At 44.1% G+C, this 115,343-nt stretch carries 101 protein-coding genes and 1 tRNA gene; 44 read left to right on the top strand and 58 right to left on the bottom strand.

From position 1 onward, the window contains the following. The first annotated feature begins 122 nt into the window (after nt 1–122). From ACGHAV_RS08170 to ACGHAV_RS08155, 4 genes are all read left to right on the top strand, one after another. Nucleotides 123–497 carry a DUF3192 domain-containing protein gene (locus ACGHAV_RS08170; RefSeq protein WP_334012657.1) on the top strand — a complete coding sequence of 125 codons (375 nt, stop codon included), beginning with the start codon at nt 123–125 and terminating at the stop codon, nt 495–497. A gap of 11 nt (nt 498–508) precedes the next feature. After that, nucleotides 509–2,119 carry a histidine kinase gene (locus ACGHAV_RS08165; protein WP_390378933.1) on the top strand — a complete coding sequence of 537 codons (1,611 nt, stop codon included), beginning with the start codon at nt 509–511 and terminating at the stop codon, nt 2,117–2,119. 362 nt (nt 2,120–2,481) lie between these two features. Then, nucleotides 2,482–3,489, top strand: a complete 1,008-nt coding sequence (locus ACGHAV_RS08160; RefSeq protein WP_334012655.1) for an isocitrate dehydrogenase — start codon at nt 2,482–2,484, stop codon at nt 3,487–3,489. A 279-nt stretch (nt 3,490–3,768) separates the two neighbouring features. Beyond that, the gene (locus ACGHAV_RS08155; protein ID WP_390378930.1) at nt 3,769–4,077 is read left to right on the top strand and encodes a ComEA family DNA-binding protein; all 309 of its coding nucleotides are present in this window, start codon (nt 3,769–3,771) and stop codon (nt 4,075–4,077) included. Nucleotides 4,078–4,258: 181 nt separating this feature from the next. On the opposite strand, the gene galU is transcribed toward ACGHAV_RS08155, so the two are convergent. Continuing rightward, the gene (galU, locus tag ACGHAV_RS08150) at nt 4,259–5,152 is read right to left on the bottom strand and encodes a UTP--glucose-1-phosphate uridylyltransferase GalU (protein ID WP_334012650.1); all 894 of its coding nucleotides are present in this window, start codon (nt 5,150–5,152) and stop codon (nt 4,259–4,261) included. Between the two features lie 610 nt (nt 5,153–5,762). Between galU and ACGHAV_RS08145 the strand changes: the two genes are divergently transcribed. The 4 genes from ACGHAV_RS08145 (at nt 5,763) to ACGHAV_RS08130 (ending at nt 9,303) form a co-directional block, all read left to right on the top strand. After that, nucleotides 5,763–7,283, top strand: coding sequence for a peptide MFS transporter (locus ACGHAV_RS08145; RefSeq protein ID WP_390378926.1), 1,521 nt, complete (start codon nt 5,763–5,765; stop codon nt 7,281–7,283). 107 nt (nt 7,284–7,390) lie between these two features. Continuing rightward, complete coding sequence (locus tag ACGHAV_RS08140) at nt 7,391–7,693, top strand: DUF6170 family protein (RefSeq protein ID WP_334012647.1); 303 nt, start codon at nt 7,391–7,393, stop codon at nt 7,691–7,693. Beyond that, nucleotides 7,690–8,712 (top strand): UDP-glucose 4-epimerase GalE, encoded by a 1,023-nt coding sequence (gene galE, locus ACGHAV_RS08135; RefSeq protein ID WP_390378923.1) that lies wholly within the window; start codon nt 7,690–7,692, stop codon nt 8,710–8,712. Before ACGHAV_RS08140 ends, galE begins: the two co-directional genes overlap by 4 nt. A 126-nt stretch (nt 8,713–8,838) precedes the next feature. Further along, a complete protein-coding gene (locus ACGHAV_RS08130) occupies nt 8,839–9,303 on the top strand; it encodes a hypothetical protein (protein WP_390378920.1) in 465 nt (154 codons plus the stop codon). A gap of 35 nt (nt 9,304–9,338) precedes the next feature. Here the strand turns inward: ACGHAV_RS08130 and ACGHAV_RS08125 are convergent, their stop codons facing one another. From ACGHAV_RS08125 to ccmA, 10 genes are all read right to left on the bottom strand, one after another. Beyond that, the gene (locus ACGHAV_RS08125; protein ID WP_390378917.1) at nt 9,339–10,238 is read right to left on the bottom strand and encodes a VacJ family lipoprotein; all 900 of its coding nucleotides are present in this window, start codon (nt 10,236–10,238) and stop codon (nt 9,339–9,341) included. Between the two features lie 2 nt (nt 10,239–10,240). Further along, nucleotides 10,241–11,521 carry a c-type cytochrome biogenesis protein CcmI gene (gene ccmI / locus ACGHAV_RS08120; RefSeq protein WP_390378914.1) on the bottom strand — a complete coding sequence of 427 codons (1,281 nt, stop codon included), beginning with the start codon at nt 11,519–11,521 and terminating at the stop codon, nt 10,241–10,243. Further along, the gene (locus tag ACGHAV_RS08115) at nt 11,518–12,006 is read right to left on the bottom strand and encodes a cytochrome c-type biogenesis protein CcmH (protein WP_390378911.1); all 489 of its coding nucleotides are present in this window, start codon (nt 12,004–12,006) and stop codon (nt 11,518–11,520) included. Before ACGHAV_RS08115 ends, ccmI begins: the two co-directional genes overlap by 4 nt. Continuing rightward, nucleotides 12,003–12,620, bottom strand: coding sequence for a redoxin family protein (locus tag ACGHAV_RS08110; RefSeq protein WP_390378908.1), 618 nt, complete (start codon nt 12,618–12,620; stop codon nt 12,003–12,005). Before ACGHAV_RS08110 ends, ACGHAV_RS08115 begins: the two co-directional genes overlap by 4 nt. Continuing rightward, nucleotides 12,620–14,653, bottom strand: coding sequence for a heme lyase CcmF/NrfE family subunit (locus tag ACGHAV_RS08105; RefSeq protein ID WP_390378905.1), 2,034 nt, complete (start codon nt 14,651–14,653; stop codon nt 12,620–12,622). Before ACGHAV_RS08105 ends, ACGHAV_RS08110 begins: the two co-directional genes overlap by 1 nt. Nucleotides 14,654–14,656: 3 nt before the next feature. Next, a complete protein-coding gene (gene ccmE, locus ACGHAV_RS08100) occupies nt 14,657–15,169 on the bottom strand; it encodes a cytochrome c maturation protein CcmE (RefSeq protein WP_390378902.1) in 513 nt (170 codons plus the stop codon). 136 nt (nt 15,170–15,305) lie between these two features. Further along, nucleotides 15,306–15,515, bottom strand: a complete 210-nt coding sequence (ccmD, locus tag ACGHAV_RS08095) for a heme exporter protein CcmD (RefSeq protein ID WP_390378899.1) — start codon at nt 15,513–15,515, stop codon at nt 15,306–15,308. 1 nt (nt 15,516) lies between these two features. After that, nucleotides 15,517–16,269: a heme ABC transporter permease gene (locus tag ACGHAV_RS08090; RefSeq protein ID WP_390378896.1), complete on the bottom strand. Its 753-nt coding sequence runs from the start codon at nt 16,267–16,269 to the stop codon at nt 15,517–15,519. Further along, a complete protein-coding gene (gene ccmB, locus ACGHAV_RS08085; RefSeq protein ID WP_390378893.1) occupies nt 16,269–16,934 on the bottom strand; it encodes a heme exporter protein CcmB in 666 nt (221 codons plus the stop codon). Before ccmB ends, ACGHAV_RS08090 begins: the two co-directional genes overlap by 1 nt. Continuing rightward, nucleotides 16,934–17,557 (bottom strand): cytochrome c biogenesis heme-transporting ATPase CcmA, encoded by a 624-nt coding sequence (gene ccmA, locus ACGHAV_RS08080; RefSeq protein ID WP_390378890.1) that lies wholly within the window; start codon nt 17,555–17,557, stop codon nt 16,934–16,936. Before ccmA ends, ccmB begins: the two co-directional genes overlap by 1 nt. Before the next feature lie 193 nt (nt 17,558–17,750). Here ccmA and ACGHAV_RS08075 point away from each other — a divergent pair, with 193 nt between their 5' ends. Together ACGHAV_RS08075 and ACGHAV_RS08070 are read left to right on the top strand one after the other, a co-directional pair. Next, a complete protein-coding gene (locus ACGHAV_RS08075) occupies nt 17,751–20,303 on the top strand; it encodes a flagellar hook-length control protein FliK (protein ID WP_390378888.1) in 2,553 nt (850 codons plus the stop codon). Next, the gene (locus ACGHAV_RS08070) at nt 20,300–20,617 is read left to right on the top strand and encodes an EscU/YscU/HrcU family type III secretion system export apparatus switch protein (RefSeq protein ID WP_390378885.1); all 318 of its coding nucleotides are present in this window, start codon (nt 20,300–20,302) and stop codon (nt 20,615–20,617) included. Before ACGHAV_RS08075 ends, ACGHAV_RS08070 begins: the two co-directional genes overlap by 4 nt. 115 nt (nt 20,618–20,732) lie before the next feature. On the opposite strand, the gene ACGHAV_RS08065 is transcribed toward ACGHAV_RS08070, so the two are convergent. From ACGHAV_RS08065 to ACGHAV_RS08050, 4 genes are all read right to left on the bottom strand, one after another. Continuing rightward, nucleotides 20,733–21,929 (bottom strand): ABC transporter permease subunit, encoded by a 1,197-nt coding sequence (locus ACGHAV_RS08065; RefSeq protein WP_390378882.1) that lies wholly within the window; start codon nt 21,927–21,929, stop codon nt 20,733–20,735. After that, on the bottom strand, nt 21,913–22,719 hold the full coding sequence (locus ACGHAV_RS08060; protein ID WP_390378879.1) for an ATP-binding cassette domain-containing protein: 807 nt from the start codon (nt 22,717–22,719) through the stop codon (nt 21,913–21,915). Before ACGHAV_RS08060 ends, ACGHAV_RS08065 begins: the two co-directional genes overlap by 17 nt. 277 nt (nt 22,720–22,996) lie before the next feature. Next, a complete protein-coding gene (gene recA, locus ACGHAV_RS08055; protein WP_390378875.1) occupies nt 22,997–24,040 on the bottom strand; it encodes a recombinase RecA in 1,044 nt (347 codons plus the stop codon). 118 nt (nt 24,041–24,158) lie between these two features. Then, nucleotides 24,159–24,698 (bottom strand): CinA family protein, encoded by a 540-nt coding sequence (locus ACGHAV_RS08050; RefSeq protein WP_390378872.1) that lies wholly within the window; start codon nt 24,696–24,698, stop codon nt 24,159–24,161. Between the two features lie 173 nt (nt 24,699–24,871). Here ACGHAV_RS08050 and mutS point away from each other — a divergent pair, with 173 nt between their 5' ends. The 9 genes from mutS to ACGHAV_RS08005 all read left to right on the top strand — a co-directional run bounded on the left by mutS (nt 24,872) and on the right by ACGHAV_RS08005 (nt 37,934). Then, complete coding sequence (mutS, locus tag ACGHAV_RS08045) at nt 24,872–27,442, top strand: DNA mismatch repair protein MutS (protein ID WP_390379336.1); 2,571 nt, start codon at nt 24,872–24,874, stop codon at nt 27,440–27,442. A 145-nt stretch (nt 27,443–27,587) separates the two neighbouring features. After that, entirely contained in the window at nt 27,588–29,219 is a 1,632-nt protein-coding gene (locus ACGHAV_RS08040; protein WP_390378869.1) for a CTP synthase, read from the top strand. Between the two features lie 59 nt (nt 29,220–29,278). Further along, complete coding sequence (gene eno, locus ACGHAV_RS08035) at nt 29,279–30,571, top strand: phosphopyruvate hydratase (RefSeq protein WP_390378866.1); 1,293 nt, start codon at nt 29,279–29,281, stop codon at nt 30,569–30,571. A 127-nt stretch (nt 30,572–30,698) separates the two neighbouring features. Further along, nucleotides 30,699–31,436, top strand: a complete 738-nt coding sequence (locus ACGHAV_RS08030) for a hypothetical protein (protein ID WP_390378863.1) — start codon at nt 30,699–30,701, stop codon at nt 31,434–31,436. 416 nt (nt 31,437–31,852) lie between these two features. Continuing rightward, a complete protein-coding gene (leuA, locus tag ACGHAV_RS08025) occupies nt 31,853–33,412 on the top strand; it encodes a 2-isopropylmalate synthase (protein ID WP_390378860.1) in 1,560 nt (519 codons plus the stop codon). Further along, nucleotides 33,413–34,510 (top strand): 3-isopropylmalate dehydrogenase, encoded by a 1,098-nt coding sequence (leuB, locus tag ACGHAV_RS08020; RefSeq protein ID WP_390378858.1) that lies wholly within the window; start codon nt 33,413–33,415, stop codon nt 34,508–34,510. A 9-nt stretch (nt 34,511–34,519) separates the two neighbouring features. Then, nucleotides 34,520–35,920: a 3-isopropylmalate dehydratase large subunit gene (leuC, locus tag ACGHAV_RS08015; protein ID WP_390378855.1), complete on the top strand. Its 1,401-nt coding sequence runs from the start codon at nt 34,520–34,522 to the stop codon at nt 35,918–35,920. A gap of 3 nt (nt 35,921–35,923) precedes the next feature. Then, nucleotides 35,924–36,529, top strand: coding sequence for a 3-isopropylmalate dehydratase small subunit (leuD, locus tag ACGHAV_RS08010; RefSeq protein ID WP_334012600.1), 606 nt, complete (start codon nt 35,924–35,926; stop codon nt 36,527–36,529). Nucleotides 36,530–36,731: 202 nt separating this feature from the next. Next, nucleotides 36,732–37,934 (top strand): HD-GYP domain-containing protein, encoded by a 1,203-nt coding sequence (locus ACGHAV_RS08005; protein ID WP_390378852.1) that lies wholly within the window; start codon nt 36,732–36,734, stop codon nt 37,932–37,934. A gap of 91 nt (nt 37,935–38,025) precedes the next feature. Here ACGHAV_RS08005 and ACGHAV_RS08000 read toward each other — a convergent pair whose 3' ends face one another. Both ACGHAV_RS08000 and ACGHAV_RS07995 read right to left on the bottom strand, forming a co-directional pair. Further along, nucleotides 38,026–39,255, bottom strand: coding sequence for a general secretion pathway protein GspB (locus ACGHAV_RS08000; RefSeq protein ID WP_390378849.1), 1,230 nt, complete (start codon nt 39,253–39,255; stop codon nt 38,026–38,028). After that, nucleotides 39,248–40,159: an AAA family ATPase gene (locus ACGHAV_RS07995; RefSeq protein ID WP_334012597.1), complete on the bottom strand. Its 912-nt coding sequence runs from the start codon at nt 40,157–40,159 to the stop codon at nt 39,248–39,250. The genes ACGHAV_RS08000 and ACGHAV_RS07995 overlap by 8 nt, the downstream gene beginning before the upstream one ends. A gap of 189 nt (nt 40,160–40,348) precedes the next feature. Here ACGHAV_RS07995 and ACGHAV_RS07990 point away from each other — a divergent pair, with 189 nt between their 5' ends. The 5 genes from ACGHAV_RS07990 (at nt 40,349) to hemW (ending at nt 45,731) form a co-directional block, all read left to right on the top strand. Then, a complete protein-coding gene (locus ACGHAV_RS07990) occupies nt 40,349–41,500 on the top strand; it encodes a CCA tRNA nucleotidyltransferase (protein ID WP_390378845.1) in 1,152 nt (383 codons plus the stop codon). A 222-nt stretch (nt 41,501–41,722) separates the two neighbouring features. Next, nucleotides 41,723–42,436 (top strand): hypothetical protein, encoded by a 714-nt coding sequence (locus ACGHAV_RS07985; protein ID WP_390378842.1) that lies wholly within the window; start codon nt 41,723–41,725, stop codon nt 42,434–42,436. A gap of 73 nt (nt 42,437–42,509) precedes the next feature. Next, nucleotides 42,510–43,736: an ATP-dependent RNA helicase SrmB gene (gene srmB, locus ACGHAV_RS07980; protein WP_390378839.1), complete on the top strand. Its 1,227-nt coding sequence runs from the start codon at nt 42,510–42,512 to the stop codon at nt 43,734–43,736. A gap of 260 nt (nt 43,737–43,996) precedes the next feature. Then, nucleotides 43,997–44,599, top strand: a complete 603-nt coding sequence (gene rdgB / locus ACGHAV_RS07975; protein WP_390378836.1) for an RdgB/HAM1 family non-canonical purine NTP pyrophosphatase — start codon at nt 43,997–43,999, stop codon at nt 44,597–44,599. Next, on the top strand, nt 44,592–45,731 hold the full coding sequence (gene hemW / locus ACGHAV_RS07970) for a radical SAM family heme chaperone HemW (RefSeq protein ID WP_390378833.1): 1,140 nt from the start codon (nt 44,592–44,594) through the stop codon (nt 45,729–45,731). Before rdgB ends, hemW begins: the two co-directional genes overlap by 8 nt. Before the next feature lie 41 nt (nt 45,732–45,772). Here the strand turns inward: hemW and ACGHAV_RS07965 are convergent, their stop codons facing one another. The 9 genes from ACGHAV_RS07965 to ACGHAV_RS07925 all read right to left on the bottom strand — a co-directional run bounded on the left by ACGHAV_RS07965 (nt 45,773) and on the right by ACGHAV_RS07925 (nt 53,385). Beyond that, nucleotides 45,773–46,573: a DUF2884 family protein gene (locus ACGHAV_RS07965; RefSeq protein ID WP_390378830.1), complete on the bottom strand. Its 801-nt coding sequence runs from the start codon at nt 46,571–46,573 to the stop codon at nt 45,773–45,775. 183 nt (nt 46,574–46,756) lie between these two features. After that, the gene (locus tag ACGHAV_RS07960) at nt 46,757–47,323 is read right to left on the bottom strand and encodes a DUF1566 domain-containing protein (RefSeq protein ID WP_390378827.1); all 567 of its coding nucleotides are present in this window, start codon (nt 47,321–47,323) and stop codon (nt 46,757–46,759) included. Nucleotides 47,324–47,328: 5 nt separating this feature from the next. Continuing rightward, entirely contained in the window at nt 47,329–49,089 is a 1,761-nt protein-coding gene (locus ACGHAV_RS07955; protein WP_390378824.1) for a DUF1566 domain-containing protein, read from the bottom strand. Nucleotides 49,090–49,213: 124 nt separating this feature from the next. Continuing rightward, the gene (locus ACGHAV_RS07950) at nt 49,214–49,702 is read right to left on the bottom strand and encodes a PAS domain-containing protein (protein WP_390378821.1); all 489 of its coding nucleotides are present in this window, start codon (nt 49,700–49,702) and stop codon (nt 49,214–49,216) included. Next, nucleotides 49,702–50,697: a response regulator gene (locus tag ACGHAV_RS07945; protein WP_390378819.1), complete on the bottom strand. Its 996-nt coding sequence runs from the start codon at nt 50,695–50,697 to the stop codon at nt 49,702–49,704. Before ACGHAV_RS07945 ends, ACGHAV_RS07950 begins: the two co-directional genes overlap by 1 nt. Before the next feature lie 244 nt (nt 50,698–50,941). Further along, entirely contained in the window at nt 50,942–51,643 is a 702-nt protein-coding gene (locus tag ACGHAV_RS07940; RefSeq protein WP_390378816.1) for an LrgB family protein, read from the bottom strand. Further along, nucleotides 51,633–52,049 (bottom strand): CidA/LrgA family protein, encoded by a 417-nt coding sequence (locus tag ACGHAV_RS07935; RefSeq protein WP_390378813.1) that lies wholly within the window; start codon nt 52,047–52,049, stop codon nt 51,633–51,635. Before ACGHAV_RS07935 ends, ACGHAV_RS07940 begins: the two co-directional genes overlap by 11 nt. 122 nt (nt 52,050–52,171) lie before the next feature. Next, the gene (locus tag ACGHAV_RS07930; protein WP_390378811.1) at nt 52,172–52,933 is read right to left on the bottom strand and encodes a LytR/AlgR family response regulator transcription factor; all 762 of its coding nucleotides are present in this window, start codon (nt 52,931–52,933) and stop codon (nt 52,172–52,174) included. A gap of 107 nt (nt 52,934–53,040) precedes the next feature. Then, the gene (locus tag ACGHAV_RS07925) at nt 53,041–53,385 is read right to left on the bottom strand and encodes a DUF3718 domain-containing protein (RefSeq protein WP_334012578.1); all 345 of its coding nucleotides are present in this window, start codon (nt 53,383–53,385) and stop codon (nt 53,041–53,043) included. Nucleotides 53,386–53,687: 302 nt separating this feature from the next. Here ACGHAV_RS07925 and ACGHAV_RS07920 point away from each other — a divergent pair, with 302 nt between their 5' ends. Further along, on the top strand, nt 53,688–54,347 hold the full coding sequence (locus ACGHAV_RS07920) for a hypothetical protein (protein ID WP_390378806.1): 660 nt from the start codon (nt 53,688–53,690) through the stop codon (nt 54,345–54,347). 32 nt (nt 54,348–54,379) lie between these two features. On the opposite strand, the gene ACGHAV_RS07915 is transcribed toward ACGHAV_RS07920, so the two are convergent. The 3 genes from ACGHAV_RS07915 to ACGHAV_RS07905 all read right to left on the bottom strand — a co-directional run bounded on the left by ACGHAV_RS07915 (nt 54,380) and on the right by ACGHAV_RS07905 (nt 56,743). Next, on the bottom strand, nt 54,380–54,709 hold the full coding sequence (locus ACGHAV_RS07915; RefSeq protein ID WP_390378803.1) for a hypothetical protein: 330 nt from the start codon (nt 54,707–54,709) through the stop codon (nt 54,380–54,382). A 151-nt stretch (nt 54,710–54,860) separates the two neighbouring features. Further along, nucleotides 54,861–55,955: an MbnH family di-heme enzyme gene (locus ACGHAV_RS07910; RefSeq protein ID WP_390378800.1), complete on the bottom strand. Its 1,095-nt coding sequence runs from the start codon at nt 55,953–55,955 to the stop codon at nt 54,861–54,863. Beyond that, complete coding sequence (locus ACGHAV_RS07905) at nt 55,946–56,743, bottom strand: MbnP family copper-binding protein (protein ID WP_390378797.1); 798 nt, start codon at nt 56,741–56,743, stop codon at nt 55,946–55,948. The genes ACGHAV_RS07910 and ACGHAV_RS07905 overlap by 10 nt, the downstream gene beginning before the upstream one ends. A 70-nt stretch (nt 56,744–56,813) precedes the next feature. On the opposite strand from ACGHAV_RS07905, the gene ACGHAV_RS07900 reads away from it, so the two are divergent. Continuing rightward, nucleotides 56,814–59,561 (top strand): choice-of-anchor B family protein, encoded by a 2,748-nt coding sequence (locus ACGHAV_RS07900; protein WP_390378794.1) that lies wholly within the window; start codon nt 56,814–56,816, stop codon nt 59,559–59,561. A gap of 113 nt (nt 59,562–59,674) precedes the next feature. Further along, nucleotides 59,675–59,751: transfer RNA gene (locus ACGHAV_RS07895), tRNA-Ile, on the top strand. An 86-nt stretch (nt 59,752–59,837) separates the two neighbouring features. Here ACGHAV_RS07895 and ACGHAV_RS07890 read toward each other — a convergent pair. The 4 genes from ACGHAV_RS07890 to ACGHAV_RS07875 form a co-directional block, all read right to left on the bottom strand. Then, the gene (locus ACGHAV_RS07890) at nt 59,838–60,050 is read right to left on the bottom strand and encodes a hypothetical protein (protein WP_370243842.1); all 213 of its coding nucleotides are present in this window, start codon (nt 60,048–60,050) and stop codon (nt 59,838–59,840) included. Between the two features lie 148 nt (nt 60,051–60,198). Then, on the bottom strand, nt 60,199–60,597 hold the full coding sequence (locus tag ACGHAV_RS07885; protein WP_390378790.1) for a hypothetical protein: 399 nt from the start codon (nt 60,595–60,597) through the stop codon (nt 60,199–60,201). 57 nt (nt 60,598–60,654) lie between these two features. Then, complete coding sequence (locus ACGHAV_RS07880) at nt 60,655–61,608, bottom strand: PA2778 family cysteine peptidase (RefSeq protein WP_390378787.1); 954 nt, start codon at nt 61,606–61,608, stop codon at nt 60,655–60,657. A 1-nt stretch (nt 61,609) separates the two neighbouring features. Then, the gene (locus tag ACGHAV_RS07875) at nt 61,610–61,990 is read right to left on the bottom strand and encodes a PA2779 family protein (protein WP_390378784.1); all 381 of its coding nucleotides are present in this window, start codon (nt 61,988–61,990) and stop codon (nt 61,610–61,612) included. Between the two features lie 356 nt (nt 61,991–62,346). Here ACGHAV_RS07875 and ACGHAV_RS07870 point away from each other — a divergent pair, with 356 nt between their 5' ends. Together ACGHAV_RS07870 and ACGHAV_RS07865 are read left to right on the top strand one after the other, a co-directional pair. Then, nucleotides 62,347–63,990: an esterase/lipase family protein gene (locus ACGHAV_RS07870; protein ID WP_390378781.1), complete on the top strand. Its 1,644-nt coding sequence runs from the start codon at nt 62,347–62,349 to the stop codon at nt 63,988–63,990. 128 nt (nt 63,991–64,118) lie between these two features. Beyond that, nucleotides 64,119–65,711: an ABC-F family ATPase gene (locus ACGHAV_RS07865; protein WP_390378778.1), complete on the top strand. Its 1,593-nt coding sequence runs from the start codon at nt 64,119–64,121 to the stop codon at nt 65,709–65,711. 70 nt (nt 65,712–65,781) lie between these two features. Here the strand turns inward: ACGHAV_RS07865 and nagA are convergent, their stop codons facing one another. Next, complete coding sequence (nagA, locus tag ACGHAV_RS07860) at nt 65,782–66,918, bottom strand: N-acetylglucosamine-6-phosphate deacetylase (protein ID WP_390378775.1); 1,137 nt, start codon at nt 66,916–66,918, stop codon at nt 65,782–65,784. Then, nucleotides 66,896–67,795: a BadF/BadG/BcrA/BcrD ATPase family protein gene (locus ACGHAV_RS07855; RefSeq protein WP_390378772.1), complete on the bottom strand. Its 900-nt coding sequence runs from the start codon at nt 67,793–67,795 to the stop codon at nt 66,896–66,898. The genes nagA and ACGHAV_RS07855 overlap by 23 nt, the downstream gene beginning before the upstream one ends. A 169-nt stretch (nt 67,796–67,964) precedes the next feature. Between ACGHAV_RS07855 and ACGHAV_RS07850 the strand changes: the two genes are divergently transcribed. Further along, complete coding sequence (locus ACGHAV_RS07850; protein ID WP_390378770.1) at nt 67,965–68,723, top strand: MipA/OmpV family protein; 759 nt, start codon at nt 67,965–67,967, stop codon at nt 68,721–68,723. 58 nt (nt 68,724–68,781) lie between these two features. Here the strand turns inward: ACGHAV_RS07850 and ACGHAV_RS07845 are convergent, their stop codons facing one another. The 4 genes from ACGHAV_RS07845 to ACGHAV_RS07830 all read right to left on the bottom strand — a co-directional run bounded on the left by ACGHAV_RS07845 (nt 68,782) and on the right by ACGHAV_RS07830 (nt 73,506). Further along, nucleotides 68,782–69,273: a CreA family protein gene (locus tag ACGHAV_RS07845; RefSeq protein WP_390378767.1), complete on the bottom strand. Its 492-nt coding sequence runs from the start codon at nt 69,271–69,273 to the stop codon at nt 68,782–68,784. A 72-nt stretch (nt 69,274–69,345) separates the two neighbouring features. Next, nucleotides 69,346–70,896, bottom strand: a complete 1,551-nt coding sequence (hutH, locus tag ACGHAV_RS07840; RefSeq protein WP_390378764.1) for a histidine ammonia-lyase — start codon at nt 70,894–70,896, stop codon at nt 69,346–69,348. 3 nt (nt 70,897–70,899) lie between these two features. Continuing rightward, nucleotides 70,900–72,594, bottom strand: coding sequence for a urocanate hydratase (gene hutU / locus ACGHAV_RS07835; protein WP_390378761.1), 1,695 nt, complete (start codon nt 72,592–72,594; stop codon nt 70,900–70,902). Between the two features lie 159 nt (nt 72,595–72,753). Next, nucleotides 72,754–73,506, bottom strand: coding sequence for a UTRA domain-containing protein (locus ACGHAV_RS07830; protein ID WP_390378758.1), 753 nt, complete (start codon nt 73,504–73,506; stop codon nt 72,754–72,756). Nucleotides 73,507–73,643: 137 nt separating this feature from the next. On the opposite strand from ACGHAV_RS07830, the gene hutI reads away from it, so the two are divergent. Together hutI and hutG are read left to right on the top strand one after the other, a co-directional pair. Beyond that, the gene (gene hutI, locus ACGHAV_RS07825) at nt 73,644–74,873 is read left to right on the top strand and encodes an imidazolonepropionase (protein ID WP_390378755.1); all 1,230 of its coding nucleotides are present in this window, start codon (nt 73,644–73,646) and stop codon (nt 74,871–74,873) included. After that, nucleotides 74,866–75,867, top strand: a complete 1,002-nt coding sequence (gene hutG / locus ACGHAV_RS07820; RefSeq protein WP_390378752.1) for a formimidoylglutamase — start codon at nt 74,866–74,868, stop codon at nt 75,865–75,867. The genes hutI and hutG overlap by 8 nt, the downstream gene beginning before the upstream one ends. Nucleotides 75,868–75,971: 104 nt before the next feature. On the opposite strand, the gene ACGHAV_RS07815 is transcribed toward hutG, so the two are convergent. Next, a complete protein-coding gene (locus ACGHAV_RS07815; RefSeq protein WP_390378749.1) occupies nt 75,972–79,730 on the bottom strand; it encodes an SbcC/MukB-like Walker B domain-containing protein in 3,759 nt (1,252 codons plus the stop codon). After that, nucleotides 79,730–81,079: an exonuclease subunit SbcD gene (sbcD, locus tag ACGHAV_RS07810; protein WP_390378746.1), complete on the bottom strand. Its 1,350-nt coding sequence runs from the start codon at nt 81,077–81,079 to the stop codon at nt 79,730–79,732. The genes ACGHAV_RS07815 and sbcD overlap by 1 nt, the downstream gene beginning before the upstream one ends. 239 nt (nt 81,080–81,318) lie before the next feature. Here sbcD and ACGHAV_RS07805 point away from each other — a divergent pair, with 239 nt between their 5' ends. Together ACGHAV_RS07805 and ACGHAV_RS07800 are read left to right on the top strand one after the other, a co-directional pair. Then, complete coding sequence (locus ACGHAV_RS07805) at nt 81,319–82,176, top strand: phytanoyl-CoA dioxygenase family protein (protein WP_390378743.1); 858 nt, start codon at nt 81,319–81,321, stop codon at nt 82,174–82,176. Next, nucleotides 82,176–82,760: a TetR/AcrR family transcriptional regulator gene (locus ACGHAV_RS07800; protein WP_390378740.1), complete on the top strand. Its 585-nt coding sequence runs from the start codon at nt 82,176–82,178 to the stop codon at nt 82,758–82,760. The genes ACGHAV_RS07805 and ACGHAV_RS07800 overlap by 1 nt, the downstream gene beginning before the upstream one ends. A gap of 82 nt (nt 82,761–82,842) precedes the next feature. Here the strand turns inward: ACGHAV_RS07800 and ACGHAV_RS07795 are convergent, their stop codons facing one another. Then, the gene (locus tag ACGHAV_RS07795; RefSeq protein WP_390378737.1) at nt 82,843–84,108 is read right to left on the bottom strand and encodes a TMEM143 family protein; all 1,266 of its coding nucleotides are present in this window, start codon (nt 84,106–84,108) and stop codon (nt 82,843–82,845) included. A gap of 190 nt (nt 84,109–84,298) precedes the next feature. Here ACGHAV_RS07795 and ACGHAV_RS07790 point away from each other — a divergent pair, with 190 nt between their 5' ends. Next, nucleotides 84,299–84,898, top strand: a complete 600-nt coding sequence (locus ACGHAV_RS07790; protein WP_390379333.1) for a YigZ family protein — start codon at nt 84,299–84,301, stop codon at nt 84,896–84,898. Nucleotides 84,899–84,952: 54 nt separating this feature from the next. Here ACGHAV_RS07790 and ACGHAV_RS07785 read toward each other — a convergent pair whose 3' ends face one another. Together ACGHAV_RS07785 and ACGHAV_RS07780 are read right to left on the bottom strand one after the other, a co-directional pair. Beyond that, nucleotides 84,953–86,893 carry a M1 family metallopeptidase gene (locus tag ACGHAV_RS07785; protein WP_390378734.1) on the bottom strand — a complete coding sequence of 647 codons (1,941 nt, stop codon included), beginning with the start codon at nt 86,891–86,893 and terminating at the stop codon, nt 84,953–84,955. Between the two features lie 296 nt (nt 86,894–87,189). Continuing rightward, nucleotides 87,190–87,618 carry an organic hydroperoxide resistance protein gene (locus ACGHAV_RS07780; protein WP_390378731.1) on the bottom strand — a complete coding sequence of 143 codons (429 nt, stop codon included), beginning with the start codon at nt 87,616–87,618 and terminating at the stop codon, nt 87,190–87,192. 177 nt (nt 87,619–87,795) lie between these two features. Here ACGHAV_RS07780 and ACGHAV_RS07775 point away from each other — a divergent pair, with 177 nt between their 5' ends. From ACGHAV_RS07775 to ACGHAV_RS07765, 3 genes are all read left to right on the top strand, one after another. After that, a complete protein-coding gene (locus tag ACGHAV_RS07775) occupies nt 87,796–88,242 on the top strand; it encodes a MarR family winged helix-turn-helix transcriptional regulator (RefSeq protein ID WP_390378728.1) in 447 nt (148 codons plus the stop codon). 225 nt (nt 88,243–88,467) lie between these two features. Next, nucleotides 88,468–89,145, top strand: a complete 678-nt coding sequence (locus ACGHAV_RS07770) for a hemolysin III family protein (RefSeq protein ID WP_390378726.1) — start codon at nt 88,468–88,470, stop codon at nt 89,143–89,145. After that, complete coding sequence (locus ACGHAV_RS07765) at nt 89,142–89,693, top strand: hypothetical protein (RefSeq protein WP_390378723.1); 552 nt, start codon at nt 89,142–89,144, stop codon at nt 89,691–89,693. Before ACGHAV_RS07770 ends, ACGHAV_RS07765 begins: the two co-directional genes overlap by 4 nt. A gap of 116 nt (nt 89,694–89,809) precedes the next feature. Here ACGHAV_RS07765 and ACGHAV_RS07760 read toward each other — a convergent pair whose 3' ends face one another. The 9 genes from ACGHAV_RS07760 to ACGHAV_RS07720 all read right to left on the bottom strand — a co-directional run bounded on the left by ACGHAV_RS07760 (nt 89,810) and on the right by ACGHAV_RS07720 (nt 100,448). Further along, nucleotides 89,810–90,754 (bottom strand): hypothetical protein, encoded by a 945-nt coding sequence (locus ACGHAV_RS07760; protein ID WP_390378720.1) that lies wholly within the window; start codon nt 90,752–90,754, stop codon nt 89,810–89,812. Nucleotides 90,755–90,770: 16 nt separating this feature from the next. Continuing rightward, nucleotides 90,771–91,550 carry a hypothetical protein gene (locus tag ACGHAV_RS07755; RefSeq protein ID WP_390378717.1) on the bottom strand — a complete coding sequence of 260 codons (780 nt, stop codon included), beginning with the start codon at nt 91,548–91,550 and terminating at the stop codon, nt 90,771–90,773. Beyond that, nucleotides 91,550–92,080, bottom strand: a complete 531-nt coding sequence (locus ACGHAV_RS07750) for an RNA polymerase sigma factor (RefSeq protein ID WP_390378714.1) — start codon at nt 92,078–92,080, stop codon at nt 91,550–91,552. Before ACGHAV_RS07750 ends, ACGHAV_RS07755 begins: the two co-directional genes overlap by 1 nt. Before the next feature lie 280 nt (nt 92,081–92,360). Beyond that, on the bottom strand, nt 92,361–93,269 hold the full coding sequence (locus tag ACGHAV_RS07745; protein ID WP_390378711.1) for a LysR substrate-binding domain-containing protein: 909 nt from the start codon (nt 93,267–93,269) through the stop codon (nt 92,361–92,363). Nucleotides 93,270–93,486: 217 nt separating this feature from the next. Next, nucleotides 93,487–94,758, bottom strand: coding sequence for an inorganic phosphate transporter (locus ACGHAV_RS07740; RefSeq protein WP_390378708.1), 1,272 nt, complete (start codon nt 94,756–94,758; stop codon nt 93,487–93,489). A gap of 340 nt (nt 94,759–95,098) precedes the next feature. Further along, the gene (gene phoU, locus ACGHAV_RS07735; protein WP_390378705.1) at nt 95,099–95,815 is read right to left on the bottom strand and encodes a phosphate signaling complex protein PhoU; all 717 of its coding nucleotides are present in this window, start codon (nt 95,813–95,815) and stop codon (nt 95,099–95,101) included. Nucleotides 95,816–95,886: 71 nt separating this feature from the next. Beyond that, nucleotides 95,887–96,693 carry a phosphate ABC transporter ATP-binding protein PstB gene (pstB, locus tag ACGHAV_RS07730; RefSeq protein ID WP_390378702.1) on the bottom strand — a complete coding sequence of 269 codons (807 nt, stop codon included), beginning with the start codon at nt 96,691–96,693 and terminating at the stop codon, nt 95,887–95,889. 16 nt (nt 96,694–96,709) lie between these two features. Further along, nucleotides 96,710–98,266, bottom strand: coding sequence for a phosphate ABC transporter permease PstA (gene pstA, locus ACGHAV_RS07725; RefSeq protein ID WP_390378699.1), 1,557 nt, complete (start codon nt 98,264–98,266; stop codon nt 96,710–96,712). Further along, nucleotides 98,259–100,448, bottom strand: coding sequence for an ABC transporter permease subunit (locus ACGHAV_RS07720; protein WP_390378696.1), 2,190 nt, complete (start codon nt 100,446–100,448; stop codon nt 98,259–98,261). Before ACGHAV_RS07720 ends, pstA begins: the two co-directional genes overlap by 8 nt. Before the next feature lie 209 nt (nt 100,449–100,657). Between ACGHAV_RS07720 and ACGHAV_RS07715 the strand changes: the two genes are divergently transcribed. The 4 genes from ACGHAV_RS07715 (at nt 100,658) to ACGHAV_RS07700 (ending at nt 105,755) form a co-directional block, all read left to right on the top strand. Continuing rightward, a complete protein-coding gene (locus ACGHAV_RS07715; RefSeq protein WP_390378693.1) occupies nt 100,658–101,164 on the top strand; it encodes a glycine cleavage system protein R in 507 nt (168 codons plus the stop codon). 84 nt (nt 101,165–101,248) lie between these two features. After that, complete coding sequence (ppk1, locus tag ACGHAV_RS07710; RefSeq protein WP_390378690.1) at nt 101,249–103,321, top strand: polyphosphate kinase 1; 2,073 nt, start codon at nt 101,249–101,251, stop codon at nt 103,319–103,321. Nucleotides 103,322–103,328: 7 nt separating this feature from the next. Continuing rightward, nucleotides 103,329–104,894: an exopolyphosphatase gene (gene ppx / locus ACGHAV_RS07705; RefSeq protein ID WP_390378687.1), complete on the top strand. Its 1,566-nt coding sequence runs from the start codon at nt 103,329–103,331 to the stop codon at nt 104,892–104,894. Between the two features lie 132 nt (nt 104,895–105,026). Next, nucleotides 105,027–105,755: a substrate-binding periplasmic protein gene (locus ACGHAV_RS07700; protein WP_390378684.1), complete on the top strand. Its 729-nt coding sequence runs from the start codon at nt 105,027–105,029 to the stop codon at nt 105,753–105,755. On the opposite strand, the gene ACGHAV_RS07695 is transcribed toward ACGHAV_RS07700, so the two are convergent. Next, entirely contained in the window at nt 105,748–107,862 is a 2,115-nt protein-coding gene (locus ACGHAV_RS07695; RefSeq protein ID WP_390378681.1) for a prolyl oligopeptidase family serine peptidase, read from the bottom strand. The two genes, ACGHAV_RS07700 and ACGHAV_RS07695, sit on opposite strands and share 8 nt — an antisense overlap. A 205-nt stretch (nt 107,863–108,067) precedes the next feature. Between ACGHAV_RS07695 and ACGHAV_RS07690 the strand changes: the two genes are divergently transcribed. Next, complete coding sequence (locus ACGHAV_RS07690) at nt 108,068–108,517, top strand: hypothetical protein (RefSeq protein WP_390378678.1); 450 nt, start codon at nt 108,068–108,070, stop codon at nt 108,515–108,517. A 91-nt stretch (nt 108,518–108,608) separates the two neighbouring features. Here ACGHAV_RS07690 and ACGHAV_RS07685 read toward each other — a convergent pair whose 3' ends face one another. From ACGHAV_RS07685 to tkt, 4 genes are all read right to left on the bottom strand, one after another. Then, nucleotides 108,609–109,508 (bottom strand): fructose bisphosphate aldolase, encoded by a 900-nt coding sequence (locus tag ACGHAV_RS07685; protein WP_390378675.1) that lies wholly within the window; start codon nt 109,506–109,508, stop codon nt 108,609–108,611. Between the two features lie 202 nt (nt 109,509–109,710). After that, nucleotides 109,711–110,886, bottom strand: coding sequence for a phosphoglycerate kinase (locus ACGHAV_RS07680; protein WP_390378672.1), 1,176 nt, complete (start codon nt 110,884–110,886; stop codon nt 109,711–109,713). Nucleotides 110,887–111,034: 148 nt separating this feature from the next. Next, entirely contained in the window at nt 111,035–112,045 is a 1,011-nt protein-coding gene (gene epd, locus ACGHAV_RS07675; protein ID WP_390378669.1) for an erythrose-4-phosphate dehydrogenase, read from the bottom strand. Between the two features lie 19 nt (nt 112,046–112,064). Continuing rightward, nucleotides 112,065–114,056: a transketolase gene (tkt, locus tag ACGHAV_RS07670; RefSeq protein ID WP_390378667.1), complete on the bottom strand. Its 1,992-nt coding sequence runs from the start codon at nt 114,054–114,056 to the stop codon at nt 112,065–112,067. 574 nt (nt 114,057–114,630) lie between these two features. Between tkt and ACGHAV_RS07665 the strand changes: the two genes are divergently transcribed. Then, nucleotides 114,631–115,343: CHRD domain-containing protein (locus ACGHAV_RS07665; RefSeq protein WP_390378664.1), on the top strand; the 713-nt coding region annotated here is incomplete at its 3' end.

Below are 115,343 nucleotides of genomic sequence, written 5' to 3'. Positions count from 1 at the left end.
CTAACAATATATTCTTACTAGATACAAAGTACTAATGCATTGCGCAACTGCGTAGCGTCAAAGCCTAAGCGATCATGGTGACACCTGCATTAGACTCGAAATGGAAACGAGAAGTTACGGTCATGAACACCAAAGTCATTCGTCTAATATTAGCTGGTGTCGCGCTCTACGCGGTGTTTGTTTTTATGGTTATCGCCTTTTATCCCGATAAGCCTGAAAACATGGATTGGAAAGACCGTGAAGAATATAACCGAGTTCAAATTACTAAACTAAAACTGGGCAGCACTCGTGAAGAGGTGTTAGCACTTTTAGGGTCTCCAGATATCACAGAAGCGAAACGCCAAGGCGCAATGGCAATACAAGTTATGTTTTTTAGAACGCAACACGTTCGAGCTGATGGCCTAACAACTCAGGATGAATGTACTCCGCTTTTATTTGAAAATGATAAGCTGATAGCGTGGGGAGAGGGAGCCTACTCAAGCTATCAGAAAAGCTGAGGTAAACGGGAGTGACGGATATCGTTTCCACACTTAGCCGCCTTGTTCAACAACCAGAAAACACGCTAACCACCGAACAGTGCATAAATCACTGGCTCAAAACGGCAAAGCGAGTGATAACGCTGGTACATGCGAACCCAGCTATTCCGGCCTCCCTTGTTCAGCTACAAAGCGAACTGCCTTTTTGTACAAAGCAGGCTTTACTAACTGCTCTGTTTTGCAAACTAAACCAGTTTAATGACCATTACACCCAACACATTCTCGCTGCGGTCATCGCAGCCCACTGGTGTCACTCCGAAGCAAATAAAAAGCAAAATATTACTGCGTTGTTACGTTTCTTGAAGGCAAAGAAGCTAATGGTGTGGCTAGATATTCTTCGTATTCAAAAGGTGATGTTTTCTGACAAATGCGGCCCCGCGCTTGCCGATGTAAGACTATGCGCAGCGCAACGAATTTGCCTTATTAGCGCAACTTTGCTGAATAGCTCAGAGAACATATCTCCTGCTGCGCTGTTTTCAGCTATAGCCAAGAAAACACCAACGCATCACAGGGAATACGTAGCGGCGATTATTGATTTATTTGTAAAACCTATGCCAGGCGCCAAGGTGTATGCCAAAAACACCCCAGGCGTACTCATCGATATTCAGCAAAAACACGGCTTTATTTTTAGCCTAGCAAACAAAGATACTGAAGGTGAATGGGTTCCGCTTTCAACTATTGTATTCCCCAAACCGCTTTTTATACCTTTCACTCACTTTATAGCGTTATATACCGATACTGCTAAACAGCGTGCTTCAACCGGCGGAAGTCAATTCTTACCAGTATCATTTGATATACAGCGTCCACCTCAGGCCCTACTTGGCATAATTGACGAATTACAAAAGCGAGACGTAGAAATTCCTGCACTTTGTACAAAAATAGAAAAAGTAGAAACCTTCAACCGGTTCTTAATGCATACCGCAGGGCAAGATAACAGGCTGCAGATACCCGTCAAAAATATAAAACAAGCGGTTATGACCTACGGTATTGAGCGCGTGGGCGATATGCTGATGCAGTTTGCATTACTAGAGCGCCTTACACAAAACGATTTTCCACTACTTGGTATGTGCAAGCAGTTCACGTTACTTTCTTGTTCTATCGCAAGTCATGTGGCTAGTTTATGTAACAATAAATTCTCGCCTCAGTCAGCAGCACTTACCATGACGTTTGTTTGCGCTCCATTATTCACGTTACCGGGGCTAAAGGTTGCATCAACACTTCCAAACAATGACGCTGATGATTTAATGATAAACCAAGGGTTCAGAGTAAAGTCACAAACACCTTGGCTGTCTATATCAAGCGAACTGGCAGGAAATTGGCATCAGAGCGCTACGTGGCGAGCGGTGCTTCACCATTGTGCAAAGTCTAACGACAGTGTACCAAGCTCACTTAAGCAAGAACACGCTATTATGTTGATAAGCTTCGCAATGGCTAAAGCGTGTTTGTTCAAGGGCGATATATTTTATTTACAACAAAATTTGGAGTTTAAGAGCCTGCTTATTCGGATAAACGTTGATTTCAGCGCGCTTACTAGCATTGTACATGATCAGGGGGCTCTGCTTTTTTGCCCGCTACCTCATTAAGTTGTCATCTAATTAAGTTCGCACCCTATTTAAGCCCGCTAGCCAAGACAATTCCGTGCCGCAAAATATGTGCAGAGTTTTACTCTTTGAACTTGTATAAGCAAAACTCTTACACTCACACTAAAGTCGCACAGAAATGAATGAGGCAAAAACACGTTATAACGTAATTAATCTTTACGAATGGCTATAACTTACGCCCCCTATCGTATAAAATACCGCAACTTTTGCGCTGCTTACGGCAAAATCCCTACAAAATCCATTATAATAAGCAAGCAGACAAACTTTGGTGCGTATCGCTCGCCAAATAGCAATTTAGTAAACCTAACGATTTTGACAACAGAATTACCAGAGGATCCCTCAACATGACTCAGCAACGTATTACAGTCATTCGCGGTGACGGCATTGGCCCGGATATCATCGATGCGACCACAAAAATTCTAGATAAGGTTGGCTGTGACTTTGCCTATGATTATGCCGACGCTGGATTGGTAGCCCTAGAAGAGCACGGTGAATTGCTTCCTCAAGCAACACTTGATCTAATCGCGAAAAACAAAGTTGCCTTGAAAGGCCCTCTTACTACGCCGGTAGGTGAAGGTTTTACTTCAATCAATGTTAGCCTACGCAAGCAATTTAAGCTTTATGCTAACCTACGCCCTGTAATGTCTTTTAAAGGCACAAAAGCGCGTTACGAAGACATCGACATCATTACAGTACGTGAAAACACTCAAGGTATGTATTCTGGTTTGGGCCAAGTTGTTTCAGAAGACGGCAACGAAGCAGAGGCGATGAGTAAGATCACTCGTGACGGCGCAGAAAAAATTGTTACATTCGCATACGAGCTAGCGCGTCGTGAAGGTCGCAAGAAAGTAACAGCTGTGCACAAAGCTAACATTCTTAAATCTACATCTGGCCTATTCTTAAAAGTAGCTCGTGAAGTTGGTGAGCGTTATCCAGATATCGAATCAGCAGAAATGATCGTTGATAACTGCTGCATGCAGCTTGTTATGAACCCACATCAATTCGACGTAATTGTTACTACTAACCTATTCGGCGATATCCTGTCTGACCTTTGTGCTGGCCTTGTAGGCGGCCTAGGTATGGCACCTGGTGCGAACATTGGTGAAGATTGCGCTATCTTTGAAGCGGTGCACGGTTCAGCACCTGATATCGCAGGTAAAAACCTTGCAAACCCAACATCTGTTGTTCTTGCAGCTGCACAAATGCTTGAATACCTTAACATGGGCGACAAAGCTGAGAAGATCCGCACTGCACTAAAAGACGTCATTGAGTCTGGCGACCGCACTACACGCGACCTTGGCGGTGAAGCAGGCACTACTGAGTTCACAGAAGCGCTTCTTGAGCGTCTATAAAACTTCTAGTCAAAAGCTTATGTAAAAATCCACTTCCATAGAAAGTGGTTTTATACAGACAAGAGAATAGCGGGCATCAGCCCGCTATTTTTTTATCTGTTCTAACCTTGCCTCTTTTAACAACTAATTCGCCTCACTCAATCACGAAAAACTGTACTAAAACTGGACTGGTGTAATTTCAACTTCTTCGTATCATTCTACCTTGTACTCTTTTTGTACAACCATGCCCTCACACATTTAGCTGTAAGGGATTAACAGCAATAAAGATAAGGAAAGATCATGAAAAAAACACTAACAGGCTTAGCAATTATTACTGGGATGGCATTTCAAGCGCATACTGCACATGCCCAAGAGAACGTTTCTGTACCCGCTCAACATGCCGAGGTAAGCCAAAAGATTAACCTTAATACCGCATCAGTAGACGAACTAACGGCGTTGCCAGGCATTGGTAAATCGAAAGCGCAAGCAATCGTTAACTATCGCAAGGATGTGGGAGAGTTCCTAGAGGTTGAGCAACTTACCGAAGTTAAGGGAATTGGCCCTAAAATGCTAAGTAAAATTGAACACTTTGTGATGGTGGCGAATTAATAGAACCGTTCGCAAAAAAGAAGCTTTAGCGATCGTAAGTAATATAGTTCCTTAATCGCTAGAAACGCTTTAAAGCTTTTTCGAACGCCTAAAGCTAGCAAGGTGTATTGTTTATTCGCAATAAAACCTATAAAAAATGCGCCCAAAAGGCGCATTTTTTATTACTTATATTCAAAACTGCTTATTTAAGCACCGTTGCCAGATACTCTTTGAACTCTTCGCCTAGCGCAGGGTGACGAAGCGCGTATTCAACATTAGCTTTCATATAACCTAGCTTGCTACCGCAATCATGGCTTTTGCCCTTCATATAATAGGCGTCAACTTGTTCTAAATTCATAAGTGCATCGATAGCATCGGTGAGCTGAATTTCACCACCTGCGCCAGGCGGTGTAAATTCTAGTAAGTCCCAAATTTTTTCAGACAACACATAACGGCCGACTACCGCTAAGTTAGAAGGTGCTTCATCAAGTGGTGGTTTTTCTACCATCTTGTGAATTTTCGCAGATTGTCCTGGCTCTATTGATGCACCGTCCAAATCTGCAATACCAAATTTAGACACGTCTTCGTCTGGCACCTGCTCAACCATTACTTGGCTTACACGGCTTGTGTTAAATTTAGCTACCATATCTGCCAGATTGTCTTTCTTAGGATTGCTTGCCGCATCATCAATAATGACGTCTGGTAGAACAACAGCGAAAGGCGCGTCACCAATAATTGGGCGAGCACACAGTACTGCGTGACCTAAGCCATTAGCAACACCCTGACGAATATGCATAATAGTTACATCTTTAGGACAAATAGATTGAACATCTTCAAGCAACTGACGCTTAACACGCTTTTCTAGGGTTGCTTCAAGTTCAAATGACGTATCAAAGTGGTTTTCAATACTGTTTTTACTAGCATGAGTCACCAAAATAATTTCCTTGATACCAGCAGCCACACATTCACTTACCACGTATTGGATAAGCGGCTTATCAACCACTGGCAACATTTCTTTTGGAATGGCTTTGGTAGCTGGAAGCATTCTTGTCCCAAGGCCTGCTACAGGAATAACTGCTTTTTTTACCTGACTCATGTTTAATATCCTTTTTTGATCAGCTTCGTTTCTACATTTCCTGACGAAGAAAAAACGAAATAATGCTCTGTTATTATTTTAATGATGCAATGTGCATTCCAGCTCTAAATCTCTAGTACAATTAATAGAGCATCTCCACCACAGCGTATACTCCGCCCATCAAAAGCTAGCGCTAGGGATAGGGCTAGTACAGCAATTGCACTAAATTGGTGAAACTGAGGCTAGTATGGTAATCCGTTTATTGCGTACCCTCAAGCAGACACTGCAGTGAATAAACAAAAAAAGTATTCTGAAATTGTATAACTATTCAAATCTAACGGATTACGTTTTTCAAAATACCAGTCACCCCATAAACAATGCTTACTCAGTGCAGTAACAAAAAACCTAATTCATTAAAGTTACTTCTTAATTACAATGGACATAAGTTGGGCGATTGACACCACAATCGTGGTTGTTTATCGCCCACATCTTGTGTCTGCAAGCAAGCTACAGTATAAATGGCTATCCGCGTACGGACATAGTTCAAAAATTCAATCAGAGAATCAAAGAGCCTGCCTAGATAAGTGCTCTACAATAACAACCATAAGCAATGTGGAATTAAAATAAAATTATGAAATCATCTAACGATACTAGCTTTTTCGGCCATCCAGGGGGCTTGAGAACGCTGTTCTTCACAGAAATGTGGGAACGTATGAGTTACTACGGCATGCGTGCCCTTCTTGTTCTATTCATGACAGCTAGCTTACAAACACAAGGCCTAGGCTTCACAGTGGCTACCGCTGGCGCTATCTATGGCTTGTATACCGGCGCTGTGTACTTTTTAGGCCTGCCAGGTGGCTGGTTAGCCGACCGTCTTATTGGCGGCAAAAAAGCCGTGTGGTACGGCGGTCTTATTATTTTTGCTGGTCACGTTGTGCTGGCAATCGACCTTCAAAACCTTTTCTTTGTTGGTCTTATCCTTGTTGCAACAGGTACCGGCCTGCTTAAGCCAAATATCTCAGCAATGGTTGGCCAGCAGTATGGCGACGATGATGGCCGACGTGACAGTGGCTACGCGCTTTACTACATGGGTATCAATATTGGCTCGTTAATAGCGTACCTAGTAACAGGCTACCTTCAAGAAGACTGGGGCTGGCATTATGCGTTTGGCGCAGCAGCCGTAGGTATGGCGATTGGCTTAATCCAATATTACTTTAGCAACGGTTCGCTTTCTGATGAATCAGTATCACCAGCAAACCCTTACGAGGGAGCAGCAAAACAGCGTGCATGGATGGGCGTTTTTGGTGTAGTAGCAGCCGCCGTCGTGGTTATCATTCTTGCACATATGGGCACAATTGTTATTGAACCCGTTGCACTTGCACAACAAGTGGCTGTGGTGTTCACCGCTATCTTCTTCCTTTATTTTGGCTTTATTTATTTCAATGGGAAGCTAAGTGACAACGAGAAAAAGCGTATGTGGGCGTTATTCTTGGTTTGCGTTGCTTCAGCATGCTTCTGGTCTGGTTTCGAGCAAGCAGGTTCTTCATTAAACCTATTTGCACAGAACTACACAGACCGTGTAGTAGAAAGCAGTTCACTTTTAACATCGTGGTTCGGTATGGATGCTATTCCTACCGTTTGGTTCCAGCTTTCTAATTCACTGTTCATCATCATTTTATCGCCATTTTTCGCTGCACTTTGGATTAACCTAGCGAAGCGTATGATAGACCCGTCTTACACTATCAAGTGTGCAATAGGTATTGTTATCATGGCGTCGGGTTTCTTGGTGATGTTTATGGCTTCTCAGTACGCTGCTCAAGGTTTGAAAGTAGCACCAATGTGGTTAGTAACTACATACTTCCTTCATACGGTTGGTGAGCTTTGTCTTAGTCCGGTAGCTTTAAGTGCGGTAAGTAAGCTATCTCCTAAGCGCTTTGCGGGTCAGATGATGGGCGTATTCGTTCTAACCTACTCAATCGGTAATATTATTGCAGGTCTTCTATCTGGTAACTTCGACCCTGAAAAAGTAGAGCAAATGCCAGACCTTTATCTTCAAATAGCTTTATTTAGCATTGCCATTGCAATCGTCATTGGCTTGATGAGCTTTAAATCTCGTTTCTGGGAAAAAGCAGGTATTGAAGAAAAAGCTTAAGAAAGCTGTGTTGGTGTTTTAACCACTCACCAATTACCCTACAATAACCGCCGTTACTCACGTTTCGGCGGTTTTTTATTAAGCGTATTTTTTACCAAGAGCACTTTATGAAGTTTTATTTTTCTACTCGTGACATCCCAGCACTTAAAGGTTTACCTTTAACTGAGCGCGTAAAGCAGCTTGATAAAGCGGCAAAGCGATTGTCTGTTCCCGAGAAAACACTGCTTAACGTACTAAAGCTACTTGTTATTGTGCCGGTCTTTGCTCTTATCCTTCAAACCGCGTCAAATTGGACCTCGTTACTGTGGGCTTTTGTGGTATTTTTGTTTTACCCGTTAGTGATTAAACCTGTTCAATATTCTATATGCGCAAAATATATAGCGCAGCAAACAAGCAAGGAAAATGCATGAAAACCATCCTAGTTACTGGTGGTGCAGGCTATATTGGAAGCCACACCGTTTTACAGCTGCTTGAGCAAGACTTTGGTGTAGTTGTATTAGATAACTTATCTAACGCAAGCGCAGAATCACTAAGACGTGTTGAAGCACTGACAGGTAAGAATGTATCTTTTGTGCAAGGCGATATTCGCGATACCGCAGTACTAGATGATATCTTTAGTGAGCACAGCATTTTTGCGGTTATTCACTTTGCGGGCTTAAAAGCCGTTGGTGAGTCGGTAGAAAAGCCACTTTCGTATTATGAGAACAACGTATATGGCACACTAAACTTATGCAAAGCAATGCAAAAGCACAATGTAAAGAATATTGTGTTTAGCTCATCTGCAACCGTATACGGCGATCCGGCTTCGCTTCCACTTCGCGAAGATATGGCAACAGGACATCCAACAAACCCTTATGGCATGTCGAAACTTATGGTTGAGCACATGCTAAGCGACCTGTATGTTTCAGATAACGAATGGAACATTGTACTGCTACGTTACTTCAACCCTGTTGGTGCACACCACTCGGGCCAGATAGGTGAAGACCCTAACGGCATTCCTAATAATCTAATGCCATACATTTCTCAGGTAGCAACAGGTAAGCTACAGCAGCTTAGTGTATTTGGCGACGACTACGACACCGTTGATGGAACAGGCGTACGCGACTACATACACGTTGTTGACCTAGCTAACGGTCACCTAAAAGCATTAGATCGCCTTGCACTTAACATGGGGCTAGATAAATACAACTTGGGAACGGGCCAGGGCTACTCTGTTTTAGAGATGGTAACCGCTTTCGAAAAAGGCTCAGGCAAAAAAGTTCCTTATAAAATTGCCCCTCGCCGTAGCGGTGATGTGGCAGCGTGTTATGCCGACCCAACTAAAGCCGCAACAGAGCTAAACTGGCATGCTGCAAAGGGGCTAGAAGAAATGTGTGCTGATACCTGGAATTGGCAATCACAAAACCCTACAGGCTACCCAAAAGCCTAAACTCAGGCTTCTCTGTGCTTATATTGGATGGGCGCATGCTTATGCGCCCTACTTTCGACTAATTTAACAAACACACACATCTCGGATATCATCTAGAAAAACAAAAATTAAACCGTGCGCCTTTCCATGTTGAAAACCCTACTAACCTCAATTTTTGCGGTAATGTCTTTTAGTACATTTGCTATTTCTCTTGTCGAAGTAAGCCCAGTACACTTTGGTTCAGTATCTGGCCAGCTTGGCCTTAGCTGCAGCATGTCTCAGTTTGGAGTTATTTCAGGTGACTGTGACGCCACCGACACCGAAATATCTATTGGGCAGATAGTTGTTACTAACTTACCTAGAAACGGACTAATTGAAGTGATTTTGACTGGTAGCAGCAATACATCGCTAAGCTACGAGCCGGTGGCAGAGTTAATAGGGGCAAAATCGGGAACAACCTTTCTTTATGATAATCAACCCGTTTATGTAAGGGCTAAAGGAAATGGCGCTGACTTTACAATCAATGTGTTTGGAAATATAACGGTGCAAAGCAATTTAAACTTGCGGCAGCCCTACACCGTTGACTATACGCTTCAGGTAAACCAACAATAACTGCCGCAGAGAGTAACCAAACCTAAACGTTCGAATTAGTTACCGTTGTTGTCTTTCTCGTCTTCTTGCTCTTCCTGTTCTTCGTATTCTTCAAAGTCAGTACCTTCAAGCATTGCTTCGAAGTCGGCAAAGTCATCCAACTGTTCTTCTTCAATAACTTTATCGCCGCTTCTTCCGTCGGTAACACGGAACTCTAGACGTTCAAAGTATGCATTTTTTAGGAAAGCATAATCATCAACAGCTTGCTCAATTTGCGCTTCTTGATCTAACAGCTGTGCTCTTGTTTCAAGAAGTGAAATACCCAATCGTGCGAAGTTTAAACCACCATCTATCAGTGTCATCGGGAAAGCGAAACCATCAACATAATCTCCGGTAAAACTTCGCGGATCGCTTGGACCTAGGAAAGGTAGCATCAAAAACGGACCAGTTTCTACGCCCCACACACCTAAGGTTTCACCAAACTGCTCTTCTTTTCTGTCCAAACCAATTTTAGATGCCACATCAATTGTGCCAAGCAAGCCAACCGTGGAATTAATTAAAAAGCGTGCAAGGCTATCGAGACCATCATCCACCTTACCTTGCAATAAGTTGTTAGTAAGGTTGGCAGGTTCTTCTAAGTTTTGTGCGGCATTTAACAAGCCTGTACGAGCAAATTGTGGCATAACAGACACGTATGCAACGGTTACTGGGCGAAGGATATAGGCGTCTAGTACTTCCCAGTTAAAGTCCCACACCACGCGGTTTACCGATTCAAGCGGATCTCTTGGGTCAGACGTATCAACAGCTGCTTGTTCATTTGCCGTTAGTGCTTGTGATGGACTGTTTTGGGAAGCAACATTTTGTGACGCTTGCTTTTGTGCATTATTACTCGCACATCCACCCAACAAGCTTATTACAATCAGTAACCCAGCAGTGAGTGACTTTGAAAAATCCATAACTACAGTTCCTTATCTACAGTCACATTTAATGAAGAAATTTGCCCACTAACAACGGGGCTTAACGTTGTGCCTTCCCACTCACCTTCAGAAACAGACACATCTCCATCTAATGACAAGCGTGCGGTTATTTTCGCAGATGACAGCGATGCCAATGTATATTGCGGCATCATCGCGTTGTCTGTGGTTAACTGTACCGTTAAAGGGAAACCTTGGATAGGCATTTTCAATACCGCCGCCGGCATTTTATTTTCTGACGTTGCATCTTGTGCAAAAACAATTAAGAAGCCGCGTTTAGGTGCGCTCTCTTTCGCGTCGTCTGACATACTTACCGTTATAGAAAAGCCGGTTGCAGACGCACTTGCAACAGACGTATCGTCCTTTTCGGAAGGACTGTTTTCAGTAGCGTCAGGTACATTAAGCGACTGTGATTCTAATTCGCTAATGCGCGAACGCAAACGCATTGTCATATCACTGTCTGACGAAAGTTTCGATTCAACCTGCGCAAAGTAGCGCTTTGTATTTTCAAGGTCGCCAAGCTGCGCAGAAACCACAGCCGTCATGAGCGCTAAATTATCATTCTCTGGGTTATTGCCTAACAAGCTTAACAATACACGCTGCGCGCGCTCTAAGTTGTTTACCTCACCTGTCGTCATCAGCGCTTGTGCTAGCGTAATGCGGTTATTCGTATTGTTGGGTGACAGACTCACGGCCTTATCAATAGCTTCAATTGCTTGCACCTCTTGACCGATACTCAACATTAATCGGCCAAAGTACATCCACCCGGTATCATCATCAGGCTCTTCACGAAGTCGTTGACGAATGGCTAGCGCCAAGTTTGCAATATCTTTTTGTGAAAGGTTGTTGGCATTTCCATTTGCAAGTTGTTGACTTAATTTAGGAAGTGCATCAATGGCCTCACTTGCCTGCGTTACACGCTGCATTTGATTCACTTGTGAATAAACAAGAGTGCCTGCAGCAATGGCTATAACACCCCCTAGGGCTATAGGCAGCTTTGCGCCACCTTTTTGTCTAGTTTCGAATGCACTTTCATCTACAAGCGCAAGTTTAAGTTCATCTACGGCTTGGCGTTTGTCGTGCTCTGTAATTAACCCTTCGCTTACTTCCCTTTCAAGTTCAGCCAAACGCTGCTTAACAATTTGCGTGTTACTAAGACTATCTTGCTTCGCATGATTTTTTTGTCGTAGCCAGGGAAAAGCAACTATGAGCAAAACAAACGTAATTAGCCCAGATACAATCAAATAAAATTCAGACCAACTCATTCTTTCTCTTGCTCCAACATTGCATCCGCTTTAGCCAGCTTTGCAGCCATATCTTCAGGTGGGGTTACGCTTCGTCTTCGAATGACAAAAAGCAGAGCAATAAAAATGAATAAAACAGGGCCTGCCCATAACCACAATGTTGCCGCGGTCACCGGTGGCTGATAGTGCACAAAGTCGCCATAGCGCGCTTTCATGTAATCAATAACTTCCTGTTCCGATTTCCCCTGTTTAAGCAAGCTATAAACCTTCCTACGCATATCATGGGCAATCATAGCGTCGCTATCTGCTATGTTTTGGTTTTGACACATAGGACAGCGCAACTCCGCAGTTAAGCGCAAAAAGCTGGCTCGCTGGGCATCTGAGTCGAATGTAAACTTATCTTCGGCTGCACTCACGCCGCCAACATGCAAAGCAAGAAGAATTAATATAGCGAAAACACGCGTTACTAACTTAGCGCGATGGGTTGAGAGGCTTAAATCAATCATTCGGCTGCCTCGCTTACTTCATTGGCTAAATCATTTAGCGATTCATTGCGAAGCTTCTCGTACAACGGCCCTATTTTGTTGCGCCATACTCGCTCATTAATGTCGCCTATATGGTGCATTCGAATGATGCCTGAGGCGTCGATGACAAAATGCTCTGGAGCGCCAGTCACGCCCAAGTCTAACGAGGTGTCTCGATATACATCGAAAATATTAAACGCGTAAGGGTTACCATAACGACTTAACATCTCCACTACTTCTTGTTGTACTCGAGTGAGTGTTTTTGTCCCAAAGTCTGGGTCTAAATCTTGGTCGAAATATAACCCAACAATGTGAACACCTTGTTCGTTTTTGAGCTGAGTGAGATAGGGCATTTCTACCGCACACGTTACACACCACACGCCCCACACGTTTAAAATAGTCACCTGACCTTTTAAATCTTCAGGCGTATACGTAGTGTCCGGGTTCATTAAGTCTGGTAGAGAAAACGGAGGAAGCGTTTTATCTTTTACCTGAGAGTCTAATTCTCGTGGATCTGAAAACAACCCTTTAAATAGAAAGACTACTAACAATAAAAACAGTACTAGCGGAATGGCAACTAGGGGGGCTTTTTTCATTACGCGTCTCCTTTTGCAGCAACACTAGAATTGCTAACAACATTGCTTCCCTTCATGGCAGCGAAGGCATTTTTTACCTTTTTCACTTTTGCCATTCGATAGCGTTTATCGCTAATCGAGAAAATACCACCTATAGCCATAACTACAGCGCCAGCCCAAAGCCATATGACAAAAGGCTTAATGTAGATTCTTATTGCCCAAGCACCGTTGTCTAATGGTTCTCCCATGGCAATAAATAAGTCTCGTGCAATGGTTGAATGAATAGCCGCTTCAGTCATAGGCATACGTTGTACTATGTAAAGACGCTTTTCTGGCACCAACTGCGCAATAAATTCACCGTTTCGAGAAACGTCAAACACACCAGCGTCGGCATTATAGTTTGGCCCTTCAATTTCTTTTACTGCTTTAAACGTAAAGTCATACCCAGACAGTGTAACGGTGTCGCCTACGTCCATTCTTACATCGCGCTCAAGCTCGTAATTAGACACTAAGGTAACGCCAATGATTAAAATAGCGAATCCAACGTGACCTAACACCATTCCCCAATGGCTAGGCGTTAGCTTGCCAAGCTTTGTAATAAGCGTGTTATTGTCGTTGTTATCGGGCATGGCTGAAATACGCTGCATCACTTCTTGTGTGGTAGTGACTAAAATCCAAAACACTAACACCATGCCAAGTACGCCCATAAAGGTTGGCGTGTCGTAAGTAAAATTAACCAGCACGCCTGCACTTAGCGCTATACCACCAGCAATCAATAGCTGCTTTTGTAACTCGCTCGCTTTTTGCTGCTTCCATCGAGTTAACGGCCCAAGGCCCAACATCAACACAAACGGCACAATTAACAGCGTAAACATCTGGTTGAAAAACGGTGCGCCCACAGAAATACTGCCCAAGCCTAGTTCCTTATGAACTAGCGGTAAAAGCGTACCAAGTAGCACTACCAACGTGGCAGCACATAAAAATACGTTATTACCCATCAATAAAACTTCACGTGAGAACGCTTGATAACGCCCTGGACTTTTTAGAGATGAGGCTCGCAGTGCATATAACAGCAACCCGAAACCGCTAAGTACTATCAAAATGCCAAGAATAAACAGCCCTCGTGTTGGGTCGCTGGCAAATGAGTGCACTGACACAATCACCCCTGAGCGCACTAGGAAGGTGCCAAGCAAGCTTAAACTGAACGCAGCAATGGCAAGTAACACTGTCCACGACTTAAACGCCTTGCGCTTTTCGGTAACCGCCAGGGAATGCATTAATGCGGTGCCCACTAACCAAGGCATAAATGACGCATTTTCTACAGGGTCCCAAAACCACCAGCCACCCCAGCCTAGTTCGTAATAAGCCCACCAGCTACCCAGTGCGATACCAACGGTTAGAAAAGCCCATGCGGCAATCACCCAAGGGCGAGACCAACGTGCCCACGTTGAGTCCAATTGGCCTGAGATCAATGCCGAAATAGCAAAAGCAAAGGCAACTGAAAACCCGACGTACCCCATGTAGAGCATAGGCGGGTGGATGATCATACCAAAATCTTGCAATAGCGGATTTAGGTCTCGTCCATCCACAGGGAAAAATGGCAGCATGCTGTTGAATGGATTTGAAGTAAGAAGCATAAATAGATAAAAGCCGATACCGACCATGCCTAGTACCGATAGCACTCTTGCCACCATAGCAAGTGGAATGCCCTTGCTGAATATGGCAACCGCTACTGTCCATACAGAAAGCATTAGCACCCACAATAGAAATGAGCCTTCATGCCCACCCCACACAGCAGTAATCTTGTAATATATAGGCAGGCGGCTATTAGAGTGTTGAGCAACGTAGGCAACGCTAAAATCGTCTGTGACAAAAGCGTAGGTTAAACATACGTAGGCAATCAGCGTAAAAAGAAACAAGCCAATAGCTAAAGGCTTAGCCGTCGCCATAAGTGCTTCATGCTGACGATGCGCACCCCACAACGGATAAACAGCGAGCAAAATAGACAACACTAACGCTAAGGTAAGCGCAATATTACCAATCTCCGGGACCATAATTTACATCCCTCCAGAATTGTCGATAGTAGCAGGCTCGCTTGGTGAGTTATATGAAGGCATATTCTCAGGTTTTACGTGCTTAATGCCTTTCATCTTCTCAGCAAGCTCAGGCGGCATGTACTCTTCATCGTGCTTGGCTAATACTTCTTGCGCTTTAATACTTGTGGAACCCGTTAACACTCCTGTTGCTACAATGCCCTGCCCTTCTCGGAAAAGGTCAGGAAGAATACCGCTGTAAGTCACAGTAACAATGGGGCCGGTGTCCATCAAATCGAACGATACCGCCAAGCTTTCGCTGTCGCGTTTTACACTTCCTGGCACTACCATGCCACCGATACGAAGGCGCTGACCAACTTGTGGCTTCTGCCCATTCTTACCTTCAACGATTTCGCTAGGTGTGTAAAAAAGATCAATACTGTCGTTTAATGCATAAAGCATTAATCCAATTGCACTTATAACTAACAAACCGACTATGCCCACTACGGCTAATCGCTGCTTTCGTCTGGGATTCATGCAACTATCTCACTTCGAAAAACTAAAAATTTATTCAAAATAAAGCACTAAGTGCTTTTCTTTATGTACTTGTGCACAAGCACTTATATTTGATTCGCTTATATTTGGTGCGCTTAACAATAAATGCCGCGCAATCTTAATGTGCGTGAGTATTTTCTTGCCGCGCTTTTTTTATGCGCGCCTTACGCTCTTGCTCAACAATCACCGCTTTTAAAAGCGACGACTGCTTTAAATAACTTTGTACGGCAATGATGCCCATTGACAAAAAAGTAACGCCGAACGACAACCATATGTAAAACGCATAGCCACCCATATTGATAAAATCAGAGAAAGACTCAAACTGCATACTATCTTTTCCCCTCTATATGTTGCTGCGCTAATACTTGCACCCAAGGTCGATGCAACTCGCGCAACACTATTTCGTTTCTAAGCCTAACTGTTGTTACTGCGCCGATAAACAAGGCAAAACCCAACAGATTAATGAGCAATGGCCAGAGCATTTCAGGGGCAATGGAAGGGTTGTCGAACTTACTGATCGTGGCACCTTGATGAAGCGTGTTCCACCACTCTACTGAGTAATGAATAATGGGGATGTTTACCACACCTACAAGTGCCATAACACCTGCCGCTTTGCCTGCTTGCTGTTTATCTTCAAAAGCCCCATACAGCGCAATAACGCCCATGTACAAAAACAACAAAATAAGTTCTGAGGTTAGCCTTGCATCCCACACCCACCATGCTCCCCACATAGGTTTACCCCATGCAGCACCAGTGAATAAGGCGATAAAGGTCATTACCGCGCCAATAGGCGCCATAGCAATCATACTCATATAGGCCGTGCGCCACTGCCACACCATGCCCACTAATGCAGCTATTGCCATAGCAACATAAGTGCCCATAGATAAAATGGCGCTTGGAACGTGAATGTAAATGATGCGAAAAGAATCGCCTTGCTGATAATCTTGTGGGGCAAACGCAAGCCCCCATACCGTGCCTATCGACAAACACAACAATGCCCCAGCCCAAAACCAAGGCTGTAAGGTTAAACAAAGCTGGTAAGCCCGCTCTGTTTTAGCGTATGGGTGTAACCACTTCCACATTAGTTCTGACTCACTTTTAAAGAATACGCTATGGCAAAAGGCGCTAATGCCGCTGCCAACAAAAGCATGGCGGCGATAATAGCAAGTTGAGACTGATAAGGTAATTGCAGTGCGGCAGAATCTACTGCTGACGTGGCAAAAATCAGTAACGGAATAAAAACAGGGATAAGTAGCAGTGCAAGTAATACACCGCCTTTTTGTAATCCCACGGTAAGCCCAACAGCGATGGCGCCCACCAAGGACAATAATGGAGAGCCCAATAGCAAGGTAAGCATAAGGGCAATGTACATGTCGTATGTTAAATTCAAAAACATTGCTAGAAGCGGTGACAAAATTAACAAAGGCACAAAGCTGACAAGCCAATGCACAGCAACTTTAACTGCACTGACAGCGGGTAACGCCATACCCGAGAGCATGTACTGTTCTAGTGCTCCGTCTTGGAAGTCGTCACGAAACAACCGCTCCATAGCTAGAAGCGAAGACAAAATGGCCGCAATCCAAATAACGCCGGGCCCAATACGCTGTAGTGTTTCAGGCGCTGGGCTTACACCCAAAGGGAACAACGTAACCACCATCAGCAAAAACATGAGCGGCTGCACTAACTCTGCTTTTTGTTTAAAAGCGATATGTAAATCGCGTTTGAAAATTCCCGCATACAACGACATTAGAAACGGTACTCCAAGTCAAATACACGATGTTCACCTGCATCTTGCGATAGTAATTGATGTGATGTTGTGATGACCAAACCACCATTGCTCACATGGTCATTCATAGCGCTTTCAAGCATGGCAACGCCTTTCACATCTAACGCCGTAAATGGTTCATCTAATATCCATACTCGCGCTGGTTTAAGCCATAAACGCGACAAAGCAACGCGGCGCTGCTGGCCCGCAGATAAGTAACGCACTGGCACATCTTCTAAACCCACTAGTCCTACTTTTGCTAGTGTGTCGTAGAGTGTTTCTTGATTTTGCTGTACGTTATGTTGGGCTAGCCAAAAGCCCAGATTGTCTAAAGCAGAAAGGCTTCCGTTTGTGCCGCTCTTGTGGCCTAAATAAAGCAGCTGACGGTAGTAATCATTTGAGTACTGCTTGATATCTTTACCCGCAAATTTTACGCAGCCATCATCAGGTGCACTAAGCCCTATTAATATGCGAAGTAAACTGGTTTTCCCAGCACCGTTAGGGCCGCGCAAGTACAGTAATTCACCGGCATTCACGTTTAGTGATAAGCCTTCGAATAAAACTCTGTCTCTTTTACTACACGTTACCCTGCAAGCCTCTAACACGGCCTAAATACCTCAAATCCAATTAAAGCTGATTTATAACCGCGATAGTCTACCACAAGCACGCTTCTTCGCAGTCGCGAAATCCAATTAAATATGATTTACTTCAATAACAAAGGAGGTTTTTATTTATTCCTCCTAATGCGAAAGAGAGGAAAGAGATAAGGAAAATAGACGCAATGCCGATATTACTACTATGATCACACCGCTTTCATCGCTAATTGCCAACGCTACCGCAAACAAATCGGTAGAGTTTACTGCTGCCCAAACTAACCCAAAACAATTTCAGCCGCTTAGCAATGCAGCGCTAGCAAACGCCACAGCGTTGGCTAACTCAGCAAGAGCGACCATCGCGAGACTGCCAGAACAAATTCTTTCAATTACGTCGCAGCCCACAAATAGTGCATCAGCAAGTTCGGTACCTCAGTCGATAAACGTTCAAGTGCCCACGTATGTGTATCAGCAAACAATACAGCATGCGCGGCTTTCTTTATTGACTAACGCTGAATTACAGACAACCCACAATGCATCGGGCGCATTGGCACTGCTTTCCACTGCATCACAAGCGCAGTCATCGGTGAATATTTCACGCTCTGATGTGGATTCTTTAATTAGGGCAATAGAGCAGGCTATTTTAAAAAATACGGCAGCAGCATCAATAAAAGCCACAGTTTCTCAACGCCCAGATGGTCAGTTAGCGCTTACCACCTCACAAGGGAATGTACTCAACTTACCTGAGATAAACAGTAAATCTGAACAAGCGCTTAGAAATTTGATAGGGCAACGTGTCACTGTTTCATTGGTAAATAGCACCGGAACTGCCACGTTACTAAGTATTCAGCCGGAAAGAACAGGTTCATTGCCGTTGCAGGTCCCACTAAATGGCAAGTCTGCTGAAGGCGCTTCTGTTAAAGCCAATGCGCTTACAAACAGTCTTATCCAGGCTGCTTTACAGCAAGGTACTGTCGCCGTCGATATTAAAAACGCTGCGCTGCTCAACCGCTTTTTGCCTCAAAACGTCGGTCAGGGGCAAAATGTGCTGCAAAGCACAGCGCTTATCTCGTTAACTCAGGCCACTGCAGATAAAAATCAGTTAAGCAATCAACTTACACTGAACATTGCGCAGCGAAAGGTACTTGTAACGTTTTCGTCTGCGGATCTCAAAAGCGCTATTCCATCGCTTTCAAGATCAGACACTGCCAACTTGTCGCTAAACGCAATACCACAAGGCAAAGTTTTACCTGCAAACAATGCTGTATTGGTGAATTCACTTACCGATGGTCTTGGCACTCAAGAAAAGGCAAACATAAATGAAAAAGGCCAAGACCCTAGAGCGTTAAAAGGCACTGATGTACATCAAGCAATAAGTACGTTATCTCGAGTATTGCTAAGCCAAACCGGCAGTACAAGGGAGGCACTGTCGCAATTACTTTCTACGGTACAAGGGCGCGAAAGCACAGCGTTACCGACAAACGCGTTGCTAAAACTTACACAACAACTCACTGGAGTTGACGCTTTAAACGCAAAACCAGCGGGGCCTTTACTTCAAAAAGCAGAAAATGCCAGCTCAGCAGCGTTAGATAAAACCATACCTGCATCACAAGGTGAGATTACTCCTTCTAAAACCGAAGCCTCTAAAAGCGAGCAGTTAAAAAATAAGGTATCTCGGCCTGAAATTAACGCAGCACAAAATACAATTAAGAACGCCTTACAGCCAGACACCTCACAGCAAACCGATAAATCGCTTGCTTCTTTGGCTGCCTCAGTTGGCGCTCAGGCCAAAACGCTATCAAGCAATGTATTAACAAGCGTTCTTCAGCAGTTTGTTTCAAGCGTTGCTAAACAGACAACTGTTACATCTGCATCTACTGTATCCGCACCAGCATCAACAAAAACAGAAGGGCAAGCCGCTGCGACAAGCGATACAAAAGCAGATGTAATGAAAGGGGAGAATACTCAAAGCACTGCGAAATTAAACGCTGCGCAGACAATACAAGATATCTCGCAGCAATCACTGCCAGAACGTATTCAACAAGTACTTTCTACCGCAGCATTAGTTACTACGCCAACAACATTAACCACTCCGGTTAATCAATCGGGCTTTGTTCAAGGGCTCGTCACGCTTTTACAACTTGCGCTTGCAGGTCGCGCTCTTCAACGTCAGCCAAGCCTTAAAACATTAATTGATAGCCCTGACTCTGTAATTGCAAAAACGCTCAGTAATATGGGCGTTTCAACTACACCAAGTAGAGTAAGCCAAGATGTAAATCAGCTCGATGCTCGCCAGCAGCTTTTGTCGCAACTTAAAACGCTGTTAGCCGGTCACCAGCAAACAAAGGTAAGTAATGCAGAAGCGCGCATACAGGGCCAAGAGGCGTTTTATTACATTTTACCGTCTTTGTCTCAAACACAGGCACCAACAGAACTACTGATACAACGGGAAAAAGAACGTCAAAACCAACAAGAACAATCACAAGATAAGCGCAAACTGTGGAACGTTACCATGAAGCTAGATATAGTCGATGCAGGTCAAGTACTGGCAAAATCGAAGATAGACCAAAACACTATCACGTTAAGCTTATATGCATCGAACGATATCATTCTAAGAAGACTTGCAGATACTCTTCCCTACCTCACAAAACGATTATCGTCTCTTGGGCTTGAAGTAGCAGAAGCCAACTATCAGCGAGGACAGATACCAGACACGTTGAACACCCGCCCACACCAAATATTTGAGACACGTGTATGAGCGATAACAAAAAAGCCAAAAGGGCTATTGGCCTTAAATATGAAGGTGGAGACAAGAAAAACACACCTAAGGTTGTGGCTAAGGGTTATGGTGATTTAGCACAAGCTATTATCGCAATGGCAGAAGAAACAGGGATCCTCATTCATGAAGATCCTTATCTTAGTGAAGTATTAGCTACGCTTGATGTAGGGCAAGACATACCAGAATCGCTTTACTATGTCATTGCCGAACTGCTTGCTTATTCCTATGTACTTCAGGGAAAAATCCCTCCCGGATGGGAAGGAATTATCAAGCGCATTGACTTTGAAGTGTAAGAATAATCCTATCAGGCGGTTTGTGCCTCGAAACAAATTACAACGAAATGTAAAAAGCCCGCTACTGTAGCGGGCTTTGACTATCATCAATAAAAGTTGAAACGATAGCGAGTATCTATCTAAACAGTACCTTTTCTTTATTAAACCAATGAATACAGAAGTAAATTAGGCCTGCAGCTATTACTGCGGTTGATGAGAAAATGCCGAACAAGGCGAAATAGTCCATCGTGCCTTTAAACAGCTCTTTCATTGCAAGTGCCACATTAGTTAACGGTACCCACACCCATCCACCTTTAAGCTCAACACCCGGCATCATAGCGATAAGCACAGGGAATATAACCACCATAATCAGTGAACCCATGTAACTTTGTGCTTCTTTGAATGAACGCGCATAAATAGAAAGCGACAATAGCACTGCTGCAAAAACAGCAACCACGGGGACCAACATTAGGAAGATAAGGAAGAAATCAACAAGGCCAATCATCGACATAATTTTTACTACAAATTCGACGGCCATGCCTTGTGATAATACTAATCCCCAGAGTGCCATGGACGACACCGTAATAAGCGCGGTAATAATGCCCGCAACGGCTATAGTAAAGAATTTACCCAGCACGAGTTTGTGTCTGTCCATTGGTGATATAAGTAACGTTTCTAGCGTGCCACGCTCTTTCTCGCCTGCCCCTAAATCGGCCGCTGGCGCCATTGCACCCTGTAAGCATAGAATAAAGATGAAGTAAGGTAACGCACCACCAATACGTTCGCCCCACACTTCTCTGTCGTCTGCTACATTTTGTTTTTCAATCTCTATAGGTTTTAACAAGGCAACTTGCTGCGACTCATTTAAACCCAGTGAAGAAAAAGCAGTTTGTTGGAACGTGTCTGAGTACTCGTCAACAATGTCTGAAACACGGCCCATTACCTTATTCAAGCCAGCATCGTTTAAATATAGTTGAAGTGTATGCTGCCCAGAGTTTAAAACATCGCTGTTGAAGCCTTCCGGAATAACAAGTACGAAGTCTAGCGTTTCGTTTTTGATTAGCTTCGCATAATCGGTCTCATTACCAATTGCGACTTCTTCGAATTTATCGCTAGCATCACTAAACGATTGCACAATAGCTGGCGCGTAGGCTTCACCAACAATAGCGTACTTAAGTACTTTATTTTCAGCCTTGTCAGCGGCTGAGCTCATAAAGAACATGGCCACACCAAAGATGGCTGGAAACAGAAGCAGCGGTAAACCAATCATAAATATGATGGTTTTTCTGTCTCTTAAAAGCTCTTTGAATTCCTTTTTAAAGATTAACCACATTGCTTGTCTCCTCAGAATCCATTGATAACGTTTTTAAGAAACTCTTATGCATTTGACCACCTGAGAGCGCGCCAAACGCCGCAAGCGAGTCGTTAAATACCGTTTCACCTTGATTAATTACCGTAACTTTGTCGCACAGTGTTTGAACTTCGTCCAAATGGTGTGTAGAGAAAATAACTGGCGTGCCTTTATCTTTAAGACGCTGGATAAACTCCATCACTGTGCTGGTTGCCATAATGTCTAAGCCCGTTGTGGGCTCGTCCAATACAACCAATGCCGGCTCGTGAATAACCGCACGGGCAATAGAAACTTTTTGCTTCATACCCGACGAAAAGTTTTCTGCGCGTCGATCTAAGAAATTCTGCATATCTAAGAGGTCTGCCATTTCTTCAATTCGTGAATTAATGACGTCTTTAGGAATACCGTGTAGTTCACCAAAGTAACTTATATTTTCTCTACCGCTTAGCCTTCCATACAAACCTGTAGAGCTTGATAGAAAACCAATCTTCTTACGTGCAATATTAGGGTTAGCTAACACATCTTCACCACCAATTAGCACTTTACCGCTGTCTGGGCGTAAAGCGGTTGATAACATGCGTAATGTAGTGGTTTTTCCGGCGCCGTTTGGGCCTAACAAACCCAATACTTGGCCTTGATCACAAGTAAAAGACACATCCCTTACTGATTGAAAATAACGTCCTTTTAACCTTGGATCTTTCTTTTCTTGTTCGCTTAGCTTTTTAGGGTTTTCCACCTCAAACCGCTTTGCGAGACCTGATATTTCAATCATTTCCCTTCCCTCTTTATTATCACGTAACGTTTCAATGTTGTTTTTTGGTTTTATTTTTTAAAAGAAAAACCATGCCAAAAAAGCACTTACAAAGCATATAGTCATTCTTATTTAAATTTTATTACAGCATCTCGCTTTTTTTATAAGTGCACAAGTTTCAACCGGCAATTAAGTGTTAATAAATATGTAGCTGCTTATTTCCCACTTAAGCTATGAATTAAAGGTATAAAAAAACCCACCTAGCGGTGGGTTTTAAAAAGTCATCGAAACGATAATTTTATTCTGGCTGCATCTCATCTTCTTGAGGTAATGCTTCTTCAGCCTTCATCGTTTTTGATAGGAGTAATTCCTGACGGATTTTAGTTTCAATTTCATTGGCAATTTCAGGGTTTTCTTTTAGGAACTTCATTACGTTCGCTTTACCCTGACCAATGCGGTCGCCTTTATAGCTGTACCATGCGCCAGCTTTGTCAACTAGCTTTTGTTTAACGCCTAAGTCGATAAGCTCAGCTTCTTTGCTAATACCTTCACCGTAGCGGATCATAAACTCAGCTTGTTTAAACGGCGGTGCTACTTTGTTCTTCACAACCTTAACGCGAGTTTCGTTACCTACTACCTCGTCGCCTTCTTTAACCGCACCAATACGACGAATATCTAGACGTACAGATGAGTAGAACTTAAGTGCGTTACCACCAGTAGTGGTTTCTGGATTACCAAACATAACACCAATCTTCATACGAATTTGGTTGATGAAGATACAAAGCGTGTTTGAACGCTTGATGTTAGCAGTAAGCTTACGAAGCGCTTGTGACATTAGACGTGCCTGAAGACCAACGTGAGAGTCACCCATGTCACCTTCAATTTCCGCTTTAGGTGTCAGAGCCGCTACCGAGTCAACAATAACCACGTCTACCGCGCCAGAGCGCACCAGCATGTCGCAGATTTCTAGCGCTTGTTCACCCGTATCAGGCTGAGAAACAAGAAGCTCATCAATGTTTACACCTAGCTTTTCCGCGTAAACAGGATCTAGCGCGTGCTCAGCATCAACGAAAGCACACGTTTTGCCTTTGCGCTGAGCTTCTGCAATAACCTGAAGGGTAAGCGTTGTTTTACCTGATGACTCTGGACCATAAATTTCTACAACACGACCACATGGCAAACCACCTATACCTAATGCAATATCGATGGTAAGTGAGCCTGTTGAAATAGCTTCAATATCCATGGCTTGGTTGTCGCCCAAGCGCATGATTGCACCTTTACCAAATTGCTTTTCAATTTGGCCAACTGCGGCGGTTAAAGCTTTTGATTTATTATCGTCCACGTCATTATCCTCTAGGATTAGCGGTTAAATTCTGTATTAAGTAGCATTAAGTTTATTAACACTACCAAATGATGAGTGCATTCTATACTGTACAAGCATACAGTTTCAACCAGTGTTTTTATTTTTCGCGCAACATTTTTAGTAAATGGGAAATAGCAAAGTGAATTGCGGCACTTCTTACCTGGTTGCGATCGCCACTAAATACTTGTTTTACTTGCGCTACGTTGTCGCCACAAACGAAACCAAACCAAACAGTGCCAACAGGTTTTTCTTCGCTGCCGCCACCCGGGCCTGCTATTCCACTTACCGTTACCGCTACTTGAGCACCACTCCTTCGGCACACGCCTTTAGCCATTTCTTTTACGGTGTGCTCAGATACTGCACCATGTTTAATTAGCGTTTGTTCAGAAACGCCCAATTCATATTGCTTTGCTTCATTTGAATAGGTCACCCAAGACTGATTAAACCAATCTGAACTGCCTGCAACACTGGTAAACGCAAAGGCAACACCGCCGCCAGTGCAAGACTCAGCACTTGAAACCGTCCACTTTTTTTCCCTCAACACATCGCCTAGCGCCAATACTTGTGCAGTAAATACGCTATCAAGCTGCAAAGGGCTAGCGTTTGCAGTAGATTCAGTTGAAAATGTCGAATTCATAACGTTGTGCCTTATCACACCTGTCGTGCTTTATGAGGTTGTGCTTTTCAAGGTTGTTCTTTATAAGTTCAAGCTTGATCTTAGCCGTTGTGAGTTTATCATTTATTCCCTTCAACAGACATTAAACCCAGCAACAAAATTACAGAGGCTTTTTTTTGGAATCACATACTCCCATGATGCGCCAGTACCTAACAATTAAGGCGCAGCATCCGAATATTTTATTGTTTTATCGCATGGGTGACTTTTACGAGTTGTTTTATGACGATGCCAAAAAAGCAGCCGAGCTATTAGATATTTCTCTTACCGCTAGAGGAAAGTCAGGCGGTGAGCCTATTCCTATGGCAGGTGTGCCCTATCATGCAGTTGAAAGCTATTTATCTCGCCTTGTTAAAATGGGCGAATCGGTTGCTATATGCGAGCAAGTAGGCGACCCAGCCACCAGTAAAGGCCCTGTTGAACGCGCGGTGCAACGTATTGTTACGCCAGGCACAGTAACCGATGAAGCGCTTTTAGAAGAACGTCGCGACAATATTCTAGCGGCCGTATGCGGCCATAGCATGCACTACGGCCTGGCCACCCTTGATGTTACCAGCGGGCGCTTTGTGATTTTTGAAAGCGATAGTGATGAAGGGTTGCTCGCAGAAATTCAGCGCGTAAATCCCGCTGAACTTCTCTACCCGGAAGGGTTTGAAAGCTTGCCGCTTGTTGAAAACCGAAAAGGGCTTCGCCGTCGTCCTGAATGGGAGTTCGATATCGACACGGCCAACGAGCAGCTAAATGCGCAATTTGAGACAAAGACTCTCGACGGTTTTGGCATCAAAGGGGTTACTAAAGGCTTAGGTGCCGCAGGCTGTGTTTTGCAATATGTAAAGGATACGCAACGCACGGCGTTACCGCATATTCGCCGCATTCAAACAGAGCAGCAAGACAGTAGGGTACAACTTGATGCTGCCACTCGCAGAAACCTAGAGCTTACTCACAATTTATCTGGCGGTCAGGAAAACACCTTATTTAGCGTAATGGATACCACCACTACGGCCATGGGTAGCCGTATGTTACAACGCATAATCCATTCACCGCTGACAGATCAGCATGAACTACATAGCCGTTTGGATGCAGTAGAGACTTTCATTAACGATGACCCAGAAGATATTCGCGGTGCACTAAAACACATTGGTGATATTGAGCGCATTATGGCGCGTTTGGCGCTGCGCTCTGCACGACCGCGCGATTTTGCACGTTTAAAAAATGCATTTAATGCACTACCTGATTTGCAAGATGCCCTTGGTCGTTTTGATACCGGACAAGTAAGAAGCATTAGCGAAACTATCGGTACCTACCCTGAATTGCAGACGTTGCTTAACGAAGCAATTATTGATAACCCACCGGTAGTGATTCGCGACGGCGGTATAATTGCTGAAGGCTACAATGCTGAACTTGATGAGTTACGCAAACTCTCGCAAGGTGCTACCGATTACTTAGATGCTATGGAGCAACGTGAGCGCGAACGCACTGGAATTTCTACCCTTAAGGTAGGTTATAACAAAGTGCACGGGTTCTTTATTGAAATTAGCCGTGCAAATAGCGCCGCAGCTCCTGCTGAATACATTCGCAGGCAAACCCTAAAAAATACAGAGCGCTACATTACGCCAGAGTTAAAAGAGCACGAGGACAAAGTACTTAGTAGCCAAGGCGCTGCACTCGCCCTTGAAAAACAGCTTTATGAGGCGTTGTTCGACAACTTTGCACCACACCTAAACAATTTAATAGAAACCGCTGCAGCATTAGCAAAACTGGATGTTCTGTGCTGTTTTGCTGAGCGAGCGCTGTCACTCGACTGGCATCGTCCACAACTAAGCCAAGCGTGTGCGTTAACGTATGAAGCCGGTCGCCACCCTGTGGTTGAAAACGTAATGAAAGACCCATTCATTGCCAACCCGCTTACACTTGATAGTGAGCGCCGCATGCTCATTATTACCGGCCCAAATATGGGCGGTAAATCAACCTACATGCGTCAAACCGCGCTTATTGCATTACTAGCCTGTATAGGTAGCTTTGTGCCTGCTGAAAACGCGCACATTGGAAAGATAGATCGCATATTCACCCGTATTGGTGCATCTGACGATTTAGCCTCCGGTCGCTCAACCTTTATGGTTGAAATGACAGAAACGGCAAACATCTTAAACAATGCGACTGAAAACTCATTGGTATTAATGGATGAAATTGGTCGCGGCACCAGTACCTACGATGGGCTGTCGTTAGCGTGGGCCTGCGCAAGCTATTTAGCAAAACAGTTAAACGCATACACCTTATTTGCTACACACTACTTCGAGCTTACCGAATTACCAGATACTCAATCAGGCGTAGTAAATGTGCACCTTGATGCCATCGAACACGAAGATACTATTCGCTTTATGCATACAGTGTCAGAAGGCGCTGCAAGTAAAAGCTTTGGATTACAAGTTGCTCAGTTAGCCGGTGTGCCTAAACCTGTAATAAGGGCAGCCCAGCAGAAGCTGGTAATTCTTGAGTCATCGCACATTTTTAGTGGCGATGAAAAACAAGACGCACGCGAGTCTGGGCCATCAAAAGTGAAAACGCCTGCTGCAGGCCAAGCAGAAATGCTGTTCCCTGATAAACCACATCCGGTAATGGAAGCCCTAGAGAACCTAGCGCCAGACGAACTTTCTCCTCGCCAAGCACTTGATCTTATCTATACATTAAAACGCTTAAGCCAATCTTAAGCGCATACAAATTGTGCATCATGTGGGCAAATTGATTGTCTGCCCACATGATTTTGCGTATACTATCGCCCCGTCCAAAGTGTAGCTGGTTTTGTTCTAAACTCAGCCTATATTTACCATACAACCCAAACGTTCTAGGTTTCGCATGACAAATTATATTTTCGTCACAGGTGGTGTAGTTTCATCGCTAGGTAAAGGTATTGCTGCAGCGTCGTTGGCCGCAATTCTTGAAGCTCGCGGTCTCACCGTAACCATGTTAAAACTCGACCCTTACATCAACGTCGATCCAGGCACAATGAGCCCTATTCAACATGGTGAAGTATTTGTTACTGATGACGGCGCAGAGACCGATCTTGACTTAGGTCACTACGAGCGTTTTATTCGCACCCGTATGACAAAGCGCAACAACTTCACGACCGGTCGTGTTTATGAAGAAGTGCTAAAGCGTGAGCGTCGTGGTGATTATCTTGGTGCCACTATTCAGGTTATTCCTCACATCACTAATGAAATCAAGCGCCGCGTAATTGAAGGTGCTGAAGGTCACGATGTGGCTATTGTAGAAGTAGGCGGAACCGTTGGTGACATCGAATCACAACCGTTCTTAGAAGCTATTCGTCAACTTGGCACAGAAGTAGGCCGTGAGCGCGCTATGTTCATGCACCTAACGCTTGTACCTTACATGCCTGCATCAGGTGAAGTAAAAACTAAGCCTACACAGCACTCAGTAAAAGAGCTTCGTTCTATTGGTATTCAGCCAGACATCTTAGTATGCCGTTCGGTAGGTGCATTACCCGCCAGTGAACGTTCTAAAATTGCCCTTTTCACCAACGTTGCCGACAAAGCCGTTATTTCACTGAAAGACGTAGACAGCATCTATCGCATTCCGGCGGCACTTAAAGCGCAAGGCATGGATCAGCTTGTGGTTGACCGCTTTGGTCTAGATTGTAAAGAAGCAGATCTGTCTGAGTGGGAACAAGTTCTGTATGCAGAGTCTAACCCAACGGCCGAAGTAAATATCGGTATGGTTGGAAAGTACGTAGAGCTTCCAGATGCATACAAGTCGGTTAACGAAGCGCTTAAACACGCGGGCTTGAAGAACCGCTTAACAGTAAACATTCACTACGTTGACTCGCAAGATGTAGAGAGTAAAGGCACGCAGATTCTAGAAAAGCTAGACGCTATTCTAGTACCGGGCGGCTTCGGCGAGCGCGGTATTGAAGGCAAAATTGCGGCAGCCCGCTATGCACGTGAAAACAAAGTGCCTTACCTTGGTATTTGCTTAGGTATGCAAGTAGCGCTTATTGAATATGCACGTAACGTTGCAGGCATGGAAAACGCGAACAGCACAGAATTTGATGCCGATACCCCTTACCCAGTTGTAGGTCTTATTACCGAATGGCTAGACGCTGCGGGTACTACAGAAACGCGTACAGAGAGCTCTGACCTTGGCGGTACCATGCGCCTAGGTAGCCAGCTATGTCACCTTATCGAAGGTACCAAAGTACATGACATGTACGGTAGCGCAGAAATTTACGAGCGTCACCGCCATCGTTATGAAGTGAACAACAACCTACGCGATCAAATTGAAGCAGCAGGCTTAAAGGTAAGTGGTTTGTCCACTGATAAGCGACTTGTAGAAGTGGTAGAAATCCCTGATCATCCTTGGTTCATTGCGGGTCAATTCCACCCTGAGTTCACTTCAACCCCTCGGGATGGACACCCATTATTTACTGGTTTTGTTGCTGCGGCAGGAAAATACCAGAAAGAAAATCACTAATTTCTAATAAAAGGGGCGCTCTCTCCCGTTGCGCCCCAATCAATTGTTGAGGAAGAAACATGGCGAAAATTAGTCGCATTATTGGGCGCGAGATTTTAGATTCACGCGGTAATCCAACAGTAGAAGCAGATGTATATTTAGAGTCTGGCGTTATGGGCCGTGCTGCAGCACCATCTGGTGCCTCTACTGGTAGCCGCGAAGCACTAGAACTACGCGACGGCGACAAGTCTCGTTACCTAGGTAAAGGTGTTACAAAGGCAGTAGCAGCGGTTAACGACACTATCGCGCCAGCACTTATCGGTAAAGACGCACTAGCGCAAGCTGACATCGACGGCATTATGATTGACCTTGATGGTACAGAGAACAAAGAAACATTGGGTGCAAACGCTATCCTTGCTGTTTCTCTAGCAGTTGCAAAAGCAGCCGCCGCTGAAAAAGGCGTAGCACTTTACGAGCACATTGCAGACCTAAACGGTACATCTGGCCAATACTCTATGCCAGTGCCTATGATGAACATCATCAACGGTGGTGAGCACGCTGACAACAATGTAGACATTCAAGAGTTCATGGTGCAGCCAGTTGGCGCGAAGAGCTTTAAAGAAGCACTACGTATGGGTGCAGAAATCTTCCACGCGCTTAAGAAAGTACTTTCTGCTAAAGGCCTTAACACGGCAGTTGGCGACGAAGGTGGTTTTGCACCTAACCTTAGTTCAAACGCTGAAGCACTAGCGGTTATCGTGGAGGCGGTTGAAAACGCGGGCTACAAAATGAATGAAGACATTACCCTTGCACTAGACTGTGCAGCGTCTGAATTCTACAAAGAAGGCAAATACGTACTATCTGGCGAAGACAAGAGCTTCGATTCAGAAGCGTTCGGTGACTACCTTGCTGACCTTTGTTCACAGTACCCAATTGTGTCAATTGAAGACGGCCTAGACGAAAGCGACTGGGACGGCTGGGCAAGCCTTACTAAGAAAATTGGTGACAAAGTACAGCTTGTTGGTGACGACTTGTTTGTAACTAACACTAAAATTCTTAAGCGCGGTATCGATAACGGCATTGGTAACTCAATCCTTATCAAGTTCAACCAAATCGGTTCACTAACAGAAACGCTTAACGCAATTAAGATGGCAAAAGATGCGGGCTTTACAGCAGTTATCTCTCACCGTTCTGGTGAAACTGAAGACGCAACTATTGCCGACCTTGCAGTAGGCACAGCAGCGGGGCAAATCAAGACGGGTTCACTATGCCGTTCTGACCGTGTTGCTAAGTACAACCAACTTCTTCGTATTGAAGAAGCGCTAGGTGACGCTGCAACTTACAAAGGCCGCAGTGAAATCAAAGGCCAGTAATTCTGCCTTAAAGCAACACAAAGCCGCTACCATTAGCGGCTTTTTTGTGAGCACTTTCTAATCTGAGTAGCATCAAGCAACGAATCTTGCTAGGGTTAATGAAAGACTAATAAGTATTCGACCCCCAATGGCTGTAGGCGACAAACTTTCCCACTCTCAAGTTGGCTTTTTTAATGAAGCAGGCGAACTAGGCTCAAGCCATCCACAGTTCAATGAGATATGTACGGCCTTATATGAGAGAGAAATCATCTCGCTTGCGCACGGTGAAATAAAGAACCTATCATTACTTAAACGACGAATGGGCGGTCTTCCCTACCATGTTAAAGCTATTGCTCGGTATATGGTGAATAATCACCTATCACCTAACCCGACACCACTTGAAGCCGATACTCACAATGGCAGCTGGTATACAAAGCAAGCAGCAAAATGCCCTGGTATTAATCATCTAGATGATACTGAGAAACGAAAGACATGGTACGAGAAACATGCAGAGTATGGCCTTGTTGTTCCTGTTTTGGTTTTAAGCATTGAGGGTTCGCATATTGAACTTGATTCAATTGATATGGTTAATCAAGATAATACACAGCTTCATCTGAACAAGAATGGTTGGTTTTGCAATAGCGGTGAACGAGTTGCCTCTGCTAAAACAGAAAGCGAAAACCAAGAGACCAATAGCCTTTCAGTTGAAAGGAGTATACTTCTACGTCCATCGAAAACCATTATGACAGCAGCCTGCTCTGGTCATGCGTGGAGTTTTAAATCGAAACGTTCACCTCGCGCCTTAACGCTTCGAGAAATGCGCTTGTCTACGCAAATCTACTGGAAAAACTTCACGCTACCACCACAAAAGAATAAAAACCCATAAAAATCAGATAAAAAACCAAAACACAAAATCCTAATGCACGCAATCTTTTAGTATAAATGTCCTAATGAGTAACTCCTCCCCCCTCAAATTTGTATATTTAACTCGACTGATTTGTAAAAACTACAGAAACAAACAAGATTTTAGGATGAACATCCTAAATAATTAAAAAATTTGTTTTATACACGAAAAATATAGTCATTATGAAAATCAATGGTTGACCTGTTGCACTCTCATGGTTACATTGAACCCATAAACTCGGTCAGCAAGAAACTAAAGCTCATGCAAATTCGTTTCATTCTTCTATCTCTACTCCTTATGGCAGCCAGACTGCACGGGTAGATTGCGACCAGCAATTAATCACACAAAAACCCGTGCCAAGCACGGGTTTTTTTTTACCATTTAACTGAGAGAGCGTCATGACAAATCAAGTGAAGATCTTTGATACCACATTACGAGACGGTGAGCAGGCGTTACCTGCCAGTCTAAGTGCCAAAGAGAAACTACAGATTGCGCTGGCGCTTGAACGTTTAGGTGTAGACATTATTGAAGCGGGCTTTCCGGTTTCATCACCTGGCGATTTTCGCTCTGTGCAAATGATTGCTAAAGAGGTAAAAAACTCCGTTGTTTGTGGTTTGTCTCGCGCTTTGCCTGGCGATATAGACGCCTGTGGACAGGCACTTAGCGTTGCCGAGCAATTTAGAATTCACACTTTTATAGCAACATCAGAGATTCACGTTGGCGCTAAGCTTCGCAAGTCTCAAGACGAAATAGTCGAGATGGCGGTAAAAGCCGTTAAGCACGCAAGGCAATATACTGACGATGTAGAGTTTTCGTGTGAGGATGCAGGGCGCACCCATATCGATTATCTATGCCGCATGGTTGAAGCTGCCATAAACGCTGGTGCAACAACGGTAAATATTCCAGATACCGTCGGCTACACTACTCCTACTGAGTTTGGCGGCATTATTCAGCAGTTGTTTAACCGTGTACCTAATATCGACAAAGCGACTATTTCAGTGCACTGCCATAATGACTTAGGGCTAGCCGTTGCAAACTCCTTAGCCGCGGTAGAACAAGGCGCAAGACAAGTAGAATGCACTATTAACGGTATCGGTGAGCGTGCTGGTAATGCATCACTGGAAGAAATTGCCATGATCTTACAAACCCGTAAGAACATGTTGGGGTTTGAAACAAACATCAATTCTACTGAAATTTCACGTACATCGAAGCTAGTCAGCCAGCTTTGTAATATGCCGGTGCAATCTAACAAAGCCATAGTAGGTGCTAATGCATTTAGTCACTCGTCGGGTATTCACCAAGACGGTGTTTTAAAAGCGCAAAACACTTATGAAATTATGACTCCAGAAAGTGTTGGCATAAACAAGAATAATCTTAATCTTACCTCTCGCTCGGGTCGTCATGTCATTAAGCACCGCTTAACCGAACTGGGTTATAAGACCGAAGACTACGACCTAGAGGCAGTCTATGATGCCTTCTTGAAATTAGCGGATAAGAAAGGCCAAGTATACGACTACGACCTTGAAGCCTTGTTGTTCTTCGATAAGCAAAAGCACGACCAAGCGCACTTCCAGCTGCTTTATTTACAAGCCAATTCAGGCCGAGAAATCATTCCTAGCGCCACGGTAAAAATGAAAGTAGGCAGTGAAGAGATCACCCAATCCAGCATTGGTAACGGCCCAGTAGACGCCGCTTACAAAGCCATTATGTCTATACTCGGGCACGAAGATTTAGAGGTTGTAGACTTTAAACTAGATTCAAAAGGAGAAGGTGCTGATGCCCTGGCGCAAGTGAGCGTTATAGCCACTTACAAAGGCCGTCGCTTCCACGGAATAGGCCTTGCTACAGACATAGTAGAGGCAGGCGTTAAAGCCCTTATCTTTGTACTTAATAACACCTATTTAGCTGACAAAATCGATCAGCAAAAAAATCAACAAGAACGCGTTGCAGGAGTATAAATGAGCCAGTATTCAATTGCCGTATTAGCCGGAGACGGTATCGGCCCAGAGGTGATGCAAGAAGCCAATAAAGTTTTAGATGCCGTAGAGAAGAAATTTAACGTCACACTTAATCGTACTGCTTATCCTGTAGGGGGCTACGCCATTGATACTGAGGGCGAAGCATTACCTTCAAAAACGCTTTTGGGCTGTGAGCAAGCCGATGCAATTTTGTTTGGCAGCATTGGCGGTCCTAAGTGGGACACATTGCCTTTAGAACAGCGTCCTGAACGTGCCGCGCTGCTTACTCTTCGTAGCCACTTTGATTTATTCAGTAACCTACGTCCTGCTCGTATTTATCCGGGTCTTGAAAGCTTGTCTCCCCTTCGCGAAGACATTGCTAAATCAGGCGTAGACGTTTTAGTTGTTCGTGAGCTAACCAGCGGTATTTACTTTGGTCAACCTAAGGGCCGAGAAGGTGAAGGCGAAGAAGAATTCGCTTATGACACCATGCGCTACAGCAAACGTGAAATTCGCCGTATTGCCATTGCGGCATTTGAAGCGGCACAAAAGCGTCGCGGTAAAGTTACCTCGGTAGATAAAGCTAACGTACTTGTCACTAGTCGTTTGTGGCGTGAAATTGCTGAAGAAGTAGCAAAAGACTATCCAGATGTTGAACTAGACCACATTTATATTGATAACGCTACGATGCAAATTATGAAGAACCCAGCACAATTTGATGTAATGCTGTGTTCTAACCTGTTTGGCGATATCGTGTCTGATGAATGCGCCATGATGACTGGCTCTATGGGCTTGTTGCCATCGGCAAGTATGAACGAAGACGGTTTTGGTCTTTACGAACCTGCGGGCGGCTCGGCCCCTGATATTGCCGGCCAAGGCACTGCTAACCCTATCGCGCAAATTTTATCTGCCGCCATGATGCTGCGTTTTAGTATGAATTTAAACGACGCGGCAGACGCTATTGAAAAAGCAGTGGTAGCAACGCTAGAAGCTGGTGTACTCACAGGCGAGTTACTTTCTTCTGATAAACGCAGTCAAGCAGCAAGTACGTCGCAAGTTGGCGATGAAATTGTTAAACAATTAATGGCGCAGGAGTAAAACAACCTCATGGCCAAGACCTTATATGACAAAGTGTGGCAAGCCCACATTATTGACCAAATCGGTGAAGACAGCTTAATTTATATCGACCGTCACTTAATTCATGAAGTAACGTCACCTCAGGCATTTGCTGGCCTTAATGAAAAAGGTCGCAAAGTACGACGCCCTGATCGCACAGTTGGCACTATGGATCACAGCATTTCAACCCGTTCGTTAGCTATTGATGCTTGTGGCCCAGCCAATGCGCTTCAGTTGCAAACCTTGGCAAAAAACTGTGAAGACCACGGTATTCAACTTTTCCCGGTTGGGCACCAAAAACAAGGTATTGTGCACGTCATGGGCCCTGAGTTAGGTTTAATTCAACCAGGTATGACAGTAGTGTGTGGTGACTCTCACACTGCAACACACGGGGCATTTGGAGCGCTAGCTTTTGGTATTGGTACTTCCCAAGTAGAGCATGTGCTAGCAACACAAACCTTAAAGCAAAGCCGTGCGAAAAGCATGCTTATCAATGTTAACGGTAAGCTTCCTGTAGGTATTACCGCAAAAGACATCATTCTTGCCATTATTGGAAAGATTGGTCATGCCGGCGCTACTGGTCATGTTATCGAATATGCTGGCGAAGCTATTCGAGGCCTGAGCATGGAAGAGCGCATGACAGTGTGCAACATGAGCATTGAAGCTGGCGCAAAAGCTGGCCTTGTTGCGCCAGACGAAAAAACTTTTGCCTATCTTGAAGGCCGTGAATATGCCCCTAAAGGGCAAGATTGGGAAGACGCTGTCGCTTACTGGAAAACTCTTTATACCGAAGAAGGCGCAACATTCGATACTGTAGTTGAGCTTGAAGCCGCCGATATTGCCCCTCAGGTGACTTGGGGTACAAACCCAGGCCAAGTAATTGGCGTAAATACGCCAGTACCAGCGCCTGAAGATTTTAACGACCCCATTGAAAAAGAAAGTGCAGTAAAAGCGCTTGAATACATGGGCTTGAAGCCCGGTGAAAAGCTAGCCGATGTTGCCGTTAACCATGTATTTATTGGTTCATGTACTAACGGGCGTATTGAAGATATGCGCGCTGCAGCACAAATTGCCAAGCGCGGCAAAGTCGCCGATTCAGTAACAGCTATTGTTGTTCCGGGGTCTGGTAATGTTAAGCGCCAAGCAGAAGCTGAAGGATTAGATAAAATATTTATCGATGCTGGCTTTGAATGGCGTTTGCCGGGCTGCTCAATGTGCCTTGGTATGAATGACGATAAACTAGTGGCAGGCGATAGATGTGCTTCTACCAGTAACCGTAACTTTGAAGGCCGACAAGGTCGCGGTGCACGCACCCATTTAGTAAGCCCAGCCATGGCTGCAGCCGCCGCCATAACCGGGCGATTTGCTGACGTTAGAGATTATCAGGAGTAAGTTATGTCTGAACAAGGTTTTACACAACATACAGGCATTGCTGCGCCACTTGATCAGGCCAATGTCGATACCGACCAAATTATTCCAAAGCAGTTTCTAACCGGTGTTACTCGTGCAGGCTACGGGAAGCATTTGTTTCACGATTGGCGCTATTTAGACTTGGAAGAAAAAGAGCCTAACCCAGCGTTCACATTGAATAAGCCTGAACACAAAGGTGCAAGTATTTTATTAGCTCGCGAAAACTTTGGCTGTGGTTCAAGCCGTGAACACGCGCCATGGGCACTTGCTGATTTTGGATTTAAGACGGTTATTGCCACCAGCTTTGCCGATATATTTTATGGTAACTGCATTAATAACCAGTTAGTGCCAGTGGCACTATCGAGTGAGCAGATGGATGCATTATTTTCAGCAGTAAAGGCGAGCCCTGCAACCGAGATTACCGTAGACCTTCCGGCTCAAACGGTAAGTGCAGGCGAAGTAAGCTTCTCTTTCGACATTGCAGAGCATCACAAAACTAACTTAATTAAAGGGTTAGATGCAATTGGTCAAACATTAGAGTTAACCGACAAAATTGAAGCGTTTGAAAGCAAGCAAGCTGCTTGGCTTTAGCTACTATACAACTGTAGTGTTTACTCTGCCATGAAGTAGACACAAGCAAGTAATAGCGAATGATAAAGGTGTTTTGTATAACACCTTTATTTTTTTAGACTAAAGTGTAGTAATCTGTTCCTCCTTTTCTATGGATTATCGTAGAATTCACGCCTATTGTAAGTATGTCGAATACGGCTTTTAGGGCCTAATGGGAGAAGTAATGTTAGAGCAAGTGCGAATTGATGATTTACAGCCAGGTATGTACGTCAATAAGGTACTTGAGCAAACAGGCTCGCTTAAAATGCGCTCAAAGGGCATTGTTAAAACGCAACGTATTATCGATTCGCTAAAAGCGAAAGGCATTTTGGTGGTTGAAGTAGACAGCGCTAAGTCCAAATTCGAGAATGCAGTTACCAATGCGCCCTCGGCTCCAGTTGAAGAAAGCAAAGCTGAAAGCGCTCCAGAAAAACCAAAACCAATGGGACGCGACGCCATAAACGAAGCCAGCGATTTGTATGAAAATGCAGTAAGTATTCAAAGCAGTTTTATCAAGTCACTAAAAAAAGGGGCTCCAAAAGACTTATCGCCCATGGAGTCGCTGTCGCACAGCTTAATTGAAAGCGTATTTGATAATAAAGACGCGTTAAGCTGTTTAACCATGATAAAAGAGGCAGACCAGTATTTGCTGGAACACTCTATCAACTGCAGTATTTTGGCTGGCATTTTCTGCGAATTCTTGGGCTACGACAGAGACACTATAGAACAAGTGAGTTTAGGTACTCTACTAATGGATATTGGTATGTCATCATTACCAGAGGATGTTCGAGTAAGTACCGACACGTTTTCAAATGATGACTGGGAAGTCATGAAGACCCACGTAGAGATAGGTATTGATTTAATCGAGCAGTGTGGAGATATCTCAGACCTATCACTTCAAATTATCGAGCAACACCATGAAAGAATGGATGGCTCGGGATACCCTAAAGGTTTAATGGGCGACGATATTTCAGAGTTTGCGCGTATTGCCGCTATCGTCGACGCTTTTGACGCAATGACGTCTAATCGAACACACAAAGACAGCATTACCCCAATGCAGGCATTAAAACGCCTTACTGCTACAGAAAACTTAGATCAAGAATTGGTTAAACAGTTTATACAATGCATTGGTGTGCACCCCGTTGGCTCACTAGTACGTTTAAAAAGTGGGAAGCTTGGTATTGTGAGCAAAGCCAACCCGAAAGACCCAGTAAACCCGCAAGTGATGACTTTTTACAGCGTAACATCGCAACATTTTAATGAAGTTAAGCGTATCGATTTAAGCCTGTATGAGGACGAGATAGTATCGGGCGTGCGACCTGAAGAATTTAATTTGAATTTGCCTAAATTCTTTAAAGACGTTTTCATTAATCAAATGCCGCTTTAAACGAGCAATGCGAGGTATAAAAAGGCCCGTCAGAAACGGGCTTTTTTAATTAATGGAAAAGTTAACTTCAAACAAGCAAGTGCTTTTCGGCTTACCAATCGGTTAACGCGGCCATAGTAAACAATTCATCTTCGAAGGAAAGCACCACTCGCTGTGCCTCTATATTGATAATTTGTACTTTGTCGGCAATCCAATCGCCTTCGCCCATCTGACGACCGTTTACTCTCACCCATCTATCAGCTGGGCGCGACGCATACATATGCGCACTAAAATTCATAGAGGGAAGCCGTGTTAGCAGCCTTACTGGAAGCTGATCTACACGCGATATATCATCGCGCACGGTCACGCGAGTTTCATTCTCGGCCGGTGCCGATTCTGCTTTAGCATCTAACGCTTCAACCGCCTTGTTAAAGCGCGCTAATAGCTCTGGTGAAACAGATACATTACCTTGGTCTGAAGACTCGTTGAGTACTCTACCTTCATAGTCGTCACTATTGTTTGAAGTAGTTTGAGTGTTCCCATAACGGTTAGTGGTTTGTGCTGTATTCACACCCCCCGTTTCGTTATAGCCTTGCTGATAGTTGGGTGTAGACGACATGTTTTGCGGCTGTGCATAATTTATTGAACCTGCGTTTCCTGTGCTCTGATTAACAGGAAAGTCGTTCACATTGCTTTGGTTTGATGCGTTTTGGTCTGCCGTGTTTTGAGCAGCAATTTGAGTGCCTTGAGTCTGACCATTTGGCTTTTGAGAAGGCTGCCCTTGAGCACCTGAAGAGGCGTTACCTTCATCGGCAGACGCGCTGGGTGCATTAGTAGGCAAAGCAGTATTAGCATTACCTTGGTTAGGTGAGGTACCTGCACTATCAAGCTCTGCTATATCAGCGTTGCTCGTATTAACCGGCCACCAGTTGTCACGGGTTGCCGCGGTAAAACCCAGTGCTAAGCCACCGGCAATCACAATAGCAAATGTGGCCACTTGTTTACCGTACACTTTCCACGCTGAGGGTAGCCCTTCAACGGTAGGCAAAAACAAGCTTCTATTGAATTGTTCGTTTAATGATTTATCAAATTTTGCGGTAGTGTCGTGCTGGCCGCGCAACAAGGCTTGGGTTTGAGTACGATGCTGTACAGCAGGTGCAATTTCTACCGTTTGTTCTGGGTCTATTTCTAGCTCTTGCACACCCATTTCAGACAAACCTTGCACCATGGCGTCGCTGGTCACTAAACCCGACTTCCTTATTTTTACCGGGCCGTTTTGCTTGGTGACTTGCACAATTACCATGCCCGGTTTTAGGTTTTCAACCGCCACTATGTTAGACATACAAACTCCCTATGCCGTAACCACATACTATTGCCATAACAAACGCCGACACTAAATACCATTTACGGTGGCTTTGCACGCGCTGGCTAACCACATCTGCACCTAATATTTGTTCTGCCGCAGCTAAAAATATGGTTTTCTGCACAACCGCGTGCTGCTTGGTAAAAGACAGTGTAAGTGCTCTATCGCAAAGAAGGTTAATAACACGAGGAATACCACCGGTTATCTGGTGCACGGCGCGTAAAGTAGACTTACTGAATATGCTGATATCGCCTTCAGCCACACTTAAACGGTGAGCAATATACGAACTTACTTCCGGAGCAGTAAGGGGTAACAAGTGATAGCGCGCCGTAATGCGCTGCGCTAACTGACGTAATTCGTTTCGCTTTAACAATTGCTGTAGCTCTGGCTGACCAATAAGTACTACTTTTAGCAGCTTCTCTCGATTAGTTTCTAAGTTGGTTAGAAGGCGCAGCTGTTCTAGCACTTCTGGAAGCAAATGCTGCGCTTCGTCTACCATCAATACCGTATTAATACCGGCTTGGTGGTTTTGTGCAAGCTTGGACAAAATAAGGTCTGTAAAGTACTTTAGGCTGGCTTTTTCTGGGTTGTATTCCAACCCTAATTCATCACATACGGTGGCTAGCAACTCAAGCGCTGACAACGTAGGATTCAAAATCATTGCTACCTGCGTATTGTCGGGCAGCTGCTGCAATAGCTTTCTTGATACCGTGGTTTTACCTGTACCCACCTCTCCGGTGAGCATTACAAAGCCCCCGCTTTCTCGTAATCCAAAGGTTAAATGGGCAAGTGCTTCTTTATGCCTTGGACTCATATATAAATAATCGGGGTTAGGGGCAATCGAAAAAGGATTGTCATTTAACCCGAAGTAATTCAAATACATGGTAGCGAGTGCGCCTTTTATAATTTTTATAACGACGAATAAACTACCAGAGCACACCATCAAGTGAAAGTCCTAAGGTGAACCCTGCGAATTTTATTTGTAACATTGCTATACTGCGACACCAGAAACTGAAAATAAGTTCTTAAATAAGTAATTTGAAACTACTGACTAACTAATCATTGGAACAGCATGCAGGTATATCTCGTTGGTGGCGCAGTTCGTGACGCACTGTTAAATAGAAAAGTAATAGAGCGCGACTATGTGGTGGTCGGCGCGACACCTGAAGAAATGCTTAGCCAAGGCTTTACGCAAGTAGGCAAAGACTTCCCCGTTTTCTTACACCCTAAAACCCAAGAAGAATATGCCCTTGCTCGCATAGAACGCAAATCAGGAAAAGGCTATACGGGTTTTGTATGCGACGCATCGAGTACCGTAACACTTGAAGAAGACTTACTGCGCCGCGACCTAACGGTAAACGCCATAGCGCAAGACAACCTTGGAAACCTTATTGACCCTTATAATGGGAAAAAGGACTTAGAAAACCGCTTGCTCCGTCACGTGTCAAAAGCGTTTAGTGAAGACCCTTTACGCGTATTCCGCGTTGCCCGTTTTGCCGCACGCTATGCGTATTTAGGTTTCACCATTGCAGATGAGACTATGGCACTTATGCAAACCATGGCACAAAGCGGCGAGCTAAAAACACTAAGCGCAGAGCGAGTTTGGCAAGAAACAAAGCGCAGCCTTTTAGAGCAAACACCTGATGTTTTCTTTACAGTGTTAAGCCAAGCACACGGCCTTAACGACTGGTTTGCTGAGCTTGAAAATAATGTTGATACCGCACTAACTACATTGAAAGCAGCGGTGGAACTTGAAAAGGTAGAAGCTGAAAAGTCAGAAGCTGAAAGCAGCGATGCGGAATCCGTTATGCTGATAAAACGGTTTACGGCTCTGCTCTCTCACCTTACCGAGGACGATGCAAAACAACTATGTAGCCGACTAAAAGTGCAAAACCAAGTGAGCGAACTTGTAACGCTTGCCTGCAAGTTTAAAGCGCTCCTTGCAAACACGAACAATTCACCAAGCGATATTCTCGCTTTATTTAATGGTTGTGATGCATGGCGAAGAGAAGAACGATTTGTTCTATTGCTCAGCGCTTTCGCTTCTTATGCGCATACTCAAGGCATAGATTGGCAGCGTCAACGTGATTATATTGAACGCGCATTAGCTGCGGCCAACCAAGTCAATGTGCAAGACATTATCGCCACGGGTGTTAAAGGCCCTGCAATTAAAGAAGCGCTTAACCAAGCAAAGCTAGATGCCATTGCCTCAATCACTGAATAATGGTTGCAGTGCAATACTTCTAACAGCGCTTATCAAAGCGTTTTAAAAGCATATTTTCATTTACACATCTGACGTATCCCGCTAGTATCAACTAAAGATTACAAATGTAATCTTTAGTTGATACTCGTTTGACCGTTTTAACTTGAAAGCATTTTTTCGTGTCTTTTTGAGCAACGGTAATTTCATTTTGAAAAAGTTTGGCATCTGCATGGAGAAGCTTAAGTGACAAGAATAATAATCACATGCTTTGTATTTTTAGTATTTACGTTTTTGGTTAGTGGTTGTGCTAACAATCCAACCGTTCATTTATATGGAAAATATCTTGAGGAGCCAAAGCTACAAGCGCTAACCGGAAAATTAAAGGAACAAGGCTTAAATGTAGAGGCAAACAACTTCGACTTTCCCACAACCGTCAACTCAAATACGCTGCTTTACTCTCTACTGTTACGCTCTCCAGATGTGATAGATAAAACGGCATCCATTGCTGAACTAGAGGGCTTTCCAATTACCAATATGCAAGCACTTACACAGGGTAACCATTGGTACACCAAAGACTCCCTCGCATTATTCCTATTTCCAGATGGCAGAAAGCCGAAGGGCACACTTCTCGCCCAAGACCTTACAAATACCTACAAAGGAAAGAGTTGCGGAGATGGTCAACGTTTAATACTTAACAAAAACGGTACCTATCAGCTTACCCTTAAAACCATAAACAAAGTGATAAGCACAAAGGGTCATTGGAAGTTTCGCCAGTTTCCTTATTTGGAACTTCAAGAACTTAATTCGCCTTACGCCAACTACTATTTCGAAATTTCACAAACTAAAAGCGAAGATAAAGTGAGTAAGCTGAACCTAACGCAATTACAACTACTGAACGCCAACAGTGCCAACCCGTTAGCGTCAGAATGTATGTTCATTCATGGTATACGAATTTAACGGCAGTTTTTCTCTGTGTTTTAGTGCAGCAATGCTACAATACGCCCCATTCATTTAGAGCGTTTTTTATACTATGACTTTCGAAGAACTCGAATTAGACGAAGCACTGTGTCATGCAGTTGCTGATATGGGCTTTGAAGCTCCTACTAGCATTCAAGAGCTAGTCATTCCACATGGCCTAGACGGTCGCGATATTCTGGCCTCGGCACCAACGGGCACAGGTAAAACAGCTGCGTTTTTACTACCGGCATGTCAGTTTTTACTAGACTACCCGCGCAAGCAACCTGGCGCTACGCGTATATTAATTCTAACGCCAACGCGCGAATTGGCGCTACAGGTATACGAACAAGCATTGGCTATTACAAAGCACACGCAAATTGTATGCGGCGTAATTACTGGCGGTATTAACTATGGTACCGACAAAGAAACCTTAAGCAAAAACCTAGATATCCTAGTGGCGACACCGGGCCGACTGCTTGAGCACATTGAAAAAGAAACCGCTGACTGTCGCGACATAGAATGCCTCATCCTTGATGAAGCCGATCGCATGCTGGACATGGGCTTTTCAACGGTGGTAAATCAAATTGCCGCCGAAGCACGCTGGCGTAAGCAAAACTTATTATTCTCAGCAACCCTTGAAGGCGCGGGCGTAAGAAACTTTGCTCATGAGATCCTGAACAATCCAGAAGTGATTGAAGCCAACCCGTCGCGCAGAGAGAAAAACAAAATTCATCAGTGGTATCACCTTGCTGATGACATGAATCACAAGCAAGCGTTGCTGGTAAATATACTTCAGCAAGAAACCACTACTACTGCAGTAGTGTTTGTGAAAACCCGCGACCGCCTTCAAATGCTTAAAGACTTCTTAGCATCGAAAGACATCCCAGTCTGTTGGCTACAAGGCGAAATGCCGCAGGATAAACGCATTGCAGCTCTAGCACGTTTCAAAAGTGGTGAAGTACCAATATTGTTAGCTACCGATGTAGCAGCCCGTGGCATTGATGTACCTAACGTAAGCCACGTAATTAACTTTGATATGCCGCGTAAAGCCGACGTATACGTTCACCGTATTGGCAGAACAGGCCGCGCTGGGGCGAAGGGTACGGCAATATCATTAGTAGAGGCACATGACTTCGAAATGGTAGCCAAAGCTGCGCGTTACATGGGCGAACCACTAAAAGCCCGCGTAATAGAAGAGCTGCGCCCTAAAAACAAAACGCCTAAAATTGGCCCGAAAAAGAAAAAAGTAAAAGCCAAAGATAAAGCAAAGGCAAAAGCTAAACCCAAAAAGCGCAAGTAATTAAGCATAAATTAGGGAGCGATTGCTAGAGGAAGCATGAACTTCGTTTTGGCTCCCTGACTCTTTGCAACATAAAGAAAGCGAACGAGGGCGAGCGACAGACAAGGATGCGGGTGGGATGATGTGAAACAAACCCTCTGCCGCATGGATGCGGCAGCGGAGCGCACACGGACGTGTTTACAGCGTGTTTGTGAAAGCATTATCCCACCCGTAGCCGATGTTCGTCGCTCGGCCTCGCAGCCCCTTCAAAAGAGAGCATTATGAAATTTCCTGAAAAAATTGTTTTAGCAACGGGTAACCAAGGCAAGGTACGCGAGTTTGCGTCACTGTTTGCTGATTACGGTGTAGCTGTCGTTGCTCAAAAAGAGTTAGGGGTATCTGATGTACCTGAAACAGGCACTACGTTTGTTGAAAATGCCATTATTAAAGCGCGTCATGCAGCAAAGGTAACAGGTCTTCCTGCTATAGCTGACGACTCTGGCTTGGTGGTTGATGCCCTAGGCGGTGCACCGGGTATTTACTCTGCTCGCTATGCTGGCGCAGACGCTACCGACGATACTAATATTGATAAGCTCCTTGCAGCGCTTGAAGGCGAAACCCAGCGCAAGGCTCATTTCTTCTGCACACTTGTGTTTATGCGTCATGCCGACGACCCAGTACCGTTGGTAAGCCAAGGTAAGTGGGAAGGTGAAATTCTTACCGCGCGTTCTGGTACCGATGGTTTTGGCTACGACCCAGTTTTCAATGTTCCATCGCACAGTTGTACTGCTGCTGAACTGGAAAAAGCAGAGAAAAACCGCATCAGTCATCGTGGTAAAGCACTGGCAATATTGCTAGATAATATGAGAGCAAACTTTGCGTAATCCACCGCTTAGCCTATACATTCATATACCGTGGTGCGTTCAAAAATGTCCGTACTGCGACTTTAATTCCCATGGGCTGAAGTCGGCGTTACCGGAAAAAGAGTATGTGGCGCACTTGCTAGATGACCTAGCCGAAGACGCCAAGCTAATTGGCGATCGCACTGTTGAAACTATTTTCATTGGTGGCGGCACACCAAGTTTGTTTTCATCGCAGGCCATGGCCGATATTTTACACGGCGTTAAACAGCGCGTTAATTTAAGTGACAGCGCTGAAATAACCATGGAAGCCAATCCTGGCACGGTGGAAGCGGGTAAATTTGCTGGCTTTTATCAAGCAGGTGTTAACCGAATTTCAGTGGGTATCCAAAGCTTTCAGCCCAAACACCTGAATGTTCTTGGTAGAATTCATAACGAAAGTCAGGCTGAAAATGCGGTAAAACAGGCACATAGTGCTGGCTTACCCACGTTCAATTTAGACTTAATGCACGGTTTGCCAGAGCAAAGCGTTGAAAATGCCATGTCTGACCTACAGCAAGGTATTGCGCTTAATCCATATCATTTGTCTTGGTATCAACTTACCATCGAGCCCAATACACCTTTTTATTCCCGTCCACCAGAGCTGCCAGACGATGACATCTTATGGGACATTCAAGAAAAGGGGCATGCGCTTCTAGAAGCGGCTGGCTATCATCAGTACGAAATTTCAGGCTACGCCAAACCCGGGCATCAGTGCCAACACAACTTGAACTATTGGCGCTTTGGCGACTACTTGGGTATTGGCTGTGGCGCGCATGGAAAGGTGACTGACACACAAAATGGCACTATTAACCGATTAGTGAAAGTTAAACACCCGCGTGGCTATATGGAAATAAGCAGGCCGTACCTTGATACAAAAACCTTGGTGCAGGAAGACGATCTTCCTTTTGAATTTTTCATGAACCGCTTTCGCCTTGTAGAACCCTGCCCTATTAGTGATTTCAGCGATTTTACAGGAATTGCGCTATCGACAGAGGTGCAAAAGGCGCTTGTTGATGCAAATCGGCAAGGGTTGCTTTCTATTTCTGATAACCATTGGCAGGTAACGGCAAAGGGCAGACGGTATTTAAATTCGCTTTTATCTTGTTTTGTGTAGCAGCTATATTTTTTGACTAACCATTCTAACTAACAATGGCGTTAGTCAGAATCTGTTTGTTGCAAGGTAATAATATTGTAGGGCTTAAATGCGGGAACGCTTTCTCGTAGTTTTTCTTCCGCAGCATCTAAACGCTTCAGTTTTTCGCAAAACCACTCGGCCTTTTTGCGCAGTGTAGTAGCTTTATCGCCCACATCTAAATGTTCGCCAACATTGTTCAGCTGACGCGTTATCTCAGCCACTTTTTCCTGATTTACTTCACCGTTGCCCGTGTTTATTCCGCTTATAGCAGACAAGATGCCGCCTATAGAAGTAGAAATAGCTTCTTCAAGCTGCGCTTCAATTTCACTGTCTACGAAGTCATCTACGCTTTCAAGCGATCCTGGGCCAATGAAATAATGGTTGCTGGCATGGCGAAATTTATCTTTAACACGCTGTCTTACGCGCTTCATGGCACCATTCAACCGTTCGTAGCTGTCGTGATCGCTTCCTACCAAGCCTAAATAAACATGCTCAATAGTGTCTATGGCAAGGTCAACGCCTTCGGTTGCCAATACAATCATTTTAGGTACTACATAATGCAGACCAGAGGAGTACTCTTCTAGCAAAGCGCGCTGCTGGTCGTCCAACGTTTGCCAACGGCCGCTTACAAACAATTGAGACTGATCATTAATTTGTACAACAGTGCGTGTTTTGTCCATTACACGCAGCTGGTTTTTGTTTACAGCTATACCGTAAGCAAAATCAATATTGCAGGTATATTCGGCTTGCGCTGATAAATTAAAACCAGCGAATAAGCTTACAGCAAGTATTACAGCCCTAAGGCGCATTTCTATTTTCATGTTATCATTGTGGCTAGCTTGGCGTAAAATAAAAAGCCATCATGAGTCTAACGTGCTAAAAATCAGGTTGAATTTGGCGGTAACGCAAAAAAACAAAGCACGCATTATAGTGCGTGCTTTGTGGAGATAAAGTTAACTAACCAGATACTAGACCAAAGACTAGGCCTTAAACCTTTACAGTCATTAATCGTTGGTAAAAGTGCGTACTAACCTAACGTAAATAAAGCGGTCTTTTTCTTTTATTGAATGACTGGCGTTGAAGAACGCCACTACCCATGCTCGATCTGGGTCGTCTGAAGAAGGAGTAGAACTCCAGAAGTCGTCAGCAGGCGTTGCTGGAAACAACGACGCGTTTATAGCAGGGCGAACACAATCGCGTTCGGTTAGCGTTGCTAACTCTTTTACATTTGGCAATCGCCAACCTAATAAATCTTCATTACTGGCCTGTTGCGCTAGCAGCAACGCTTCTTGCCAAGTGTATTTCACCGCTTCTCCACTGCAGGTTGAACCATCCCACGTTTGTCCTTCTGAACATCTTCGCCAAACTAGGTCGGTAGTGGTATCAAGTAGTGTATTTGTAGTTACCGCTGTAAAATTGCTGCTTGGTGTTGTTTCTAAGCCATCCGACAAGCACTCTTGTGCAAGAGCTGAAGATGAATAAGTGGCAATACATGCAAAGCTAACCACTGCGGTTGCAATTTGTTTTACGTTTTTTATTTTAAACACTGTATTAATTACTTTTTTTAGCATCGTCATTATCTCCCAGCACGAACTAATCGCACACGACCTGCCGTAGACTTATTCAAGAAATTATCTACCCCTGAATCGAAGTCTAACGCCCATGCATTTTGTGCGTCATCGCTGTTTACACCGTCAGCACTTGGCACCGATGTCCAATACCACAGTGGTGTTGTAGACACTTGCCCTGTATTTGGAAAGTAGTCTTCGTCTATTGCTACATCGTTAGCAATACCCAAATGCATTAGCGAAAACAGCTCCTTATGCGTTGGCATGCGCCAGTCGAAAAAGCCGCATAACCCTTGTGCATTCATGGCCTCGACGTAAGCCGATGTGTTGCACTCGGCCAGTAAGCACGTTGCATTTGCGCCAGTTTGATCTCCCTCAAACCCACCGTTTACTTCGTCACTGAACCAAGAATACGTAAAATCCTTATCTTGGAACGTTCCATCATCAGTTTTCACTTCCCACACTAAGCCCGTTACATTGTCTCGCACGCAGGACCATGTTGCGGCGCTGGCATCCTGCTCATCACCATTGGCATTTAAGCGTGTGAAATCAAAACCTGCTTTACCACGACCTGCTTTTTCAATTAAGCCATTTTGTTCAATGATATCGGCACCGCGCTGACCGTCTTGCCCTGGAAAATCATTTTGCTGAACCGACGTTAACGCGTTGTTGGTAGCCTGTTGTAAGAAGCCCGTATCATTCATCAGCGGCGTAGGCATCGGGCGAATACGTACATTTATGGTGTCTTCAACACTGTTTCCATTAGCGTCGGTAACGGTTAACGTGTAAGCCACAACCGTTGCTGAATCTACCGCAGGCGCTACTGCAAACGTAGATAGCGCATCATCGTCATCTATTGCACGAATGGCATTACTAGCCGTTGATGAAGGTACGTTATTGCTTCGCTCCCAGGAATAAACCAGAGGCATGGCGCTAGGAATACTTGTGCTTGCTGTGCCGTTTAGAATAACCACTTCACCGCTGAAAACACCTTGAGAAAAACCAGCATCAACAACCGGTAGCGTCTCCGTTTCTGACTGAATAGAGATAGTCACGGTCTCGGTGTCTGTAGCGCCTTCGGTATCAGTTACTTGAAGTTCAAAGCTAAGTGTTTGTGGATCGTTAGCGATAGGGGTAGTAATAGTTAACGTTGATAAGTTGGTGTCTACGCCAGTAATAACGTTAGTGCCGCTAGTTTGCGACCAGCTATAATCGGCGATTCCGTTGGCCGAATCGGCATCGCTGCTGCCCGAGCCATCGAATATCACCTCAACTCCGCCTGGAAATGTATTTGCAGGCAAATTGCTATAACTCGGTACGGTCACGCTGGCTACAGGCGCGATATTCACTGGCGCAACGGTGATAATGGTGAAGTCTGTCGCTGATTTCCCGCTATTATCGTTAACCGACACGGTAAAACGGTACTCTGTTGATGCATTTACTGAAGGGGCAGTAAAGCTCGCCGTTGAAGAACTTGTGTCATCTTGTGTAATGGCTACTGTTGGCGACGATGTCCAGTTGTAGGTGTAGTTTCCGTCTCCGCCCGATACTTCTGCGCTTAGCGTATAGCTTACTCCCTCGGTAACCGTTGCATCAGGCCCTGCATTGATCAGTAGATTCGTATTGCCCGAGCCATCACCGTCGGTGCCGTCATCTCCGCCACCACCGCCTCCACAAGCAACCAATGAGAGAGTTAATAAGGCAAAGAAGAAACATTGAACGCCATAACAAAGTTTTGCCCAGGAAGAGAGAGAATGATTGGCTTGCATAAGTACTCCTATCACACCAAGCACGCTTGGTGTGCAAAATCAAAGTATGAGAAATTAAATGCAGTGACGAGGCAGTGTACTGCTTAAGCAAACAGCACACTAAATCTAAAAAGCAAAAGACTAACTACAAAACACGCTTCGATTCTTTTGCTTCAGAAACCATTACTTGGAGTGCTTCTAGTTGCTTTTTACCTACGGCCACGTCAGTCATGTCATAAATCATCATACTGATGTAATCCACTCTGCCCGTTGCTGAGGTTAACGGAGAAAGTGTGATGTTTTGATACATAAAAGATTCACTTCCTGTAATCGGCCGATAATTAGGAAACTTGAACAAATAAGGGCGTTGTTCCCATGTCATAAACGCACGGGTTTTTAAGTCGAAAACGGGTTTCGCTTTTCTCATAAACCAGTCTTGCTTGATGGTAGGAAAAAGCGTGAACAGCGACTTGTCTCTTACTTCACTGGGTAACAAACCACTGTGACTTTCCATAAAGCCGTTCCACACCTGCACATTAAAATTCCTATCAAGCACAACTATGCCAACGTCTACCGACTGCAGCATGTCCATCATCCAATGGAATTCTTGCAACTCATCTAAGTGCTGACTCATTAGAAATCCTCCAACAAGTGTGCAAGCTTCGAATTCATCATTTTCATCGATTCTTCAGTAAACAGCAGGATTAAGTCACACTGAACGTTGTAGCCCTCTAAGCCGTAACTTAGCTCTATTGCTAACGTACGCTTCCATTTAATTTGGTTCATGCTAATAATTTCGGTAATAGCACGATGCTGACCCAGCACGATTGGATGGCCTTGGCTGAAGTTAATGTCCATCTGAACAGCTAGTCCCGTTAAACAAGTACCAATCAATATGCTAGCAGCGTCCATCAGCAACTCTAGCTGAAGTTGGTCGTCAACCTCACCTTCTACGTTCAGTATTTTGGCCACGTCATCAAAGCTAGAGTCACTTAAAATACATATTGCCTCGCCACTTACGCCAGGACCTAAAAAGCCTTGGCAAACTGCGGTAACTTGTTCGTGACTTTCAATGTCAGACAGCATCATGTGCAGTTCAGACACTTCAATAAGGTTCACATTTGGAATAGGAAGCTCAACAAATACATTCATGATACGGGCAAGGTGGTCGCCCGCTTGCCCCATGGCAATATTTGTAATCTCTTGATAGCAATCGCGAATATCAGGATCGAGCGGCGTTTCCTCTACCTCGATCTCTTCTTCAACGTGTAAGATATTGTATTTATCAAGTACTTCGGCAAGTTTAGATGGATCGACAGGTTTTCGAATGAAATCAATCGCACCGAGCGAGGTAACGCGTTCATGTGCTTCAGGCTGAACGTCACCAGAAATTACTACGGTTTTAGTTTTTAGCCCCTGCTTTTGAATAGCTTCGAGGGTACCATACCCATCTAGAACAGGCATGTTCAAGTCAAGCAGCAAAAGGTCACCTTTGCCTTCCGCTAGCGCGGTTAACGCTTCTTGACCATTTTTGGCGAAGTGAACCGCAACTTCCCAGTCTTGAGGAAGGCACTTGGCCACTTGCTTACGCGCCACTAAAGAGTCGTCACATACGAGTACAGAAAACATTAAGTTCTTTTACCACCTAGCTTATAAACCAGTTTTCACCGACGATTTTTTGTTATTTTTAGTGTATCGGCACCAAAGCGATGAACTAAAGGGATGATTTTTCTCGGCGTTTAAAAAGGCATTAATTCACAATAAAACATATCATTAAGAAATAGCACTTTTGCCAAATATTGCCAGCCAGATTCATTGTAACTTTATGGCTAAGAATATAGAAATTTACGTTTAAATGAAAAGATTAACGAAACTAACAAAGTAATACGAACAACATTGGCAATACAAGTGCAGTAAAAATACCGTTTACACATAAGCCTAACGTCGCCATGGCGGCAACTTCATCACCCATGTGTATAGCTTTAGCAGTACCTACTGCGTGAGCAACAGTACCAAGTGCAACCCCTTGCGCATGTGAATTGTTAATACCGAATACTGAAAATATACTACCAGCAACCACTGCGCCCACTATACCTGTAACAATAACAAATACAGCCGCAAGAGCGGGCACGCCACCAATATACTTTACCGTTTCCATAGCAAGCGGCGTAGTAATAGATTTTGCGAGCATAGTGAATTGCAAACTCAGTGGGGCATTAAGAGCATATAATACGCCCCACGCTAGCAATGGCGCTAAAACACCGCCAACAAAAATACTTAAAGTAAGCGGCCAGCCATAGACCTTGAGCTTTTGCCATTGCCTATAAATAGGTAACGCTAAAGCCACAGTTACGGGGCCAAGCCCCCAATGTAGAAGCCATGCCGATTGCTGGTAGCTTTCAACGGTGGTTTTACTTAATAACAAGAAGACACTCAGCAGCGCAGCTGTGCCAACTAACGGATGTGTTATTGGGTGGCCGTTACAAAGCCGATGTAGTTGAAGCGCAGCTACATAACACAGCAGCGTGGCCAGTAACCACAACGCACTTTGCACTTGAATTTGTTCACTGATCATTGCCAGCGCCTTCTGAGCTCGCACCGGCAGTTTCACTACGGTTAAGACTATCTTTTTTAACGAGTAACCGCTGTGCCACTTGCGCCGTTAGTAACAGGCTAATTGCTGTGGTTAAGATAATAGCCAGTCCAATGGCTAGTGCATTGCTGCTTATCTCGTCCCAAAATAGAGATACGCCCATAACCGCCGGCACGAAAAATAGCGACATATGTTTTAAAGGGCCAGTGACGAAAGTGGAAACATCAACTTCAACAGAGGGAAATTTAAATAGAATAAAAAGTAAAAGTAACAGCCCAACCAAAGCACTAGGTACAGGCAATGCCGCATAATAGGTAATGCTAACGCCCACCGAATAGGCTAAAAATACAAGTAATGCACCAACAAAGTAGCGTTTGATTGCCCTCATTTTTCCTCTTGCAACGAAGTAGTACCGCGCCGTAGTTTTACGAAGTTAAGTCATTACAAGAGGTTACCCATTTAAAGCCGAAACTGCCAGCAAGACAATGGTCTTAATGGTTGACTCTTTCTCTATCGAGTTTTCCAGAAAAGGTAATAGTATTTATGTGTGATTTTAAATGTAGCCCCATCACTCATAATGGCATGTCGCTGATTCAGCCTTTGCTCTAGTTTGGTCACATGCTCTTCATTTACGGCAACCGAGCGGTTACAACGCTTGAAGCGTTGGTCATCAAAACGTTTCAATAAATCATTTAACGTTGCTCGCACTATTATGTTTTCATTAATCGTTTGAATACACATATAGTCACCAGCGGCTTCAATCCATTTAACGTCAATGGGGTTTAAACAGCACCACCCTTTCTCCGAGCGTACACCAACCATGCATGGCTTTTTAGTTTGATCTAACTGCCTGCGTAGCTTAGCTAATAGTGCAAGTTCTGAAACACCATATTGTTTACACAACCTGTTAACAAGTTGCTGAAACTGAGAAGTACGTTCATAACAAATGTACTTCTGCTCGACGCTCGCAATGACATTTTCTATTTGTAAGCCATCGAATGGTGAAGCAATAAAGCCCGATGCGTTATGGTCGAAAGCCAGTAGCGCCTCGCTATCTTTTTCACCAACTGCAACCCAATAACGCGATGCCAGATTTCGGCTCGATCGAGCAACAGAATAAAAACCAATTGAATTGGGGTGTTTTTCAGCCAAGGCTAGGCAATGCCCCGCCGACTGTGCTTCATAAATGGAGGAAAAAATGTTTAGGCGATGTAATAGTGCTATCAGCTGCTGTTGACGCGCTATCGACTGAAGAAATACAAGAGCAATCATTTGCTTTCCCTCGCACTATAAAAAATAGAAAACGCGTCCCTACTGCTAAAATTAAAAAGGGGCTACAGGCTGCGTAGCCCAATGGTTAGGGAGGCTAAAAAAGCGCATTAGCGTTTCGCAGTAAGCACAGTGTTTTGATCGTTAACGTGCTTAGCAATAAGACTCTGTGTTTTCAATGCATTGTGCGTGGCTGCAAAAGAAAGCAAGTCTTCACCGTTGCAAACCAATCCTTCGTGTAAGTCTCGAATATTTAACCCCGTTGCTTTAACTGCTCGATTTAACTTCAATTTGCTGTCACTTTTAACGGCTGCACATACCGCAATAAGCTCGTTCTCAAGGTGAAGTGGATAGTCCTTTGCGTTTGCTACCGATGCTACTAATGAAAAAGTAATACCTGCTAATACTGCAGTAGTGTAGTGGCGCTGTTTAGTTTTAGAGCGTAAGTTCAACATAACAAGTCCTCTGATTGTGTTAGTTAACGCGGTGACGACCACTCCCTGCCCCGCATCCTTAAGTTAGTGAAACTTTGCCGTTGAAACGCTATAAAATCGTTAAACCCCCGCTATTTGCGATGTTGCGATAAGCACACAAATTGCGAGGTTAAATAATCGGTGTAAACTGTATTTAGTCGTATTTCGCACACACTTTGATACAAACAACACTTTTGGTGTGAAAACGCGAAGAGAAAATAAGAACTAGTCATTACGGCAACTACTTAGCGTTACCGAATAAAACATTAAGTCAGGGACGAGGTATGCTTCAGAGAAAAAGCTATCGACAAGTAAGAGAGTACATGCAACCTGGTGACGTTATTGCCTTTGGCGGGCAAAGCATATTTTCTCGTTGGGCAAAATTTACTACCGGTTCAAGTGTAACCCATGTCGCCATAGTCATGGAAAATCATCAAGACACTCACCCAAAAGACAATGTTTCTTTAAAAATAATGGAATCGGCATGGTTTCGACGCAAGCGCGGCGTTATGAAAAATTGCCTTCACAAAAAAGTAAGAACATATAAAGGCAACATGTGGTGGCTACCTTTGTCGGCTGCTTCACGAGCTATTTTTGAGCAAAATCAAGATGCCTTTTTCGAGTTCATGCAAAAGCAAGACGGCAAACCTTACGATATACAGCAACTCTTTGGGGCGGCCATAGATGTCACCGACCAGCACCTTATTCTTTCACGCCTCACTTACAACCAAGAAAATTATAATCGATGGTTTTGCTCTGAGCTTGTAGCTGCTGCATTAAAGTCTGCTGGAGTTGTTGATGGTGTAAACGCGTCTGAAACAACGCCAATTGATGTGTGTCGATTCGATATATTCGAAAATCGGTACGTTCAACTCAAGGGGAAGGATAAAATGATAAAAGGGTTTAATACCCAAAGTGCTGACAATTGGGGTCAAATTGCTTGACCCCACAACTCAATATTTGAATTGAGAACGGATTAAAAGATACTGTCTTGGTGTATCTTGATAAACATACCCGTACCAATTTTCGAGTAGTCTACTTTATATTCTTTACCGTTTAGGGTTTGCACGAATAAAAGCGTTTTTTCATCGCCAAACACGTCGCTAGTGGTTACATCGACTAGCTCCATATCCATCATCTTTGCATCGCGCTTATTTTCTGGCACTTGGCCTTCGTACTTTTTAATGCCTTTGTACGTTACAAGCAGAGGCGGATGCTCATCACCATTGATAATCAATAGATCTAGTTTTCTTATTTTGTGAATGATGGTATTTCGACCACTAGTAATATAGGGTTTTTCTGTCATTCTCATCTCCGCGACCGCTCACCTGCTTATAATTGTTAACAAAAGTATGTAAGTCCTTGAGTTTATCACGATGTTAACTGTCAGCACATAAGCAATTTGTTGTAATTAGTGACTAAAGTATAAACACAAATAGTTCAAAACGAGTAAAAAATCACTCTTTTTTGTGCACTTTGTGTGTATCGATGAATTTATCGTCAGTTAAGCCATGTAAAAATGCAATCAACGCCGCCTTCTCACTTTCTGTTAAGCGAAATCCTTTGATAAAAGGACTGCGGTAAGGGTTAATTTTATCTCGCTTGTTACCGCCACGGGCATAAAACGCCACTACGTCTTCTAATGTTTCAATACTACCGTCGTGCATATACGGTGCCGTTAAAGCGATATTACGAAGTGTAGGTGCTCGAAATTTACCCATATCGGCTTTATTATGGGTAATGCTGTAAAGGCCCATGTCTGACTTTGGATAGCTTCCCATACCATCTGTATTGTACATGCCAGTATTGTGAAAAGGCTGGTCTGCAAACGACTGAGAACTGTGTTTCGACGATTGCGTAAAATTAACTCCACCATGGCAGTGAAAACATTCTGTACGCTCCGAAAAGAATAAATTTAGTCCTCGTATTTGCTGAGGTGTAAGCGCATAGTCGTCACCAGCATAGGCGTATTTATCAAACGAACTATTAAACGACACCAGACTTCTTACATAGCTTGCAAGGGCGCGCACTACGTTATTCATATTTGGAGAGCTGTCGCCATACGCTGCTTTGAAGCCTTCTCGATACGCCGGAGTATTTAACCTCGACAATATCAACGATTCATTACCGGTAACACCCATTTCGACAGGGTGCTCATTGAATAAAGGAATGAGAATTTGTTTTTCAATACTGTCTAAATTGTTGTGGGCCCAAGTGAACGACGCGTTGTAGGCCACATTAACCAATGCTAAAGCATTTCGAGTTAGCGCTTCACCGCCAGCCCCGATTGAAACAGTACGAGGGTCGGCAAACGCATGTTCTGGTAAGTGGCAGTTGCTACAGGCAATACTTTCATTAACGCTTAGCGCTGTATCAAAAAAAAGTTTTTTACCTAAAGCCACACCCTCTTCAGTCATAGGATTATCATCCGGCACTTGAGGAGGCGGAACGTTATGCGGCAGGTTCCACGAATAAGGTGTTGGCGGCTTACTGCATGCAGTAAGCCCCACTATAAATATACTGAGTAAGAAAGATCTAAGCGTTATTGCCATTGCAGCCAAGGTCTGTGTGTAAGGTTGCGAAGAAGCTTATCGCATGGCTTGGTTTCAGGGCTGTCGAACATGCAGCTTGTCGCCTCGTTAATGTTCACCTGTGTAACAATATTCGAAACATGCACATCAATATCTAGCTGCGTATCAAGCTGTGTCATAGGTAAAATAAACTCCACGCGATTAGTAAAAGCGCACGATTTCTCGGGTGGGCGGACGGCCGAGTCAGATTCACAGCCAACGCTACCTAGATGATACGACCATTTCTTCTCTTCATTGCCCACTTTTGACACATCCATACGCAAAAACTTATGGCCATTCTGCCAGCTCCAGAACATAGAGCTATCGTTTAAGGGCGAAGGCTGCGTTAACGGGTTAGCGTGGTTGATATCAAAAGGAAGACTCATCTTAAAGCGAAGACTAGTCGATAGCTGCATTAACTCTTTCGAGGCCTCTAACACAATTCTGTCGTTAGCGTCTTGAGGGTTACTGCACAAAGAATGGAATTTTAACAGCGCGATATCTGTCGTTTGCCATTTCGTTTGTTTGAATTTAATCCGTTGCCATCTACCATCTATTCGCAGTTCGGGCTCACTTAAATAAAAGCTGAAATAATCAATATTCCAACGGTCATTGCCAATACTCATAATCATTGGGCATGCCGCGGTATCTACTCCCACTAAATCAAAAGGGATTTCGCCCGGCTCCCTGCTGCTAAGCCCCAAAAAGTCACAACCTGCAAGCGAGAAAAGTAACGCTGAGATGACACCAATGCGATAAGGCATTTTCATTTGTTTATGTACTTCCTATAGATATCTGGTAGTTTTTTACACGACACATACAAATTGCACGGACGATAATATGAGAGTATTTCTTTTTTCACTAATAGTGCTGCTTTTGGCATTTACTAGTCAAGGCGCTTACGCACACATAGATCACGATAAAGCGCGCTTTGTTGCTGCGGATGGTATAGATGAAGGACAGTGCAACAACCGCTTTCGTCCGTGTAAAACATTAGCTTATGCCGCAAGACAAGCAAGTAAAGGTGACAGGCTACTGGTTGCGGAGGGCACGTACAAACTCGAAGATAATATTGAAAGCCTACTATTGAATGATAGCCTTATGCCGGTCTTGGGTGGATTTTCTCGTATCGATCATTTTCAAGTGCAAAACCCTACCGTAAACAATACCACTATTGTTAATACGCCAGCTTATTTGTCGGAATCACTTTACCTTAAGGGGTTTAATACAATATCAGACGGTAAAAGCGGCGAAGCCATCGCGCGTTTACTGCAGGATAGCGTCTCACAACAAAATCTCACCAACGTGGCATGTGAAAACGGCCTTGCTGACGGATACCCTTGCGACAATGTGTCGTTGTTAAGTCGAGTCACTATTAACCAACTATCCAACGTATCGAATGACGTGAATGACATTTGGGGCCATATTGATTTAAACACGCAACGTGAATATGCCATTGTAGGTATGAACTCAAGCGTTGTGGTAGTAGATATCACTACACCTACTTCACCTACTGTAGTGGGTGAAGTTTCCGGAAGAAGTACTGGCTGGCGTGATATTAAAGTACTGCAGTACTACGACCATACATCAAGTCGCTGGCGTGCTTTTGCTTATGCGAGTTCTGAAAGCGAAGGCTTCTCAATTATCGACCTGAATGACTTGCCAAATAGTGTTAGCTTATCTTCAAGAAACCGAGACGATAACAACGCTCACAATATTTATGTGTCTAACGTTAATTACACATTTAACACCACCATTAATAACGCCGCTGCTCAGCTACATTTAGTTGGCCAAGCCTCTAACGGCGGTGCATTTCGTTCTTACAACTTAGATACGCCACAAACACCTGCAGCAAGTTTTACGCCTAACGGGTTAACAAGGGCAGATTATACACACGACATTTCATCGATGTTTGTTACCGATGGTCGTTCCCAAACCGACTGCGTTAACGGTAACACCAATGGCTGCACAGTCATGCTTGATTTTAACGAGTCGGAAATGCGCCTGTGGGATCATACGGTACAAAATAGCACGGTTGAGCTTAGCAGTATTAGTTACGACAACGTTGCCTACACACACAGTGGCTGGGTAACTGAAGACCAACGCTATGCTTTTGTTCACGATGAAATTGACGAACGCCAGTTCAGCTTGAACACCCGCGTAATGGTATTTGATATTTCATCGCTTACTAACCCTGTGTTGGCGGCAACGTGGGTAAGCGACAACACTACGGTGGATCACAACGGCTATGTACGTGGTAACCGCTACTACATTTCCAACTACGAGCGCGGACTAACCATACTGGATATTTCAGACCCGACAGCACCTGAACAAGTTGGTTTCTTCGACACTTACCCCGACTTTAACTCGAGTAATTTTAACGGCGCGTGGGGCGTTTACCCATTTCTTCCTAGCGGCAATATAATTGTGAGTGACAGGCAGCGAGGCCTGTTTGTACTTAAAGACAACACATTAAGCGGCACAACTACCGTTGGCTTTACGCAATCGACGTTAGAAACCGCGGCAAATACAACGCTTAACGTTCCCGTGAATAAAAGCGGTAACAACGCGCTAACAGTGAACTATGAAGTAATTCAAGGTTCGGCTGATAGTAGCGATGTTACTTTAGCTTCAGGTGAACTAGCATGGGGATTAGCTGAGACCGGTACAAAAAATATCGAGCTAAACATTGAAGCTAATGCAGACGATGAACCTAGTGAGCTGTTCTTTGTACGTCTTTTTAACCCACAGGGCGGTGGACTTGTGCCAGGGCTTGGAAGCAACATGGTGAAAATTCAAGGCGTTGCACAAGTGGGCAAAGCTGAACTAAGTACCACTGCAATTTCGGTGCTGGAAACCAATGGACAAGTTGACGTTGAAGTTACGCGTCAAGGCGGAAGCGAAAGCGAGCTTAATGTTAATTATGCGCTTGAAAGCGATACAGCCGTTGCAGGTGAAGACTTCGAAGCACTAACGGGTACATTAAGCTGGCAAGAAGGCGACACAAGCGCCAGAACAATTTCAGTAACGCTGCTAAACGATACGGCTAGCGAAGACACCGAACAATTTTCAATAGTACTTAGTGCTGACGATGCCAACCTATTGGGCAGCTTTACGCAAACAACGGTGTCGATTAAAGATGATGAAAGTAATCAGGCACCTATTGTGAATGCAGGTGACGACTTTACGGCCTTACTAAGAACTAGCCAGTCATTGGACGGCACAGCAGCAGATCCTGAAGGCGAACTAACCAGCACGCAATGGTCGCAAGTGTCTGGAGAGACTGTCACTATAATGAATGCCAGTTCGCTTTCAGCCAGTTTTACCACACCAGACAATCCAACAACTCTAGAATTCCGCCTATCGGCCACCGATGAGTTTGGTGTAGAAAGTAGTGACACAGTTGTTGTTGAAGTTGAAGAACCAGCATCATCAACACCTGTAGATCCACCTCCGGTTGAAACGCCTCCTGTAGAAGACGTTACACCACCAGCAAACAATGGCGGTGGCGGCGGTTCAACTGGCCTTTGGTTACTTGTTTCTTTAGCTGTATTTACTGTGTACCGAAGACGTACTGAACAAAAATGAAGCAAACGCTCCATAAAGCCACTAGCGAGGCGTGACAAGGCAAATAAAACTGCTTATACTTGCGCTCGCTTGTGGTTGTTTTGGTTACGAAATACTACAAGGCATCTTCAAATGGCCCTATAGCTCAGTTGGTTAGAGCATCCGACTCATAATCGGCAGGTCCCCTGTTCAAGTCAGGGTGGGGCCACCATTTTTCTACAAATATCTGAACAAACCCTATTTTTGCACAAAAGACACAAGACAGTGGATCATACCCATTCAATGTGGCTTAAAAGCTTAAAATTTACTGCGCAACCAGTTCTTGAAAGCCCCCCAACGAGTCCGATTTTCGTACTCACTGCGAGTTTCTAATGTAACAAGGTGAATATATTCGAAGTCACCGTTGTCATGATTTGTAGTCAGGTTTTCCTCGTGTACCTCAATTTCCGAATCATCGAGCGAAGTTGCTACTAAGTGTTTTAGAAAACCTGGTGCGGGTAGTGATGACATAATAACTTCAATCCTTGTAGTTTTTAGTGAGTAATCTGACTATAGAAGGATGTTAGGAAAGTTGAAAGATTATCTGTCGCTATATAGCTTCCGATAAAACATTCATATAACTTCTAGTGAAGCGCTTTGCTCTCTAGCTCCACAATAACTAGGTATTTGATTTCTTAATAAACTCGTCACTAAGCCAATCACGAGCTTCGTCGCAATCGGTAAAAAACAAATATTCCATCTCTTTTAGTTTAGGAATACGCTGAAACATGATGCCTTTAATCACTAAGCCTTCATAAACATACGCCTTTGCGCACAACCCCATGTTAGGCAGTTTCCCAATTATTTCACTCAAGATATCAAACGCATCGGGTGTTGCTCCCTGTACATGACGAATATCGGCTAGCAACGCAAAGGGCTTTCCGTTTAGCTCTCTTACTAAGCCAAAAAGCTTTTTACTGTAGTCATGAGCGCTTTGCTCATTGAATAAACCATGCAGTGTTGCTGTTACAATACCGTCGTCATACTGCACAGACGTTGTACTTAGTTTCTTTGGCATACCTTTTTTAAACTTCTCTGTATCACCTTTTAATAATAGATGATAATTGGTCTGCCGCTAATTCAAAGCACTAAAATGTGTCACATTATGTTTGTCAGCTAGAGATTTTAAATCGCTATTGTCAGGAAACTGTCTGAGAGCTTGAGCGAGCATGGCATTGGCACGCTGACTATTTCCGAGTTTATACAGCACTACAATATAGTTGTGTACATAAGGCGCTTGGTACTGCCCTGCACTAAAACCTTTCTCAAACCAATACTGCGATTTTTCAGCGTCACTCTTCAAATAGTGGTTAGCCAGCAAAAAGTACCCTAGCCATTCTTTTGGCCACTGCTGTGTCGCCGTTTCCAAAAAGGCAATGGCTTTGTCTCTATCTCCCACTTTAAGCATGTCGTATGCGGCTTGGGTATAGTTAAAGGGTGTCATTTCGGTTGACGTAACCCCAGGCGGAACTGGCGTCATATACCAATAATTACCTCTACCCCAAGTGCGCTCGAAAAGTTCGAAAGACATTTCGTGGCTTTCTGTCACTCCTGTATGTAGGGTGATTGTGCCTTTTTCGCTATCAAATCCAATAACTACAGCATAGTGCCATTGAGGTAAAAGCTGAATAGACAGGTTTTGAAAAACGATTACAGGAACATCATCGCTTACCATTGCCATAATCGATTTTAAGGTACCGCGCTCGGTATAAGGTAAAAAACCATACTGCCTGGTAGCACTTACCATCTCTAGCTGAAGACTGCCCTCTTTATCTGGAATAAAGAGCTTTGGAGCAATATCGTCAGGCGATACATTTACGCCATAAAATCCGAACACTTCGGAAAGTGTTGTAGGACCACAGTAATATTGCTGTTGAGGGTAAAAAGGTACCGAGGAAATGGTATGCGGTGGTGGCAGGTTTGCCAGCCCATGCTGACGCAGCTGGTCAGTTTGAGGCGTACCTTGGCAACCCATCAACAAGAAAAAGCCTGCAAACAGGCAGGCTCTTTGAATTAATTTATCAACCATTTTAGCTGCTAATAGGACGAATGAATGGATACACGTCGGTAACACCAGCAAGATCTAAGATGGCAATTACTGCAAGAACCGTTAACACAGCGCCAACAATACCACCCGCTGGCGCTTGATTAATTTCGTCATTCAACTGTGCAATTTCACTGTCTGTCATAGCATTAATACGAGCGATGGCATCGTTAGTATCTACACCCAAACCAACAAGTTTGCTTTGCACGTCTGCACGATTCACCATAGCAACTAACTGCTGTTTGTTGTAGTTAGCCGTTTGCGCTTGCATAACTGTATCTGAACTTATTGCTTCAGCGTGTACGCTACCTGCCGTTAAAACTGTTGCGGTAAAACAACCCACTACTATCGACTTAAGTGCTTTCATAATGCTTCCTTCTTGCTAATGGCAATGGTTTTCGTAAAAACTAATGCGTGTTACGGTCATATCGTATTTCTTAAAACCCGAATGTACTTCACAACATTCGCATTATACGTTTGTACTGCATGTTACATTCATGCTTAGTAACAGTACTAAAAACTACCATTGCCAACTTTAATGGTTTTTGCGTATGTGTTTTCACAACGCTACTATTACAAAAACAGATACTGCAACGATAAGGCCAACATGACATTGGGAGTGTGGTTCAGCGTAAAAATGCAGTGTTACAGTACGACAGTAGTACTCATGAAAAGGGTATAAGCACTTTTTGCTGCACTAACAAAAACAAAGGCTGAAAACAGGTGCATAATTTTTATTGTAGTGTTTTTTTACTCATCATTGTTAGCTTAACTAGCGCTTGTTCATCTAACGATTTTTATCGAGAAAATAACAACACCACCTCCCTTGCACCCAGCTACGGCTATGGCTTTCTTCCCGATTTATCGTTGATAAATACCAATGATCTTTTTAAGCGCTGCCAAACCCAAACTATGACAAATTCTTTGGATATCGCACTTACCCTGCACTGCACAACGGCGCTACTTTCTAGACAAGACATAACCGATAAACAAAAACGCAAAGTTTTAGAAAAATATAATAACGCTACCAGCATCTTATTCAGTCATCGCGATAAAAGTGACAACCTGATTCAGGTAAAATATACCGGCCCAAGTAATATTTTCTTAGTTGATGATATGTCCCCAACCGATGAACGGCTATCACCGAAGATATTTGGCGAAATAGGCGTTGCAGCGGTAGGTAGAGAAACTAACCAGCGGGAAGACGGTACTAGTATTGATGACAACTATCCGCTTGAAGGAAGGTTTTCGGCGCTATCAATTTATCCAACCAACATCTCACTTAGCGGTTTGCGTATCCACATAGAATTAACCGCAAAACCTGTCAGTAATGCGCAACACATTCAAATGGGTTCTCAACAGTATTCATTACGCTATTCACCTTCTGCGGCCTATTTGGCGCTTTTACAAAACGCCGACATTCACAACTTTAGCTGGCTAGGGTTTACAACCCCTCAAGAGGCAGAAAGCAGAATGGGCGTATTTAGTATTGGTCCGCTATCGGCAGACAAAACGCCTATTATTATGACTCACGGGCTTAATTCCGACCCACTTATTTGGCGCCACCTTACCATGGCAATATTAAACACACCTAGTCTGTATAGTCGCTATCAAATATGGCATGTTTACTACCCATCTGGCCCGCCACCATTTTACAACGCCATGCGTGTTAGAACTAAGCTTCGCAACTTGAAGCTACGCCTTGAAATGGAAACAGGGAATACTTTTGAAGATGCTGTTTTTATTGGTCATAGCATGGGCGGCATTATTTCTAAATTACTCACTACCCATTCAGACCAAAAGCTGTGGGATGCTACGTTTACTGCTCCTCCTGATGAACTGCTTGGCAGTGAAGACGCGACCTTGGCCGACGTATTTTTGTTTACGCCCGTTTTTTACAACAATACGGTTTTCTTTTTAGATACCCCTCACAAAGGGTCTGATGTGGCAAATAGTATCATTGGCACTATTGGATCTGCCCTTATAAGCCTGCCGTATAATTTTAAAACCCTTTTCAAACAGTTTATCGACAGGGTTGGCGTAGACCGGTTAACTATAGCCATGCTGCCTTTTTTACAGAACTACGGACCAGATAGTGTGCAAGTGCTGCGACCTAACCACCCACTAATGAATGCCCTACACACTATTTCCGTGCAAGGCGAGAGCTATTCAATTATTGGCTCTACTGGCTCCCTTACATGCAGTGGCAGCATGCAATGCAATGCTATATCAGATTCAGTGGTTAGCTACGCCAGTGCGTATATTGCAGACGCAGAAGAAACGCGTATTGTGCGTTCTTCACATAACTCGTTTCAAAACTCCACGGCTATTGATTTTATCGTCGATAAGCTATCAAAATGGCATTAAGGCTACTGCGCTGGTTAAAATTCCCTCGACATAGTCGGCACAATTCTCTATAGTGCGCGCGCTTTTATATATTGGCCATTAACCCAGCCAGTATCTCCTCTTTTGTTTTACCCCCTTGGATACCTGTTTTGATTACAACCGCAAATATCACAATGCAATTTGGCTCTAAGCCACTATTTGAAAATATTTCAGCTAAATTCGGTAACGGTAACCGTTATGGCCTTATTGGTGCGAACGGCTGTGGCAAATCGACATTTATGAAAATTTTGAGCGGTAAGCTCACGCCAACATCAGGCAATGTGTCTATGGCGCCAGGCACAAAACTGGGGATCTTAAGTCAGGACCAATTCGCTTTTGAAGAATTTAGCGTGGTAGACGCGGTAATTATGGGCGACCGCGAGTTGTGGGCGGTGAAGCAAGAGCGTGACGAAATTTACAGCAAAGCTGAGATGAGTGAAGAAGACGGCATGCGTGTTGCCGACCTTGAAACCCAGTTCGCTGAAATGGATGGATATACCGCAGAAGCCCGCGCAGGCGAAATTCTGACTTCTGCTGGTATTGAGGAAAGCTACCACTTTGGACTGATGAAAGAAGTAGCTCCGGGTAAGAAAGTTCGTGTACTTCTAGCGCAAGCGTTGTTTGCTGAGCCTGACATTCTGTTGCTAGATGAGCCAACCAACAACTTGGACATTTACACAATTAGCTGGCTTGCAGACGAATTAAATAAGCGTAAATCAACCATGCTTATTATCTCGCATGACAGACACTTCTTAAACTCTGTATGCACGCACATGGCAGATATAGATTACGGTGAATTACGTATCTATCCAGGCAACTACGATGACTACATTCAAGCTGCAATGTTAGTTCAAGAACAGCTTCACGCAGAGAATGCGAAAAAGTCGGCAGAAATTGAAGAGCTACAAAGCTTTGTTGCGCGCTTCTCGGCAAATGCATCGAAGGCGAAGCAAGCAACATCTCGTGCACGCCGCTTAGAGAAAATTGAGCTTGCGGAAGTTAAAGCGTCTAGCCGACGAAAGCCATACATTGTTTTTAAACAGCACAAAAAGCTTCACCGTTTAGCTATCACACTTGAAGAGCTTGGCCATAGCTATCCTGATCTGCCGCTTTTCAACGGCGCTAATTTATTGCTAGAAGCAGGTCAGCGCTTAGCCATCATTGGTGAGAACGGCGCAGGAAAAACAACGCTATTGAAGTGCTTAGTTAACGACATTGAGCCAACTGCAGGTAGCTTCAAATGGGCCGAAAATGCGGCCATTGGCTACATTCCACAGGATAATGCGAAGTACTTTGCCGAAGACATCACCATGTTCGAGTGGATGAGCCAATGGCGCAGCCCGAAACATGACGATTTGCACATTAAAGGCATGTTAGGCCGCTTATTGTTTACATCTGACGACTTCAACAAGCACGTGCAAGTGTGTTCAGGTGGTGAAAAGAACCGCTTATTGTTTGGAAAGCTGATGCTTGAAGACATTAACGTACTGCTAATGGACGAACCTACCAACCACATGGATATGGAATCCATTGAAGCGTTAAACAATGCGCTTTATAAATTCGACGGCACCGTTATCTTTGTAAGTCACGACAGAGAGTTTGTATCTTCATTGGCGACGCAAATTATCGAGATAAAAGATCAGAAGCTGAATCACTTCGACGGCAATTACGAAGAGTTTCTTGCACACAAAGAAAATGCCTGAGCTGACAACAGGTAAGAGAAAATAAGTTAAAGGCCATATGCCCACAGGGCTTTTGGCCTTTAACGTGTCGCTATAATACCTTGCGCCCGCTACTCCATACCTGAAGCAACATCTGACTGTTATCAAGTAAAACAAAGTCGGCCTGTTTACCCACCTCAATACTGCCAATTTCATGCTGCAAGTTCATAAACGTTGCAGGCGTTATACTTGCCATTTTGCTGGCGGCCTCAAGTGATATTCCGCAGTCGCTGTAAGTATTAACAAGTGCTCTGTGCATGTCCAAGCAAGACCCCGCTAACGTACCTTCTTGCGTAGTCAATTTATTGCCGCTGCGTACAATTTCAGTATTGAAAAAAGGTAAACGAGAGATATCGCTCCCCACATGTGCCATCGCATCGGTTACTAACATTGCACGGTCTTCACCCTTTATTTTAAGGGCAATTTCCGCACTTTTAGGATGTAAGTGATGGTGGTCGATAATAAAGCCACTGTACATTTGCGCATTGCTTAACGCGGCTCCAACAGCGCCAGGCTCTCGAGAAGTAAGTGCCGACATTGCATTGTATAAATGTGTAAAACCCGTTGCTCCAGCATCAATAGCGCGCTGTACTTGTTCAAACGTAGCGTTAGTATGCCCAATGGATACCACTACCCCTTCACTCACTAACTCTTCTATAAACGTGGAGCTAACGCTTTCTGGCGCAATGGTAACCAATACGGCACCAAGATCGCTGCGTGTAATAGTAGCTATTTCAGAGTCTGACGGCACTCGAATAAATCTATCGTCGTGGACGCCTTTTTTCGCAGTACTTAAAAAGGGTCCTTCAAAATGAATGCCCTTAATAAGCGTTTTTATACACTCAGGCCCAGCCGCTAATACTTCTGCTATCGCATCTGCAGCACGTGTCATGGTGTCGGCGTTGTCTGTGATTATTGTTGGCAGCATTGATGTTGTGCCAAAACGCAGATGTGCCAATGCCATTGTCTCTATTGCAGCAGCAGAAGGCTTCGCATTAAATAGCACGCCACCACCGCCATTTACTTGAACATCTACATAGCCCGGCAATAAACGGCCGTTAACACTCAACGCTTTTTCTCTTTCAGTTGCGCTACGAATATTAACTATGCGTCCATTTTCAATTTCAAGTGTTTGGTGATAATGCCAGCCAGAGGGCAATAAGGCGTTATCTACTGTGATGCACTGCATAGTAACTGTCTTTCATCGTTGGAAAAAATATAGCGCCGTGCTGTGCATCAAACTTTGGACTTACAAGCTGTTCTTTCAAGCTTTTTTCAACTAGAGGTAAATATATAGGTGCCATTCCTCCCACAACACAAAGAGGTAGCATCGTATTTGTAGATGCCAATAAAGACTTTGTGAGCGACGTAAGGTAGGTAGCTCCCTCTGCAATGAGACCGTGACTAATATGACAACCATTCTCCATTGCCTGTACAGCAATAGGCGCTAACTTGCCAAAAGCATCTGGCGTGTACGTCGATACGGCTTGAACTAGCTGTAATGGCGTTGTCACCTCAAGATAATCAATTACACGCGAAGATAGCTCACTACGCTTTTGTACATCATCAAACGCCAGCAGCGCATGCTGTACGCTTTTTTGGCCCAGCCATGCTGCGCTTGCTTGATCACCTATATTGAAGCCGTAACCGCCTTTATCGGTAAACGCGCCATCAAAGTAAGCCGTACCCGAAGAGCCTGTTCCGCAAATGATAAGTACACCTTCGCTACCGCCATGTGCGCCCAAACAAGCGGCATGTGCATCGCTGATAACGGTTAATTCAGCAAATGGGTGCTCAAGAGTAAGAAAATGCGATTTTGCTTCAGGTACATTTGCCCCCGCAACGCCAGCACATACAGACACATCCTTTAATGGTATGGGCAATGAAGTTTGCGCAATAACAGATTTACACGCTGTAAGTATAGATGACATTGCCTGTTGAGCATTGCTCATAATATTAGCAGGCCCCGCTTCAGCACGACCTAACTCGTTACCGTTTATATCTTGTAATAATGCACGGCAACGCGTTCCTCCGCCATCGATGCCAATGACAAACTGTTGTCTCACGTAATTTCCAAATATTCTAATTAGTGGCTCAGGTTACCACAGCGCGTAAAATCTTCTAATAGCCAAGTATATCTATTACTGGGCATCGTCTAAATAAACATTATGCAATCTAAACTGATCGAAGCACATCAGCACTATGTATAGTCAAAAAAAAAAAGGAAATACTTTGATGACAAAACTTGTTCACCGTCTTCTTTCATCTGTAAGCTTAACCATCGCTTTTTCTTCCCCTGCTCTCGCACAAGCTCCCCAGCAGCCACAAGGCTGGATGTATGGTTTCGGTATTAACGCCGCGCAAGATGTTTACACTGATTTTGATAACCGTATTATCCCAATTCCTATTATTGGCTATGCCGGTGAGCGCCTGCGTATTTACGGGCCTTTTGTGAGTTATCAACTGTTGCAAGAACGGCAGCTGACTATTGAAGCGCAGTTGGTACCAGTATTTGCTGGGTATGAGCAAGATGACAGCCCGATTTTTGAAGGCATGGAAGATAGAGACTTCAGCTATGCAGCCGGATTGGGTGTAAACTATAACGTCGATAGCTGGGCATTTTCAGTGTCAGGTAACGCGGATATTTGGGGCAAGTTTGACGGCTATCAAATGACGGCTAGCGCTGGAAAAACCTTTAGAATTCAAGGCTTAATGATAGAGCCTGCCATTGGCGTTACTTATCAAGACAGCAACTATGTAGATTACTACTATGGTGTACGAACCGAGGAAGTAACGCTTTCGCGAGCTGCATATCAGGGTGATAGTGCCATCAACACAGAAGTGTCATTAGCAGTATCTACACTGCGCTTTTTAGGCGGAATGACTCGTTTCGAGATTGGCGCAACGTTTTTCGATGACAGTATAAGCGACAGTCCAATTACCGACGACGATATGGCAATGAACGCCATGCTTATTTACACACGCTTCTTTTAAATAATGCGCACGGCCTTGCACTTTTTATAACCATAAAGGCTAAGCCGTGCACCTCTGGCTAATTTCCTGCCGGCTGCATATTGGTAAATGCCTGAGTCTCCCACAAAGGCACGGTAGATAAGCTGTGTTTGTAGCTACCCGACGTTTCTTTCGTGCTGTACGACAAATAAATCAACGTTTTTGCCTTTTCATCGTAGATACGGCGAAGCTTCATATTCTTGAAAAATACACTTTTTGACTTCTTAAAAATGACTTCGCCAGAATCTGACTTATCAATTGCTGCAAGCATAGGTGCAGTAATTGGTCCGGTTTGCCTGCATGCTATTGCGCTATCTGAAGGGTCTGATAAATCCAAGTCAGCTTCGATACTTGAAATATGACACGTTACCCCGGTTACGATAGGGTCTTGAAGCGCGTCTATTTTGATATCTTTGGTAGTAAATAATCCTAACGATACATCCCCTACTTCACTGTCGCTGCAGCCAGTAAGTCCAAGTAACGTCGCTCCAATTGCACTGAAAAACAAGTATGATTTAAACCCAGTTCTCATTACGCCTTCCTTATATTTTACGCGAGCTAACCGTCACGATTTGCCCTTCCATTTTATAATGGGGCGTCTTACCTAATCATTCAACAGTTTAAGCTGCGTCGCGTCCATAAGCTGATGTTGTTTTATGAGTCGTTTTGCCGCCTCAATATCGGGCGCAAAGTATCTGTCCTTATCATAAAAAGGCACACTTTTTCTAAGCAATGTCTTGAGCATTTTAAGCCTATTGCTTGTATTTAAAGGCTTGCGAAAATCGAGCCCTTGGCAGGCCGCTAACCATTCAATAGCCAATATGCCTGACACATTATCGAAGATATCTCGAAGCCGGCGAGCTGCGAATGTGGCCATTGAAACATGATCTTCTTGGTTGGCAGACGTAGGTAGTGAATCAATGGACGCTGGATGTGCCAGTGTTTTGTTCTCACTCGCCAGTGCTGCACAGGTTACTTGGGCAATCATGAACCCTGAGTTAACACCGCCATTTTCGACTAAAAATGGGGGCAAACCGCTCAAATGGGTATCAATCATTAACGACGTTCTTCGCTCTGACAACGCACCTATTTCAGATAGCGCTATAGCAAGCATATCGGCTGCCATTGCTACGGTTTCGGCATGAAAGTTACCACCAGACAAAATGTCATCTTGCCCGTCGTCACATGTAAAAACGAGCGGATTATCACTAACCCCGTTAGCCTCGGTAATTAGTATTTCTTGAGCAAAGCGCATCTGCTGTAAACAGGCTCCCAGAACCTGTGGTTGACAGCGAAGCGAATACGGATCTTGCACTTTCTCGCAGCGATGATGTGAGTTACCAATATCTGATGTTGCAAGCAGTTCTCTAAGCGCCTTTGCCACATCACTTTGAGGTTGATGACCACGTACTTCGTGAATGCGAGGGTCAAACGGCACTCGCGAGCCAAGCGCAGCTTCTACGGTCAGCGCACCAATTCCAATTGCACTGGTGAGTGCGTTTTCAGCGTAGAACAAACCTTGCAGAGCAAAAGCAGTAGATGCTTGAGTACCATTGAGTAATGCCAACCCTTCTTTTGGCGCTAACGATATAGGTTCAAGACCTGCAATTGACAGCGCGTCTTTCGCTGACAATCTTTGTCCATTGTAGAAAGCCTCACCTTCGCCAAGTAATACAACGCTCATGTGTGCTAATGGCGCCAAATCGCCACTGGCACCAACCGACCCCTTTTCAGGGATCGCTGGGTACACTTTTGCGTTGTATAGCTGAATTAGTGCTTCGATGACGCTTAGACGAATTCCAGAATAACCTCGAGCAAGGGAATTAATTTTTAGTAACATCAATAACCGCACCGTATCTTCGGACATAAAGTCTCCGGTGCCTGCGGCATGAGATAATACGATGCTGCGTTGCAATAGCTCGAGTTCATCAACATTAATACGCGTGTTAGCAAGCAATCCAAAACCGGTGTTAATGCCGTAAACCGTGCGGCCTTCTTTAATAACATTTAATACAGCCTGTTCCGCTGCATTTATCCTAGCTCTAGCACCAGCAGTATCATTTTTGTCTAGAAACAAAGGGACGTGCTTGCGACTGACCTCTCGAAGCTGAGAAAGAGTAAGCGTACCGGGTATAAGATTTAACGTACTAGACATGCTTTATTCCTTCCCATCGTTAACTGGCTGAGATGTGTTGACCATCGGTAAATCAAGTCCGTGTTCTTTAGCGCATGTCTTTGCGATGTCGTAGCCAGCATCAGCGTGTCGCATTACACCTGTCGCCGGATCATTATGAAGAACACGTGCGATACGTTCATCGGCCTCTTTTGAGCCATCACATACAATTACCACACCGGAGTGCTGACTAAACCCCATACCTACCCCTCCACCATGATGAAGGCTTACCCAGGTGGCACCACCAGCGGTGTTTAAAAGCGCGTTAAGTAACGGCCAATCAGATACTGCGTCAGAGCCATCAAGCATTGACTCCGTCTCGCGATTTGGTGATGCAACAGATCCGGAATCAAGGTGGTCACGCCCAATGACAACGGGAGCACTTAACTCACCATCTCTTACCATTTTATTAAAGGCCAAACCTAGCTTTTGACGTTCACCAAGACCCACCCAGCAAATTCGCGCAGGCAAGCCTTGAAATTGAATACGCTCTTTGGCCATGTCTAACCAGTTGTGCAGATGAGGGTTGTCAGGAATAAGCGCTTTAACTTTTGCGTCCGTTTTATAGATATCCTCGGGATCGCCAGATAATGCAACCCAACGAAATGGGCCTATGCCTTGGCAAAAAAGAGGGCGAATGTACGCTGGCACGAAACCCGGAAAATCGAATGCATGTTCAATACCTTCCTCTAATGCCATTTGACGTATGTTGTTACCGTAATCAAGCGTTGCTGCACCGGCTTTCTGAAAACCTAACATTGCTTTTACTTGAAGCGCCATTGACTGCTTTGCTGCTTTTACGACACTGGCTTCATCAACTGTGCGTTGACGTGCGGTTTGTTCCATTGACCATCCCATTGGTAAATAACCATTGAGCGGGTCGTGTGCACTGGTTTGATCGGTGACTACATCAGGAATGATGCCTCTGGCGAGCAGTGATGGGAATACTTCAGCTGCATTACCCAGCAACCCAATAGAAATCGGTGTTCCTTGAACTTTTGCATCATTTAGCATCTTCAGTGCTTCGTCTAGCGATGTGGCTTTTTTGTCGACATATCCCGTTCGGATACGAAAATCTATTCGACTCTCATCAACTTCTACTGCAATCATTGAAAAACCAGCCATCGTGGCCGCAAGAGGCTGTGCCCCTCCCATTCCGCCAAGTCCACCCGTTAAGATCCAGCGGTTCTTAGCACATCCTTCAAAATGCTTTTTAGCAACACTCACAAAGGTTTCGTAAGTACCCTGTACAATCCCCTGCGAACCAATGTAAATCCAAGAGCCTGCAGTCATCTGCCCGTACATCATGAGCCCGTCTTTATCGAGCTTATTAAAGTGTTCCCAGTTTGCCCAATGCGGTACCAAGTTGGAGTTTGCAATTAATACACGAGGCGCATTTTCATGTGTTGGAAATACACCTACTGGTTTCCCCGATTGAACCAAAAGTGTTTCGTCATTATTGAGTCGTTTTAGCACGTCTACAATTTTATCGTACGAACCCCAGTCACGCGCGGCCCTGCCAATGCCACCATATACCACAAGATTCTGTGGATGTTCTGCAACTTCAGGATCAAGGTTATTCATTAACATGCGCAAAGGAGCTTCAGTCTGCCAACCTTTGGCCGTGAGCGTATTTCCTCGTGGCGCGCGTATTTCTCTTGTAGGGTCAAAACGTTTCATTACTTTCTCCTAATAACATGAATGACGCATGTCATAATGATCTTTAGCATTGGCGCGAGAATATTTTCGAAATTACTTATTTGCTCTAGTTGCTCTAGTTGCTCTAGTTGCTCTAGTTGCTCGCGCATAAGGGTATTGCTGTGACTTCTATTTACGCCACTAGAATTCCAAATGTCCCCCCAGCCGGTAGCGACTTCCTGGGTGATACAATTCGGCGTAGCTCACTACGCTATTGGTGCTTTGTGTATTGGTTGTAGATGGAGTTAACGATGTATCGTTGAGGCTTCGACGGGTAAAGGTTCTGCGAGATACTTTTAAACAAGGCTCATTATTTTTTATTGTCAGTGCCTTTGCTATGTCCTGATTAACAAGCACCGCCTCTACACTGTTATCAGCTTGGCTTAATGGTGCTACTTCGTTTAGGTAGAAGTTTGCAGTTTGGGATTTTAGGTCCTTCTCCAAGTAATCGGGTAACCACATTGGATTTACCCAACGTTCTTCATATTGCACCGGTAAGGTATTTTCACAATGTACAATGACACTGCGGAACACAGAGGCTTTTTCGTTTACAGCTAGCTTATTAGCCAGCACTGCGCCTGCCAACAACGTCTCTAAGACCAAAATGTGATTAGTGTAACGGTGCCCACGCTGCTCTATTTCATCGCGAATACTTTTTATTTCAAGCATCGAACTCATTGGGCGGTGATCCGATACAAACGTACCAACCCCCTGGCTGCGCATCAATATACCCTCGTCAACCATTTCACTTAGCGCGCGGCGCGCGGTCATTCTACTTACACCATGTGTCTGAGCGAGTTGGTTTTCAGATGGCACCTGATCACCAGGCTTCATATCACCGGCCTCTATAGCATCGAGTATTAGTGTTTTGATGTGTATATAGCGTGGCTGCATAGTACAGATTACGACATTACCGTTAACAATTTGGCAACATCTTACTTGTATATACAAGTATGTACAAGTAAACTTATTTCAAATGAATCGCGGTAATAAATGCATTAACTAAGAGCAAAAGCACATAGGCAAATTTGATGAGCACTAGGTACGACACGCTAATTTATAATGTGAATATAGCGTCTATGCAGGCAACAGATGCACCCTACGGACAGTTTAAAAATAGCGCCATTGCTATCAAAGATGGGGTAATAGTTGCGCTAGCCAGTGCCGCAAACACCGAAGTATTAGCAGAATTTAAGGCGTTATCCGACAACGTAATTGATGGTAAACAACAGTGGCTATTACCTGGCTTCGTCGATTGCCACACCCACCTAGTATACGGCGGTAACAGAGCTACAGAATTTGAATTGCGACTCAAAGGTGCGAGCTATTTAGAGATAGCGCAACGCGGGGGCGGCATAAAAGGCACCGTTTCGCATACCAGGGCTGCAGATAAAGACACGCTATTATCGAGTGCGATTAAACGTGCCTCCCGTTTGTGCGAGGAAGGAGTTACCACGCTCGAAATAAAATCAGGCTATGGCTTAGATCTCGACACTGAAGTGCGGATACTGCAGGTTGCAAAAGAACTAGAAACAAAACTTCCTCTGTCTGTGCGAACCACGTATCTCGGTGCTCACGCTGTACCTAGTGATTTTAACGACAACGCAGATGCCTATATTGATTTTGTGTGTCAAGACGTGCTGCCACATATTGCAAAACAGAAGCTGGCAGATGCTGTGGATGTATTCTGTGAGTCTATAGGCTTTAACCTATCCCAAACCGAGCGTGTATTTAATACTGCGCGAAGTGTCGGTTTGCCTGTAAAAGCCCATGTTGAACAACTTAGTGATAGTAAAGGCGCATTGCTCGCAGCACAATTTAACGCGCAGTCTGTCGACCACATAGAATATTTAGCCGAATGCGATTTGCCTGCATTAGCGAATAGCGGTACTGTTGCTGTGTTGCTCCCCGGCGCCTTTTATTATTTAAATGAGGAACAAAAGCCTCCTATAGACGCACTGCGACATCATAATGTACCTATGGCCATTGCCACTGACTTTAATCCTGGAAGCTCTCCCCTAGCATCAATCCTCACCGCCATGAATATGGCATGCGTTTTATTTAGGCTTAGTCCAGAGGAAGCACTAAGAGGCATTACTGTTTATGGTGCACAAGCGCTTGGCCTCAATGACCGAGGAATAATTGATGTGGGTTATATAGCGGATTTCACATTATGGGATATAGATACGCCCGCAGAGTTGGCATATTGCATAAATGGACATAGGCCTTCAGCCATATTTAAAGGTGGAAAACGTGTTTAATTGGCATGGTCGCTGTGACGCCGAGGACGGCACAAAAGGGTTAAGATGGCACCAACGTGTGCAGTACGAAAAGGCGCAAAACCGGACACTAAAAAGTGAATCTGATATTCTTAAGCGCATCTTTCTTATTGGGCTTGAAAGCGATGTAGGTGTAGAAAACAATAAAGGCCGCCTTGGAGCCGCTAACGGTCCTAATGCCATACGCGATGCACTTGCCAACTTGCCGTGGCTGTGGCCAGATTCTGCACTTATTGACATGGGTAACTGCAGCCTAGCCATTAACGATAACGAAACTGGAATTTGCCCAAACACACGTCTTGATTCACTTCAAACACGTTATGCGAATGTTGTATGCGATGCCTTGTTGACTAAAAACACTACATCGAATTTTGTGATTGGGCTTGGAGGAGGTCATGAGATTGCTTGGGGAAGTTATCAGGGATTATTTAACGCCATTTCTACTTCTAAACGTATTGGCATAATCAATTTCGACGCTCACTTCGACCTGCGCAAACCAGCCCCTTATTACAGTTCTGGCACGCCTTTTCGACAAGTTTTCGACCACTGCCAACAACACCATTTGCCGTTCAGCTATGCATGTATTGGGGTGTCTAAAGCAGCTAACACTGCCGCCCTGTTTGAGTTTGCAAACCATTCTAAAACACGCTATTTGCTTGACCGAAACTGCAACGACCAGAGCATTAAAAGCCTTCTTACACCCATGTTAGAAAATATTGATGAGCTGTATGTCACTGTGTGTTTAGACGCATTCCCAGCGGCTTTCGCACCCGGTGTTAGCGCTCCTAGCGCATTAGGTATTGCACCAGAGCTCGCTATCAATACGCTGCACTTTTTGGCGCAACAACAATCAATGCTGAATTACGACTGGCGTTTATGTGATATCGCTGAAATGAACCCGACATTTGATATTGACAGTCGCACTGCCAAATTAGCTGCGCGACTTATTTTTGAGGTGGTAGACGCAATCATTTAACCATGCCGTGTGCGTTTTGCACTCTTCGTTAAGAAGAAACGTACTTGACACATACAAACAGTAATTCAGCCTACGCCGGGTTTGTAGTTATCAAGAACGATGAGCTATTGCACGGTCACTGCAAACACCTTCTCTAACGCACTTAATCCTACTCCATTGCGTTTAATCACCTTAAGCTGGGTCGGAATGCGCTCTTTCATTGCTTCAATATGACTAATTACACCTATCATTTTGCCGCTGGCATTTAAGTTATCTAAGGCATCTAGCGCTACATCTAAGGTTTCAGCATCCAAGGTACCAAACCCTTCATCTAAGAACAGCGAGTCGATGCTGGTTTTATGGCTCACCAAATCAGACAGTGCAAGGGCAAGCGCAAGACTTACAAGAAAGCTCTCTCCACCAGACAGTGTTTTTGTATCGCGCACTACATCACCCTGCCAGGTATCCAGTACACTCAAACTTAACCCATCGTTTTCTTTACGCACTAGCTGATAGCGCCCGTGTAACTTATCTAGCTGTTGATTCGCTAGAAGTACCAAATTGTCTAGGGTTAATCCTTGAGCAAAGCGTCTAAATTTATCACCACTGGCAGAGCCAATTAGCGAGTGCAAATAGGTAATGTCGTCGTAGTAAGCTTCAAATGCCGACATTTCTTGTATTAGCTGATGCTGTTTTTCACGAGCCTGCTCATTTGCTGTTAATTGCTGCTGTATTTCTCCTACTTTCGAAAGCAAACTGTCTTTTTGTTGTGCTAATTCGCTTATGCGCTGAACTACCCAGTCAGCACCATGTTCATCAACACAAGACTGCCATTTAGCGGCGTTTTCATGAGCCTGCAGCTTTTCGTATTCAGCTTTTGCATTGTTAAGGCGCAATACGCTCTGCTGCTGCTTTTCAACTAACTGCTTTTGTAGCGCAACAAGCGATTTTCGCTCTTCCACATCAAGTAATGCCTTGCAAAAACTTGCTTCATCATTAAATGGGCTAGAAGAGAGTTTTTCATTAAACGTCGTTTTCGCATGATTTAATGCGTTTTGCTTGTCATTAAGTTGTTTTTGAAGCTGCGTTATTTCGGCATCTAAACGCTGTACTGTATTTTCTATTGTTTGGTACTGATGCCTTGCTAATTGTAAATTACGCTCTGCATTTTCAATGGCATCTTTTGCTTTGCCTCTTTCAGCAGTAATGTCGTTTTCAGGGAAAAGTTGCTTACGTTTTTCGGTGAGCGCGTTTGCGCTTGCAACTAACTGCTGCGTATCGTTTTGAACACGCTGCAATTGTTTTGCCGCACTTTCACAATCGCGGTTAAGCCCTATAATTTTTTCATTAAATGCATTAATGGTGGGCGTAATGGCTTCCAGCTGCTGCTTGTTGTACTTGTATGTATTGAGCGCTTCAGACTTTTCTGACAACCATTTCTCTAAATCGACGATGGCCGCCGCCAAGCCACTTAACGAGTCATTTTTCACATCGAATTCTGGCGTAAAACTATCGTGCGCAGCTAATTCATTTGTTAATGCGTGATAGCGCTGCATTAACGCAGCCTGCTTTTGCGTTAATGCAGCGTTATCATTTATTGTCTGTTGATTAAGCGAATTCACTTGTTGCTGAATAAGCTTTAGCTCAGCGCTTTCATTCACCCATTGGTGGTTTACCGCTAACACTTTTTGATTAGCATCATTTACCGCTACTTCTGCATCACCAATTTGCTGAAGCTGTGTTTTTAACGCTTCTGCGTGTGCTTTATATTGGGTCACAAAATCACTCAGGCTAGCTGTATCGTCAATTGTGAGCACTGGCGCTGTTTGATGTGTTTTTAGCAGCGGCGTTATGTTTGTTATCAACGCCTTCCATTTATCAGTGTGGCTTGTCTTGATTTGCGTAAGTGATTCGCACTGTTTTTCAATTTGGGCAAGCGACAGCTCTGCATGTCTTACTGCGTCTTTTGCGTTATTGCCTTTTACTTCAATGTCTGCAAGCTGGGCTTTTAATGTATCTCGCCTTACTACGGTCTCTGGAACATCAATGGCAACCGATGATGTCGCATGATCGCTTGCGCCGCATACAGGGCAAGGCTCTCCAGCTTGAAGTTTGGCACGCAAACTCGCTACCTCTGCATCAAGCGCGATAAGTGCCTCGGTATCTTTTAATGCATCTCGTGTTTGCTTGTATTGCTCGGCTAATTGATTTCTTTCTGCCTGTGTTTTGCGTAGTTCTTCTCTTTGCACCTGCTTTTGCTGATGCAAATCGTGGTACTCTTTTTCCGCCTGTCCATATTGTTGCTGTAAATGTTCAAGCTCAAACAAAGTATTAAAGTGTGCTAGCTGGTTATCGCGATCTTGTATCAGCTGCGCTTTGTCAGTATCGCCAAGAATGTCACTTAACGTTTGCTGACACTGAGCAAGTTGCTCTTTTTCTTTGTTCAATTTACTAGACAAGCTTTCAACGTTATTAGTCAAAAGCTGCTGTTGCTTCTCTAATGCATGAAGTGAGCGGATATCTTTTTGATACTTTTCAAGCAGCGCACTAATGGCAGTATTTTCACTGGCAATATACTGCGTGCTTTCACTCCAGCTGCGTATATATTCCGCCATATTACCCAATGCGTGGTTTTTGCTAAGAAATTGCTCAAGTGCTTCTGCTTGTTGCTTCTGCGCTTCAAACGCTTTTTCGTCTCTTACTTTTTGTTGTTCAATGGCTGCTATTTCTTGAGTAAGCCTAGCTATCTCTTGTTGCCCATGCTGTTGTGCTTTCTTAAGGTGGGCCAGTTCATTGTCAATAGGAAGTACATCGTTAGTAATTCGCGCTTCAAGCGCATTCATTTGCGCCTTTGTTTCAGCCAGTTTTGTTTCAGCTTCAGACATAGCGGTGGCAGCGTCGCTTTTTTGCTGCTTAAGCGCGGGTAGCTTTTCATTTTTATCATTAAGCTGTAACGCATAATTATCCGCATCACGCTGCAATGCCTGCAAAGTAGTGAATGGCAATCGAAGCAATTCCGCAGGCTCACTTTGCGCTAATTTATCTAGCTCAGGCTTTGCTTCAGCAATTGCAGCTTGTGCTATTGCATGTTCATCTTGGGCAGCAGAAATGGTATTGCGAGTGTTATTAACGTCTTGCTGCCAACGTTTTTGTTGCTGTAGTTCTTCAATGTCGGTATTCAGTACGCTTACTGTATTTTTGGTTTGTGTAAGCTCTTGCTGCAATGAATTAATGTGCTCATCACTCAGTAACGTTACTCCCTCTAGTTTAAGCGAGAACTCATGCTTCTTTTGTTTTGCTTGCGTAAACTGATGATGAATTTCTTGAGAAATTTGGCCATATATTTCGGTGCCAGTGAGCTCTTCTAACAGTTCAGCCCTATCGCCTTCGTTGGCATTCAAAAAGGCGGCGAAATCGCCCTGCGATAGCATCATCGACTTGGTAAATCGCGCAAAATTAAGCCCCGTTAGCTTTTCAATTTCTTCACTTTTAGGGCGCACTTGAGTTGCTAACACTTTTCCGCTTTCAACTTCTGCCAACTCAACATCGGCACTTTGCAGGTTTCCATCGGCTTTACCACGTGCTCGCCTCATGCTCCAAAAGGCGCGGTAGGCTTTCCCTTTTATATCAAACTCAACCTCGGCTAGACACTCTGCTGTCCCTCTGGTCATTATGTCGTTATTCGATACCGAAATAGCACCCAAGCGAGGCGTTTGGTGATAAAGCGCCAAGCAAATTGCATCCAGTAGCGTAGTTTTACCCGCGCCTGTTGGCCCAGTAATAGCGAACAATCCATTGTCGATAAAAGGTGACTGTGTGAAATCAATTCTCCATTCACCTTTCAGCGCATTTAAGTTTTTTAATCGAAGTGTAAGTATTCGCATCAGTGCTGCTCCTTTGCAGATTCAGCACTGCTTTTTGTGGTTTCTAACTCTTGTAAATCTTCTACATTACTTTGTATTGAAAATACCGCTTCTTTAAACAGCCCCTTAATTCGCTCAACGCGTCCCGCGTTTTCTGCTTGTTCATCAGACTCGACAATCTCTTCTAAAGCCAATCTAGCTTCAAATACGTCTTCTACGCTTAACTCACTTAACTGCACATTACGCTGTTGCGACAAGGCTTTAGAAGCTTGCTTTCGCACCCGCTTAAGCTGAAGAATTTCGGCTGGTTTATCGTCAAGCAGCGCCTGAATTCGCTGTTGAAGGTCGGTTAAATAGTCTTGCGTTTCTACTTCTATGCAAAGCCATACTTGGGCATCGGGTGTTGCATTGGCAATATCTTTGCTGGCGTTAAGCACGTTCTCAATATGCTGAAGGTTGCCCCGAATAACGGCCATTGCTTGAAAGCGCGGCACTTCTAATGGCGTAAGAATGGGTTGATACTGCAAATCCGGCTGCGGGCTATCTTCTTTAAACTCTACAAGCATTACCTGTTTTTGGGTGTTCAGTTCATCAAAGCTTAAGGGAATTGGCGAGCCGGAGTAGCGAATGTGCTCGGTTTTTGCCACCTTTTGGGGGCGATGAATATGACCTAGCGCTATATAATCTGCCGGCGGAAAACCACCTGCATCGAAGCCTTCTAACGTACCAATATAAATATCGCGCACACTTTCAGACTGACTAACACCTAGTGCCGTTAGATGTCCGGTAGCAATAATGGGAAGGTTTGTTTGATTTGTCGTTTTTTGAGCCAGCAATGCATTACGCTTCGCTACCGCATTTTCATATAACGTGGCGTAATGCTGTTTTATTGCATCGCCAAGTATCTGACGTTTGTCTGTTGCGCTTTGCCCGGCCTCGCTTACAATCACATCCCGCGGCCGAATAAACGGCACGGCACAAAGTACTGCCCCTACATCACCGTTTCTTTTATTAAGCGTTATGACTTGTTCTTCAATGTTGCCATAAGTACTGGGGATAACGTGACTGTTTAAATACTTAAGTAATTCTTTGCTTTCGTTGAGCACCGACACTGAATCGTGATTACCGCCCAGAACAACTAGCGTGCACTGCTTGCCTTGAAGCGCACCTATAAACCCGTGATACAACTCTCGGGCATAACTTGGTGGTGTACCGGTATCGAATACATCCCCTGCAACAATTACTGCATCAACTTCATACGCCTCTACCTGCTCTAGCAACCATTGCAGAAAAGCAGCATGCTCTTGCTTGCGACTTTTCGTAAAAAAACTTTGCCCCAAATGCCAGTCAGATGTGTGCAGTATTTTCATGAAGCCTTGCTATTGAATGTGTTGTAAAACCGCCGAGTAGTGTAACAAGGGAAACAGAACAAATTCACGCACTTGGTAACAAAACAACCGATTATTTGCTTATGCCTGTTTAATTCTTATGAAAAGCAACTTTAAGTCACAACTAATCAATAGGTTAAGCTGTTATTAGAAGCAATAGCATTGATCAAATTTCAACCACACTATATATTGAGTTGAACTCAACTTAATAAGGATTTGACATGCCAACACTTTCCACAGAGAACATCAGCAGTGACTACATATCCGGTGACAACGCAGGAAAATACCGTCAAACCACTAGTGAAAAAGCCCGACAAATTCCAGAAGAAGTAACACAAGCCGACTTAGCGCAAATAGAGAAACAAGGTTACGTAGTTATTGAAGACGTGTTGTCTGCTGAAGAACTTGCAACCATTAAAGCGGAAATAGGACCACTGTTAAAAGAAACTGGCAGAAACGCTTTTGAAGGATATAAAACACAACGCTTATATGCAGTACTTACCAAAACAAGAGCATTGGATCGCCTTGTTGATCACCCACGTATTTTGGCCATGCTAGATAAAATGTTTATGCCAAACTATTTATTGTCGCAATTGCAAGTCATTAACCTATTACCCGGTGAGAGCGGCCAGCCGTTGCACTATGACGATGGCTTTTACCCAATCCCAAGACCCCGAGCTGGCCTTGGCGCGGCGTCTATATGGGCAATTGATGACTTTACTCACACCAATGGCGCGACAGTGATTGTGCCCAACAGCCATACTTGGGACGATGAGCGCAAGCCTCAACCTGAAGAAGCTATATCTGCTGTTATGAAAGCCGGTTCAGTTTTGTTTTATCCGGGAACCTTGTGGCACGGTGGCGGTGCGAATCAGTCTGATACAAACCGTCTCGCTGTCACGTGCCAATACTGTGAACCATGGTTGCGAACACAAGAGAACTATTTTCTGGGTACACCACTTGAAGTCGTTGCAGAAGTATCTGAAGATATTCGTCGAATGCTTGGTTATTCAATTCATCCGCCTTTCGCTGGAATGGTTAATGGCATGCACCCCAAACGCTTACTCGAGAATTTGTAATGGCTAAATCAGCGGCGAAGGAATCTACCCGCCAACGTATTTTAGACGCAGCGCGTAAAGAAATCGTGCTCGGCAATGGTGACTTAGAAGTTGCCAATGTTGCCAAACGCGCGGGCGTATCAGACGGCTTGACCTATTATCATTTTGGCAATAAATCTGGTCTAATCAACGCGATAGTCAACGACTTCTATGCCCACTTCGATGACAAAGTAGCGGGCGTTCCTTTTGAGGGAGAAACTTGGGCTGAGCGAGAACAAGCACGCGTTGATGCAATGGTAACTCTGTTTTACGAAGACCCAGTTGCAATGATAGCTGTCACTCGTCTTCGGACCGATCCTACCTTTGCAGAAGAAGAGGCTGAACGAAACAGTCGACTAGAACAGTTAGGTGCAAGCAATATCGCCAGCGCACAAATGGCTAACGAGCTAGATCCTTCGCTAAACCCGCTTATGATGGCATCAATGTTGTTGGCTGGCGTTATGGCCGGAGTAAGAGTGGCGTTAACCACATCACCTCCACTCACGCTAGCGCAAGCACAACGTTCTGTGTGGAATTTCGTTGCGCGAGCTGTAGGGCTTAATTGAGGCGCTATGACGTAGTTCTGAACAGAACAAAAAGCTGAAAATCTAATTTCAGCAAACGTCTAGTTAGAAATCGACAGCTTGGTCAAACGGGCTGATAAATGTTATCCCAGTAATCATCTAATTCTTTTACGGCTTCGTTGAGCGGCAGTGCGACATAGCGTTCGTGCTGCTGTGTTACCAGCTTCATTGCTATTAGTTTTTCCATGGCATCTGGTATATCAAAGTCTAATTCGCAGCTGTGAGTATGTTTAAACCACTTTTCTATTTGGGTATCAAGCGCATCTGCAGTTAGGCCCTCGTTGCCATGTTGTAGTAAAAACGTATAGGCCAATAGCGCTTCTTTGCAGTCTTCTTCTTCAGCTGCGTCGATAAGTGTGTGAAACACGCCAGCATTGTTGTCTAAGTTTTTGAAATAGAGGTTGTCAGATAGCGCCTTCATAAAACGAATTTTTCGATTTTTAAATTTCGTCCACTCTTTGAAAATAAAACTACCAAATACCCCCATTCCTATTCCGAACGTGATTAAACTTTGCTTAGTAAGCTCAACCGATTCATCCTTCAAGCCAAAGTAGAACGCAAGAAACGACGCCATCAACACCAACGAAGCGCCTAACTTTGTTACTAGTACTACGGTTCCGCCAACTGCTGCCGATGCACCAATAATTAACTTGTCTAGCGGGCGCATACGTACTTCGCTATTGGGGAACAACATTTCTAAGTCAGCCTTGGGCACATTCTGAAATAGCTTTATAATGGTAGAGCCAGGCGTAAATGTGACCGGTTTCTGCTTTATGTTGTTGAAGTAATCTTCATCTTTAAACGTGATAAACACCGCTACACGGTCGTAATGCGTAAAAGTGATATCTTTCTTACGTAGCCCAAAGAAATAGCGCAGTGTTTCGGTTTTCATTGACTCGCCACGTCGATAAAACACCACGTTTTCAAAATCATCAAAGCTTACTTCAAGCCTTACTTTAAACAACGACTCTTCATTTAGCGCTTCCGCTAAATCATCATCAGTAACACGCTCGAAGTTTGCTGCATTGAGTAACGACGCAAAACGTTTAGAAAAAGTCTGTTGTGCGCTTTTTTTGTTGTCACGAGATACCGAAGTAAGCCGTCGCGTATCGGTATTTGGCTCGAACAATGCGTAGCTATCTTTTAGCTGCTCAAGCTGTTCGTGATACTGATAGTGGATGCGACTAACAAGTAATTTAGCGAACGTAAGAAAGTTGCTATCAGCTTCTGTGCTGTGTAGTGCATTTTGAGCAAGAAAAATGCTATGCACTTGTTGGCACATTTGAATGACGTCTTGTTTTCTAAAAGGAATAAATCGTTCTGCTGGCATGCTTATTAATATCAGTGACACGTTGTGAAAATGCGTGCTTATAAAATTCACGCTTAATAGTTATGTACGAGTAAACCACAAATTCCACATAACACAATGCCTCAAAAGGCTATAGAAGATGGGTTACAGCTTAAATGTGGTTATGCCATATGCACTTAATTGTTCATCGCCTTTGGTTTACAATGCTGACATGAGCTATCCCGTTCCCGCCAATCAGGTTGAAACCCTGTACGAAATTAAGAAAAGCAAATTCATTGCGTTAGCAGGCTTTGTTAACTCGCGTGAAAGCGCCATGACGTTGCTTGATCAAGCAAAAGCAAAATACCCAGATGCTAGACACCATTGTTGGGCTTATGTTTTTGGTAACCCTAACATGCCCACCAGTGCAGCCATGGCCGATGACGGCGAACCCAGTGGCACTGCAGGAAAACCCATTTTAAACGTACTTCAGCACAAAGATATTGGTGACATTATGATTATTGTTACGCGCTATTTTGGTGGTGTAAAACTTGGCGCTGGTGGTTTGGTACGTGCATATTCTGCAGCCGCTCAACAGGCTATAGATGCGTTAGAAGTACGCGAAGAAATAGTGCTAGACGATGTGTTTGTTGAAGTCGATTTTAAACACGAACAATTTGTTCGCCATATCGCTGAACAGGCATCTGGCAAAATAGCGCAATGCAACTATTCTCATTGTGTTGATATGCATATTCTTCTACCTAACGCTGCGCTAGATGACTTTGAACAGCAAATGGCGCCTATTGCTTTATCAATAAAAAAGCAGCGCTAAGCGCTGCTTTTTAGACCTTTTAATTAAGCATCTCTGCTTTTTAAGTAAGAAGAATTAGTGCACATAGCCCTCATTGGCTTTAACCGTTAACGGATGATACCCAAGCTTAGCTTCTTCGAAAGCACGTTTAGCAAATGCTTTGCCGTCAGGTGTTTTCGATAGCTCTCGGTAGAGCGGCTTAACCAACTTGTTTCGACCAATAGACACCAAATAATCATACAATCGGTCATAAGCAGGTTCATACTTATTCGCTACTGCAATCATTAGCCAGCTATGCGCTATTTCGTTATTTTGTGTAGATGTTAAAGCAAAAGCAGTATCTAGTTTTTCAAGTTGCTGCGCACTCAATGCTGTAGGCATATTATTTAGAAAATATAACCACTCGTGAACTGTCCAGTTTGTCGTATCGATATCAACTGCCTTTACGCTACCTTTTAGCCATGCAGCACGCGTTTTGTCTATGTTTACGAAGGCATCAGACTCTGGTTTTGGTGCATTTTGTGGAATACCCGGCTCAAAAATCCAAGTATTTATACGCTTTGCATCAAGTTTGTCGGGGTATTGTGCCAACAAAGTATCTTCTAAATACGCAATAAAGGTGTCGGTAGTAATGCTTTTAAACGCAAAGTCTTGGAAGTATTGCATTAAAAACGCATCAAAGTTTTCACGACCAATTTTGTGCTCTATTTCCCGTAGAAACAACGCGCCCTTTTCATAAGGAATGTTTGAAAACACGTCATCTGGGTTACGTCCGCGAAGGTCAATAGCAAGGATTTCGTCATGGGCTTCAAGGGCTGCCACGTCATTTTGCAAGTCTTGGTAGCCCAACACCGCTTCTTTTTTGAAACGATCATTACCGTAAATCATTTCCATAATGCGGTAAGTTAGGTAAGTAGTAAAACCTTCGTTTAACCATAAGTCGCGCCATGTGGCATTGGTTACTGTGTTGCCAGACCAACTATGGGCAAGCTCGTGAGCAATAAGCGAAACCAGGCTTTTATCACCTGCAATAACCGTGGGTGTTATAAAAGACAAGCGCGGGTTTTCCATGCCACCAAAAGGAAACGAAGGCGGTAAAATTAGTAGGTCATAACGGTCCCACTGGTACGGACCATAGGTTTTTTCTGTTACCTCAAGCATTGCTTCAGTGTCTTCGAACTCTTTCGCTGCACTTTCAAGCAAAGCCGGTTCTGCGTACACGCCCGTGCGTTCACCCATTGCTTTAAACTGCAAATCACCAATGGCTAACGCAATCAGATAAGACGGAATAGGCTGTGGCATGGTGAATTCATATTCGCCGTCGCGTGGGGTATCAGGATCGTTAGAGGCACTCATTACAGCCAATAAAGATTCAGGCGTTTTAATGGTGGCGTTATAGGTTACGCGAACTTGCGGTGAATCTTGCAGAGGAATAAAACTACGTGCGTGCACCGCCTGCGCTTGCGTAAACAAAAACGGATGTTCTTTTCCTGCGGTTTGTGCTGGCGTAAGCCACTGTACGCCCGATGCTTCAGCAGACGTTGCATAAGCAACTTTTACGGTGTTAACACCTTCTGGCAACGTGATTGTTAGCGCTGTACCTAAGTCTTCGTCTTTTTCACCAAGCGTAAACGGCACGGGTTTACCCTGCGCTGTTACTTCACTAATATCCAGTGCACGGGTATCTAACACGAGCTCGTTAAACTGTGGCGACGCTCGCTCTACTTGAAGTTCAGCGTACCCCACTAGCTGTTTAGTGTCGAAGTTGGCTGTTAAGTCTAAGTTTAAATGTGTAACACGTATTTCGTTGGGGTTAGAAAACGAGTGGTAATCGACGCCAGATGCAATATCAGATTGTGTAAGGCCTTTCAAGCCAGCGTTATCGACACTCTCTCTAGCTACTTCATTGTGCGCTGCTGTATTAGCCTGTGTTTTTTCTGAAACGCTATTGTTCTCGCTGCACGCAAACAGAAGCGGTAAACACATTGCCCCTGTTAGTAATCCGTATTTTTTCATTCTTTTTCCTACACAAAATAATGACTAAGCTTAATAATTTAATAGCTAGGTGCTTATATAACGCAATGCTTAAAATAGCGCGATGCTTCAAAAAGAAAACGTTTAAGCGCTGCACGTTAAGGTAAAACAAAGCTTAAGTAAAAACCTGCTATTACAAGCCTCTTTTACCACTATCCTATCAAGGCTTTGTTAGCTAAGCGAATGCATAACAACTTCAGTGTAAATAAGAAAAAGTGTTTTAGTTACAAAAAAGGCCGCATTAGCGGCCTTTTTACGGGAAACAACGAGATAAATACTTACGCTAGTGCAATTTCAACTTCAATGTTACCGCGGGTAGCGTTTGAATATGGGCACACCTGATGTGCGGTATCTACCAACGTTTGAGCCTGTGCTTTGTCCATATCGCCAAGGTCTACAGTTAGTTTTACCGCAATGGCAAAACCTTGCTCAATAGGACCAATAGACACATCGCCCGTTACACTAATATCATCGGCCAATTTAATTTTCTGAGACGCCGCAACATGTTTTAACGCACCGATAAAGCATGCTGAATAACCTGCAGCAAACATTTGCTCTGGGTTAGTGCCGTCACCACCAGCGCCACCCAATGCTTTCGGGGTAGAAAGCTTAAGCGCTAAATTGCCATCACTTGATTTTGCTGTTCCCTCACGGCCGCCTGTTGCAGTTGCCGTACCTGTGTATACCACTTGCTGTAATTTGTGCATTGAGTTTCTCCGTGTTGAAAGTACGTATTGATAGTACTTGTTGATAATACGTGTTGATACTAATAACGCAATTTAGTTTGCATGCAATATAAATTAGCATTAACGCGGCTTGCAGATCAAATAATTTGTATGCAAAATAAAAAACGTGTTTACCTATTACTATACGAAGGCAGTTACGTGTCAGAGCTTTTAAAATTGGAAAATCAGTTATGTCATCGGTTTTATACGCTGTCGAACGCATTCACACGTGCTTATCGACCGCTGTTAAAAACGTTAGACATTACCTACCCACAGTACGTAACGTTAATGGCTTTGTGGGAGACTGATAATTTGACAATAGCTGAACTACTCACGCGCACAGCTATTGATGGTGGTGCAATGTCGCTAATGCTCAAAAAGTTAGAGAGCAAAGGCTTATTGCAAGTCGTTAAAGACGAAAGTGATAAACGCGCTAAACGTGTTTTACTTACTCGAAAAGGAAAGGATGCTAAAACAACAGCTGAACAAGTCCCTAAGCAAATGCTGTGTAAGCTTCAAGGCATGACAACCGAAGAGAGCCGCCAGTTAAAAGATTTACTCGACAAATTAGGCGGCTGTTTTGCCAATGATGAATTAGACGAATAACCAACATCACAGCTTCTTTTTAATTTGTAATCTCTATGTCATCACATTAAGACTTAACTTTGCTATCATCTATTAAGCGTACACTTGTTCGCTTGATTGGTACGTTATCTTAATTTTTACGTTGTATTAGTTTGTTCATTATATGAATAGCTAGAATTTCACAGTTAAAATTTGAGCTTTGTAACGCCATACACCATTGAGAAAGTTAAACAAATGGGAGTTAGCATGAGTCACACTTTGCACGTTTCATCCCCTAAAAATAGCGAAGAACCAAGTATGCAAGCAAAAGCGTATTCGGTAATAGAAGAATGGTTAAACAGCATTAGTCACGGTATTGGCTTTGTAGCCGCTATCGTCGGCTTGGTATTTATGCTGTATCGCGCCGACAATACGCTTGCACTTACCACGGCTGCTATTTATGGCTCTACGCTTATTTTGATGTTTCTAAGTTCAACGCTGTATCATGCTATCACTCACCAAAAAGCAAAAGGCTGGCTGAAGCTTTTCGACCATAGCGCAATATATTTATTGATAGCGGGTACTTACACACCTTTATTGCTCGTTTCTATAGGCGGTGTATTAGGAATTACAATGACCGCTGTAATATGGTGTTTGGCCCTTGGTGGCGTGACCTTCAAACTTGTTGCGCAGCATCGCTTCCCAAAAGTTTCCGTAATGACTTATTTGTTAATGGGGTGGATAGCGCTGGGTTTAATTTACCCACTTTACATGTCGTTACCCGGCGCGGGGCTATGGCTTTTAGTGGCAGGCGGTATTTGCTTTAGCGTTGGTGTGTGCTTTTACGTTGCAAAAAAGGTAAAGTACACACATGCAATTTGGCACTTATTTGTCATTGGCGGCTGTAGCTGTCATTACTTTTCTATTTATTACTTTGTGGTATGACAAACACCTTAACAAGCTCAAATTTTAATACTGATACTTCCGATGAAAACGGCAATAAAAGCACGACAGCAGCGCGTGAGATTGCTTGGTTTTCTTTGCGTAGTGGAAAAATTTGTCTTGGTAAGAAGCCTACTGCCGCCGACTTTGCACGTTTGAAAGGCTTGGGCGTTACTCATTTGGCCACGGTTCAAACCAGTGAAGAAGACGCGCCTCGCATTAGAGATGGTGCAATTGCCGCAGGGTTAGAGTGGTCATGGGTTCCGTTTTTGCATCCATCTGCTGTATCGCCTACCGACGATGTACACCTACATCAATACCTTCATGAACTGTCACAGCTACTTTTAGAAGGTGCTCGTATTTACTTGCACTGTGACGGTTCGCAACACCGCTGTTCACTGTTGTTTTACGCGCTATGTCATTATTGCCGAGTTCCGTCTGACAGCGCATACAACGCATTACATAGTTTTGGTGCAACAGCAGCTAATAATTTAGTGCGCTCTGAATTGGCTTGGGCTGCTGAGCTTGGTCATACCGCACCGCGCATGTAGATAAAACGTGGAAATCAAACAAAGCGGTTATACTCACTGATAAGACGCACTGATAAAAAAGACTTAAGCGCTTGGCTACACTATTTGTCTTTTTTTACCAGTGCGTGTTAGCTACCTTAGAACTTATATACTTCGGCATTAGCCAACAGTTTGTTTGCATCAATTTTTTCTTGCACGCAACGAACCACATCGGTACGAGAGAAAACATAAATTCTATCTTTTCGAGCGCGATTACTCTCTACTTCGAAGTCTTTTAATACCATGCTGATATGCTCGTCTTGGGGAAGACCGCGAAGCCCTGCGCCAAATCGGCAAAGTGTTTCACTTATACCAACTTCAAAACCGGCAAGAAACGCTTTGTACTGCTGTTCTTGTTTTTCTTTGCGTTTAGCCAGCTCTTTCTCTTGCGCTTTTTCAACGGCCTTTAGCTCTTCTTGCATGTTTTTCGCTTTGGTTTGCACTTGCGAAAGCTTTTGCTGTGAAGCCTCTTTCTGTTCAAGTAGTTCTTTTTTACGCTCTTCATCGGCATGGCGCAGCTCAAACGTAATGTCGCGAAGCTCGCGTTCTGCTTCTCGAGCTTCCCACGCCAGCTCTCGCTGCATGGTTCTCAAGTCGCGCATTCTGTCGTTGTTGTCAGCTAAAGCATGGGAAAAGTGTCTGCTTGTTGCTTCAGCATAAGACTCCCACTCTCGCGTAGCCTCCATCACTATTTCGTCTATCTCTTCTAATGAACCACTGATATGAGGTACCGGTGGCGCGGGTGGTGCAGACGGTACCGCTCCAACAAAACCTTCAACTAAGGTTTCAATTTCGTGAACCCAATTATTGTTATGACCTCTAAGCGACATTGTAAACACCGCCCCTTGCCCGGCTAAGTAACTGGTATCAATTTGATTAACGCGCCAGCTGTCAGAGGTAACATTTTGACGTAGGGATGTGTTAAGCACACCTGACATTATTTCCAGCTCATTTGCCAAGTCTTCATATTTATTCTGACCTTGCGCGGCAGCCATACCACTGGTTACAGTACATAGCACTAATGCTGTTATTAAACGTTTCATATATTTACCTGCTTGCTTAGTCTTCAATTAACGGTGTGGGCTCATTCAACAATGAGTAAGGCTTACCATTTCCCCTAACACCCTGGTTTGGTGTTGTCATGTTTGGTTTTGTCATTTGGGGGTTTAAAACGGCGCTATAGCCTATTTCAATGTCATCAATTTCGTCTTGTAAACGGCTAAACTGCTGCGCATAAAATCGTTGATCATCTATGCGTTGGTCGTTAATGAACATTAGCAGTTCAGCAAAGTCTTCTTTGCGTTCTTCTCGGCTGGACGCCAATAAATACTGTGTAAGCTCGGCGCTACTTCTTTGCTGCTGTGTTGACAAAGCTTGCGCATATTCTTTAAACAAGGTTTGATTAACCTGCTGATAATATTCTCTTTGTTCACCAAGTGCTGTTGCCACCTTTTCGGCCACCAAGGTATCTACATCTTTCTGCGCTTGGGTAGCAGAAAATGTCAGAGCAATACTGTTTTGGTTAAAAGACAATTGAGCGCCCGTAAGCACAGCCAATAATGCACACGCAGATGTGGCCATTGCCATTGAGGATAGTGAAAACCAGCTCGCCTTTGACTTTGTAACCGTGTGTTCAAAGAAGGTACTGCTTTTGTCCCATTGCGGTGTGATTGGCGAAGCAAAGTTGTCAGCACTGTTTTTAATAACGCTCGCGGCGTCTACACGCTGTGCAAAGTCGCTATCTGACTGACATAGCGCATCAAACTGGTCCTGCTGGTTTTGTGTTAGTGTTCCTTCTAAAAATGCTGCCAATAAGGCTTCTTTTTCATGTAGATTCATTACTCTAACTCCAACTTCAACTTTGCTAACGCAGCGTACAGGCGCGATTTTGCGGTGTTGGCTGATATATCCATTTGCTCGGCTATTTCATCAAACGTAAATTGGCCAAAAAACTTAAGCTCTACCACCGCTTTTTGCCCTAATGGCAGCTGTTGCATAGCTTGCATTAGTGCTCGGCTTTCTCGGTTACTACTCAGCTGCATTTCAGGGCATGGCGCGTCGCACAAAGGCGACTGAATATCGTCTATATCTACGCTAGGCTTGCGCTTGCGATAAAGTTCCACACATCGACAGTGCGCTATTCGATATAGCCAACTTTTAAAGCTGCCCTCGCCTTTAAAGCAGGTAAGGCTGCGAAACACCGAGATAAAAATCTCTTGCATAAGGTCAGCTGCATCATGACTATTACCCGTCATACGAATACCGTATTGATACATAGCGGTTTCATAGCGAGCAATCAGCATATACCACGCTTTCTTATTCCCGTTTAATGCCTGTTCCACGAGCTTTTCATCTCGTTTTTTAAACACGGCCTTCCCCGTTTTGTTTATCTTTTAGTTACTTAACCATTAAGTCGTTAGGGTTGCCAAAAAAGTTTGGTAGAAATGCGGTTTTTTTTAGTTGTTGAACAGAAATGATGGGTAAAGTGCAGCTTTAAGTGACTTACGCCTGCACGATACATATTGAATGCGGCTGAAATGACGCTAAAACTTTAGCATTTGAAAATAAAATAGAGCTGTATAAGCGGCGGCACAAAAACATATCACCGCATGTCGAATTTAATTTCTGGGCCTGCTATTTCCGAGCCTTTTATTTCAGCGTGGGAATAGGCAATAGTGGCGATAGAATCTCACCAATTCGTCTAAATAGCTGCATACGCGTCGTACCCGAACGCCATACTAACCCTATTTCTCTAAAGCCCTTTTCTTCTGCGGGGAAGCTCTTAAGCCCAGTATGCTCCAAAATTGATTGATTAAGTGCTAATTCGGGTAAGAATGTATAACCCATTTTGCTATTAGCAAGCTGTACTAGTGTGTATAGGCTGCTCGCGGCAACACTGCTAATTTGCTCGCTATGCTGCAAGTTACAAGCACTTACGGCGTGACCGGTCATACAGTGTTCTTGCTGAAGTAAGAAAATACTCTTCTTAGGCAAAGATGAGATATCTACCGGATTAGGCAACTGCTCTGCCATTTCTTCATGGGCAATAAGATGGAACGGGTCATGCCCTAACACCATTTGCTTACACCCTGGCGTTTCCATAGGTAACGCAAGAATAAGCAAGTCTAAACGACCATCGGTAAGTTGTTGAAGTAACTTTTCGGTCGTATCTTCCTGTAGCTCTACATTAATATCAGGCAGAAATGCTGAGAATGCGCCAAGCATCCCTTCGAACATGAACGGTGCAATAGTTGGAATAACACCCAGTTTTAATGTGCCGCGCTGCCAATTACCTGCATTTTTTGCGTACTCTACAAGCTCGCCGGCTTCCTGAAGTAACACTTTGCTTCGCTCTACAATATCAAGCCCAAGTGAGGTAAACACGAATGTCTTATGCTCACGTTCTAACAGCTGACTACCAAAGTGTTCTTCAAGGTTTTGAATAGCGGTACTCAACGTAGACTGACTTACGTTGCAACGCTGTGCCGCACGGTGAAAGTGCTGTTCTTGGTGTAGCGTTACAAGGTAGTGCAAATGCTTAAGGTTAGGCCACTTCATGTATCTTCTCTCAAAAAAGAAAAATGAATTAAAAAGTATACGTTTAATCTATCATAAAGATTACAAACAACCCACCCTAAAACTACGCTTTGCATAAGCAAAATTACAGAAGTAAGCGTAGGTAGATACAATGCCATTAAAAAAGCCGCATACGGATGAACGTTATGCGGCTTCTGATAGCATTTTTGGCTTGATATCTTTGACGTTAAAGCAGGTGCTACGCCACGCCAAATGCAGCTTTCAGTATATAGAAGAAAATAATAGAAAGGATAGCGCCTGCTGGTAACGTGACAATCCACGAAACAACAATATTTCTTACAATACCAAGGTTAAGCGCGGATACACCGCGAGCTAAACCCACACCCAGTACAGCACCAACGAGTGTTTGTGTAGTTGAGATAGGCAAACCTGTACCTGATGCGATTACTACCGTACACGCAGCAGCAAGTTCTGCTGCAAAACCACGGCTAGGCGTAAGGTGTGTAATGCCCTGGCCAATAGTTTTGATAACGCGATGACCAAATAGCGCAAGACCGGCAACAATGCCTAAGCCGCCTAGAGGTAAGATCCAAGGCGCAAGCGTTGTGCTTGAGTTTATAGCACCGCCACTACTCACCACGCTAACTACTGCAGCTAGTGGACCAATAGCGTTGGCTACATCGTTAGAGCCGTGTGCGAAGGCCATACAGCACGCTGTAACGACCATTAATAACGCGAATACCTTTTCCACGTTTGCGGTTTGTAAGTCAGCGTCTTCAGAGCCGCTAAATCTCATGCGACCAATTAACCACTTACCCATAAAGGCAAGCAGCACAGCAATACCAATAGCAAGCAGATAACCGTTTACGGCGCTAAGCTCTAAACCTACGTGCTTTAAGCCTTTCTTGATGGTTACTAGCGACATTACAAAGCCTGCTAGCGCCATGTAAAATGGTACATATCGCTTTGCATTTTCAAACGGCGATTGCGTTTGGAAAATTAGCTTGTGCGCACTCATAAAAATGAGATACGCAATAATGCCTGAGATAGCAGGCGTCACCACCCAACTACCTACAATGCCGCCTACTTTGTCCCATGCAACAGCATCCATACTCACGCCAGTTGCCGTAAAGCCAATGATAGCGCCAATAATAGAGTGCGTTGTTGAAACAGGCCATCCTAACCATGATGCAACGGCAAGCCAGATACCTGCTGCCAGCAACGATGAAATCATACCTAAAACTAAGTATTCAGGTATGTCGATGAAATAGCTTGAGTCGATGATTCCCTTTCGGATGGTAGAGGTTACTTCGCCACCTGCAAGGTAAGCGCCAGCAAACTCGAAAATCATAGCAATAATGATTGCTTGTTTTATCGTTAAAGCTTTAGAACCTACAGACGTTCCCATTGCGTTAGCAACGTCGTTCGCTCCAATACCCCATGCCATGACGAAACCAACGCCGGCGGCAAGAAGAATCAGAATTAGGCCATAACTTTCAAAAAATTCCACGGATAACCGCTCCCGATCTAAACGCGATTTAGGCTAGATGCCACGTGACAACGCAGCATAGACTCTGGGCCGACTAGGCTAGAGTGAGAAGTTAAAGACAAATTGTGTTTTATCATAAGGTTCGATTAAATTTTGCACGATCTGTTCTTGGCTGCGGCGCATGATAACTTAATCGTCTACGAAGCCATAGCGAAAATCACTGAAAAACGATAAAAGAATGTGGAAATATTTGAAAGCGATGATAAAACCACCAAATATTTCACTTTTATTACAAACGTATTTCAGTGTGTAACCATAGCGTTAACTATTATATAAATCCATGTAGACCAAATGGACAAGATTACGTTAAATCTTCCAGCTTCTGCGCCATGTTTTCCAGCGGTGTATGTCGAACATCTGTTCCGCGTGTTAAATACACCACATACTCACACACATTTTTGCATCTATCGCCAATTCGCTCTAGTGAGCGCAATGCCCACAAAACATCTAACCAATCTTGCATATCGTCGGTGCTTTTTTGCATTTCTGAAGTGGTGTATGACAACAGGCGCTTATATTCACTATCAATGCGGTTATCTTGATCGTATACCTCAAGCGCAGCGGCTTCATCTTGTCGCGCAAAGGCGTCAAACGTACCTCGCATCATGGCCGCCACACGTTCACCTATTAGCAGCATACTGCTTTTTATTGTGTCTGATGTAGGTAACTTGTTTCGGGTTACTAATTTAGCAATACGCTCAATTTCATCCCCCATACGTTCTATATCGGTGATGGCCTTTGAAATTGTCATGATTAATCGCAGATCGCTGGCGGTAGGATGACGCTTTGCGATGATGCGTAGGCACTCTTCATCAATCTGCATCTCCATCGAGTTTACCTTTAAGTCGTTCAAGACAACCTTTTCGGCCAAACCCGCGTGATTGTGCTTTACTGCTTTCAGCGTATCGACAAGCTGTTGCTCTACTTCGCCGCCCATGGTCAACACCGAGTTACGTAAATTTTCCAGCTCGATGTTAAACGTACCGGATATATGCGTGTTTAATGCAACCTGACGCATGCTAACGCCTCCTGTTACCGTTAAAAGACCAATATGGTGAATTAACCGCTTTTAAATTAACTGTCTTCAGGTTAACCATAGCGCCCCGTTATATAGTCTTCGGTTTGTTTCTTGTCTGGCATTGTGAAAAGTGTATCGCTGTCTGCGTACTCAATTAAACGCCCCTGATGGAAAAACGCGGTGTAGTCGCTTACCCGTGCCGCCTGCTGCATATTGTGCGTAACAATAATAATAGTGCACTGCTTTTTAAGTTCGTCCATCAGCTCTTCAATAAACAGTGTGGTAAGCGGGTCAAGGGCCGACGTTGGTTCATCTAGTAGCAGAATATCGGGCTTTAACGCTAACGCACGCGCTATTACCAAGCGCTGCTGCTGACCGCCCGAAAGCACCTGGGCAGACTCAAACAGCCTGTCTTTAACCTCATTCCAAAGCGCCGCCTTCTTTAGCGCGCTTTCAACAGCATCATCTAAATGACGACGTACTTTAACGCCCTGCAACTTTAATCCGTAGCATACGTTCTCATAAATACTCATAGGAAAAGGATTCGGTCGCTGAAACACCATTCCCACGTTTGCGCGAAGGCGCGATACGTTTACTTTCTTACTATTAATGTTGCGGCCATCAATAATAATTTCGCCGCTGTATTTACAGCCGTCATATAAATCGTTTAGTCGATTGAAGGCACTGATTAGCGTTGATTTACCGCAACCACTTTGGCCAATCAGCGCGGTAATTTTATTGCGCGGAATACGCATGCTAATGTCGTTTAAGACGTGTTTATTACCAAACCACAAATTCAAATTTCTAACATCTACCGCAGTATTCTCGTCGGTTATGTCGTCTACGCTTTGGGTATTGTGTTCGAACAGCTTCAACATAATAAGTAGCGCCTGTTTATCCTGTTAAATAGCGTCTTCGCAGACGGCTTCTGAGTATAACCGCTAAGATATTGAGTACAAAAACTACAATGAGCAGCAGCAAACATGCTGCAAACATCATACTTGCGCTTTTTCCATCGGTTTGGCTATGAAACGCGCCGTCATAAATTAATACACCTAAGTGCATAAACTGTCTGTCGAGATGCAAATAAGGAAACTCACCGTCTAGCGGAAGCGTAGGTGCAAACTTTACGGCTCCCACTAACATAAGCGGTGCCACCTCTCCCGCGGCACGAGCAATAGCCAAGATAACGCCGGTCATAATACCGGGCGACGCAATAGGTAATATCGTTCGCACTATAGTTTCCATTTTTGTTGCCCCTAGCGCATAACTGCCGGCTTTCAAGCCCTCAGGTACACGTCTAAGACCTTCTTCAGTGGCTACTATTACTACCGGCAACGTAAGTATGGCCATGGTTAACGACGCCCAAAACACACCAGGACTACCCATGGTAGGCGCAGGCAACGTGTCGCCAAAGAACAACTCATCTATGCTGCCCCCTACGGCGTAAACAAAGAACCCCAAACCAAACACGCCGTAAACAATAGATGGCACACCTGCCATATTGCTCACACTAACGCGTATTACCGTGGTTAAGCCATTATTAGGTGCGTATTCACTTAAATAAATGGCGGCAAGCACGCCAAATGGCGTAACAATAATGGTCATTAAAAACACCATCAGCACGGTACCAAAAAGAGCTGGAAATACACCACCAGACGTATTGGCTTGCTTGGGTGAATCAGTTAGGAACACGCCCACATCATTGAAAAAAACTTTCCATTTTTGCCAAAGCGTTAAGTTACTCACAAAGTCAACACTCTGAACGCTGGCCATGGGCACCAGCAGGCTTTCACCATCAGCAAACTTTACTGCCAGTTGGTACTTATCGCGTCTAGACTCCAACGCGTATACCCGCTTTTGGAATAGTTCAAATTCGCTAACAAGCTTTTCACGCGCAGGTGCTTTCTTTTCAACATTACGATTATCAAAAGCTGAAAGCGCTTCGTGTATGGGGGCCAAATTTTGAACGTTTATATTTTCAATATTGGCGCTGATTAAGGCTACCTCGGCTGTAATTTGTTCATAACTATCTAGTGATTTTTTTGAATCACTGGGCTCAACGATATGAAAGGGGCTGGCAAGAATTCGGCGCCCATCAACAAACTTTATCTCAGCGGTTCCCTTTGCCAACGTTTTACTTTGAATATCAGACGCGGTTAAACGCATCTGAGAGCCGTATGGGTTTTGTGAGTCAGAATATTTAAGCGTTATCTCATTGGTAGCAGGGTCGCTATAAACATTAGCGAAAAATGCGCGGGGTGCGCCTTCTTTATTTGTCGTCACTAAGTAAACAGGCTCAGGCCAAAAATAAGCCATTCCACGAAAGCTTATAAGTAAAAGTACACTTACCAACGCAATAATAAGTATAGCCGTAAAGAACGCAGTTAAACTTATAACCAGCGACTGTCGCTGAGAAGCGTTTAAAACCGTTTTTGGCGTACTAACCATAATAACTACGCCCCTTAATTCGCTGACGCGTCAACTCGGCCAACGTGTTAACCACAAACGTAAACATAAATAGAATGCAGGCTGTAAAAAAGAGAATTTGATAGTGCGCTGATGACACTTCAGCCTCTGGTAGTTCTATGGCTAGGTTGGCAGTAAGCGCTCGTAGCCCCTCAATAAGCCCCCAACTGGATATAGGCGTATTCCCTGTGACCATAAGTACGATCATGGTTTCACCAAACGCACGCCCGAAACCAAGCATTACCGCGGCAATAATACCAGGGAATGCCACGTGCAAAACTACGTGCACCAATGTTTGAAGTCGCGTTGCGCCCAATGCGAAAGACGCATTTTTTAAATCATTGGGAACACCATAAATGGCGTCTTCAGCAAGTGAATAAATACTGGGGGATATTGCTACACCTAACGCCAATGCCACTACTATTGTGGTTTTTCCAATTGGACTATCCGATTCAGCGGCTAATAAGGTAAAACTATCAATACCAAGTAGTGAACCTATTATTGACGGTGCGTATTGCACACTAACGTAACCCAGTAAAAGTGCACCACCTACCGCAAACAAGAGTTCGGCTCCGTGGCGAATTCTTTTTGGTAACCACTGTGCAAATGGACGCTGCACAAGTGCAACAACAATAAGCACAAAAGGAATAACTACTAAGAAAAATGCAAACGAAAAAAGAAACTGCTCGGCTTTAGGTGACAGCCAAATAGCGGCAATAAAGCCAATAAGCACGCTTGGGATAGCTTCAAGTAGTTCTATCGCGGGTTTAATTGTGCTGCGCAATTTCCCCTTTGCAAAGAACGCAGTATAAATGGCTGCTCCTATTGCCACGGGTATAGCAATAAGAAGCGCTAATAAAGACGCTTTGATGCTGCCTATTAGTAATGGCGTAAGGCTGAATTTTGCTTCTTGGAAATCGCTTGCGCTGGTTGTTTGCCATACTGTGTCATCGTCTTCATAGCCTTCGTAGTGCTGTGGGCTAAATAGCGACGACCATGTTGTGCTGCCAGACAAATCTTTGCCCTGCCAAACGGTTAATGCCGATGCAGTAGAGCCAAACAACTTATCCCCATACCAAATAATCGTTTGTGGGTTTACTGTAATTTTCTCTGATTTTACTACCTCTCCCGACACCCGATTAACTAACAACATACGGTGTTTAGAGGTAAGTATGGTCACTAAATTCATACTTGCATGTTCGGCGATATCAACCACACGCTCGTTTTGCATTAAGCGAAGACTATAAGTAGGTGAGAATACTAAACCATTGTCGCTTTGATTTAACACCCAGCGCTGAACTTCATTACCCTTTCTGGTTGCTATAAAGAATGTGCGGTGCTTGGCGAGCGGAAAAGACAACGGTGTGCTAGCGCCATCGCCAGAAAAAATGTCGTCTGTTACTGGGTACAGTACATTCCCCGTATCCATTAAACGGTTGAAGTACACGGAGTTATTAATCTCAAGCAAAATGTTCTGGCTACCTGGCAACAATGTATAGCGCGATACATTCTTAAAGGTTTTATCTATTACTTCAGTTGGACGTTTACGGTTAACCCAACGAACGAAAACATCATTGTTTTGTTCGATAGCCACAACGGCCCATTTAGTTGACAGCGCAATTTTCCAGCCGGTGCGTTCATTCCATTTTTCCTGTGGCAAGGAAAAGGTGATGAAATTAGACAAAATCATTACCGCTAACTCGTTAGCTTTAGGCTCTTGGGTTACGTCATTGGTAACACCTAAAGCACGCACTGGCAGCACTCTTACCTGTGCATTGCCCGACACATCCACTATATAATTTTCACCCATAATCGACTGGGTTATAAGCTCGTGTTCGCAAGGACGTATGTACTGATTAGCGCTGCTTAAAATATTGTCGTTGAGTACCTTCAGCCCTAAACGACAGTCATTTTTTTGCACTAAAAGGGGTTGACCGTTTAACACATCACCGGTGTTGACTATTCGCTCGCTTGCATCAACTTTGTACGTTGCTATTTGCTGAAGGCTGGGAATGTAAGTAAGGGGAAGCGCTTGGCTAATCAAGTGCGTAATTAGAATTACCAGCGTCAACAAAACCAGCCCACCAAAGCCAGTAATTACATAGCGCGCCCATCTATCGTTTCGCTGACGTTTTCTGTTAATGCTGCCGCTGTCCAAACTCATGCTATCGTTCTAATCGTTCTTATTGTTAAAATTCTGCTTCTACAAGAGAATTTGACGAAAATTGCACTGGTGAGCAGTGTAAGTTTTGTTATGCTAATAGCAAGTGAAAGTTTATCGAATACCGGCGCTCACTTACTTAATTTGCTATGGTATTCCCCTGCAAGAAGACGATCAAAGTATTTCTGTCCCAGTCCACAAAGGAGCGCTACATGCAATCACTAGTTATAAGTATCATGGGTAAAGACAAGCCGGGGTTAGTCGATGCCGTAGCCAAAAGCGTTTATAAACATCAAGGAAATTGGCAAGGCTCAAGCTTCGCACATATGGCGGGTATGTTTACGGGCTTTGTGGAAGTACATGTTCCAGCGGAAGAAAAGCAAGCGCTAATTGAAGCACTCGACGCCATAAAAGATTTATCGGTGCAGTCTGTGGCGGTAACAAGCGCCGACAACACCCTTCCGACTAAACTTACCGTTGATGTTATGGGTAACGACAAAACGGGCATTGTGCAGGAATTAACATCAGTACTTCATCAATTCAATTTGAATATTCTTACATTTTCTTCGAACTGCGAGAGCGCTCCTAACTGGGGAAGCCTTATTTTCAAAGCAAAGGCAGAAATTGCGGTTCCAGAAACCTTCGATGATGGTGAGCTGCAAGATGCACTTGAAGCGTTAGCCAACGACCTAGTGGTGGATATTACAGCAACGCGATAACACAAGGTTATTGCCTGCTGTCACAGAAGTGTCACCGACTGATGGCAGTCTTTGACCATTTTTATGTATAAGCATTGAGACATTATGGATAGCGACGTTTTATATTATCCCAAAGAGTTAAGCTGGTTAGCGTTTAACGAACGCGTTTTGCAAGAAGCTGCTGATAAGAATAACCCCGCCGTTGAGCGTATCCGATTTCTCGGTATTTACTCGAACAACCTAGATGAGTTTTACCGCGTACGTGCTGCCGATGTTAAACGTCAGATAACCATTGCGCAAAATGAGCAAAATGAAGAAGAAGCACAACGCCAAACCGAATTGATGGCGCAAATTCAAAAGAAAGTGGTAGAGCTTTCCGAGAAGTTTGACCAAATTCACAAAGACGTGGTGCGCGCACTGGCTCGATACAATATCCATATTCTTAGGAAAGATGGGCTAGACGACTACCAGAAACAGTGGGTACGCAACTTTTTTGTAAACAAAGCACTTCGGCATATTGCCCCTATTCTTATTGATAAAAAAACGGACTTATTAAGCCGCTTAAACGGTAACTCGGTTTATTTATACGTGGCGTTGCGCCGCAAAGACAAAAACCCCAAGTTTGCTGTTATTCAAGTACCCACGTCTGAAATGTCGCGTTTCATGCTTATTCCGCCTCAAAAAAGCCGGAAGAAGAAAAGCATTATTATGCTTGATGACATGATTCAGCTTTGTATTGAAGACATCTTCCGTGGTTTCGTTAAATTTGACGAGATTGAAGCGTTCTCATTCAAAATGACCCGTGATGCAGAATATTCAATTAACGAAGAAATTGACGAAAGCTTTGTTGAAAAAATGTCGGAAAGTATGAAGCAGCGACTTATTGCTGAACCTGTTCGTGTTATCTACGACAATGATATGCCTGAAGACATGAAGCAGGATCTTAGAAAGCGCTTAAAAATTACAAAGCTTGATACCATGCATGCTGCCGGTCACTACCGAAACTTCAAAGACTTTATCGGTTTTCCAAATGTAGGTCGCGAATATCTTGAACATACACCGTTACCTGCAATCGATAGCAACGCGTTTTCAAAATACAATACGGTATTCGATGCCATTACCGCTCGGGATATTCTTTTATACTACCCATATCATCGCTTCCTGCATTTCACCGAATTCGTGCGACAGGCCGCTTTTGACCCCAATGTAAAAACCATACGCATAAATATTTATCGCGTGGCGAGTAACTCTCGTATTATCAACTCGTTAATCGATGCCGTTGATAACGGTAAAAAAGTAACGGTAGTTGTTGAGCTTCGAGCGCGTTTCGATGAAGAAGCTAACATTGAATGGTCGAAGCGAATGACTGATGCAGGTATTCGTGTTGTGCTTGGTGTACCCACACTGAAAATTCACTCTAAGCTGTGCATTGTGACTCGTGAAGAGCGAGGCAGTATGGTGAACTATGCCCATTTTGGTACAGGAAACTTCAACGAAAAAACGGCCAAAATATACACCGACTACAGTTTATTCACCCGTAACCAAGAGCTTGCTGATGAAGGCGTGGCCGTATTCGACCTAATTCAATACCCATACCGACGCTACAAGTTTCAACATTTGCAAATATCGCCGCTAAATGCACGCACTAAAATTCAGTCGCTTATTAGGCAAGAAATCCAGCATTTAAACCAAGGTCACAAAGCGCAAATAACGTTTAAAATTAACAACCTTGTTGATAAAGAACTTATAGATGACTTATATCGTGCAAGCCAAGCTGGCGTTAAGATACGCGGCATAGTTCGCGGTATGTGCTCATTGAACCCAGGCCTAAAAGGCATAAGCGATAATATTGAAATTATCTCTATTGTGGACAGGTTCCTTGAACACCCTCGTGTGATGATTTTTGAAGGCGGCGGCGATAGGAAGGTGTATATTTCGTCGGCGGATTGGATGACAAGGAATATGGACAACCGTATAGAAGTAGGTTGCCCAGTATACGATAAAGGACTTCAACAGCGCATTGTTGATATAATGGAACTACAATTCAAAGATACCTTGAAAGCGCGCGTGATTGACAAAGATCAAAGCAACAAATACGTTCGCAGAGGAAATCGCAAAAAGCTTCGCTCACAAATAGAGATATACGACTATTTGAAGAAGCTCGAAGAATCAATTTAGGAAGTACATGACCCAGCACGAATCTGTTTTTAACGACGTGGAAACACGAGAAGTAAGTAAAGTAGCCGCTCTTGATATTGGCTCGAATAGCTTTCATTTAGTGGTTGCACGTATTGTTGCTGGGTCGGTACAAATACTACACAGAGTAAAACAGAAAGTTAGATTAGCCGAAGGATTAAACGACCAAGATCTACTGTCTGATGAGGCCATGGAACGCGGCCTTGCCATGTTAAAAGTAGTAGCCGAAAGCTTAAAAGGCTTCGAACCTGACTCGGTGCGCATTGTAGCAACACACACACTGCGTAAAGCGCGAAACGCTCGCGACTTTATTAATGCGGCGAAAGACATACTACCCTACCCTATTGAAGTTATTTCAGGCGTAGAAGAAGCTCGTCTTATTTACTCTGGTGTTGCACACACTAATTATTCTGACGGACAACAGCTGGTTGTGGATATTGGCGGTGGCTCAACCGAATTTGTTATTGGTGAAGGATTTAACCCGCTAATATGCAGAAGCTTACAAATGGGCTGTGTTAGCTATACCAAGCGTTTTTTTGCAAGTGGCGAACTTAAAAACAAAGCATTCGACCAAGCCATTACTGCTGCTGAACAGCAGTTAGAGATGATTGATAACAAATACCGTCGTTTGGGCTGGGTTCAATGTATAGGTACCTCTGGCACCATTCGCTCGTTGTTCACCTTGTGTCAGCAAGACCGTCCTAACGGTCACGACATTCCTGTTACCCTGAAAAGCCTACGCAACCTCATGAAGCAGTTTGTTAGCGCTGGGCACGTAGACAAACTTGATTACCCGGACTTAAGCGAAGACCGCCGTGTAGTGATTGCGGGTGGTTTAGCTATTTTAATAGCTGTTTTTAAGGCGCTAGAAATTGAAGGGCTAGTTTATTCTCCTGCCGCATTGCGCGAAGGCGTGCTTTATCAAATGGAAGATGAACTACATCACGCCGATATTCGAGGAAGAACGGCCAGCAGTTTGGCAACACGCTACGATGTGGATACGTCACAAGCCACCATGGTATTAAATACAACGCTGATGCTCTTTGCACAAGTACAGAAAACATGGAAGCTAAAAAGTACTGACTTCAAGAGCATGCTAGGTTGGGCTGCATTGCTACATGAAGTGGGTATGCAAATAAATTCTCGCGGTATACAAAAGCATAGTGCTTATATTCTTGCCAACGTGGACATGCCAGGCTTCACGCAAGAGCAACAACTTTTGCTATCCACACTGGTGCGCTTTCACAGGAAGAAAATTCGCATAAACGACCTTCCTAGTTTTAACATTTTTGATCATCAAGCTGTAAAACGGCTAATTGCCTTACTGCGCCTAGGCGTGCTGCTTAACATTAAGCGACAAGAAGGTTTTATTCCTGATATAAAAGTAGACGTGAACAAAAGTGCACTTGCACTCACTTTCCCAGACGGCTGGTTAGACGAAAAACCGATAATATCCGCTGATCTTTTGCGAGAAAGTGATTATTGGAAAGCACTTGATTTGACCCTTGAAGTCATACCTGATATCACAACACTACACCCGTTAAATGACGCATAAAGATTACATAGATGTCGTGGCGTATCTCTTGAGGTTTAAGGACATTGCACAGTGAAACGTACTAGTTTTTTCTGTTTTATGGTGGCGCTTTTAAGTTTCAATACGCATGCACATCAACCGAGCATCTGTTTTGTGAGCGAACTTGTTGCACCTTTTTATTGGCTAGACGAAAACGGCGCGCCGCAAGGCGCGAATGTTGACTTAGCCGAGGCAATGAAACCCCTTCTTCCCTTTTCAAGCACGTTAGAACACATGCCGTGGGCGAGAGCTTACAAAGAAGCAGTAAACAAGCCCAATATTGTGCTGCTCACCTTATTAAAGTCGCCGACGCGAAGCTCGCAGTTTCATTGGCTGGGTGCAATTACTACCGTTAATGCATCATTAATAGGTTTGGCGCATAACGCTAATGAGGAAATAGTAACATTAGAAGAGGTTAAATCGAAACGAGTTGGTTCTATACGCGGGTACGGCGCAGCCGAGTACTTAACTAAGCAAGGTTTTAAAGAGAATGAAAATCTTATTTTAGTAACTGAACCGCAACAGCTATGGAACCTGCTTTATAGCGAGCGAATCGATTATGCGGCGACAGGTTTTGCAACCAGCCGCTATGAAATTGAAGCGGCAGGTTATGCTTCGGATAAATCGGTAAAAGCATTTGAACTTGATATGTCAAAGTCAGAGCTTCATATGGCAACTGGTCTGGAAACCACATCAAACGAAGTTATTGCAATTAAGAATGCGCTTCAGCAGCTTAAAGAAAATGGTGAATACCAACGTATTATGATGAAGTGGGGACTGAGTCCTTTGCATTCAGCCCCACCAGCAACTCTAGAACAAGACAGTCAACGTCTTATCAATTAGTACCTGTTTGACCACTTTCTTCTTTAGCGGCTATTGGTGAATACTTTTTAAACCACGCCAAAATATTTTCAACTTTTCCAATCATTCTTGATGGCTTCGCCGCAATGCCATGTGAAGAGCCCGGCACTTTTACTAAAATCGTATCAACTTTTTGCAGTTTCAGTGCTTGATAGAACTGTTCGGTTTCAGACATCGGCGTACGTTTATCATCAACACCCGTTATCAGCATAGTGGGCGTAGTCACATTTCCCACTAAAGACAACGGAGAGCGCTTCCAATAATGCTCTACGTTGTCCCAAGGTTTACCTGGAAACTGAAATGGTATTTGGTATAGGCCAGAATCGGCAGTGAGTACTTTTGAAAGCCAGTTAATAACGGGTTTAGCCACAACGGCTGCATTGAATCGATTCGTTAAACCAATGGCATAAGCAGAAGCGATACCACCAGCGGAGCCACCTGTAATGTAGAGCTGCTCTTCATCGACAATACCTTTTTCAATTAGAGCATCAATACCCGACATATGATCTGAAAAATCATACTCAGAGCTGTATTTACCCTGTAACAGCAGTGCAAAGCGTTCACCATAGCCTGTGCTACCTCGGTGATTATCATAAAACACCACGTAGCCTTCTGCCGCCATACGCTGAAGCTCAGCGGTAAATACCGGTCCGTAAGCCAGGTTTGGCCCTCCGTGAATTTCAAGAATTAACGGGTATTTCTTGCTGCTATCGTAGTTAGGCGGAAGAATATACCAACCCTGAATTTCTTCACCGTCAATAGCTGACTTATAAACAATTTCTTTTACTTCACCCAGTGTTTTGCGTCCAAGTACATCTTCGTTTAGTTGGGTAAGCTGCTTCGTTTTACGTGCAGTTACAAATAGGTCTGCAGGACGGTCGGTACGCCCTTTAGTGTAAGCAACCACACCGTCGGCCGCATGATAGTTAGCGAAAACATAAGGCCTGCCAAGCGTTGTACCACCTAAACCTTTAGCGATATTTTTAACTTTGCCAGAAAGAGACACCACATCAACTTGTGCGAGTCCACGAACAGACTGCTGGAAGTAGAGACTCTTATTGTCTTTCCAGATTGCATTAGACAGTGAATTATCAATATCTTGAGTTAGGTTTTTATGTGCACTACCATCAGCATTCATTACGTAAAGGTACGTGTTTTTGTACATGACCTTTTCATCACTTCTTCGTGAGTATGCCACGCGCATGCCGTCCGGTGAGACTACAGGTGACGTCTCAGCCCCTGCGAATTGGGTAATTTGTTCAATATTTCCCTGCATATCAACGGTGAAAATGTCAGCCTCTACGGGTTCGTATTCCCAATTTTCACTGCGATTTGCTGAAAAATAGATACGGTCACCATCTGGCGTAAAGCTAAAGCTACCGTTGTGATGGTAATTACCCGAGGTAAGTTGGCGAGCCGTGCCACCGTCTGCGGGCACAATAAAGATATGAGTGTAAGCAGGCTCTAACACACCTCTGCCGTCAGCTTGATACCTTGCTTTGGTAATGTACTGAAACTTTTCTGACCACTTTGCGCCTTTTGGCTTTTTCGGCATCTCGACTTTAAGTGGCTTTTCATCGGCATCTACACTCATGGTAAAAGCAATAGATTTTCCGTCAGGCGACCACGTTATATTGTTAAGCGACGATGTTACGTTAGTAACAAGCGCAGTTTGCCCTGTGTCCATCCAGCGAATGTATAGCTGTGGCTTTCCTTCCTCATTAGACAAATAAGCAAGTCGAGTTCCATCTGGAGACCAACGTGGCGAGTAATAGTTTTTCTTCGAAGATAATAGTGGCCTATGGGTTTTCCCATCTACAGATGCGAGCCAGATGTTTGAACGCGTGCTGTCAGTCATTATGTCGTTTGAACGTCTAACATAAGCAACGTCTTTACCATTTGGCGAAACGCGCGCTTCACTGACATACTCTAAGTTAAAAATATCTTCCGATTGGAAAAGGTGCTCATTATTTTCTTTATCTATAGCGTCTTGGGCGTTTACTGTTGTTGCGCTTGCGCCGAAAACACAGGCTAGTATCAGGAATAAAGGTTTTATTATTGATACTTGTTTTTTTATGGGTAAAGACATGTGCAACCTCTGATTTTATTTTTACCGTTATAGTAATTGATAAGAATCATATGTTTAAAAAATACGCTAGGATTACTGTTATAAGCGATTAATCACGTTAACCTATACAAAAATCGCGTGCTCATTTTTCAACCTATTGACTAATTGCTGCCTATTGCATAAATGTTAGTGTTAGCGAATTAGTAAAAATAACTAACAGTCCGAAATGTTAAACCCTCATGGCGAATTTGAAAGTGCATTAAATCAGCAGCTTCTTCAGTTTTCTGGAAGGGGCCCGTGGAATGACGTCACCATGAGAAATGGCACCGTAAAAATGGGCCGTCATATTGCATCAATAACCGACGGTAAGCCCTGGGCACAGCTGAGCTGTTTATATGGTGAGAGTTTAATGCCGCCTAGCACTTTCGATATTTTCGTAAAGCAAACACACAAGAGAAAGGAAAAAGGCTTGTCGTTTCTTGCTATTGTGGTTTTAGATACAGATATAGAGCGCACTACAAAACAACAAATTCAGCAATGTTATGAAATCGCTGGGGTTAATTTTGCATTTTATCGCTCTTTGTGTGAAGCGCTAGACAACATAAAACAGCGCGGATTTGCTTTTAACCGAAACGAAGCGGAACATTTTTTTGAGCGCTTCAATTTCAGTCGCTAGTTATTCGAATTAAAAAGAACATTAGCTCCCCAAAATAAGCGACAAAAAAAGAGAGCAATTGCTCTCTTTTTTATTACAAGCGAACAGGTAGTTACGATTTAGATGCCTGATAAATGGCTTCAATTGCGCCGTCTAGCGTTGCTTCAAACTCTTCTGTGGTCTGCTGTGCAGAGACACCTTCGGTTAATGCGCGAGAGAAACTTGCAATCATACCTTGGTTTTCAGCAAGCTTAGCGTTTGCATCGTCACGGCTATAACCACCAGACAGTGCCACAACTTTAAGCACACGAGGATGATCAACTAGCTCTTTGTAGAAGTTCGCTTCGTTAGGAATAGTAAGCTTTAGCATGACTTCCTGGCCTTCGTTAAGCAGGTTAAGCTGCGTAAGAATTTCCAATTTCAGTAGTGCTTCTGCTTCTGCCTTTTGTGGGCTGTGAATATCCACTTCAGGTTCAATAATGGGAACAAGGCCCGCAGCTAAAATTTGTTTACCAACTTCAAACTGCTGCGCAACCACATCTTTGATACCTTGATGATTAGCAAGCTTTATAACACTTCGCATCTTGGTACCAAAAACATCTTGTGCTACTGCTTTAGCTAGCAACGCATCTAATGCTGGCATCGGCTTCATCACTTGAACACCGTTGCTTTCTTCAGCAAGACCTTTATCAACCTTCAAAAAAGGAATAACACGCTTTTTTTGCCACAGGAAGTGTGCAGAAGACATGCCTTCAATTTCTCTATCGAGTGTATTTTCAAACAAGATAGCACCTAAAACACGCTCGCCGCTAAAAGGGGTGCTGGTAATAATGCGAGTACGCATTTCATGAACAAGATTGAACATCTCTTCGTCCGAGCCGTAAGCAGACTCTTCGATGCCATAAAGACGTAGCGCTTTTGGTGTACTGCCACCGCTTTGATCTAGGGCTGCAATAAAACCAGTTTGCGTTTTCAGTTTATCCAGCATTGCTTGCTGAGCTTGTGATGCCATGGCAACACTCCTTTTGTATTTACTGCCGCTTAACGACAGGTGTAGGGTTTATAATTCTTTTCAACGTTACGTCACTGTATCGCTGTTGCTACTATTTCAAGTAGCGCGGCCGCGCTTTTAATGCTGTTGAAAGCGCAGCCCGTTGTTCTTAAGCGTTATGCTTTTCGCTTTTTTATTATTCTTTGCGTAGCTTGCACGTAGCTTATTTGTTTTTTTCTTCTAGTACCGCTACCGCTGGCAGTGTTTTTCCTTCTAGGAATTCAAGGAATGCACCACCGCCGGTTGAAATATAAGACACTTTGTCTGCAATTTCGTATTTATCTACCGCGGCGAGTGTATCACCACCACCAGCAATAGAGAAAGCATCGCTTGCAGCAATAGCTTCAGAAAGCGCCTTTGTGCCTGCACTAAACTGTTCGAACTCAAACACGCCTACAGGACCATTCCATACAATAGTACCCGCGTTTTTAATAATGTCTTCCAATGCTTTAGATGAGTTCGGACCGATATCAAAAATCATATCGTCATCAGCTACATCACCTACATTTTTAAGCGTAGCTTCAGTGTTTTCATCAAATGCTTTACCTACAACAACGTCAGTAGGTACTGGAATATTGCCGCCGTTTGCCTGGGCTTCGCTCATTAGCTGTGTAGCTTGTTCGGTTAAGTCCATTTCAACTAACGATTTACCGACATTATGACCTTGAGCAGCAATAAAGGTGTTGGCAATACCACCACCAACAATCAGCTGATCTACTTTTTCAGCTAACGTTTTAAGTACCGTTAACTTGGTAGATACTTTCGAACCACCAACAATGGCAACCATAGGGCGCTTAGGGTTGTCTAGCGCTTTACCTAGTGCATCTAATTCAGCAGCAAGCAATGGACCAGCACACGCTTTAGGTGCAAATTTGGCAACACCATGAGTAGAAGCCTGCGCACGGTGCGCTGTACCAAACGCATCCATAACGAAAATATCGCACAGCGCAGCATACTGCTTGGCGAGTGTTTCATCGTCTTTCTTTTCGCCTTTGTTAAAGCGTACGTTTTCAAGTATTACTAGCTCGCCTTCACCTACTTCAACACCAGAAAGATAGTCTTTAACTAGCTTTACCGGCACATCAAGCGCGTCGTTGAGATAATCGACTACAGGCTGAAGTGAAAACTCTTCGGCTGGCTCACCCTCAGTTGGGCGACCTAAATGAGACATTACCATTACAGCTGCACCAGCGTTTAGCGCTGCTTTTATGGTTGGAATTGATGCTTTGATGCGAGCATCTGAGGTAACTTTACCGTCTTTTACCGGTACGTTTAAATCTTGTCTAATTAGAACGCGCTGACCTTTTAGGGACATATCGTTCATGCTTGGAATTGCCATCGTCTTTCCTTGTTAATTTAAAATACGTTGCGAGTACCAAACCAAAACGGTGCATGATATAGCGTCATGGCGCTTCAAAATGGTACGCGCTAATTAACTGTGAAAGCTGCGCGGGCTGGCGCTACCAACCCTTGGCAGCATCAATGCGTTACTGTGCTTCGAACATTGCTTTAGCGGTATCGAGCATACGGTTTGCAAAACCCCATTCGTTGTCACACCACACCAGCGTTTTTACCAGTTGCTTGTGACTAACCCTTGTTTGTGTTCCGTCAACAATACACGAGTGCGGGTCATGATTAAAATCTACCGACACTAGTGGCTCTTCGGTATAGTCCAAAATACCCTGCAATCGTCCTGCCTTTACCTTTTTTAACGCCTGGTTTACTTGGTCAATAGTCACTTCAGTATTTAACGTTACACTTAAGTCCATTGCGGTTACATTTATGGTTGGAACACGTACGGCAATGGCTTCGAATTTACCGGCAAACTTAGGCAGAATGCGCTCTATACCGGCAGCAAGGCGAGTATCAACAGGAATGATTGACTGACTTGCAGCACGTGTTCGGCGCAAATCTTCATGGTATGCATCGATAACCTGTTGGTCGTGCATAGAGGCGTGAATTGTGGTGATCGTACCACTTTCGACACCAAACGCTGCGTCTAACGCCTGTATAACAGGAACAATACAATTTGTGGTGCAAGAACCGTTAGAGACTAATTTTTGTTCACTGGTCAACGTGTCTTCGTTAGTACCAAAAATAACCGTATTATCTAAATCGGGAGAGCCTGGGGAAGAGAACAGTACTTTGCCTGCCCCTGCAGCTAAGTGCGCTTGACCAGACACTCTATCGTCGAACTTTCCCGTACACTCAAGCACAATATCAACGCCTAAGTCTTTCCAGGGTAGGTCTTTAATATCGCTTATGGCAAGCAATGCAATATCGTCACCCGCCACATTCAGCGTGTTATTTTCTAAGGCCACATTAAAACGGAACCGCCCGTGGGCGGTATCGTATTTAAGCAAATGTGCTATGCCTTCAGGTTTTGCAATGTCGTTAATGGCCACAACGTTAAACTCGTTATTGCGCCCACTTTCATAGAGTGCGCGCAACACATTGCGACCAATACGACCAAACCCATTAATGGCAATATTTAGCATAGGCTTATTTATTTACCTCTTACAGAGACAGTGCAGCCTCTACTACAGCGTCAGTGGTAATGTTGAAGTGCTTGAACAAATCGCCTGCTGGTGCAGACTCACCAAACGTATCCATACCCACGATAGCACCGTTAAAGCCCACGTATTTGTACCAGCTATCTTTTGAAAGTGCTTCAACCGCTACACGCTTAACAACACTAGAAGGCAATACACTCTCACGGTATTCAGCAGACTGACGATCGAATACGTCGGTAGATGGCATTGAAACTACACGAACCGCTTTACCTTGCTCAGTAAGTTTCGCAGCCGCTTCAACAGCTAGCTGTACTTCTGAACCCGTTGCAATAAGGATTAGCTCAGGCGTACCAGCGCAGTCTTTAAGTACGTAACCGCCTTTAGCAATGTCAGCTACTTGGGCAGCCGTTCTTTCTTGTTGTGCAAGACCTTGGCGAGTAAAGATTAGGGTTGTTGGACCGTCTGTACGCTCGATTGCAGACTTCCACGACACCGCAGATTCTACTTGGTCACATGGACGCCAGTTATCAAGGTTTGGAGTTGCACGAAGTGCAACCACCTGCTCTACCGGCTGGTGCGTTGGGCCATCTTCACCCAAACCAATTGAATCGTGGGTGTAAACGAAAATAGCAGGCTGCTTCATTAGTGCAGCCATACGCACTGCATTACGCGCGTATTCCATGAACATAAGGAAAGTAGCGCCATAGGCTTTAAAGCCACCGTGAAGCGCAATGCCATTCATCATGGCAGACATACCAAACTCACGTACACCGTAATAAATGTAGTTACCCGATGCATCGTTGGCTTCAACGCCTTTACTGCCTTCCCAAATAGTTAGGTTTGAGCCCGCTAGGTCAGCAGAACCACCTAGTAATTCTGGTAGAAGCGGTCCAAATGCGTTTAGTGCATTTTGCGACGCCTTTCGTGAAGCAATGTTTTGCGGGTTTGCTTGAAGCTCAGCAATAATAGCGTCGGCTTTGTTGCTGAAGTCAGCGGGTAATTCGCCATTAACACGGCGTTTAAACTCTGCTGCTAGCTCTGGATAAGCCGCTTCGTATGCTGCAAAAGCGTCGTTCCACGCGCTTTCCGCTTCGCCGCCTTTTGTTTTACCATCCCAACCCGCGTAAATGTCGTCTGGAATTTCAAACGCACCGTGCGTCCAGCCAAGCTTTTCGCGCGTTGCTACAATTTCATCTTCACCTAGCGGTGCACCGTGACAAGACTCGGTCCCTTCTTTATTCGGCGAACCAAATCCAATGGTGGTTTTACAGCAAATAAGCGTAGGCTGCTTAGTGTTAGCTTGCGCTTTCTCGATAGCCTCTTTTACTTGCTCTGCATCATGACCGTCTACGCCTTCAATCACATCCCAGCCGTAGCTCTTGAAGCGCGCAGGCGTATCGTCGGTAAACCACCCTTCAACTTCTCCGTCAATTGAAATGCCGTTGTCATCCCAAAACGCGATAAGTTTTCCAAGACCAAGTGTGCCGGCGAGTGAACAGGTTTCGTGCGAGATACCTTCCATAAGGCAGCCATCGCCCATAAAAGCATAAGTGAAGTGGTCAACAATGTCGTGACCATCGCGGTTGAACTGTGCAGCAAGTACCTTCTCAGCAAGTGCCATACCTACCGCGTTACTAATGCCTTGACCCAGTGGACCTGTAGTAGTTTCAACACCTGGCGCGTAACCATACTCTGGGTGGCCTGGTGTTTTTGAGTGCAGCTGGCGGAAGTTCTTTAGCTCTTCAATTGGCAGTTCGTAACCAGAAAGGTGAAGTAGTGAATACAACAGCATTGAGCCGTGGCCATTAGACAACACAAAACGATCACGGTTAGCCCACGATGGATTAGCAGGGTTGTGTGATAAGAAATCACCCCACAATACTTGTGCGATATCAGCCATCCCCATTGGGGCGCCTGGGTGACCAGATTTTGCTTGTTGAACGGCATCCATGCTTAATGCACGGATAGCATTGGCGAGTTCACGACGAGAGGGCATGTTGTCTCCTGATTTATTTTGTATCTCTTCCTACCGAGTTGAAAAGACGGGATTGCAATGGGAACGGTAAAACTGGCTGTTCCGCTGCAGCTTACTACTCGGTAGCTTTGAATGTGTGGGCTATTCTTACCTATGCCACCTTTCAGTTCAATGGCTTTTCAATGCTAATACTGAAAGTAAAGCCAAAAAATGGTAAATGATTTTGATGCTGATACTAGTAGTCAGCGTTTTTTCTTCCCATCATTTCTAAAAAGTGATTACACATTAACCTTTTTCATAATTTCCTAAGAGACCAACGTAAATCAAACCGGCATTTGCGTCGAAACGGGATGATATTGAGTTCGACACAGATAAAACGATAGGCAATCTCGTTGTGTGGTTATTAACCTCAGAAAAGACATACGAAGGAGACGCTTAACTTTTTTGTTGGGACATTACTGACGAAAGATCAACTGCATTCACGTCGACGGCTGATGCACAGCAGTACCAAAATGAAAAAAGACAGTACTTATTTGCATCCAAACAAAATACTTGTTCGTTTAATAATCAACGACAACAAAAAGGAAATCAAAATATGAAGCGCATTGTTGCTTTAACGAGTTTCATTTTCATTCTTGCTGGATGTGGTAGTGATTATAAAAAGCCAGAAGAAGTGGTAACACCTCCTCCACCAGTGCAGGTATTTACACCTAGCCAAACCTATGAAATTACACTCAATGGCACACAACAAGTTCCACGTAACAACACAGACACATCAGCCACTGCTATCATAGAAGTAGATGAGTCTTTAAATTTATTTACGATTGACATAGACACCACCAATTTATCCAACATTGACGCAGCTCACATTCATGTGGGCGGTATCGGGGTCAATGGCGATGTGTTATTCGCACTTGAGCCAGATGGCGAGAGCAGCTACGTGCTCGATGAAACATCGATCGACGACGACACAATAGCTCAGTTGGCTGCAGGTAATTTCTATCTGAATATTCATACCGACGCATATCCAAATGGAGAGGTTCGCGGTCAAATTGTGACTGCCGATACTACAATTCTTTTATTCGGTTTATCGGGTCAACAAGAAGTGCCTGCGGTACAAACCACTGCTAGCGGCGACGGTTATGCAACACACGATGCAGCAACGGGAAATATCGATGTTGTGCTAAGAACGACAGGTGTTCCAGACGCCACAGCGGCACACATTCACGTTGGCCGCGTAGGTATGAACGGCGATGTACTTACAGCGTTTGAACAATCCATGGATGATGAAAACGTATGGATGCTCAA

It is taken from the genome of Alteromonas sp. MTD1 (assembly GCF_042848195.1).
Classification (GTDB): Bacteria; Pseudomonadota; Gammaproteobacteria; order Enterobacterales; family Alteromonadaceae; genus Alteromonas.
This window is presented reverse-complemented; position numbering and strand designations above follow the sequence as displayed.

Bases quoted from the DNA above. Each gene is read 5' to 3' on its own strand.
- ACGHAV_RS08090 (WP_390378896.1), bottom strand. From the start codon at position 16,269: ATGTGGAAGTGGTTACACCCATACGCTAAAACAGAGCGGGCTTACCAG.
- ACGHAV_RS08110 (WP_390378908.1), bottom strand. From the start codon at position 12,620: ATGAAAAAAGCCCCCCTAGTTGCCATTCCGCTAGTACTGTTTTTATTG.
- ACGHAV_RS08070 (WP_390378885.1), top strand. From the start codon at position 20,300: ATGAGCGATAACAAAAAAGCCAAAAGGGCTATTGGCCTTAAATATGAA.
- ACGHAV_RS08125 (WP_390378917.1), bottom strand. From the start codon at position 10,238: ATGGATTTTTCAAAGTCACTCACTGCTGGGTTACTGATTGTAATAAGC.
- galU (WP_334012650.1), bottom strand. From the start codon at position 5,152: ATGAGTCAGGTAAAAAAAGCAGTTATTCCTGTAGCAGGCCTTGGGACA.
- ACGHAV_RS07915 (WP_390378803.1), bottom strand. From the start codon at position 54,709: ATGACAGAAAAACCCTATATTACTAGTGGTCGAAATACCATCATTCAC.
- ACGHAV_RS08030 (WP_390378863.1), top strand. From the start codon at position 30,699: ATGGCTGTAGGCGACAAACTTTCCCACTCTCAAGTTGGCTTTTTTAAT.
- ACGHAV_RS07925 (WP_334012578.1), bottom strand. From the start codon at position 53,385: ATGTTGAACTTACGCTCTAAAACTAAACAGCGCCACTACACTACTGCA.
- pstB (WP_390378702.1), bottom strand. From the start codon at position 96,693: ATGTTGAAGCTGTTCGAACACAATACCCAAAGCGTAGACGACATAACC.
- ACGHAV_RS07950 (WP_390378821.1), bottom strand. From the start codon at position 49,702: ATGAGTCAGCACTTAGATGAGTTGCAAGAATTCCATTGGATGATGGAC.
- ACGHAV_RS07830 (WP_390378758.1), bottom strand. From the start codon at position 73,506: ATGCAGCCACGCTATATACACATCAAAACACTAATACTCGATGCTATA.
- ccmE (WP_390378902.1), bottom strand. From the start codon at position 15,169: ATGAATCCCAGACGAAAGCAGCGATTAGCCGTAGTGGGCATAGTCGGT.
- ACGHAV_RS07875 (WP_390378784.1), bottom strand. From the start codon at position 61,990: ATGAAAGCACTTAAGTCGATAGTAGTGGGTTGTTTTACCGCAACAGTT.
- ACGHAV_RS07850 (WP_390378770.1), top strand. From the start codon at position 67,965: ATGACAAAACTTGTTCACCGTCTTCTTTCATCTGTAAGCTTAACCATC.
- ACGHAV_RS08075 (WP_390378888.1), top strand. From the start codon at position 17,751: ATGATCACACCGCTTTCATCGCTAATTGCCAACGCTACCGCAAACAAA.
- ACGHAV_RS07755 (WP_390378717.1), bottom strand. From the start codon at position 91,550: ATGAATCTACATGAAAAAGAAGCCTTATTGGCAGCATTTTTAGAAGGA.
- ACGHAV_RS08065 (WP_390378882.1), bottom strand. From the start codon at position 21,929: ATGTGGTTAATCTTTAAAAAGGAATTCAAAGAGCTTTTAAGAGACAGA.
- ACGHAV_RS08140 (WP_334012647.1), top strand. From the start codon at position 7,391: ATGAAGTTTTATTTTTCTACTCGTGACATCCCAGCACTTAAAGGTTTA.
- ACGHAV_RS07890 (WP_370243842.1), bottom strand. From the start codon at position 60,050: ATGTCATCACTACCCGCACCAGGTTTTCTAAAACACTTAGTAGCAACT.
- ACGHAV_RS07770 (WP_390378726.1), top strand. From the start codon at position 88,468: ATGAGTCACACTTTGCACGTTTCATCCCCTAAAAATAGCGAAGAACCA.
- ACGHAV_RS08005 (WP_390378852.1), top strand. From the start codon at position 36,732: ATGTTAGAGCAAGTGCGAATTGATGATTTACAGCCAGGTATGTACGTC.
- ACGHAV_RS07760 (WP_390378720.1), bottom strand. From the start codon at position 90,754: ATGAAACGTTTAATAACAGCATTAGTGCTATGTACTGTAACCAGTGGT.
- pstA (WP_390378699.1), bottom strand. From the start codon at position 98,266: ATGGTTAGTACGCCAAAAACGGTTTTAAACGCTTCTCAGCGACAGTCG.
- ACGHAV_RS08105 (WP_390378905.1), bottom strand. From the start codon at position 14,653: ATGGTCCCGGAGATTGGTAATATTGCGCTTACCTTAGCGTTAGTGTTG.
- nagA (WP_390378775.1), bottom strand. From the start codon at position 66,918: ATGCAGTGCATCACAGTAGATAACGCCTTATTGCCCTCTGGCTGGCAT.
- ACGHAV_RS07695 (WP_390378681.1), bottom strand. From the start codon at position 107,862: ATGTCTTTACCCATAAAAAAACAAGTATCAATAATAAAACCTTTATTC.
- ACGHAV_RS08160 (WP_334012655.1), top strand. From the start codon at position 2,482: ATGACTCAGCAACGTATTACAGTCATTCGCGGTGACGGCATTGGCCCG.
- ACGHAV_RS07940 (WP_390378816.1), bottom strand. From the start codon at position 51,643: ATGATCAGTGAACAAATTCAAGTGCAAAGTGCGTTGTGGTTACTGGCC.
- ACGHAV_RS08155 (WP_390378930.1), top strand. From the start codon at position 3,769: ATGAAAAAAACACTAACAGGCTTAGCAATTATTACTGGGATGGCATTT.
- ACGHAV_RS08170 (WP_334012657.1), top strand. From the start codon at position 123: ATGAACACCAAAGTCATTCGTCTAATATTAGCTGGTGTCGCGCTCTAC.
- ACGHAV_RS08050 (WP_390378872.1), bottom strand. From the start codon at position 24,698: ATGAATTCGACATTTTCAACTGAATCTACTGCAAACGCTAGCCCTTTG.
- ACGHAV_RS07690 (WP_390378678.1), top strand. From the start codon at position 108,068: ATGTTAAACCCTCATGGCGAATTTGAAAGTGCATTAAATCAGCAGCTT.
- ACGHAV_RS08145 (WP_390378926.1), top strand. From the start codon at position 5,763: ATGAAATCATCTAACGATACTAGCTTTTTCGGCCATCCAGGGGGCTTG.
- ACGHAV_RS07805 (WP_390378743.1), top strand. From the start codon at position 81,319: ATGCCAACACTTTCCACAGAGAACATCAGCAGTGACTACATATCCGGT.
- leuC (WP_390378855.1), top strand. From the start codon at position 34,520: ATGGCCAAGACCTTATATGACAAAGTGTGGCAAGCCCACATTATTGAC.
- ACGHAV_RS07765 (WP_390378723.1), top strand. From the start codon at position 89,142: ATGACAAACACCTTAACAAGCTCAAATTTTAATACTGATACTTCCGAT.
- srmB (WP_390378839.1), top strand. From the start codon at position 42,510: ATGACTTTCGAAGAACTCGAATTAGACGAAGCACTGTGTCATGCAGTT.
- ACGHAV_RS07960 (WP_390378827.1), bottom strand. From the start codon at position 47,323: ATGCTAAAAAAAGTAATTAATACAGTGTTTAAAATAAAAAACGTAAAA.
- ACGHAV_RS07990 (WP_390378845.1), top strand. From the start codon at position 40,349: ATGCAGGTATATCTCGTTGGTGGCGCAGTTCGTGACGCACTGTTAAAT.
- ACGHAV_RS07685 (WP_390378675.1), bottom strand. From the start codon at position 109,508: ATGGCATCACAAGCTCAGCAAGCAATGCTGGATAAACTGAAAACGCAA.
- ACGHAV_RS07785 (WP_390378734.1), bottom strand. From the start codon at position 86,893: ATGAAAAAATACGGATTACTAACAGGGGCAATGTGTTTACCGCTTCTG.
- phoU (WP_390378705.1), bottom strand. From the start codon at position 95,815: ATGCGTCAGGTTGCATTAAACACGCATATATCCGGTACGTTTAACATC.
- ACGHAV_RS07945 (WP_390378819.1), bottom strand. From the start codon at position 50,697: ATGTTTTCTGTACTCGTATGTGACGACTCTTTAGTGGCGCGTAAGCAA.
- ACGHAV_RS07965 (WP_390378830.1), bottom strand. From the start codon at position 46,573: ATGAAAATAGAAATGCGCCTTAGGGCTGTAATACTTGCTGTAAGCTTA.
- ACGHAV_RS07780 (WP_390378731.1), bottom strand. From the start codon at position 87,618: ATGCACAAATTACAGCAAGTGGTATACACAGGTACGGCAACTGCAACA.
- ACGHAV_RS07845 (WP_390378767.1), bottom strand. From the start codon at position 69,273: ATGAGAACTGGGTTTAAATCATACTTGTTTTTCAGTGCAATTGGAGCG.
- ccmI (WP_390378914.1), bottom strand. From the start codon at position 11,521: ATGAGTTGGTCTGAATTTTATTTGATTGTATCTGGGCTAATTACGTTT.
- ACGHAV_RS07955 (WP_390378824.1), bottom strand. From the start codon at position 49,089: ATGCAAGCCAATCATTCTCTCTCTTCCTGGGCAAAACTTTGTTATGGC.
- ACGHAV_RS07995 (WP_334012597.1), bottom strand. From the start codon at position 40,159: ATGTATTTGAATTACTTCGGGTTAAATGACAATCCTTTTTCGATTGCC.
- ACGHAV_RS07715 (WP_390378693.1), top strand. From the start codon at position 100,658: ATGCAATCACTAGTTATAAGTATCATGGGTAAAGACAAGCCGGGGTTA.
- hutI (WP_390378755.1), top strand. From the start codon at position 73,644: ATGAGCACTAGGTACGACACGCTAATTTATAATGTGAATATAGCGTCT.
- ACGHAV_RS07790 (WP_390379333.1), top strand. From the start codon at position 84,299: ATGAGCTATCCCGTTCCCGCCAATCAGGTTGAAACCCTGTACGAAATT.
- rdgB (WP_390378836.1), top strand. From the start codon at position 43,997: ATGAAATTTCCTGAAAAAATTGTTTTAGCAACGGGTAACCAAGGCAAG.
- ACGHAV_RS07800 (WP_390378740.1), top strand. From the start codon at position 82,176: ATGGCTAAATCAGCGGCGAAGGAATCTACCCGCCAACGTATTTTAGAC.
- ACGHAV_RS07885 (WP_390378790.1), bottom strand. From the start codon at position 60,597: ATGCCAAAGAAACTAAGTACAACGTCTGTGCAGTATGACGACGGTATT.
- ACGHAV_RS07930 (WP_390378811.1), bottom strand. From the start codon at position 52,933: ATGATTGCTCTTGTATTTCTTCAGTCGATAGCGCGTCAACAGCAGCTG.
- hutU (WP_390378761.1), bottom strand. From the start codon at position 72,594: ATGAAACGTTTTGACCCTACAAGAGAAATACGCGCGCCACGAGGAAAT.
- leuB (WP_390378858.1), top strand. From the start codon at position 33,413: ATGAGCCAGTATTCAATTGCCGTATTAGCCGGAGACGGTATCGGCCCA.
- ACGHAV_RS07880 (WP_390378787.1), bottom strand. From the start codon at position 61,608: ATGGTTGATAAATTAATTCAAAGAGCCTGCCTGTTTGCAGGCTTTTTC.
- ACGHAV_RS08130 (WP_390378920.1), top strand. From the start codon at position 8,839: ATGTTGAAAACCCTACTAACCTCAATTTTTGCGGTAATGTCTTTTAGT.
- ACGHAV_RS07720 (WP_390378696.1), bottom strand. From the start codon at position 100,448: ATGAGTTTGGACAGCGGCAGCATTAACAGAAAACGTCAGCGAAACGAT.
- ACGHAV_RS08000 (WP_390378849.1), bottom strand. From the start codon at position 39,255: ATGTCTAACATAGTGGCGGTTGAAAACCTAAAACCGGGCATGGTAATT.
- ACGHAV_RS07815 (WP_390378749.1), bottom strand. From the start codon at position 79,730: ATGCGAATACTTACACTTCGATTAAAAAACTTAAATGCGCTGAAAGGT.
- ccmD (WP_390378899.1), bottom strand. From the start codon at position 15,515: ATGCAGTTTGAGTCTTTCTCTGATTTTATCAATATGGGTGGCTATGCG.
- leuD (WP_334012600.1), top strand. From the start codon at position 35,924: ATGTCTGAACAAGGTTTTACACAACATACAGGCATTGCTGCGCCACTT.
- ccmB (WP_390378893.1), bottom strand. From the start codon at position 16,934: ATGTCGTTGTATGCGGGAATTTTCAAACGCGATTTACATATCGCTTTT.
- ppk1 (WP_390378690.1), top strand. From the start codon at position 101,249: ATGGATAGCGACGTTTTATATTATCCCAAAGAGTTAAGCTGGTTAGCG.
- ppx (WP_390378687.1), top strand. From the start codon at position 103,329: ATGACCCAGCACGAATCTGTTTTTAACGACGTGGAAACACGAGAAGTA.
- ACGHAV_RS07900 (WP_390378794.1), top strand. From the start codon at position 56,814: ATGAGAGTATTTCTTTTTTCACTAATAGTGCTGCTTTTGGCATTTACT.
- ACGHAV_RS08040 (WP_390378869.1), top strand. From the start codon at position 27,588: ATGACAAATTATATTTTCGTCACAGGTGGTGTAGTTTCATCGCTAGGT.
- sbcD (WP_390378746.1), bottom strand. From the start codon at position 81,079: ATGAAAATACTGCACACATCTGACTGGCATTTGGGGCAAAGTTTTTTT.
- ACGHAV_RS07920 (WP_390378806.1), top strand. From the start codon at position 53,688: ATGCTTCAGAGAAAAAGCTATCGACAAGTAAGAGAGTACATGCAACCT.
- ACGHAV_RS07745 (WP_390378711.1), bottom strand. From the start codon at position 93,269: ATGAAGTGGCCTAACCTTAAGCATTTGCACTACCTTGTAACGCTACAC.
- leuA (WP_390378860.1), top strand. From the start codon at position 31,853: ATGACAAATCAAGTGAAGATCTTTGATACCACATTACGAGACGGTGAG.
- mutS (WP_390379336.1), top strand. From the start codon at position 24,872: ATGATGCGCCAGTACCTAACAATTAAGGCGCAGCATCCGAATATTTTA.
- galE (WP_390378923.1), top strand. From the start codon at position 7,690: ATGAAAACCATCCTAGTTACTGGTGGTGCAGGCTATATTGGAAGCCAC.
- ACGHAV_RS07935 (WP_390378813.1), bottom strand. From the start codon at position 52,049: ATGAGGGCAATCAAACGCTACTTTGTTGGTGCATTACTTGTATTTTTA.
- epd (WP_390378669.1), bottom strand. From the start codon at position 112,045: ATGCTAAATATTGCCATTAATGGGTTTGGTCGTATTGGTCGCAATGTG.
- tkt (WP_390378667.1), bottom strand. From the start codon at position 114,056: ATGCCCTCTCGTCGTGAACTCGCCAATGCTATCCGTGCATTAAGCATG.
- ACGHAV_RS07910 (WP_390378800.1), bottom strand. From the start codon at position 55,955: ATGGCAATAACGCTTAGATCTTTCTTACTCAGTATATTTATAGTGGGG.
- ACGHAV_RS07680 (WP_390378672.1), bottom strand. From the start codon at position 110,886: ATGGCAATTCCAAGCATGAACGATATGTCCCTAAAAGGTCAGCGCGTT.
- ACGHAV_RS07905 (WP_390378797.1), bottom strand. From the start codon at position 56,743: ATGAAAATGCCTTATCGCATTGGTGTCATCTCAGCGTTACTTTTCTCG.
- ACGHAV_RS08115 (WP_390378911.1), bottom strand. From the start codon at position 12,006: ATGATTGATTTAAGCCTCTCAACCCATCGCGCTAAGTTAGTAACGCGT.
- eno (WP_390378866.1), top strand. From the start codon at position 29,279: ATGGCGAAAATTAGTCGCATTATTGGGCGCGAGATTTTAGATTCACGC.
- ACGHAV_RS07795 (WP_390378737.1), bottom strand. From the start codon at position 84,108: ATGCCAGCAGAACGATTTATTCCTTTTAGAAAACAAGACGTCATTCAA.
- hutH (WP_390378764.1), bottom strand. From the start codon at position 70,896: ATGTCTAGTACGTTAAATCTTATACCCGGTACGCTTACTCTTTCTCAG.
- ACGHAV_RS08060 (WP_390378879.1), bottom strand. From the start codon at position 22,719: ATGATTGAAATATCAGGTCTCGCAAAGCGGTTTGAGGTGGAAAACCCT.